General features: G+C 63.2%; 101 protein-coding genes and 2 tRNA genes (2 of these 103 running past the window's edge). 61 read left to right on the forward strand and 42 right to left on the reverse strand.

The window, feature by feature from the left end:
• A protein-coding gene (locus tag WIR04_RS13660; protein ID WP_025326401.1) for an LON peptidase substrate-binding domain-containing protein crosses the window boundary here: on the forward strand, positions 1-168 show its end. Its footprint begins 408 nt before the window's first position; the window shows 168 of its 576 coding nt (coding positions 409-576); its start codon lies off the left edge, out of view; the stop codon is at positions 166-168.
• A 255-nt stretch (positions 169-423) separates the two neighbouring features.
• Here the strand turns inward: WIR04_RS13660 and WIR04_RS13665 are convergent, their stop codons facing one another.
• Both WIR04_RS13665 and WIR04_RS13670 read right to left on the reverse strand, forming a co-directional pair.
• The gene (locus WIR04_RS13665) at positions 424-2505 is read right to left on the reverse strand and encodes an ATP-binding protein (RefSeq protein WP_338887641.1); all 2082 of its coding nucleotides are present in this window, start codon (positions 2503-2505) and stop codon (positions 424-426) included.
• Between the two features lie 18 nt (positions 2506-2523).
• Positions 2524-3708 carry an FIST N-terminal domain-containing protein gene (locus WIR04_RS13670; RefSeq protein ID WP_025326399.1) on the reverse strand — a complete coding sequence of 395 codons (1185 nt, stop codon included), beginning with the start codon at positions 3706-3708 and terminating at the stop codon, positions 2524-2526.
• 112 nt (positions 3709-3820) lie between these two features.
• On the opposite strand from WIR04_RS13670, the gene WIR04_RS13675 reads away from it, so the two are divergent.
• The gene (locus tag WIR04_RS13675) at positions 3821-4744 is read left to right on the forward strand and encodes a uridine diphosphate-N-acetylglucosamine-binding protein YvcK (protein ID WP_338887644.1); all 924 of its coding nucleotides are present in this window, start codon (positions 3821-3823) and stop codon (positions 4742-4744) included.
• A gap of 14 nt (positions 4745-4758) precedes the next feature.
• Here the strand turns inward: WIR04_RS13675 and WIR04_RS13680 are convergent, their stop codons facing one another.
• The 3 genes from WIR04_RS13680 to lpcA form a co-directional block, all read right to left on the reverse strand.
• A complete protein-coding gene (locus tag WIR04_RS13680) occupies positions 4759-5094 on the reverse strand; it encodes an Hpt domain-containing protein (protein ID WP_025326397.1) in 336 nt (111 codons plus the stop codon).
• Positions 5095-5392: 298 nt separating this feature from the next.
• Complete coding sequence (locus tag WIR04_RS13685) at positions 5393-6190, reverse strand: class II glutamine amidotransferase (protein ID WP_205641403.1); 798 nt, start codon at positions 6188-6190, stop codon at positions 5393-5395.
• Positions 6191-6312: 122 nt separating this feature from the next.
• Positions 6313-6891 (reverse strand): D-sedoheptulose 7-phosphate isomerase, encoded by a 579-nt coding sequence (gene lpcA, locus WIR04_RS13690; RefSeq protein ID WP_005325554.1) that lies wholly within the window; start codon positions 6889-6891, stop codon positions 6313-6315.
• Between the two features lie 256 nt (positions 6892-7147).
• Between lpcA and fadE the strand changes: the two genes are divergently transcribed.
• Together fadE and WIR04_RS13700 are read left to right on the forward strand one after the other, a co-directional pair.
• Positions 7148-9604 (forward strand): acyl-CoA dehydrogenase FadE, encoded by a 2457-nt coding sequence (gene fadE / locus WIR04_RS13695; protein WP_307765020.1) that lies wholly within the window; start codon positions 7148-7150, stop codon positions 9602-9604.
• Between the two features lie 173 nt (positions 9605-9777).
• Complete coding sequence (locus tag WIR04_RS13700) at positions 9778-11295, forward strand: HD domain-containing phosphohydrolase (protein ID WP_025326394.1); 1518 nt, start codon at positions 9778-9780, stop codon at positions 11293-11295.
• Positions 11296-11375: 80 nt separating this feature from the next.
• Here WIR04_RS13700 and WIR04_RS13705 read toward each other — a convergent pair whose 3' ends face one another.
• Both WIR04_RS13705 and dnaQ read right to left on the reverse strand, forming a co-directional pair.
• Positions 11376-12635: a TIGR03503 family protein gene (locus tag WIR04_RS13705; protein ID WP_338892582.1), complete on the reverse strand. Its 1260-nt coding sequence runs from the start codon at positions 12633-12635 to the stop codon at positions 11376-11378.
• Entirely contained in the window at positions 12632-13366 is a 735-nt protein-coding gene (gene dnaQ / locus WIR04_RS13710) for a DNA polymerase III subunit epsilon (protein WP_025326392.1), read from the reverse strand. The genes WIR04_RS13705 and dnaQ overlap by 4 nt, the downstream gene beginning before the upstream one ends.
• A gap of 52 nt (positions 13367-13418) precedes the next feature.
• Here dnaQ and rnhA point away from each other — a divergent pair, with 52 nt between their 5' ends.
• Entirely contained in the window at positions 13419-13883 is a 465-nt protein-coding gene (gene rnhA / locus WIR04_RS13715) for a ribonuclease HI (RefSeq protein ID WP_025326391.1), read from the forward strand.
• 67 nt (positions 13884-13950) lie between these two features.
• Here rnhA and WIR04_RS13720 read toward each other — a convergent pair whose 3' ends face one another.
• Complete coding sequence (locus tag WIR04_RS13720) at positions 13951-14673, reverse strand: class I SAM-dependent methyltransferase (RefSeq protein ID WP_338887652.1); 723 nt, start codon at positions 14671-14673, stop codon at positions 13951-13953.
• A gap of 81 nt (positions 14674-14754) precedes the next feature.
• Between WIR04_RS13720 and gloB the strand changes: the two genes are divergently transcribed.
• On the forward strand, positions 14755-15519 hold the full coding sequence (gene gloB, locus WIR04_RS13725; protein ID WP_289984362.1) for a hydroxyacylglutathione hydrolase: 765 nt from the start codon (positions 14755-14757) through the stop codon (positions 15517-15519).
• Positions 15520-15588: 69 nt separating this feature from the next.
• Positions 15589-17130: a LysM peptidoglycan-binding domain-containing protein gene (locus WIR04_RS13730; RefSeq protein WP_338887656.1), complete on the forward strand. Its 1542-nt coding sequence runs from the start codon at positions 15589-15591 to the stop codon at positions 17128-17130.
• Positions 17131-17196: 66 nt separating this feature from the next.
• On the opposite strand, the gene WIR04_RS13735 is transcribed toward WIR04_RS13730, so the two are convergent.
• Complete coding sequence (locus WIR04_RS13735) at positions 17197-18042, reverse strand: endonuclease/exonuclease/phosphatase family protein (RefSeq protein ID WP_338887658.1); 846 nt, start codon at positions 18040-18042, stop codon at positions 17197-17199.
• 110 nt (positions 18043-18152) lie between these two features.
• Here WIR04_RS13735 and WIR04_RS13740 point away from each other — a divergent pair, with 110 nt between their 5' ends.
• Positions 18153-18377, forward strand: coding sequence for a hypothetical protein (locus tag WIR04_RS13740; RefSeq protein ID WP_025326386.1), 225 nt, complete (start codon positions 18153-18155; stop codon positions 18375-18377).
• 6 nt (positions 18378-18383) lie between these two features.
• Here the strand turns inward: WIR04_RS13740 and yciA are convergent, their stop codons facing one another.
• From yciA to WIR04_RS13765, 5 genes are all read right to left on the reverse strand, one after another.
• Positions 18384-18782 (reverse strand): acyl-CoA thioester hydrolase YciA, encoded by a 399-nt coding sequence (gene yciA, locus WIR04_RS13745; protein WP_005325590.1) that lies wholly within the window; start codon positions 18780-18782, stop codon positions 18384-18386.
• A gap of 142 nt (positions 18783-18924) precedes the next feature.
• A complete protein-coding gene (locus WIR04_RS13750; protein ID WP_338887662.1) occupies positions 18925-19740 on the reverse strand; it encodes an NAD-dependent epimerase/dehydratase family protein in 816 nt (271 codons plus the stop codon).
• Positions 19741-19986: 246 nt separating this feature from the next.
• On the reverse strand, positions 19987-20985 hold the full coding sequence (locus WIR04_RS13755; protein ID WP_106887359.1) for a LacI family DNA-binding transcriptional regulator: 999 nt from the start codon (positions 20983-20985) through the stop codon (positions 19987-19989).
• 177 nt (positions 20986-21162) lie between these two features.
• Positions 21163-23079 (reverse strand): transglycosylase SLT domain-containing protein, encoded by a 1917-nt coding sequence (locus tag WIR04_RS13760; RefSeq protein WP_338887666.1) that lies wholly within the window; start codon positions 23077-23079, stop codon positions 21163-21165.
• A gap of 86 nt (positions 23080-23165) precedes the next feature.
• Positions 23166-25682 carry a putative bifunctional diguanylate cyclase/phosphodiesterase gene (locus WIR04_RS13765; RefSeq protein ID WP_025326381.1) on the reverse strand — a complete coding sequence of 839 codons (2517 nt, stop codon included), beginning with the start codon at positions 25680-25682 and terminating at the stop codon, positions 23166-23168.
• A gap of 390 nt (positions 25683-26072) precedes the next feature.
• Between WIR04_RS13765 and hpf the strand changes: the two genes are divergently transcribed.
• Positions 26073-26411 carry a ribosome hibernation-promoting factor, HPF/YfiA family gene (gene hpf / locus WIR04_RS13770; protein ID WP_005325604.1) on the forward strand — a complete coding sequence of 113 codons (339 nt, stop codon included), beginning with the start codon at positions 26073-26075 and terminating at the stop codon, positions 26409-26411.
• Positions 26412-26487: 76 nt separating this feature from the next.
• Here the strand turns inward: hpf and WIR04_RS13775 are convergent, their stop codons facing one another.
• On the reverse strand, positions 26488-26997 hold the full coding sequence (locus tag WIR04_RS13775; RefSeq protein ID WP_338887669.1) for a VC2046/SO_2500 family protein: 510 nt from the start codon (positions 26995-26997) through the stop codon (positions 26488-26490).
• A gap of 126 nt (positions 26998-27123) precedes the next feature.
• Here WIR04_RS13775 and WIR04_RS13780 point away from each other — a divergent pair.
• Positions 27124-27208, forward strand: a tRNA-Tyr gene (locus tag WIR04_RS13780).
• A 32-nt stretch (positions 27209-27240) separates the two neighbouring features.
• A tRNA-Tyr gene (locus tag WIR04_RS13785) sits at positions 27241-27325 on the forward strand.
• A 122-nt stretch (positions 27326-27447) separates the two neighbouring features.
• Here the strand turns inward: WIR04_RS13785 and WIR04_RS13790 are convergent.
• A complete protein-coding gene (locus tag WIR04_RS13790) occupies positions 27448-31260 on the reverse strand; it encodes a translocation/assembly module TamB domain-containing protein (RefSeq protein WP_338887671.1) in 3813 nt (1270 codons plus the stop codon).
• A gap of 76 nt (positions 31261-31336) precedes the next feature.
• Positions 31337-33112, reverse strand: coding sequence for an autotransporter assembly complex protein TamA (locus tag WIR04_RS13795; protein ID WP_420883426.1), 1776 nt, complete (start codon positions 33110-33112; stop codon positions 31337-31339).
• Between the two features lie 528 nt (positions 33113-33640).
• Between WIR04_RS13795 and WIR04_RS13800 the strand changes: the two genes are divergently transcribed.
• The 10 genes from WIR04_RS13800 to mltB all read left to right on the forward strand — a co-directional run bounded on the left by WIR04_RS13800 (position 33641) and on the right by mltB (position 43344).
• The gene (locus WIR04_RS13800) at positions 33641-34015 is read left to right on the forward strand and encodes a hypothetical protein (protein WP_025326375.1); all 375 of its coding nucleotides are present in this window, start codon (positions 33641-33643) and stop codon (positions 34013-34015) included.
• A 79-nt stretch (positions 34016-34094) separates the two neighbouring features.
• Positions 34095-34373, forward strand: a complete 279-nt coding sequence (locus WIR04_RS13805) for a peptidylprolyl isomerase (protein WP_025326374.1) — start codon at positions 34095-34097, stop codon at positions 34371-34373.
• A gap of 203 nt (positions 34374-34576) precedes the next feature.
• A complete protein-coding gene (locus tag WIR04_RS13810; RefSeq protein WP_338887675.1) occupies positions 34577-35287 on the forward strand; it encodes a DUF1499 domain-containing protein in 711 nt (236 codons plus the stop codon).
• Positions 35277-35858, forward strand: coding sequence for a carboxymuconolactone decarboxylase family protein (locus WIR04_RS13815; protein WP_338887678.1), 582 nt, complete (start codon positions 35277-35279; stop codon positions 35856-35858). Before WIR04_RS13810 ends, WIR04_RS13815 begins: the two co-directional genes overlap by 11 nt.
• The gene (locus WIR04_RS13820) at positions 35855-38008 is read left to right on the forward strand and encodes an FAD-dependent oxidoreductase (protein ID WP_338887680.1); all 2154 of its coding nucleotides are present in this window, start codon (positions 35855-35857) and stop codon (positions 38006-38008) included. The genes WIR04_RS13815 and WIR04_RS13820 overlap by 4 nt, the downstream gene beginning before the upstream one ends.
• 18 nt (positions 38009-38026) lie before the next feature.
• Positions 38027-39199: an ABC transporter substrate-binding protein gene (locus tag WIR04_RS13825; RefSeq protein ID WP_338887681.1), complete on the forward strand. Its 1173-nt coding sequence runs from the start codon at positions 38027-38029 to the stop codon at positions 39197-39199.
• Between the two features lie 3 nt (positions 39200-39202).
• Complete coding sequence (locus WIR04_RS13830; protein WP_338887682.1) at positions 39203-40858, forward strand: ABC transporter permease; 1656 nt, start codon at positions 39203-39205, stop codon at positions 40856-40858.
• A 2-nt stretch (positions 40859-40860) separates the two neighbouring features.
• Positions 40861-41523 (forward strand): ATP-binding cassette domain-containing protein, encoded by a 663-nt coding sequence (locus tag WIR04_RS13835; RefSeq protein WP_338887684.1) that lies wholly within the window; start codon positions 40861-40863, stop codon positions 41521-41523.
• On the forward strand, positions 41516-42118 hold the full coding sequence (locus WIR04_RS13840; protein WP_338887686.1) for a CDP-alcohol phosphatidyltransferase family protein: 603 nt from the start codon (positions 41516-41518) through the stop codon (positions 42116-42118). Before WIR04_RS13835 ends, WIR04_RS13840 begins: the two co-directional genes overlap by 8 nt.
• Positions 42119-42246: 128 nt before the next feature.
• The gene (mltB, locus tag WIR04_RS13845) at positions 42247-43344 is read left to right on the forward strand and encodes a lytic murein transglycosylase B (RefSeq protein WP_338887688.1); all 1098 of its coding nucleotides are present in this window, start codon (positions 42247-42249) and stop codon (positions 43342-43344) included.
• Positions 43345-43389: 45 nt separating this feature from the next.
• Here the strand turns inward: mltB and WIR04_RS13850 are convergent, their stop codons facing one another.
• Positions 43390-43872 (reverse strand): MarR family winged helix-turn-helix transcriptional regulator, encoded by a 483-nt coding sequence (locus WIR04_RS13850; protein ID WP_205641381.1) that lies wholly within the window; start codon positions 43870-43872, stop codon positions 43390-43392.
• A 94-nt stretch (positions 43873-43966) separates the two neighbouring features.
• Between WIR04_RS13850 and WIR04_RS13855 the strand changes: the two genes are divergently transcribed.
• Positions 43967-44848 (forward strand): DMT family transporter, encoded by an 882-nt coding sequence (locus WIR04_RS13855; RefSeq protein WP_338887691.1) that lies wholly within the window; start codon positions 43967-43969, stop codon positions 44846-44848.
• 84 nt (positions 44849-44932) lie between these two features.
• Here the strand turns inward: WIR04_RS13855 and pgm are convergent, their stop codons facing one another.
• Together pgm and seqA are read right to left on the reverse strand one after the other, a co-directional pair.
• Entirely contained in the window at positions 44933-46582 is a 1650-nt protein-coding gene (pgm, locus tag WIR04_RS13860) for a phosphoglucomutase (alpha-D-glucose-1,6-bisphosphate-dependent) (RefSeq protein ID WP_338887693.1), read from the reverse strand.
• Positions 46583-46636: 54 nt separating this feature from the next.
• A complete protein-coding gene (seqA, locus tag WIR04_RS13865; protein WP_307765509.1) occupies positions 46637-47143 on the reverse strand; it encodes a replication initiation negative regulator SeqA in 507 nt (168 codons plus the stop codon).
• A gap of 288 nt (positions 47144-47431) precedes the next feature.
• Here seqA and WIR04_RS13870 point away from each other — a divergent pair, with 288 nt between their 5' ends.
• The 4 genes from WIR04_RS13870 to fldA are packed head-to-tail and all read left to right on the forward strand — an operon-like array spanning position 47432 to position 49353.
• Complete coding sequence (locus tag WIR04_RS13870; protein ID WP_338892587.1) at positions 47432-48196, forward strand: alpha/beta fold hydrolase; 765 nt, start codon at positions 47432-47434, stop codon at positions 48194-48196.
• A 55-nt stretch (positions 48197-48251) separates the two neighbouring features.
• On the forward strand, positions 48252-48473 hold the full coding sequence (locus WIR04_RS13875) for a DUF2788 domain-containing protein (RefSeq protein ID WP_025326360.1): 222 nt from the start codon (positions 48252-48254) through the stop codon (positions 48471-48473).
• A gap of 20 nt (positions 48474-48493) precedes the next feature.
• Complete coding sequence (gene ybfE, locus WIR04_RS13880) at positions 48494-48790, forward strand: LexA regulated protein (protein ID WP_005325670.1); 297 nt, start codon at positions 48494-48496, stop codon at positions 48788-48790.
• 38 nt (positions 48791-48828) lie between these two features.
• A complete protein-coding gene (gene fldA, locus WIR04_RS13885; protein WP_005325673.1) occupies positions 48829-49353 on the forward strand; it encodes a flavodoxin FldA in 525 nt (174 codons plus the stop codon).
• A 46-nt stretch (positions 49354-49399) separates the two neighbouring features.
• Here fldA and WIR04_RS13890 read toward each other — a convergent pair whose 3' ends face one another.
• Complete coding sequence (locus WIR04_RS13890) at positions 49400-49900, reverse strand: DUF4442 domain-containing protein (RefSeq protein ID WP_338887696.1); 501 nt, start codon at positions 49898-49900, stop codon at positions 49400-49402.
• A gap of 244 nt (positions 49901-50144) precedes the next feature.
• Here WIR04_RS13890 and fur point away from each other — a divergent pair, with 244 nt between their 5' ends.
• Positions 50145-50573: a ferric iron uptake transcriptional regulator gene (fur, locus tag WIR04_RS13895; RefSeq protein ID WP_111911275.1), complete on the forward strand. Its 429-nt coding sequence runs from the start codon at positions 50145-50147 to the stop codon at positions 50571-50573.
• A 117-nt stretch (positions 50574-50690) separates the two neighbouring features.
• On the opposite strand, the gene glnS is transcribed toward fur, so the two are convergent.
• From glnS to nagE, 3 genes are all read right to left on the reverse strand, one after another.
• Complete coding sequence (gene glnS, locus WIR04_RS13900) at positions 50691-52352, reverse strand: glutamine--tRNA ligase (RefSeq protein ID WP_338887697.1); 1662 nt, start codon at positions 52350-52352, stop codon at positions 50691-50693.
• A 341-nt stretch (positions 52353-52693) separates the two neighbouring features.
• On the reverse strand, positions 52694-55357 hold the full coding sequence (locus tag WIR04_RS13905; RefSeq protein WP_338887698.1) for a beta-N-acetylhexosaminidase: 2664 nt from the start codon (positions 55355-55357) through the stop codon (positions 52694-52696).
• A gap of 123 nt (positions 55358-55480) precedes the next feature.
• Positions 55481-56935 carry an N-acetylglucosamine-specific PTS transporter subunit IIBC gene (gene nagE / locus WIR04_RS13910; protein WP_307765517.1) on the reverse strand — a complete coding sequence of 485 codons (1455 nt, stop codon included), beginning with the start codon at positions 56933-56935 and terminating at the stop codon, positions 55481-55483.
• A gap of 271 nt (positions 56936-57206) precedes the next feature.
• Here nagE and nagB point away from each other — a divergent pair, with 271 nt between their 5' ends.
• The 3 genes from nagB to nagC are packed head-to-tail and all read left to right on the forward strand — an operon-like array spanning position 57207 to position 60381.
• On the forward strand, positions 57207-58007 hold the full coding sequence (nagB, locus tag WIR04_RS13915; RefSeq protein WP_338887699.1) for a glucosamine-6-phosphate deaminase: 801 nt from the start codon (positions 57207-57209) through the stop codon (positions 58005-58007).
• A 9-nt stretch (positions 58008-58016) separates the two neighbouring features.
• On the forward strand, positions 58017-59162 hold the full coding sequence (nagA, locus tag WIR04_RS13920) for an N-acetylglucosamine-6-phosphate deacetylase (protein ID WP_025326349.1): 1146 nt from the start codon (positions 58017-58019) through the stop codon (positions 59160-59162).
• A gap of 4 nt (positions 59163-59166) precedes the next feature.
• Positions 59167-60381: a DNA-binding transcriptional regulator NagC gene (gene nagC / locus WIR04_RS13925; protein WP_025326348.1), complete on the forward strand. Its 1215-nt coding sequence runs from the start codon at positions 59167-59169 to the stop codon at positions 60379-60381.
• Positions 60382-60567: 186 nt separating this feature from the next.
• Here the strand turns inward: nagC and WIR04_RS13930 are convergent, their stop codons facing one another.
• The 3 genes from WIR04_RS13930 to aspS form a co-directional block, all read right to left on the reverse strand.
• Positions 60568-62193 (reverse strand): phosphoethanolamine--lipid A transferase, encoded by a 1626-nt coding sequence (locus WIR04_RS13930; protein WP_338887700.1) that lies wholly within the window; start codon positions 62191-62193, stop codon positions 60568-60570.
• A 347-nt stretch (positions 62194-62540) separates the two neighbouring features.
• Positions 62541-63281, reverse strand: a complete 741-nt coding sequence (locus WIR04_RS13935) for a YebC/PmpR family DNA-binding transcriptional regulator (protein WP_005325689.1) — start codon at positions 63279-63281, stop codon at positions 62541-62543.
• A gap of 68 nt (positions 63282-63349) precedes the next feature.
• Positions 63350-65128 (reverse strand): aspartate--tRNA ligase, encoded by a 1779-nt coding sequence (gene aspS, locus WIR04_RS13940; RefSeq protein ID WP_338887701.1) that lies wholly within the window; start codon positions 65126-65128, stop codon positions 63350-63352.
• Between the two features lie 433 nt (positions 65129-65561).
• On the opposite strand from aspS, the gene WIR04_RS13945 reads away from it, so the two are divergent.
• The 8 genes from WIR04_RS13945 to WIR04_RS13980 all read left to right on the forward strand — a co-directional run bounded on the left by WIR04_RS13945 (position 65562) and on the right by WIR04_RS13980 (position 73657).
• Positions 65562-66410: a DUF72 domain-containing protein gene (locus tag WIR04_RS13945; RefSeq protein ID WP_338887702.1), complete on the forward strand. Its 849-nt coding sequence runs from the start codon at positions 65562-65564 to the stop codon at positions 66408-66410.
• A gap of 383 nt (positions 66411-66793) precedes the next feature.
• Entirely contained in the window at positions 66794-67534 is a 741-nt protein-coding gene (gene cmoA / locus WIR04_RS13950; RefSeq protein WP_111911251.1) for a carboxy-S-adenosyl-L-methionine synthase CmoA, read from the forward strand.
• Positions 67531-68508: a tRNA 5-methoxyuridine(34)/uridine 5-oxyacetic acid(34) synthase CmoB gene (gene cmoB / locus WIR04_RS13955; RefSeq protein ID WP_234690738.1), complete on the forward strand. Its 978-nt coding sequence runs from the start codon at positions 67531-67533 to the stop codon at positions 68506-68508. Before cmoA ends, cmoB begins: the two co-directional genes overlap by 4 nt.
• An 82-nt stretch (positions 68509-68590) precedes the next feature.
• Complete coding sequence (locus WIR04_RS13960; protein ID WP_025326342.1) at positions 68591-69349, forward strand: ATP-dependent zinc protease; 759 nt, start codon at positions 68591-68593, stop codon at positions 69347-69349.
• 3 nt (positions 69350-69352) lie between these two features.
• Positions 69353-70891, forward strand: coding sequence for an inactive transglutaminase family protein (locus WIR04_RS13965; protein WP_106887394.1), 1539 nt, complete (start codon positions 69353-69355; stop codon positions 70889-70891).
• A gap of 3 nt (positions 70892-70894) precedes the next feature.
• On the forward strand, positions 70895-71860 hold the full coding sequence (locus WIR04_RS13970; RefSeq protein WP_025326340.1) for an alpha-L-glutamate ligase-like protein: 966 nt from the start codon (positions 70895-70897) through the stop codon (positions 71858-71860).
• A gap of 315 nt (positions 71861-72175) precedes the next feature.
• Positions 72176-73090: a hydrogen peroxide-inducible genes activator gene (locus WIR04_RS13975; protein ID WP_338887709.1), complete on the forward strand. Its 915-nt coding sequence runs from the start codon at positions 72176-72178 to the stop codon at positions 73088-73090.
• A gap of 117 nt (positions 73091-73207) precedes the next feature.
• Positions 73208-73657: a C40 family peptidase gene (locus tag WIR04_RS13980; protein WP_025326338.1), complete on the forward strand. Its 450-nt coding sequence runs from the start codon at positions 73208-73210 to the stop codon at positions 73655-73657.
• A 57-nt stretch (positions 73658-73714) separates the two neighbouring features.
• Here WIR04_RS13980 and WIR04_RS13985 read toward each other — a convergent pair whose 3' ends face one another.
• Positions 73715-74008, reverse strand: coding sequence for a hypothetical protein (locus WIR04_RS13985; protein WP_338887712.1), 294 nt, complete (start codon positions 74006-74008; stop codon positions 73715-73717).
• 212 nt (positions 74009-74220) lie between these two features.
• Between WIR04_RS13985 and WIR04_RS13990 the strand changes: the two genes are divergently transcribed.
• Genes WIR04_RS13990 through WIR04_RS14005 form a run of 4 tightly spaced genes read left to right on the forward strand, consistent with a single transcriptional unit; the run spans position 74221 to position 77948 of the window.
• Entirely contained in the window at positions 74221-75648 is a 1428-nt protein-coding gene (locus tag WIR04_RS13990) for a coniferyl aldehyde dehydrogenase (protein WP_338887714.1), read from the forward strand.
• Positions 75649-75656: 8 nt separating this feature from the next.
• Positions 75657-76247, forward strand: a complete 591-nt coding sequence (locus WIR04_RS13995) for a TetR/AcrR family transcriptional regulator (protein ID WP_262109144.1) — start codon at positions 75657-75659, stop codon at positions 76245-76247.
• Complete coding sequence (locus tag WIR04_RS14000; RefSeq protein ID WP_338887717.1) at positions 76237-76746, forward strand: hypothetical protein; 510 nt, start codon at positions 76237-76239, stop codon at positions 76744-76746. Before WIR04_RS13995 ends, WIR04_RS14000 begins: the two co-directional genes overlap by 11 nt.
• 17 nt (positions 76747-76763) lie before the next feature.
• The gene (locus WIR04_RS14005; RefSeq protein ID WP_338887719.1) at positions 76764-77948 is read left to right on the forward strand and encodes an iron-containing alcohol dehydrogenase; all 1185 of its coding nucleotides are present in this window, start codon (positions 76764-76766) and stop codon (positions 77946-77948) included.
• A 39-nt stretch (positions 77949-77987) separates the two neighbouring features.
• Here WIR04_RS14005 and cysM read toward each other — a convergent pair whose 3' ends face one another.
• Positions 77988-78890 (reverse strand): cysteine synthase CysM, encoded by a 903-nt coding sequence (gene cysM, locus WIR04_RS14010; protein ID WP_338887721.1) that lies wholly within the window; start codon positions 78888-78890, stop codon positions 77988-77990.
• A gap of 146 nt (positions 78891-79036) precedes the next feature.
• Between cysM and WIR04_RS14015 the strand changes: the two genes are divergently transcribed.
• The 6 genes from WIR04_RS14015 to WIR04_RS14040 all read left to right on the forward strand — a co-directional run bounded on the left by WIR04_RS14015 (position 79037) and on the right by WIR04_RS14040 (position 84355).
• On the forward strand, positions 79037-79294 hold the full coding sequence (locus WIR04_RS14015) for a GNAT family N-acetyltransferase (RefSeq protein WP_338887724.1): 258 nt from the start codon (positions 79037-79039) through the stop codon (positions 79292-79294).
• Positions 79284-79883, forward strand: coding sequence for a nucleotidyltransferase family protein (locus tag WIR04_RS14020; RefSeq protein ID WP_338887726.1), 600 nt, complete (start codon positions 79284-79286; stop codon positions 79881-79883). Before WIR04_RS14015 ends, WIR04_RS14020 begins: the two co-directional genes overlap by 11 nt.
• 70 nt (positions 79884-79953) lie before the next feature.
• Positions 79954-81777, forward strand: coding sequence for a SulP family inorganic anion transporter (locus WIR04_RS14025; RefSeq protein ID WP_338887728.1), 1824 nt, complete (start codon positions 79954-79956; stop codon positions 81775-81777).
• Between the two features lie 138 nt (positions 81778-81915).
• Complete coding sequence (locus WIR04_RS14030; RefSeq protein WP_338887730.1) at positions 81916-83262, forward strand: MATE family efflux transporter; 1347 nt, start codon at positions 81916-81918, stop codon at positions 83260-83262.
• Positions 83263-83273: 11 nt separating this feature from the next.
• Complete coding sequence (locus WIR04_RS14035; protein ID WP_338887732.1) at positions 83274-83864, forward strand: hypothetical protein; 591 nt, start codon at positions 83274-83276, stop codon at positions 83862-83864.
• Positions 83865-84139: 275 nt separating this feature from the next.
• Positions 84140-84355 (forward strand): YdcH family protein, encoded by a 216-nt coding sequence (locus WIR04_RS14040; RefSeq protein WP_005313020.1) that lies wholly within the window; start codon positions 84140-84142, stop codon positions 84353-84355.
• Between the two features lie 162 nt (positions 84356-84517).
• On the opposite strand, the gene nifJ is transcribed toward WIR04_RS14040, so the two are convergent.
• Both nifJ and WIR04_RS14050 read right to left on the reverse strand, forming a co-directional pair.
• The gene (gene nifJ, locus WIR04_RS14045) at positions 84518-88123 is read right to left on the reverse strand and encodes a pyruvate:ferredoxin (flavodoxin) oxidoreductase (RefSeq protein ID WP_338887734.1); all 3606 of its coding nucleotides are present in this window, start codon (positions 88121-88123) and stop codon (positions 84518-84520) included.
• The gene (locus WIR04_RS14050) at positions 88120-89766 is read right to left on the reverse strand and encodes an NAD(P)-binding protein (RefSeq protein WP_338887736.1); all 1647 of its coding nucleotides are present in this window, start codon (positions 89764-89766) and stop codon (positions 88120-88122) included. Before WIR04_RS14050 ends, nifJ begins: the two co-directional genes overlap by 4 nt.
• A gap of 351 nt (positions 89767-90117) precedes the next feature.
• On the opposite strand from WIR04_RS14050, the gene WIR04_RS14055 reads away from it, so the two are divergent.
• Positions 90118-91920, forward strand: coding sequence for a hybrid-cluster NAD(P)-dependent oxidoreductase (locus tag WIR04_RS14055; protein WP_338887738.1), 1803 nt, complete (start codon positions 90118-90120; stop codon positions 91918-91920).
• A gap of 89 nt (positions 91921-92009) precedes the next feature.
• Here WIR04_RS14055 and htpX read toward each other — a convergent pair whose 3' ends face one another.
• The 5 genes from htpX to bioB all read right to left on the reverse strand — a co-directional run bounded on the left by htpX (position 92010) and on the right by bioB (position 96906).
• Complete coding sequence (gene htpX, locus WIR04_RS14060) at positions 92010-92882, reverse strand: protease HtpX (protein WP_025326323.1); 873 nt, start codon at positions 92880-92882, stop codon at positions 92010-92012.
• Between the two features lie 134 nt (positions 92883-93016).
• Positions 93017-93697 carry a dethiobiotin synthase gene (bioD, locus tag WIR04_RS14065; RefSeq protein ID WP_338887741.1) on the reverse strand — a complete coding sequence of 227 codons (681 nt, stop codon included), beginning with the start codon at positions 93695-93697 and terminating at the stop codon, positions 93017-93019.
• Between the two features lie 134 nt (positions 93698-93831).
• Positions 93832-94632, reverse strand: coding sequence for a malonyl-ACP O-methyltransferase BioC (bioC, locus tag WIR04_RS14070; RefSeq protein ID WP_338887743.1), 801 nt, complete (start codon positions 94630-94632; stop codon positions 93832-93834).
• Positions 94625-95821, reverse strand: coding sequence for an 8-amino-7-oxononanoate synthase (bioF, locus tag WIR04_RS14075; RefSeq protein WP_338887745.1), 1197 nt, complete (start codon positions 95819-95821; stop codon positions 94625-94627). Before bioF ends, bioC begins: the two co-directional genes overlap by 8 nt.
• Positions 95818-96906, reverse strand: coding sequence for a biotin synthase BioB (gene bioB / locus WIR04_RS14080; RefSeq protein WP_338887746.1), 1089 nt, complete (start codon positions 96904-96906; stop codon positions 95818-95820). Before bioB ends, bioF begins: the two co-directional genes overlap by 4 nt.
• 191 nt (positions 96907-97097) lie before the next feature.
• Here bioB and bioA point away from each other — a divergent pair, with 191 nt between their 5' ends.
• Positions 97098-98372, forward strand: coding sequence for an adenosylmethionine--8-amino-7-oxononanoate transaminase (gene bioA, locus WIR04_RS14085; protein WP_338887747.1), 1275 nt, complete (start codon positions 97098-97100; stop codon positions 98370-98372).
• A 135-nt stretch (positions 98373-98507) separates the two neighbouring features.
• Positions 98508-99329 (forward strand): HAMP domain-containing protein, encoded by an 822-nt coding sequence (locus WIR04_RS14090; protein ID WP_338887748.1) that lies wholly within the window; start codon positions 98508-98510, stop codon positions 99327-99329.
• Between the two features lie 20 nt (positions 99330-99349).
• Here the strand turns inward: WIR04_RS14090 and WIR04_RS14095 are convergent, their stop codons facing one another.
• Positions 99350-99694 (reverse strand): hypothetical protein, encoded by a 345-nt coding sequence (locus tag WIR04_RS14095; protein ID WP_338887749.1) that lies wholly within the window; start codon positions 99692-99694, stop codon positions 99350-99352.
• 199 nt (positions 99695-99893) lie between these two features.
• Here WIR04_RS14095 and asnS point away from each other — a divergent pair, with 199 nt between their 5' ends.
• Positions 99894-101294, forward strand: a complete 1401-nt coding sequence (gene asnS / locus WIR04_RS14100) for an asparagine--tRNA ligase (RefSeq protein WP_338887750.1) — start codon at positions 99894-99896, stop codon at positions 101292-101294.
• A gap of 77 nt (positions 101295-101371) precedes the next feature.
• On the opposite strand, the gene WIR04_RS14105 is transcribed toward asnS, so the two are convergent.
• The 3 genes from WIR04_RS14105 to WIR04_RS14115 all read right to left on the reverse strand — a co-directional run bounded on the left by WIR04_RS14105 (position 101372) and on the right by WIR04_RS14115 (position 104548).
• The gene (locus WIR04_RS14105; RefSeq protein WP_338887751.1) at positions 101372-102376 is read right to left on the reverse strand and encodes an NADP-dependent oxidoreductase; all 1005 of its coding nucleotides are present in this window, start codon (positions 102374-102376) and stop codon (positions 101372-101374) included.
• 165 nt (positions 102377-102541) lie between these two features.
• Positions 102542-103339 carry an SDR family NAD(P)-dependent oxidoreductase gene (locus WIR04_RS14110; RefSeq protein WP_307765542.1) on the reverse strand — a complete coding sequence of 266 codons (798 nt, stop codon included), beginning with the start codon at positions 103337-103339 and terminating at the stop codon, positions 102542-102544.
• A 117-nt stretch (positions 103340-103456) separates the two neighbouring features.
• Positions 103457-104548: an alkene reductase gene (locus tag WIR04_RS14115; protein WP_338887752.1), complete on the reverse strand. Its 1092-nt coding sequence runs from the start codon at positions 104546-104548 to the stop codon at positions 103457-103459.
• Positions 104549-104782: 234 nt separating this feature from the next.
• Here WIR04_RS14115 and WIR04_RS14120 point away from each other — a divergent pair, with 234 nt between their 5' ends.
• From WIR04_RS14120 to WIR04_RS14130, 3 genes are all read left to right on the forward strand, one after another.
• Positions 104783-105391 carry a TetR/AcrR family transcriptional regulator gene (locus tag WIR04_RS14120; protein WP_338887753.1) on the forward strand — a complete coding sequence of 203 codons (609 nt, stop codon included), beginning with the start codon at positions 104783-104785 and terminating at the stop codon, positions 105389-105391.
• 351 nt (positions 105392-105742) lie between these two features.
• A complete protein-coding gene (locus WIR04_RS14125; RefSeq protein ID WP_025326310.1) occupies positions 105743-107086 on the forward strand; it encodes an anaerobic C4-dicarboxylate transporter in 1344 nt (447 codons plus the stop codon).
• Positions 107087-107248: 162 nt separating this feature from the next.
• Entirely contained in the window at positions 107249-107905 is a 657-nt protein-coding gene (locus WIR04_RS14130) for a hypothetical protein (protein WP_338887754.1), read from the forward strand.
• A 139-nt stretch (positions 107906-108044) separates the two neighbouring features.
• Here WIR04_RS14130 and WIR04_RS14135 read toward each other — a convergent pair whose 3' ends face one another.
• Both WIR04_RS14135 and dcuC read right to left on the reverse strand, forming a co-directional pair.
• Complete coding sequence (locus tag WIR04_RS14135) at positions 108045-109184, reverse strand: M20 family metallopeptidase (RefSeq protein ID WP_338887755.1); 1140 nt, start codon at positions 109182-109184, stop codon at positions 108045-108047.
• A gap of 137 nt (positions 109185-109321) precedes the next feature.
• On the reverse strand, positions 109322-110698 hold the full coding sequence (dcuC, locus tag WIR04_RS14140) for a C4-dicarboxylate transporter DcuC (protein WP_338887756.1): 1377 nt from the start codon (positions 110696-110698) through the stop codon (positions 109322-109324).
• Positions 110699-110982: 284 nt separating this feature from the next.
• Here dcuC and WIR04_RS14145 point away from each other — a divergent pair, with 284 nt between their 5' ends.
• From WIR04_RS14145 to WIR04_RS14170, 6 genes are all read left to right on the forward strand, one after another.
• Entirely contained in the window at positions 110983-111297 is a 315-nt protein-coding gene (locus tag WIR04_RS14145; RefSeq protein WP_162519153.1) for a hypothetical protein, read from the forward strand.
• Between the two features lie 200 nt (positions 111298-111497).
• Positions 111498-111848 carry an ArsC family reductase gene (locus WIR04_RS14150; protein ID WP_025326305.1) on the forward strand — a complete coding sequence of 117 codons (351 nt, stop codon included), beginning with the start codon at positions 111498-111500 and terminating at the stop codon, positions 111846-111848.
• Positions 111849-111870: 22 nt separating this feature from the next.
• Positions 111871-112998 carry a succinyl-diaminopimelate desuccinylase gene (dapE, locus tag WIR04_RS14155; protein ID WP_338887757.1) on the forward strand — a complete coding sequence of 376 codons (1128 nt, stop codon included), beginning with the start codon at positions 111871-111873 and terminating at the stop codon, positions 112996-112998.
• Positions 112995-113684 carry a M15 family metallopeptidase gene (locus WIR04_RS14160; RefSeq protein WP_139746288.1) on the forward strand — a complete coding sequence of 230 codons (690 nt, stop codon included), beginning with the start codon at positions 112995-112997 and terminating at the stop codon, positions 113682-113684. The genes dapE and WIR04_RS14160 overlap by 4 nt, the downstream gene beginning before the upstream one ends.
• Positions 113681-113827 (forward strand): hypothetical protein, encoded by a 147-nt coding sequence (locus WIR04_RS14165; RefSeq protein ID WP_080675092.1) that lies wholly within the window; start codon positions 113681-113683, stop codon positions 113825-113827. Before WIR04_RS14160 ends, WIR04_RS14165 begins: the two co-directional genes overlap by 4 nt.
• Positions 113828-114107: 280 nt before the next feature.
• Positions 114108-115343: the 5' portion of a potassium/proton antiporter gene (locus WIR04_RS14170; RefSeq protein ID WP_338887758.1), read on the forward strand. It continues 492 nt past the right edge of the window; only the first 1236 of its 1728 coding nucleotides appear in the window; its start codon is at positions 114108-114110; its stop codon lies off the right edge, out of view.

Raw genomic sequence — 115343 nt, forward strand, 5'->3', positions numbered from 1 at the left:
CCGGAACTGGATGAGCTCTACCCGGACAAGCAGTTCGACGACGCGGCCTGGCTCTGCCAACGCTGGCTCGAGATCCTGCCCATGCCGATCTATGAAAAACAGATGTTGATTGCCAAACAAAACAGTGAAGCGGCGCGCCAGTTCCTGCGCCGACTGATCGCACAGTGAGTCAAAGAGTGGTTTGCAAAACGCGAAAATAACGACAGTAAATTCTTACAATGAAATAAGACATTTGCATTTTGCAACCAGCAGCCACCATAAAAAACAGATAACACAGCTGCAAGCCGCAATAACAGGTCATGAAAAGTTGGCACGACTTTTTCATATAAGACCGTACAACCCGATTTATCCCGTGCTCTCTTCAGTATTTGCTGAAGAATTGGTCAACCACCAGGTTGACCATTTTTTTTACCCAAAATCGGGCTACGGGAGCCGGCAATGGCGTAGCAAACAGCTGCGCAGCCGGGCCAGACTGATGGGCTTGGCCAGAAAATCGTTCATCCCCTGGGCCAGGCAACGCGCCCTGTCCTCCGTCATGGCATTGGCCGTCAGCGCCACTATGGGAACCTCGCATCCCATGGCTCTCAGACGACGGGTAGCCTCCAGCCCATCCATCTGCGGCATCCGCATATCCATCAGGATGAGATCCGGTCGCCGCTCGCCGACCTGTGCCAGCGCCTCCAGGCCATTGCTTGCCAGTCTCACCCGGCACACCAGCTTTTGCAGCATGAGCGACACCACCAGCTGATTGACCGGGCTGTCCTCCACCACCAGCACATCCAGATCCAGCATGGAGCCCCCCTCGATGGCGGGGTTGGTCGACGCGACGCAAGGTGAGGCCATCCCGGGCAACTCGAACCAGAAACAGCTGCCCTGCCCAGGGGCGCTTTGCAGGCGGATGTCGCCTCCCATGAGCTGCACCAGCCGCCGGCAGATGGCCAGCCCAAGCCCGGAGCCGGAGAAGCGACGGCTGGCCGAGCTGTCGACCTGATAGAACGGCTCGAACAGCAGCGCCTGATCCTCGGGGGATATGCCAATCCCGGTGTCGCTGACCGACACCCTCAGCCGTTCATTCTGCCACGCCAGCGCGAGTCGCACGCTACCAGCGGCGGTAAATTTCACCGCATTGCCGAGCAGGTTGCCGATCACCTGGGACAGGCGGACGGCGTCCCCCTGCAGCTGGGACGGCACCTCCTCATCCAGCTGCCAGTGCAGCGCTATGCCCTTGGCGCTGGCCTGCGCCTGCAGCGGCTCCACCAGGGCCCGGCACAGCTCGGCGGGTTGAAAGGGTTCGCAGTGCAAGGCCAGGGTATGGGATTCAATCTTCGAGAAGTCGAGCACATCGTCGATGATGGTCTGCAGCAGATGGGCAGAGTGAGTGGCGTGGCCGAGCAGGGTCTGTTGCGGGATCTCGAGCCGGCCATGTTGCAGCAGATCCAGCATCCCCAGCACCGCATTCATGGGGGAGCGGATCTCGTGGGTCATCATGGCCAGGAACTGGGACTTGGCGCGGTTGGCACTCTCGGCCTCATCCCGCGCCCGCGCCAGCTCCTGCTCGCGGCGGATCTGGCTGCCGATCTCCCGCGCCGTGCCTCGATAGCCGATGAAGGCGCCGTTGGCGTCATGGCAAGGCTCGGCATTGATCTCCATCCAGCAGGGGCCACTCGCCAGCGTCACCTGGGCACGCATCGCCCGCACCGGCAGATGGCGAGCTATCTGGTGCTGATACTTGCACCAGGCGGGATCCTGCTTGTCGTAAGCAAAGTCATAGAGGCTGCGCCCCGCCTGGCGGACAAGCGCCTCCCCCTGATAGCCGGGGGCAGAGACATAGCTCAGCCTGTGCTCGGGATCCGTCTCCCAGAACCAGTCGGACGCCATGGCGGCAAAGCTGCGAAAGCGTTGTTCACTGGCCTGCAAGGCGAGGGTCTTGAGGTCGACCTGCTCCTGCAGGCGGGCCCGATAGGCAATGTTGACCAGCGCCTGGGAGATGAGCGGGCGACAGCGCTGCATCGCCGCTTTGCTCTGGAGATCGAAGGTGCCCGCGGCACTGTGCCGACAGATGAGCACACCGGAGAAGCCCGGCGCCTGCAAGCCCGTCATCATGACGCTGGCCCAGCCCGCCGCCCCCGCCAGGGAGGCCAGCTCGGGCAACTGGGCCGGATCATAGATGACCAGGGTTTCACCTGCGATGGCGCGGGAGAAGAGCGGCGTCAGCGGCCAGGTGCGACCGACCTCCCCGGACTGGGTACTCAGATGGGTGCTACCGCGCGCACTCTCCCAGGCGACCACGTCAGCCTGTTCGAAGCCGATGAAGGGCTTGAGCGCCAGAATGAGGCTGTCCAGCACCTGCTCCAGGCTCTTGGCCTGTGCCAGCGTCGCCACCCCGCACAGCAGGGCCTGCGACTCCTGGCGGTATCTGGCTTCCCGCTCCCGGCAACGCATCAGCTCCACCAGCGTGGTTTGCAGCTTGTCGCCCAGGGTTTCGAGTTCGCTATTGCCTATCATCTTGTGTCCAGCACCTTGTCAGCTCTCGAGGAAGATTACGCTCGATACCATGAGGTTGCCATGGGCCAGCTCACCGTGAGGCAATCGCCCCTGCTCGCCAAAGGTGAATGGCGTGATAAAGGGGATCTCCCCCAGCCGTTGGCTGAAATGGCCGACGACATCACTGAGCGCGTCTCCCAGCGCCAGACGGCAGCCCGCGCAGAACACCACCAGAGCGCCTATGGGCTGCAGGTTCCCCGCCATGCCATATTCGGGTTCGATCCGCACCGCATTCAGGCTGCGCTGGAGCAGGCCCTCCTGACTGCTGTACATGAGTTGCAGCCGCTCCCCCAACCGGGTTTCGGTAAAGAGGCGCAACCCTTCCCGCTCGGTCACCGCCTCAGGGTGGGAGAGCTTGTAGTAGGGCATCTCATCGAGGGTCCCGACCTGGCGGGCCAGCGGGGAGAGGGTCGTCTCCCGCAAAATGGGGCCCACAGGCCAGGGGCCCTGGCGCTCTGTCCAGCGGGCATAGACCCGGGCTGCCGGTTCATTGTCGATGGTCAGCACCTCGCGGCCATCCAGCGCGGTAATGGTGCCATGACGTTCGGTGGGCACATAGCCGGAGTGAAACTGGAAGGCCAGCTGGCAATCGGGATAGAGCACCGCCACCACGCAGCCCTGGCGCCCCTCCCCCTCATCCCAGCACAGCTGCCACTCGCCGGTGACCCCGTCGTCCGCCGCCGAGCCGCCGACGACGGGAACCGTCGCCCCGAACTCGGCATCTATGCCCGCCAGCACCGCCTCTTCCTGCCCGGGGCTGGTGTGCAGCAGTATGAGTTGCGGCAACTCGCCGGGACGCCCGCCATCGGCGATGGCGCGGCGCAGCAACTGGCGCACATCCAGCTCGTCCCCTGCCTGACCGGCCACGCCGTAGGCACCCTTGTCGTCATAGAGGGCCGCCACTGCCAGGCTCCAGCCCAGCCGGCCATGATGGCCAGCCTGGGTCAGGATACCGCCACAGGAGCTGCACCCGATGAGCCGGGTGTGGGGGAAACGGGCCTTGAGTGCACGGCGCAGTACCGCGGCATCGTGTGCTTGGGTAAAATAGACCAGCAACAACGACGGGGAATGAGGTGATTGAGCGAGCAACCGTTCAGCTATCTGTTGGGCGGCCAGCGGGGTCGTCTCGGCAAGAGAGTGAGCCGTCAGGAAGTTCAACACCATCTCCTAGTGGTATGTGATGCCGGGGCATCAAGCAAAAATCATACCTTTATCAAACAATTACCTGGCCAGGCGGACTAAACTGATGCGCACTGGCCTCCCACAGGATGACTGCATGTGGCAGAAAAATATCAATGACTTCGACCGGGTCGTCGCCATCGGCGGTGGTCACGGCATGGGTCGGGTGCTCTCTTCCCTCTCGTTTTTAGGCACTCGGCTGACGGGCATAGTCACCACCACGGATGATGGCGGCTCCACCGGACGCCTGCGCAAGAGCCAGGAGTGCATCGCCTGGGGAGACTTGCGCAACTGCCTCAATCAGCTGGTGACCGAGCCCGGTATCGGCAGCCAGCTGTTCGAATACCGCTTCACGGGTCGCGGCGAGCTGGCGGGCCACAACCTCGGCAACCTGATGCTGCTGGCCCTCGACAACCTCTGTGTCCGTCCTCTGGATGCCATCAGGCTCATCAGCGACATGTTGCACATAGCACCCAGTCTGCTGCCCATGTCCGAGCACCCCACGGATCTGTGTGCCCACACCCTCTGTGGCGATCAGATCCTGGGGGAAGTCTCCATCGATCAACTCACCACGCCGCCACGGGCCCTGAGCCTGAACCCGGTCGTGCCCGCCACCCGCGAGGCGATCGATGCCCTGAGCCAGGCCGACATGATCATTCTGGGGCCCGGCAGCTTCCTCACCTCCATCATGCCCCCCCTGTTGCTGAGCGAAATCGCAGAAGCGATCCGCGGCAGCGGCGCAATCGTCGTCTTCATCAGCAATCTGGTGGCCGAAAACGGGCCGGCTGGCAAGCTGACGCTGTCCCACCAGCATCGCTGGCTGGAAGAGCGGATCGGCCAGGGCCGGATCGATGCCATCCTGGCCCCCGAAGGCCATGGGGCCCCGGAGCTGCAGCATTGCCTGGTTCAGGCCAGTCTGGGTGAGGCGGCCCTGCCCCATCGCCACGATCGCCTCAAGCTTCGACAGGCGCTGGACGAGGTGATACTGAGCTGGTACGCAGAGCGTGACAAGGCGGGCTAATCCGCCAGTGCGACCTAGTGATACTTGGCCAGATGGGAAAACACCTGCGGCAGGGAGTGCTCGAGCTGCTCGAGCAAGCGACCAGCCTCCTCCACATCCTCCCGGCGACAGGCGAGCTCCAGCGCCATCACTTGCCGATAGCTGGGCTCGGCACCGTAACTGCCACAAGAGGACTTCATGCTGTGGGCGAGGCGGGCCAGGGCGGTCCAGTCCCGCTGATCAAAGAGCGGCCTGAGCTGGGCAAGTTGCCCGCCCACCTCCTCGACGAACACCGAGATGACGACCGGCATCATGTCGTGACCTATGTCATCTGCCAGTTGTCTCAGCACTTTCTGATCCAGCCACTCCATCTTCTCTTCCCTATGATGGTATTCAAACAGACCACAATATAGCCGACCCGCACACCGACTGTCACCCGCTCTGCGGCGAGAGTCGGTTGAAGCGGCGTGCCGCCATCAGAATGTGAGCCAATTCAAGTTATCAACACGCAGTTCCAGGCAGGAAAGAGATAAATGTTGTCACAAAATTAACAATGACATAACAATACAAGCCATGAGAATGATGCGGCTCAGCAACACCTCTCTCATCCCTTTTTGCCTGTATGGCTGCTGCGAAGAACCAGGGTAGGATTCTACCCTGGTATTTTTTTTATTGGCTGGTCAGCAGCTTGGCTGCATTGCCGTATTCCAGCTCACCCAGCCTGAACAGGCAGAACTCCCCGGGCGCCATCTTCACCCAGCTCTCATTGCCGGTGAGCGGGCGGGTGGCTATCAGCGTCACCACGTCATTTGGGGTGGTCTCGCTCTGGAAGTCGATGGCCACATCTTCATCCAGCAGGCGGGCCTCGCCAAAGGGGGCCCGGCGGGTCAACCAGTAGAGGTTGTTGCTGCAATAGGTCATCACGAACTCCCCATCCGACAGCAGCATGTTGAATACCCCGAGTCCGCGCAGCTCGTCACACAGGGTCGCGAGATAGCGGAACATGGCAGGGAAGTTAGCCGGACGCTTGGGGTATTTCTGCTCCAGCCTGTCGAGCAGCCAGCAGAAGGCGTGCTCGCTGTCGGTGTCCCCCACAGGACGGTGGCGCCCGGTCCGCAACCCCTTGTAGCCAGTCAGCTGGCCGTTGTGAGCAAAGGTCCAGTAGCGTCCCCACAGTTCGCGGGTGAAGGGGTGGGTATTCTCCAGCGACACGCATCCCCGGTTGGCCTGCCGGATATGGCTGACCACGGCGCGGCTCTTGATGGGCAGCGCCTGCACCAGCTTGGCGATGGGTGACTGGGCACTGGGTTCGGGATCCTTGAAGGTGCGAAAGCCTCGCCCCTCGTAGAAGGTGATCCCCCAGCCATCCTTGTGGGGGCCTGTCTTGCCGCCCCGCAGCATCAGCCCGGTAAAGCTGAAGCAGATGTCGGTCGGCACATTGGCGCTCATGCCGAGCAGTTCGCACATGTCCAGTCCACTCCCTGAATTAATTGATCATCTCTGCGCCAATCAGCGAACTTAAGCTGGATACGAGGCGCCAGGAGCGGTCACTAGAGCCCCCGGCAGCCCCACCCGCCCTCTTTCTCTGATTACTTGGCCATCTCTTTTTCGACCAGCTGGATCAGGATGTGAATGACCTTGATGTGCACTTCCTGGATGCGGTCGGCATAGCCGAAGTGCGGCACCCGGATCTCGACATCGGCCAGACCCGCCATCTTGCCACCGTCCTTGCCGGTCAGGGCAATCACCTTCATGCCCTTGGCACGGGCGGCCTCGATGGCTTTCAGGATGTTGCCGGAATTGCCGCTGGTGGAGATGCCGAGCAGCACGTCGCCGCGACGGCCGACCGCTTCCACGTAGCGGGAGAAGACATAGTCATAGCCAAAGTCGTTGGAGACGCAGGAGAGGTGGCTGGGATCGGAAATGGCGATGCCGGCATAGCCAGGACGGTTCTCGCGATAGCGGCCGGTCAGCTCTTCGGCAAAGTGCATGGCGTCGCAGTGGGAGCCGCCGTTGCCGCAGGAGAGCACCTTGCCCTCTTCCTTGAAAGAGTCAGCCAGCAGTTTGGCGGCCGCCTCTATGTTCTTCAGATTTTGCTCATCGGCCAGAAAGGCCTGGAGCACGCCGGCAGCTTCGGTCAATTCATTGCGGATAAGTTCTTGGTACATGGCGTCTGATGTCTCTTTGTATCGTCCAACATAGGGTTCTGCATTGTCGCACAAGCCAATCCAATCGTCGCCCCCCGCCCGCCATGATGCGGCCCCGGTACGTTAGGCCGATCACGGTGTCAAGGTAACGAGCTTGTAAACATCTTGATAATTTTGTGCGCATGAATTACAACAGGGGCCATATCCAACAGGTCAGACCTCTGGATCAGTTAACCCACGTTTCCCCAACTTCGGCAACTCATGCAAGGAGCGAAAAATGACGACGACCCTCACTCTGTTCGGGGTGATCCTGGTGATCGGCGCCATGGCTTACCGCCGGGCGTCACTGTTCACCTCCACGCTTGCCACGGCCGCCGCCCTGGTCGCTGGCGCCCTCTATGGCCATGTGCCCCTGCTGGTGTGGGTGCTGTTCGCGGTGATCGCCATCCCGCTCAATCTGGTGGAGTTTCGTCGCAACCAGCTGACCAAACCCCTGTTCAAGATCTACAAGTCCATCATGCCGGAGATGTCCCGCACCGAGAAGGAAGCCATAGAGGCGGGTACCACCTGGTGGGAAGCGGATCTCTTTGCCGGCAACCCGAACTGGAAGAAACTGCACGCCATCCCGGTCAGCACGCTGTCAGCCGAAGAGCAGGCCTTCATGGACGGGCCGGTTGAAGAAGTGTGCCGCATGGTCAACGACTGGGAAGTGACCCACGAGCGGGCCGACCTCTCCCCCGAGGTGTGGCAGTACCTGAAGGACCACAAGTTCTTCGCCATGATCATCAAGAAGAAGTACGGTGGCCTGGAGTTCTCCGCCTACGCCCAGTCCTGCGTACTGCAAAAACTGTGCGGCGCCAGCGCCGTGCTCGCCTCCACCGTCGGCGTGCCCAACTCGCTGGGCCCGGGCGAGCTGCTGCAACACTACGGTACCGAAGAGCAGAAAGACCACTACCTGCCACGCCTGGCCGTCGGCAAGGAGATCCCCTGCTTCGCCCTGACCAGTCCGGAAGCAGGCTCGGATGCGGGCTCCATCCCCGACTTCGGCATTGTCTGCAAAGGCGAGTGGGAAGGGGAAGAGGTGCTCGGCATGCGCCTGACCTGGAACAAGCGCTACATCACCTTGGCCCCTATCGCCACTGTGCTGGGGCTGGCCTTCAAGCTGCGCGACCCGGATCACCTGCTGGGTGAGGAAGAGGAGCTTGGAATTACCTGTGCCCTGATCCCCACCGACATCAAGGGCGTCGAGATAGGCCGCCGTCACTTCCCCCTCAACGTGCCGTTCCAGAACGGGCCGACCAAGGGGAACGATGTCTTCGTACCGCTGGACTTCATCATCGGCGGCCCGGCCATGGCCGGTCAGGGCTGGCGCATGCTGGTGGAGTGTCTGTCGGTCGGTCGCGGCATCACCCTGCCCTCCAACAGCACGGGCGGCGTCAAGATGCTGGCCCTGGCCACCGGCGCCTACAGCCGCATCCGTCGCCAGTTCAAGCTGCCCATCGGCAAGATGGAAGGCATTGAAGAGCCGCTGGCACGCCTGGGCGGCAACGCCTACATCATGGGCGCCGCCGCCAAGCTGACGGTGACCGGCATCGATCTGGGCGAGAAGCCGTCCGTCATCTCTGCCATCGTCAAGTACCACCTCACCGACCGTGCCCAGAAGTGCATCATAGATGCCATGGACATCCACGGCGGCAAGGCCATCTGCATGGGTCCGAACAACTACCTGGCCCGCGGCTATCAGGGTGCGCCCATCGCAGTCACCGTAGAGGGTGCCAATATCCTGACCCGCAGCATGATCATCTACGGTCAGGGTGCCATCCGCTGCCATCCTTACGTGCTGCCGGAGATGCTGGCCGCCAGCCATCCTGATCAGGAAGTGGCCCTCAAGCAGTTCGACAAGGCGGTGTTCAGCCATGTCGGCTTCGCCATCAGCAACCTGGTGCGCAGCTTCTGGCTGGGTCTGACCGGCGCCCGCTTCGCCTCAGCCCCCTACAGGGATCAGACCAAGGGCTACTACCAGCAGCTCTCGCGCCTCAGCGCCAACCTGGCCTTCCTGTCCGACATGGCCATGGGCACCCTGGGTGGCGAGCTCAAGCGCAAGGAGCGGGTCTCCGCCCGCCTCGGCGACGTGCTGAGCCAGCTCTATCTCGCCTCCAGCGCCCTCAAGCGCTATCAGGATGAGGGACGCCAGCAGGCCGACCTGCCGCTGCTGCACTGGGCGCTGCAAGACGCCATGTTCAAGGCACAGGAAGCCATCGACGAGTTGCTGCGCAACTTCCCGAATCGCTGGATTGGCCTGGCCCTGCGCGTCATAGTGTTGCCGCTGGGTCGCGACCTGAATCGCCCCTCCGACAAGCTGGACAGCCAGGTCGCCCGCCTGCTGCAGACCCCGAGTGCTACCCGCGACCGTCTGGCCGAAGGGCAGTACCTCACCCGAGAAGAGGGCAACCCCTTCGGGTTGCTGGAGCAGGCCCTCGATGACGTGCTGACCGCCGAGCCGCTGTTTGACAAGGTGTGCAAGGCAGAAGGCCGCAAGCGTCCCTTCACCCAGCTGGACAAGGTGGCAGACGCCGGCCTGGCCCTTGGCGTCATCAACCAGACCGAGGCCGACTTGCTGCGCCGAGCCGAAGAGAGTCGCCTGCGCACCATCAACGTCGATGACTTCGACCCCATCGACCTGGTGGCCAACAAGGCGCTGTTTGAAGCCTCCGCCTATCACAGGGCAGCCTGATGCCATGAATGCCAAAACGCCTCCTTCGTGGAGGCGTTTTTCATGCTGGCATCTGCCCGGCAACCCCGGATGGAGAAAGAGCGACCCGCTGGATCATATTTTGGATATCAATCCGTTTCCTAACTTGAATGAAGCGGTTAAGGTAAGCACAGGATCACAAACAGGATTGCGTAATGGATGATCAAATCCTGATAATTGACGATGAAGATCTGCCCCAGACAGCACCGCGCCCCGCCGGCTGGAAGGTGATGATAGTGGACGATGAGCCCGAGGTGCATCGCATCACCAAGATTACCCTGAGCAAGTTTGAGTTCGACGGCAAGCCCATCGATTTTCTGCACGCCTATTCCGCCGCCGAAGCCAAGACACTGCTCGCCGCTACACCGGATGTCGCCCTGCTATTGCTCGATGTCGTCATGGAAGCCGATCACGCTGGTCTCGAGGTGGTCAAGTTCGTGCGCGACGAGCTGCAAAACAAGATGGTGCGCATAGTGCTGCGTACCGGCCAACCCGGTCAGGCACCGGAAGATGACGTCGTCACCAACTACGACATCAACGACTACAAGGACAAAACCGAGCTCACCTCCCAGAAGCTGCGCACCCTGCTGCGCGCCAGCCTGCGTTCCTACCGGGACATTCGCACCCTGGAGAGCAATCGCCAGGGGCTGGAGAAAGTCATCGAAGCCTCCAAGGGGATCTTCGAGCAACGGGCCCTGCGGCAGTTCGTCGAAGGGGCCCAGACCCAACTCAGCGCCCTGCTCAATCTGGAAGAGTCCCAGATCTACGACGTGAAGCATCTGGCCTACGAGGTGCGGGATCAGGTGCTGGAGCCCCTGCTCAGCGACAGTCCGGCACTGCTGCTCTCTGACGCTCCGGGCATACTGCGTTGCGCCATGACCAAGGGCGCCAACGTCTACGATGGCAACCAGTTGGTACTCTATTGCCAGAACCCCCGTCACCACCTGTTGTTCCACATCGAGACAACCCGCCCTCTCAGCCAGATGGATACCGGCCTGCTGAGCCTGTTCACTGAGAACATCATAGTGGCGCTGGAGAACATCCGGCTCAACGAGGTGATCGGCGACAACCAGCGCGAGATCATCTACCGCATCGGCGAACTGGTGGAGAGTCGTTCCAAGGAGTCCGGCCTGCACGTCAAGCGGGTGGCACTCTACACCGAGCTGTTCTGCCAGCTACTCGACATGAACGAAGACAGGTGCGAGCTCATCAAGCGCGCCTCTCCCCTGCACGACATCGGCAAGGTGGGGATCCCGGATGCCATCCTGCACAAGCCGGGCAAGCTCACCCCGGATGAGTGGGAGATCATGAAGACCCACGCCCAGCTGGGGCAGGACATGCTCTCCGGCAGCGATCTCGCGCTGTTCCAGATAGGGGCCACCATAGCCGGCAATCACCACGAGAAGTGGAACGGCACCGGCTACCCCCGTGGACTCAAGGGAGAGGCCATCCCCCTGGAGGGACGAATAGTCGCGCTGGCGGACGTGTTCGATGCCCTGGGGTCGGATCGCTGCTACAAGCAGGCCTGGCCACTTGATGAGGTGCTGGCATTGATCAGAGCTGAGAAGGGAGAGCACTTCGATCCCCTGCTGGTGGATCTGATGCTGGCCAACCTCGAGAAGTTCCTCGAGATCCGCGAGCAGTACAAGGACATCTATATCGGCGCCCACTGAGATAGGGATGTCCAGCGAGCCGCCACCTCGCCATCACGAAGAAGCCGCCCATCGGGCGGCTTCTTTGCACTGAGCGCGGGCTATTGCTCCGGCAGATTGAGATCCAGCTTGGGCGCCGCCGGGGCCGCGGCCTCGCTTTGCGCCTTCCGGGCCGCCATCGCCTTGTGCAGGGTACGGCGTTTTTGCAGCAGGATGAAGCCACCCGCTCCCAGCAGGAGCAGCAGCAGGCCGCCGCCACCCAGGGCCCAGGGCAACCAGACCGGGCTCTCCCGCTCCTCAAATTTGGCCTGGGTCTGTACCGCTGCCGAGGTGGGAGATGCCGCTGAAGGGGTGGGCGCCGGTGGCGGCATTATGGTGAACGACTTGACCGGCAGTTGCAGTTGCACCTCGCGGCCGAGCCGGGTCGTGCCAAACAGGGTCGCCTCCACCCTGTACTGGCCCGCCGCCTTGAGGGCGGAGAGATCGACCCCAAGGCGGGGTTCGGTTGCCACTGCATTGAAGGCCATGCTGACCCCTGCGCTGTCGATGGCCTTGCCCTGGATCACTACGGAGGCCGGATCCAGCTCGTCGGCATCGATGAGCAAGGAGAGCCTGGCCCCGGTGTCACCGGAAGGGGCATCCAGGGTGTAGCTCAGCGGCCAGGGGAAGAGCAGCACCTGCTGGGACTGGGCACGGGAAAACACCTGATTGCCGCTGCTGTAGAGGGCGCGATATTTGCCTGCCGGCACGTCCAGCACCGCCTCGGCGGTCAGGATGCCATCCCCGGGCACCTCGTCGAGCCCCTTGCCATCATCCAGGTAGTGTCCGAGGGTCTCCTCGACGATGGGTTCCCCACTCTGGGCAGCGTCGTTGAACTGTTGCAGCTTCACCGTCATGCCGAGATCGGAGAGATAGTAGCCCGCCCCCGGCGCCGCCCCATCGATCAGCAGCCTGGATTGCAGCTTGACCCGCTCCCCCTGATAGAGGCGGGCCGGCAACGGCTCGCTCTCGAGCCGGATGTCGGTGAGCAGGCGCACCCTGTTCTCGGGGTCCACCTCGCCGATGGCCTGCCAGGGGCCCGGCATGGGGTTGCGTACCGTGATGAGATCCTGATCCTGCTGCGTCAGCCAGCCCACATCCGGCGGCGTGACCTTGCCCACATAGAGCTTGCTGCCATCCGGCCGCACCAGGATCACCGACGGCGTGCCCGGCTTGCGCTTGATGATGAAGGTGATCTCTTTCACCCCGTAATCGATGCGAAAACGGTTGTCGAGCAGCGGAATGTCGGAGGGGGCAAACACCTCGTTGGCCATGCCGGAGAGGGAGGTCAGCAGCAGCAGCCCCCCCCAGAGCGAACTCATTGTCGCCACAGGCAGGCTCCCCCTTTCTTCTGCACCAGATCCAGCCTGGCCTCATGGACGGCGACCACCTCTTCGCCGGCGCGCACCACCTTGAGGGGGGGCCGGTTGCTCTCCAGCCGACGGATCCCGGTGTCCTGGTTGCTGTCATTCTCGTTGCTCTCGCTGGCCAGATTGAGCTTGGTCTGGCCACCCGTCATCAGCAGGTAGACGTCCGCCAGTATCTCCGCATCGAGCAAGGCTCCGTGCAGGGTACGGTGGGAGTTGTCGATGCCGTAGCGATCGCACAGCACATCCAGGTTGTTGCGCTTGCCGGGGAAAAGATCCCGCGCCATCGCCAGGGTATCAGTGATGCCGCAGATGTCCGCCGTCTTGAAGTCGAGGCCGAGCTTGCTGAACTCATAGTCCATGAAGCTCACGTCAAAGGGAGCGTTGTGGGCGATGATCTCGGCACCGCGGATGAAGGCGATGAAGTCGTCGGCTATCTGGCTGAAGGAGGGCTTGTCCGCCAGGAAGGCATCGGTGATGCCGTGCACGGCGATGGCCTCGGGGTCCACCAGCCGATCCGGCTTGATGTAGACATGGAAATGGTTGCCGGTCAGTTTGCGGTTGATCACCTCCACACAGCCGATCTCGACGATGCGGTGCCCGAGGTAGACGGGGCCGCCTGCCGTGTTCATGCCTGTGGTTTCAGTATCCAGAATGATCTGGCGATTCAGTTGGGGTGTGCTCATGATCGAATCCATGTCAAACTTCGGTTTTATTCGCTAGTTTACCCCAAGACACATGCTAAAAAAGATTGATTTGTATACGGATGGTTCCTGCCTCGGCAATCCGGGCCCCGGCGGCTATGGCGCCGTCATGGTCTATGGCAAGCACCGCAAGGAGTTGGCAGGGGGCTATCGACTGACCACCAACAACCGGATGGAGCTGATGGCCGCCATCATGGGGCTGCGCACCCTGAACGAACCCTGCCAGGTTCGCCTGACCACCGACAGCCAGTATGTGCGCCAGGGGATCACCCAGTGGATCATCGGCTGGAAGAAGAAAGGGTGGATGACCTCAAATCGCCAGCCGGTCAAGAACGTCGATCTCTGGCAGGCGCTGGACGCTGAAGTGGCCCGCCACCAGATCGAATGGCTCTGGGTCAAGGGTCACTCCGGTCACCCCGAGAATGAACGCTGCGACGTGCTTGCCCGGGATGCCGCCAGCGGCAAGCAGCTCGCCGAAGACACGGGTTACCAGCCCTGAGATGCCCTGGAGGCCGAAGCGTCCATATTAATGAGGGAACAGCAAGCGCTCTGCCGCAACACCCTCGTCACCAGCCCTGGCGCGCCATACCAGGCGCCGCCATCGACTCCGGCAGGCGCCAACGGCGGCGCACCGGGGTGATGGGGAATCGCCGTTTGCGTGCGGCTATCACATAGACAGAGGCAAAGGCTCTGCAGTAATCCCGCCCCATGCTCTCCCGCCACCAGCCGATCCGGCTCTGCTTCCCCATGAAGGAGAAGCCGAAGCGCTCGTCAAACATCACCTCGCACCCCAGCAGTTGCAACCAGTCAGTCACCCGGGCCGGGGTGAACATGCGCGCCGACCAGGGCAGGTGCTGTCGCATGAAGGGCAGGTAATGACCCAGGCCGACCAGGCTGGTGGGGTTGTAGCCACTGACGATGAGCCAGCCGTCATCGGTCAGCACCCGCTCAGCCTCGCGCAGCACCTGGTGGGGATCCGATGAAAAGTCGAGACAGTGGGCGAGCAGGCAGGCATCCACGCTGGCGGTACGGATCGGCAAGGCAAGGGGATCGCCCTTGATATCCAGCAGGCGTCCGCCGGGGGCGACACCCAGCTGGTGGCGAATGGTGGAGCTGCCGCAGGAGAGTTCGGCGCTCAGGGCGCCAATTTTCAGCAGATGGTAGCCAAACAAATGAGGGCACCAGTTGTCGAGCCGCTCCTGGATCTCGGCCGCCACCCAGTCCCCCATGGGCAGTGCCGACCAGCTGGTCGGGATCGCGATCTGTTGTTCGGTACGTGCCAGCTGCATAATGGGACCAATCCGGGGTGCGAATGCCATCTTGTTATATAAGATCCCTTCCACAAAGAGAACACAAAGAGAAGCCGACCCATGTATACCGTCATCACAGTTCCCGCATTCAGCGACAACTACATCTGGTTGATCCGACACGAGAATCACTGCCTGGTCGTGGATCCGGGCGAGGCAACCCCCGTGCTGGAGCGGCTTGAGACGCTCGGGCTTGAGCTCGATGCCATCCTGCTGACTCACCATCATCGCGACCATGTGGGCGGCGTCACGGATCTGCTCCATCATTTCCCCCACGCCCGCCTCTATGGTCCCAAACATGATCCCATGCCGGATCATCACGGCCAGTGGCTCGATGACGGCGATCAGATCAACTGGCACGGCCTGAGCCTGGATGTCCTCCACATCCCCGGTCATACCCTGGGCCACATCGCCTATCACGGCCATGGCATGCTGTTTTGTGGTGATACCCTCTTCAGTGCCGGCTGTGGCCGCCTGTTCGAAGGCAGCCCCGCCCAGATGTACGGATCCCTGCAACGCCTCGCGGCCCTGCCCGATGACACCCTCCTCTATTGTGCCCATGAATACACCCTATCCAACCTGCGTTTCGCCCACGCGGTCGAGCCGGACAACCTGGCGATCCAGCGCCGGATCGGGGTGATCAGCAAGCTGCGTCAGCAGGGCCTGCCGAGCCTGCCCTCACGCCTGGGGGATGAGCGGCATTTCAATGTTTTTCTGCGCTGTAATGAGGACTCAGTGAAATTTTCTGCTGAGAAGTACGCCCTTAAATGCTTGGAAAATCCAGAGGATACCTTCACAGTACTGAGGGGCTGGAAGGACGTTTTTTGAACAAACCTTGATCAGGGGGCCATTGCCCCTTATGATGCGAGCTGTTTTTCAAGAGATGACCTGAGCGAGATGAAGCTACGAACGGCCTTATTGGCGGCGCTGTTTCTCAGCGGCTGTCAAAACCTGAGCCATCAGGATGACCGGGCGGTAACGGCAATCGAGCCGATCAAATCCCCCCAAGTCAGCAAGAAAACATACAAAAAACATTCAGCGCGCTTCCTGTTCGGCGATGAACAGATTGAAGAACTGGATGACACGGATAACCTGTGGGTGCGTATCAGCGATGATATGCAGCTGGACTCGCACGATAATGCTCGTGTCCGCCAGCAGCGTGATTGGTTACTGCGTAATGATAAGCATATGGCGACCATTGCCAGCCGGGCTGAGCCCTACCTGTATCTGATGGTAGAGGAAATCGAACGGCGTGAGCTGCCAATGGAGCTTATTACCATCCCCATGATCGAGAGCATGTTCGATCCCAATGCCCGCTCCCGCAGCAATGCGGTGGGTCTTTGGCAGTTCGTTCCTGCGACCGGCAAGAACTTCGGCCTGCGCCACGACAACTGGTATGACGGCCGCCGCGATGTATTGGCGTCCACCAATGCCGCACTGGACTACCTGGAGTACCTGAACCGTTTCTTCGACGGCGACTGGCTGCAGACGCTGGCCGCTTACAATGCCGGTGAAGGCCGGGTACGCAACGCCATCATCCGCAATCAGAAGGCCGGTCGGCCGACTGATTACTGGTCGCTGGACCTGCCCCGCGAGACCCGGATGTATGTGCCCAAGATCCTGGCCATGGCCGACATGATCCGCAATGCGGACAAATACAATGTCACCCTGCCGGTGCTGGCCAACAAGCCGCAGTTGCGGACCATCAACACTGGTGGCCAGATCGATCTGAACGTGGCGGCCCAGTTGGCAGGTGTCTCCGCTTCCCAGCTCAAGGCCCTCAATCCCGCACTCAAGCGTGGCATGACCTCGCCGCAGGGCCCCTACAACCTGTTGGTACCCATCGAGTACGCCGACACTCTGGAGCTGGCCCTGGCCGATCTGCCCCAGCGTGAACGTACCCGTGGTGTGCGCTCCTATCAGGTCACCAGCGGCGATACCCTCTCCCGCATCGCCCAGAACCACGGGGTGAGCGTGCAGCAGCTCAAGCTGGCCAACAACCTGCGCGGCAACAATCTGCGCCGTGGCCAGAGCCTGGTGATCCCCAACGGCGGCACCGCAAGCCAGGCCGTTCAGAGCAAGCCGCAGCAGCTGGCCAGCCGCAGTGGCAGCAAGATCCAGTATCAGGTGCGTTCGGGTGACAATCTGTGGAGCATCAGCCAGGCTCACGGGGTGACCCACGCCGATCTGGCCAAGTGGAACGGTTTGAGCGCCAAGTCAGCCCTGAAACCGGGTATGAAGCTGGTGGTCTGGCCCAAGCAGGGCAAGGGCAGCAACAAATCCATGGTCTATCAGGTGCGTCGCGGGGATTCCCTCTCCTCCATCGCCGCCCGCTTCCAGGTCGCCGTCAACGACGTGATGCGCTGGAACCAGCTCGGCAAGACCGACTACCTCAAGCCGGGGCAGGAGCTGACCCTGTTCGTGAAGAACAACAGCTGATTGCTTATCCCCGCATAAAAAAATACCCCGCCTAGTGCGGGGTATTTTTTTGGGCTTTCATTCGTCTTAAGGGGTGATGGCCTGGGCCGCGAACCGCGCCATGATGGGATTGTGATCCGAGGCATCGGTGGCCGGTGAGCTCACCTCCACCAGGTCCAGGTTGCGGTAGTAGAGGTGATCCAGCGGGCGGCCGAAGGCGGTACGGCGCAAGTCGGGCACAGGAACGGCCTCCTGCAGGCCAAGCTCGCCGACCAGCGTGTTCAACCAGAACTCGCGCTTGTCGCTCCAGGTGTTGAAGTCTCCCCCCAGGATGACAGGGCCCTGATGTCGATGGATCAGCGCGGTCAGATCGTTGAGCTGTTCACGGAAGGTCGCCATCCCTAACTCGAAGTTGACCGCATGCAGGTTGACCACCAGCACGCCGTCAGGATCCCCCTGCAAGGGGTAGAGGCTCACCAGACCGGACTTGGGGATGCGCAGCAGCGGCTCGGGGGAGCGCACGCCACAGACGAAAGCCTGCGGCGTCTTGGCCACCGTCATGACACCGAAGGAGACACCGCCCTGGGTGAACGCCTGCAACTGCTGCCACTGGAAGTCGCCGGCACGCAGCCATTGCAGCATCTCGGGCCGGGTCGCCGACTCCTGCAGCAGCACCAGATCCTGGGACTTGGCATATTCGTCCAGTCCTTCGCGCCAGTTCTTGCGCTGCCCCTTGTAGAGATTCCAGACGGTGATGCCAAACTCGCGGGGCAAGGCGGTGGAGGCCAGCGCCACCAGGGGGGGCTTCTGGCAATCGACGCCGGGCACTATGCCCGCCGCCGTGACCAGGTGATCCTGATCCGGCACCTCGAAACAGCCAACCAGTCCCAGCGTCAGCAGGGAAGTCCCCAGAATCCGATAACTATTTTTCATTGGCTAACAATCACCTGCCTCTGCAAGGCGCCATGACCCCCACAGAGGTCATGGACGCCGACTAGTCTCATTATTCGTGTCCGCCCGACTCATCCATGAGGGATCCCGCAATGGCGAGACAGCACCAGTACCGCGTGACATTTTATGATCAACAAGGAACCTGTCATCAAGTGGAGCTTTCCACCGTCTATCAGATCAGACGGGATCCCCAGTGCGATCTCTGCCTGTTCGACACGGATCAGTGTGTCGGCTCGGAAGAGATGCTGGAACGCATGATACGGCAAAAAACCGGGCTTGAGCAGGAAATATCCATCATCAACGCCCGGCTCATCTGAACAGATTCAGACCGGAACGGGACGGGATTTGCCCTGATCGTCGATGGCCACGTAGGTAAAGACCCCTTCCGTCACGCAGTAACGCTGGGCTTCATTCTCCCGCAGCACCGGCTTGACCCAGACCTCCAGCTTGAGGCGCATGGAGCTGCGCCCGACCTTCAGGCAGCGACCATAGCAACACACCACGTCGCCCACCTTGACCGGACTGTGGAAGGTCATGCCCTCCACCGAGACGGTACAGATGCGTCCTTTTGCCAGCTCCTTGGCCATGATGCCCCCACCTATATCCATCTGGGACATGATCCACCCCCCGAAGATATCGCCATTGGGGTTGGTATCGGCTGGCATCGCCAGGGTTCTCAGCAACAGCTCCCCATCGGGATGACGCTTTGTCTCTTCCATCATTACCGCTCTCTCTATATGGATGGCGGCATGATAGGGGGCGATCCCGCCCTTGGCAAACCTCAATTGCCGAGCTAACCCGCGCCGCACGGGGCTCCCGTGCCCAACCCCATGCAAAAAAGACCAGGTTGACACCCATCCGGACTCAACCTTGCGAGGTGGCCTGCTCGGCAAACCAGTGGGCCGGATCCGGCCAGCGGTAGACGAAACCCAGTCGCTGGCAGATGCGCTGCCCCTCTATGGGCGCAAAGACGCCGGCGGGCTCGATGAACTGCGGGGGCGCCAGCCCGAGCAGACGGCTTGCGAAGGGGTAGAGCTGCTCCCGGCGCGGATGTACCGGGGCGCTCAGGTTGTAGGCGTCTCCCTCCTGCCCCGCCGCCAGCATCAGCTGGCAGGCCGCCACCACGTCGTCCAGATGCACCAGGTTCACCGCCTGCCCTCCCCCCGCCAGCGTCTTGCCCGCGAGGAAACGCCCGGGGTGCCTGTCCGGACCGTAGAGGCCGGCCGGGCGCAGCACCATGGCGCAGGCGAAGCCGCCCTCCTGGACAGCCCGCTCTGCCGCCCGCATCCGCTCTCCTCTGGCGTTGGCCGGGTTCGGGGTCTCATCCTCCCCTTGCCCTGGCGCCCACACCGAGGTCGCGCTGATAAAGAGCACCTTGCCAACCCCTGCCTCTCTGGCCAGCTGGCACAACCGCGCCACCGACGCCGGGTAGTCCGCGGTCTTGCTGGGGGGCACGCAGATCACCAGAGCGCGGCAGCGAAAGGGAAGCGGACCCGCCATGTCAGGGGCCAGCAGGAGCGGCCAGGCCGCTATGCCCCCGTCACGCAACCGGGTGGCCTTCTCAAGGGAGCTGACCGTCACGGCGACGGACTGACCCTGCGCCTGCAACGCTCTGGCCAGGGGCAACCCCAGCCAGCCGGCTCCCACTATTCCCGTCTGATACTCATGTTCGATCGTCATTGGCAAAATCCTGACAAAAAAAAACGGCCATCCATGATGACCGTCGAAAGTAACGAAGGAAATAGCCGGATGAACCGGTTACCTCCCACAGCGGGAAAATCGGGAGCGCACGCTCCTAATTCGTGGGCCTATCCTAGTGGCAGCGCGGTCAAAAAGCTTTGAAGCGGATCACAGTTGAAAAGGATTTCTGAAAGCGCTTTCACTGTTTGACGAAAAAGCTGGCCCGCTTGGGGCCAACCTCATGGCTCAGGCCACTGACTCCCGACGCACCAGTTCCGCTTCAAACTTGAGCGCCAAACCCTCTACCGGCTTGTGATCCAGCAGTCGCAAGGCGAGCTCCGCAGCCCGCTCTCCCATCTCCTCGATGGGGTAGCGCACAGTGGTGAGCTTGGGATAGATGTAACGGGCATAGGGTATGTCATCGAAGCCGACCACCGAGACCTGCTGCGGTATCTTGTAGCCCCGCTCCAGCAGGCAGGAGATGGCCCCCGCCACCATGGCATCGTTGAAGCCCAGCACGGCCGTGAAGGGAACGCCGCGTTCCAGCAGCTCGCTCATGGCCACATAGCCCCCCTTCTCGTCGGCAAAGGCGCGACCGATGAGGGCGGGATCCAGCTCGATACCGGCCCGTTGCAGGGCGAAGCGATAGCCGGCCATCCGCTGCTGACCATCGACGAACTCCTCGTCATCCGAGGTGATGAAGGCGATCCGGCTGTGCCCTGCGTCCAGCAGATGCTGACAGGCGGTGGTGATGCCTGCCTGGTTGTCGAGCCAGACGCAGCGCTCCTCGCAGCCCGGCACCTGACGATTGATGAAGACGATGGGGGTGGATCCCGACGCCAGCTCGCTCAGCTCCTCGTCCGGCAGCGCCTTGCTGTGCAGGATCAGGGCGTCACACTGGCGTTGCAGCAGCGCCTGGATGGCGTGACGCTCCCGGGCCGCGTCGTGGTTGCCGGAGACCACTATGGTGAACTTGTTTGCCTTGTCGACCATGCTCTCGATGCCACGCATCATCTGGGCGAAGAAGGGGCCGCCACAGAGGTCCCCAACCAGGACGCCGATGCAGTTGGAACGTTTGCTTACCAGGGCCTGGGCGAAGCTGTTTGGACGAAAACTCAGCTCCTTCATGGCCGCGAGCACGGCCTCGCGCTTCTCGGGTGCGACCTGCGCCGTGTTGTTGATGACTCGCGACACCGTCGAAATGGACACATTCGCCAGCTGAGATACGTCTTTGATCGTTGCCACTCTCAATTCCTTTGTTGGGGAAGCCTGTCTGTGTTGATCGGGCATTATATCGAACCAGTCAGACCAAGACGCGGCGCCCGATCACCTGACAGGTTTCCTTTTGTAACAAAGCTTAAGGGATAATAACCATTCTGAGGCAAGAATGGGAGGCAGTCGCTGACGCGACTGCCTCTGTCCTCAATAGGCGTGATTGAGCTCGCGTTCCGACATGAAACGCAGGGGCTGCTGCAGCTTGTGCTGGTAGATGAGATCGAAGGAGAGCACGTTCTGGACGTAGTTGCGCGTCTCTCTATAGGGGATGCTCTCCACCCAGACATCCATCGGCTTGTTGGTGCTCTGATCCCGCCAGCGTTTGACCCTGCCAGGCCCCGCATTGTAGGCCGCCGCCGCCAGGATCCGGTTGCCGTCATAGACGTCCAGCAGCCGCTTGAGGTAGGCGCTGCCGAGGCGGATGTTCATGGCAGGATCGAACAGCTGCTGCTCATTGCGATAGGGTACACCCAGCTTGGCGGCCGTCTCCTTGGCAGTCGCCGGCATCAGCTGCATCAGGCCACGCGCCCCGACCGGCGACTGGGCCAGCGGATAGAGGGCGCTCTCCTGACGGGAGATGGCGTAGAGCAGGCTGGTGTTCATGGTGCGCTCCTGCGCCATCTGGGAGAAGGTGCGCTTGAGGGGTAGCGGGAAGCGCAAGTCGATCGCATCCCAGGCTTCGGCCCGGATGCTGGAGAGGATCGCCAGTTCGTGCCAGCTCTGGTTGAGGGCGATATGACCGAACTCCAGGCGCTGGGCTACGGGGTTGCGATCCATGTTGTGGATCCACTCAGAGCGTGCCGCCGTGATCTCGTTCATCGCCAGCAGCTCCCGTACCCGCAGCAGGAAAGGCCAGCGGCTGCTGGCGGTGCGCCAGTCCGGCACCTTGTGTCCCACACTCTGGTTCTTGATGCGATAAGGCACCCCGGTGCGCTGCGCCGCCATGAAGCCATAGAAGCCGCGCAGATTGGCGGTCTCGAGATAGAGCTCCCGCGCCTGTTTCTGCCGGCCCTGCACCTCCAGGGAGCGCGCCAGCCAGTAGCGCCAGCGATCCTCCTTCTGCAGTGCCATGGGCATCCGCTTGACCCAGCCTTCGAGGCCGCGCCAATCCTGCTCCCAGATGGCGAGGCGTGCCCGCAGCTCCACCAGCTCGGCATCCTTCATCCGCACCAGGGTCGCATCCAGCCAGTTGCGCTGGGCGAGGGATCTGTCAAGCAGTAGGCGGCGGGCGGCGGCCCGCTCCACCCGAGCGACCTCGGCCTGGTTCAGGCCGAAGCGGCGCTTCATCTCCCCCAGCTGACGCAGGGCGGGCTCGGGTTGCTCGTTGGCATAACGGGCCAGCCCGAGGGAGAGCAGCTGCCTTGACTGCGGCGCCGTCGAGAAGGAGGCCGGGTTCATAGCCCTGGCCGGTTGATCAAACAGGGCTATCATCTGATCCCCATAGGGTTTCAGACTGCCCCCCAGCTGGGCGCCGAGGTGGCGGATGAGATTGGGGTTCTGCGCCTCGAAGGCCAGCTTCATCCGCTGCCAGATCTTATCCTGGGTGCGCAGACCCGCCTGCTGCCAGAGCTGGAACAGGGGATCGCAGGCATCTGGCCTGGACTGGCCAGTCAGCCAGAGCTTGCCCGCTTCCTGCAAGGCCTCGCTCTTGTGCCCGGTGTAATAGCGGGCCTGGTAGTGCATGCAGAGCAGGTCGGTGGAGTTCGGCTTGGCCGGGTAGAAGCGCAGGAACTGGGACCACTGCTGGCTCTGGGCCAGGTAGGTGAGGTAGCTGCGCTCCAGACGGTTGGACTGGGGAGTATCCCCGTGCTGGCGGATGAAGCGGGTCACCTCGTTGTAGTCTGCCGCCCCGGGCCGGAACGCCAGCTGGTAATAATCCAGATAGGGCCGCAGCGGATAATGGTTGAGGCGGGCGCGGATCTGCTGGAAACGCTCCTGATCATTGGCACGCACAGCATCATAACCCTCGCGATAGAGGGACTGCTCCATGGTTTGCGCAAAGACGGGTGCCACTAGCCCTGGCACGATCAGCGCCGAAAAGATGATTCCCTGCACGGCTTTCACGAAAGGCATTCTCCCTTAAGAAGAGGCATAACCACCGCCCGCTGGCGGTGGTGAGATACCTTCATTCTACCCGTTAAGCAGGGGCGCTACGCCACACTATTTTTGTCGGCAGGGGCGGCGCGATCATGGCGGGTCAGGCGGCTGATGTAGCGCTCCAGATAGGGCACGGGCAGCGGCTTGGAGGCGAGATAGCCCTGGAAGAAATGGCAGCCCTGCGCCTGCAGGAATTCCAGCTGCTGGCGGGACTCGACCCCCTCGGCCGTCACGTTGAATCCCATGTGACGGGCCATGGCGATCACCGCCTCCACTATGGCCATGTTGTCGCCATCCTTGGGGATGTCCTGGATGAAGGATCTGTCGATCTTGAGTTCATCGGCGGGCAGCCGCTTGAGGTAGCTCAGGGAGGAGTAGCCTGCCCCGAAATCGTCGATGGCGAAGCTGATGCCAAGGGTCTTGAGCTCGGCCATCTTGCTGATGGTGTCTTCCGCATGACCGAGCACCACTGACTCGGTGATCTCCAGGTTCAGGCAGGAGGGATCCATGCCGGTGGCGGCCAGCACATCGTGAATGCGATCGACGAAATCGTGGGCATGGAACTGCTTGGCACTGACGTTGACCGACAGCTGGGGCACGTGGATCCCGTTCTCCTCCCAGGAGACATATTGGGTACAGGCCTCATGCAACACCCAGTTGCCGATGTCGACGATGAGATCCGTCTCCTCGGCGATGGGGATGAACTCGGCGGGAGAGACCAGGGCACGGCCCGGCGGCTGCCAGCGGATCAGCGCCTCCACCCCTATGATGTCCCCCCCCTCTACCATGTGCTGGGGCTGATAGTGGAGGGTCAGCTCCTGATTGTTGAGGGCGCTGCGCAGCTCGTTGTGGATGAGCAGACGCCTGTCCGCCTGCAGCTGCATGGAGGCATCGAAGAAACGCCGGGTCTTGCGGCCCGCCGACTTGGCCTGATACATGGCGGTGTCGGCCTGCTTGAGCAGATCCCCGGCCTCCTGCTCCCTTCCGGGGAAGAGCGTGATCCCGACGCTGGCTCCGATGTGCAGCACCTGACCCCCGTGACTATAAGGGGCGGCAATCTCGCCGATGAGCCGCTCGGCGATGAGGTCGGCCTGCATCTCCGCCTGGGGCGGGCTGATGGAGAGGCCGGGCAGCAGCAACACGAACTCGTCTCCGCCGAGCCGGGCCAGACAATCCCCCTGCCGCACCAGCCGCTTGAGGCGGTTGGCCACCTCCTTGAGCAGCCAGTCGCCAGTGGCATGACCGAGGGAGTCGTTGATGGTCTTGAAGTGATCGAGGTCGATGAACAGCAGGGCACCGATCAGATGCTCCCGGCTCGCCTCGCTGAACGCCTGGGCCAGCGTCTCGTGGAGCTGGCGGCGATTGGGCAAACCGGTCAGCTCGTCGTAATAGGCGAGATCCTGGATGCGCCGCTCCGCCGCCTTACGCTCGGAGATGTCTTCGAAGAAGATGACATAGTGGCTGATGCCCCCCTTGTCATCCTGCACCGGCGTGACGATTTCCCACTGGGGATAGACATGGCCGTCGGCGTGCAGGCGCAGGGTCTCCCCCTGCCAGCGATCCAGGGCGTTGAGCTCATAGCCGAGCCCCCCGAGCCCGGACCAGAGGTCGTTGCCAAGGTGCAGGCCTATCACCCCCTGGCTGTCGAAGCCGGTGATCTGGCTGAAGGCGTAGTTGACCCTCAGGATCTTGAAGTCCGGATCCGTGATGATGATCCCTTCGTGCGTCTCGAACGCCACAGCAGAGAGCCGCATCAGGGCGTCGCTCTGCAGGCGCTCCAGCTCGGCCACCATGCGCACCGAGAAGATGGTCAGCACGGATCCCAGATCGGCGGTCTGGGTCTGGTTCGGGAACAGCAGGGCGAGATGGCCCAGGATCTGGCCACTGCGATCCAGCAGGGGCTGGGCATAGTAGTGCTGGCCCGGGGGCAGGCAGGTACAGCCGGTCAGGGGTTCGCTGATGGGCGTCGCACTGGCGGCGCCCCGATAGAGCTGCTGGCAGGGCATGTCCGCCAGGGCGTACTCCTTGAAGTCGATGCCGTGGCTCGCCAGCACCCTGAGCCGGTCAAGGCCCACCCGCTCCGTCAGCCAGACAGCGTTGGCCCCCAGGATATGGGCAAGCTCGTTGACCAGGGTATGGCAGAAATCGAGGCCCGTCCTCGCGGAGAGCGCCTGCGCCAGCTGGGCCAGCAAGGGGGCTTGCAGCAGGGGAAGCGGCGGGGCCAGACTGGCGGGCGGCTCGACGCGGCTAGCGGCGTTGTGAGCCATCTCCAGGGGCGCCAGCCAGCCGCAGCAGAGCTGCTGGGCCGGCACATACTGACCGTACCAGAGCACGTGATGCACTGTGCCTGCCTCATCGCAGAGGTGACCGATGAACTGGCCGGGCTGGCCCGAATGGTGGAGTCTTGCGAGAAAATCGGCGAAACCGGATTCATCTTCTGGCGCCAGTTGGCTGGCCCAGGGATGAGCCCCTTCCCCTTGCCAGGGCTGGCAAGAGAGATGATCAGACAGACTCCACTGCTCATGCTGCCGATCATAAAACCACATCATCTGGGTGGCTTGTTGCTTCATTTACGACTCCAACACTACAACCACGTTATCCACCCCGACACATGCAGAAAAGCATATCCGTTTGTGCGCATATCTCCACCGGCGCATGGCAATCCTTTTGCGATGCGATAAACGATGTGGGTAGAGAAAATGCGAGACTGAGCGGTGAAAACCAGACATCGGGTCGACACAAGGCGCTGCCAAGGGGGGACAGAAACGATCCTATTCGCGCATACTGCCTGCCCGTTTCGCTGAGCTCAAGCGGTTTTTGGCATGAAACGGGAAAAGCTCACAATTTAGGGATTGCCGGATCACCAAGGGGATATTTTGTGATCTATATCACATTTCTATCCGGCCACATGGGTAATCTGAGGGTGAAGACACAAGCAAGACGACCCGAAGGGGGCCAATATGAAAATCGAAATGACCAGTAAAATCATCGACATTACCCCAGCCATCCGCGAGCGCATTGAATCCCGTTTTGAAAAGCTCGAGCGTCTTCAGGTGCCTCTTATCACACCCCATGTGATCATCTCCAAAGAGCGTTTGATGTATATCGTCGAAGCCACCGCCGGCATTCCCAACGGCAAGTTGTTTGCGCAGGCAGAGCACGAGGATCTGTATGCCGCCATCACGGATCTGGGCCAGAAACTGGAGCGTCAGCTCAATCGCCATATAGAGAAACCCCTCGCCCGCCGCGCGGCGGTCGTAGGCAAGGACGTTCCCGAGGTGGACGAAGCCGACGCCTGATCCCAGATATCCCCGTCCATTGCGCAAAAAGGCGGGTCATCCCGCCTTTTTGTATCTTGTTTCTTCGCCGCTGGCATCAGGTCAGCCAGCGCAAGCGAGCATCCACCCCCCGCGTCAAATCATCCAGCAACGGCAACATGAGCAAGGGATCCTCTCCCCTGGGCTTGGAGGCCAGCTTGTCCTGCCAGCGTTCTCGCCCGAGTGCCGACAGATTGTCATACACGGCAGGATCCAGCGCCGGTGTCCGGCTGACCAGCGGGGGGGATCGCAGCGCCAGCCAGAGCCGCACATCGGCCATGCAGCCCCCCTGCTGCAGGCGCTCGTTGAGTGCCCAGGCGTCAGATTTCCCCGGCTCGCCCTGCAAGGCGGCCTGGGGCATCAGGCCGAAACGGCTGCGCCATGCCTGCTCTTGCGGCGCTACCCCCTGCGTGGCCCCAAACCAGGGTTGCTCTTCGACCGCGTCGGTCAGGAGCGCCAGGTGCAGCCTGAAGTCGGCCCTGTCCCCCTGGCGGAGATCCTGGTTGAGCCGCTGGCCCAACTGGGCTTCATCGACGAGCAGGCGATCACGAATGGCACTGGGCAGCATGGGATAAATCTTGGAAATGAGGGTTTCATTGCTTATCGGCCGTCAACCCGATCCTTTAAGCATTAAAAATCCCTGCCAAGGGGTTCACAAGCGCGACAGATCTGGTAGTATGCGCCTCGCACTTGGGGAGGGGTTCCCGAGCGGCCAAAGGGATCAGACTGTAAATCTGACGGCTCTGCCTTCGAAGGTTCGAATCCTTCTCCCTCCACCATTCAAGTGCGAACAATCAGGAAAATACCCCGTGGAGGGGTTCCCGAGCGGCCAAAGGGATCAGACTGTAAATCTGACGGCTCTGCCTTCGAAGGTTCGAATCCTTCTCCCTCCACCACTCTTCTGAAGACCCGGCCTGGCGCCGGGTTTTTGCTTTTCCGGGCCATCTCGCTCCCGCCCCGCCAGACGGCACCATGAAAAACGGGAGGCCAAGGCCTCCCGTTTTCGTGCTCATCCCCTTCACAGGGTGAAGCGATAGAAGATGTCTACCGCCTGGGCCACCCCGCTCATGGCCTGCAGATAGAGTCTGGGCATCAGCTCGTAGCGCAGCTTGAACTCGGCGATGGGGCTGAACACCCCGACACCGTACTGGAACTGCAAGCCGGGCAGCAGGTAGGCCGACAGGGTCACCTGGGTATCGTCGCCGCTCCCTGCGGTGTCGAGGGCTACATCGCTCATGCCAAGGGACTCCCCGATACTGGAGACAACGCCACTCGCCTGACTCACCGCCCCCGCCACCAGCAGGCCGTTGAAGCCGCCATCCTCGCCACTGGTCTGCAGCCCCTTGCCGCGCAGCAGATAAGAGAGCTGCTCGGACTGCGCCATCTGCGGCTCGGAATAGACGGTGATCTTCGGCTTGGCCGCCGGTCCCGTCACCCGGACCCCGACGGTGACGTTGTCCTCTATGGTGTCGGGATCCCGGTAGGTCTCTATGTTGAGATAGGGCTGATCGATGGGGCCGGAGAAGAGGATCCGCCCCTCCTTGATAATGAGGTTCTGACCGTAGGCCTTGAAGCGCCCATCCTTGAGCTCCAGCTGACCATTGCCCGCCAGCGGCTTGGAGGGATCCTGGCGAATGCCGAGCGCCCCCGTCACCTTGGTCTTGAGCCCCATGGCCTCCAGCCGGACATCGTCGCCGAGCCGGATGGCGAGCTTGATCTCCATCGGCAGGGGCGCCGCCTTGGGCACGGGTGGCAGATCGTCGTAGATGACGGTCACGTCATCGGAGACCGCCACCGCACTCTCCGGCAGCGTCTTGACCAGGATGCGCGACCAGGGAATGTCCACCTGACCGCTGACCTTGGTCTCCTCCCCCAGGGAGATGGCGATGTCCGGAGAGACCCTGACCCGACCCATGCCCGGGTACTGGGCTTCCAGATCCTTGCCCTGGATGGTGAGGCTGCCGGTCACCGGCAGGCTGGCCCAGCTCAGCCATCCCCCCAGCGCCAGCGGCCCCTTGCCCACCAGCATGGAGCCGTCGAGTTCGGCCCGGTTGCCGTTTATCTTGAGGCGGGTCACCAGCTTGGAGAGCGTCACCATGTCGGAGTGGGTCTGCACCTCCCCCTCCAGCAGGTTCAGCTCGCCGTACAGCAGGGGCGCGGCCAGGGTGCCATCGAAGCGGGCATCGGCCGAGATGAAGCCTTGCAGGGAGCGCACCTCCGGGATCAGGGGGGCAAAGGTCGCCAGCTTGAGGTCGTCAAACTTGAGCTGACCCGACAGCAGGCCGCGGCCTGCAGGCTCCTTTATCAGCAGATCGGTGTCGATATTGCCTATCTGTCTGGAGGCGAAATCGAGCCGGATGGCGGCCTGCTGGCGTTCGAAATCGACTCCGAGCTCGAGGCGCTGGTACTCGGTCTTGAGCTCGTCGGCCACGAAGGTGCCCGGCGTGGTGCTTACCCTGACATGCAGGGTCGGCTGATTGCCGCGCCAGCTGGCGCGACCGTCGGCCGACAGCACCGCCTGCCAGCGGAAGTTGTCCGGCAACCAGGGGCGCAGCCGCTTGAGATCGAAGGCATTGAGGGCAAACTCCAGGCTACCCTGGGCAGCGGAAATCTGGCTGCCCTTGACGCAGAGGCTGGCCCCCTGGGAACCCAGGCAGAAATCCCCCATGGTCAGCTGCTGCCTGGGCAAGTTCAGGTCCAGGGCCCAGGGGGCGGCCAGCGTCCAGCGCCGCAGGGGGGTCTTCAACTTGAGTTCGGAGAGGGCGCCGCGCCAGCGATCCCCGCGCAGGCTGCCATCCAGGCGCAGATCGGCGGCCAGCGGATCCCCCTTCATGGTCAAGGTGAGCCCGTGGCGCTCGAGATCCCCGCCAAGGTTGAGCGCCAGCTGGGAGAAGCTATTGCTCCCCTGTACCAGGCTCGCCACCGTCAGGGCCAGCTCGCCGGCGGGTTTGTCTCCCACCAGGGCGCTGCCCTTGATCACGGTCTCTTTCAGCACTGTCCCGGCATAGGCGAGGCGGCTCGAGGCCAGATCCACATTCACCCTCGGCGCCTGCTGGCTGCCGGTGAGACGCACCTGTCCCTTGAGGTCGCCACCAAGGCCGGGATAGATGCCGCCGAGCTTGGGCGCATCTATCTGGGCATCCAGCTTCCAGGCCTGGGCGGTGAGCGATCCCTTGGCCTGCAACTGGTTGGGGCCGCTTTGCAGCGCCAGGGCCGGGATGGTCCACTCCATCTTGTCGTTGCCGCTGAGGGCTCCCTTGAGCGCCAGGGGATACTGGTTGAGCTTGCCCTCGACCTTGAGCTCCGGCAGCGCCAGCTGCCAATGGCCCGCCTCGTCCAGCTCGAAGCGACTGACTATCTTGCCCGCCAGCGCTCCCTTGATCTCGGGCACCAGCTCGGCCGGGTTGATCCCCTTGAACTCTGTGGTCCCCTGCCACTGGACGCCCTTGCGCCATGCCAGCTTGCCATCGAGCTTGAGATCCCCCTTCAGGGCATTGAGCAGTAGCTCGACACGACTCAGCTCGCCAAGATCCCCCTTGCCCGAGAGCGCCAGCTTGAAGGGAGGCAGGTCAGTGCCCTTGCCGGCGGTCTTGAGATTAAACTGATAGCCCGAGAGCTTGCCCTTGGCGTTCAGGGTGCCCTTGTCCAGCCGGTAGCTGGGTTCGTCCTTGGCCGCTTTGTGAAGGGGCCAGGAGAGGCTCTTCCAGTCCAGCGCCAGATCGAAGGGCAAGTCGGGATCCAGCGTCGCCAGGGTCCCCTTGAGATTGGCCGTGATCGGCCCCTTGGCCTTGAGCGCCAGCCCCAGCTTGCCCACAGAGCCAGTCAGTGTCAGGTTTGCCTGCTCGGTGTCAAGCTCCCACGGCTTAAGCCCCTTGCGTGCCTTGGCATCCAGGGTCAGGGCGAGGGGATAGTCATCCACCAGACGCACATGGCCACTGAGCATCAGATCGGCCATGTCATGGCGCAAGGAGAGCTCGCGGATGTCGATGCGATCCTCCTTGGCCGTGGCGAAGAGCAGCAGCTTGTCGAGGCCCTCGATCAACTCACCCTGCTGATAACGCAGCCTGGTCAGGGTCAGTCCTTCGAGCCGAACGGGGAATGGCAGGCGGATCTCGGGCAGCACTATGGGCGCCGCATTGTTCGCCTTCGTGGCTTTGCTGTCATGCCCCTGCTTTGCCTTGGCGATGACCGGCTCTTTGGTACCGAGGGGGGATGGGGTCGTCTTGGTCGCCGGCTTGTCGGCCTTGGCCGTCTTGCTTGCCTTGTCGGTGGGCGCCTTGACCGGGGACGGGTCGAGCAAGGTCACATTCAGGCCATCGAGCACGGGTCCGCGCACGATCAACCCCTTGCGATCCAGGCTCGCACCGATATCGAGGGACTTAAGAGTCAGCCCCAGCCCGGGCACGGCGACATCCAGATCCGTCACCTTGAGGTTGTCGATCTGGATGCGCAGCGGCAGCGGCTGCCAGACGAAGGGCGCTGTCGGCTCTTCGGCGGCAGACTCGGATCGCGCCGCCCGGACCACGGGATGGGTCACCTCCAGCGACTTGATCCAGATCTTGCCCTGCAGCAACTTGCCGAGATCCCAGTCCAGCTCGGCATGCTCGATCGTGACATCGACCAGCGCATCCTGCCAACCGAGCCCTTTCAGAGTCCAGCCATAGCCGAGTTGTCCCGCCACCAGCTCCCCCTTGAGGGAGGGCAGCGCCGCCTTGGCCTGTTGCCACAGCCACTGGTTGCCCGGGTGGCTGAAGCCCAGCAGGCTGACACCGATGAGCAGCAGGAAGAAAAGTCCCATCAGCCACAAGAAAATACGCTTTACCCAGATCACAGCGCAGACCCCCGAGAAAGAGGCAGCCGCAGCGGCCAGGAGAGAGAACAAAGAGGATGAGTGGGTTCAAACCGGATCATAATTCAGGCCCCAGCGCGAAATGCAGCCGCAACGGCTTGTCCTCCTCGGAGATGGCCACCGCCAGATCCAGCCTGACCTGGCCTATGGGGGTCACCCAGCGCACCCCGACCCCGGTGCCTATCTTCCAGGCCTCGCTGTAGTCGACGGTGGCGGTGCCGCCATCCACGAACAGGGCGCCGAGCCACTTGTCGCTGAAGCGGTAGTTGTACTCCAGACTGCCCACGCTGGTGTAGCGTCCGCCGGTGAGCTTGCCATCCTCGTCCTTCGGCGAGACCGTCTCATAGCCGTAGCCGCGTATGGTCTGATCGCCACCGGTGAAGAAACGCAGGGAGGGGGGCACCAGCGAGAAGTCATCCCCTATGATGGCCCCCTGCTCGACCCGCATCAGGAAGCGGTGATCCTCCCCCAGGGTGCGCAGCCACTTGCTGCGCCCCCACACCCGCATGAAGTTGATGTCCGAGCCCCAGTAAGGGCTGGAGAATTCCGTCGTCAGTTGCTGACGATCCCCCCAGTCCGGCACCAGGCCGCCGCGCACCCGCAACCGCGACCAGGAGACACCGGGGATCAGCAGCAGACTGTTCCCCTCGTCGTTGCCCTGCACGTAGCGCTCGTTCTCCAGCCGGATGAAGACGTCCCTGTCCCAGCTCTCCGGCCGCCGCTTCCAGCGGTGCACCCCCAAGGTGGCGAGATCGGATCGGGTATCGTTGTTGTCGGTGTACTGGTAGCCGGCCTGCAGGGAGTAGTAGTCCCGCAGCGGATTGCCGACCGGGATCTGGTAGTCGAAACTGAGCTCCGCCTCCGGGGCCGAGATCTTGGCGGTGCTGGAGAGGCTGTGGCCATAGCGGTTGACCCAGGGCTTCTCCCAGGTGGCACTCAGGCGCGGCCCCACGTCAGTGGCATAGCCGACACCGACCTCTATCTCGTGGTCGACCCGGTTCGAGAGGGTCACCTGCACCGGCACCCTATTGCCCTCGGCCTGGCTGATCATGGGCTTGATGTCCACCTGCTTGAACAGCTTGGTGGAGGAGACGTCCTGGGACATCTCGGCCAGCCGGATCGCCAGATAGGGATCGCCGCTCTTGATGTTGATGAGCGGCCGGATGAGGCGCAGGGCCTCCGGCGTCGCATCGTAGTGGATCTCGCCGAAGTGATAGCGGGGACCGGAGCGGAACAGGATATAGATCTCGGCCTTGCCCTGATCCGGGAAGACCTTCACCTGGCTCTTGCTGATCTTGGCGTCAAAGTAGCCCCGCGCCAGCCCCAGGCTGCCGAGATCCGCCTTGATGGACTCGTACTTGCCGTGGTTGAGGGGATCCCCCTCCTTCAGGGGCAGCTTGTCCAGCAGCTCGCTGTAGACCTCGTCGCTACCCGCCTCCCCTTCCAGCAGAATGTCGAGGCGCGAGATCAGCACTGGCTCCCCCCGCGCTATCTCGATCACCACCTTGGCGGGGGATTTCTTGTCGCGCTTGAGGGTGATCTTCGGCTGGTAGTAGCCATAGACCTGCAGGGCTTTTTGCACGCTCTCGGTGATCTTGGCGCGGGCGGGACGATACTGACGCTCCTGGTAGACCGGCAGGGCATTGAGATAGGCCTCGACGTTATCCTTCTGCTCCCCCTTGATGCCCTTGATCTGATAGGTCAGCTTGGCCGCCATGGCAGGAGCCACCAGCAGCCACAGACAGAGGGCGAGCAGCAAGGTGCCGGGCCCACGACGACCGGTTCGCCCGGGTGAGCTGAACCCGGCAGGCAAAATAGGATGGCATCCTGTCAAACGTCAATTTCCCCGAATAACATAAGTAAAAAACTGTTCGATTTAGAATGATAATGGGGCTCACCCCAGGCGAGCGCGGCTCATCCTAGCATAACCGCTGTCGCGAAATCCCCCTCTCCCCCGGGGCTGGCGTCCTCTTCCGGAGCCGGCTTTCAGGGGGGCATGACAGGGAAAACGGCCCGCCAACGGGGAAAGTGCGCACTCTCCCGGCAAGGGGCGTACAAAAAAACGGCACTCAAGTCCGATACCGGCGGTGCCTTCCCGTCGCCACCCGCGGCGCTGTTGCGTTTGCCACGCGACAGCCCCTGTCGGACGCCCCCCGGCCCTGAGACCCCGGATGCCCTGGCAGGCTTGACATCATCGTCTGGGGCCCCCATTGCCATATCCTGCTATTGAACAGGAAAATAAGTTTAAATCAACAACTTGAATAGGTGGCACTAAAGCTTCGTTCAATCCAATCGATTTATCCCGCTGCCACTGCCTCCTTCCCTGCCCCACACTGATGTCATCAATCGCAGGAGAGATCCCATGCCCTTACGTAGCGAACAACTGGCTGACTACATAGCCGACAGACTCGAATTCGTCACCTTCCTGGCCTGTTGCAGTGCCCTGCTGGCCCTGCTGACCGGCATGAACGGCCAGCAGGCCCTGGCCTTCACCGCCCTCAACCTGCCCTTCGGTCTCGCCCTGCTGCTGGGCCTGGCCATACTGGCACCGCTGCCGGCCCACTGGCGCCTGCCCGGGATAGCCCTGCTGCTGGTCGGCGGCGCCCTGCTCACCCTGCAGCTCGGCGGCGACTGGCTCAATCCCCTGGCCATCTGGAGCCTCTACGCCCTGCTGGGGCTGGAGATACTGTGGCAGTCTCGCCCCAGGGCGCGTCTGGCGACCCATACCCGCGGCTGATGTGCCGCCGGCGGGGCTGACGCGCGCGCCGAATTGGAGTACCCTTGCGCCCCCTTTACCATCGCCGAGGAGCGTTCCGATGAAAAAAGCCTGTGCCCAGCACATCCTGGTCAAGACCGAGAAAGAGTGTCTCGAGATCAAGGAAAAACTCGCCAAGGGTGCCGACTTCGGCCAGATGGCCAAGCGCTTCTCCACCTGCGCCTCCGCCAAGCGCAGCGGCGATCTGGGGGAGTTCTCCAAGGGGGACATGGTCAAGGCCTTCGACGATGCCGTCTTCAAGGGGGAACTCCTGACCGTGCTGGGGCCGGTGCGCACCAAGTTCGGCTTCCACCTCATCAAGGTGCTCTACCGCAGCTGAGGGCTGGCGCCCTTCCCCGTGTCCCCTCTACCCTGACAAGGGCGCCCGCCGGCTCCCTGCCCGGCCGGGCCCTGACCACCGCCCTGCAGCCCCTGCATGCAGGGCGGCAAAAAGTGCCAAGATAAAGATAATTTACTAACGTTATCAGGTAATTAAGTTTATCCTTCTGGGCATTGCTCCATCATAACCAGTGGATCCTGCATATGCACAGCTATTTGTGGTGGCCCCTGCTGGCCTGGTTGCTGCCCCTGGGGGGCGCCCTCGGCAGCCGGGCTCATCTCTGGCCCTGGTGGGTCGGTTTCACCCTCTGCCTCGCGAGCGCCCTGATAAGTCTCTGGCTACTGCTGCGCCTGCCCTGGCGCTACCGCAGCTCCCCCTGTCTATGGGCCGATGCCTGGGGCATAGCCCCCCTGCTGCTGCCCCTGCTGTTTGTCGTTCAGGCACTGCGCTCGCCCCTCACCAACGACGTCAGCACGGATCCCTATCATCCGCCCCGACTGCTGTGGGCAGAGCAGCTGAGAACGGCGCAGGATCTCCCCGTCAACGCCCCTCCCTTGCAAGTATTTCCCGGCAACCCCGGTCCTCTCTATACCCATGCCTCCCCGGCCGAGGTGCTCGCCGAGGCAGAGGAGCTGATGACGGAGCTCGGCTGGCGGGTGCGCCCAGGCCCGGACGGCCTCGATGCCGTGGTCACCACCGGCTGGTTCGGCTTTGAGGATGATGTTGCGCTGCGGGTCTTTACGGGCCCCAAGGAGACCCGGGTCGACATGCGATCCGCCTCCCGCCAGGGGCGCAGCGATCTGGGGGTCAACCGGGGGCGGATCCTGAACTTCCTGAACCGGCTCAACGAGCGGCTGGGGGGGGCCTACAAACCCAAGATGCAGAGACTCGACGAGGAACAACATGCGCATTGAGGTCAAGCCGGATCGGGAATATGCCTGGTTTATCCGCCCCTTTTTCTGGCTGCAGCAACGCAACTACGGTCAGGTGCTGGTACCGGGCAAGTGCTGGGGCCGCTCGCCGCGCCTGTTTGCCGCCGTCGCCACCCTCTACGGCGTCATCAACCGCAAGCGCTCCCCCATAGACCCCGTGCTGCGCTCCCTGGTGACGGTACGGGTCTCCCAGCTCAACTGGTGCCGCTTCTGCGTCGACATCAACGCCATGACCCTCATCAAGCGGGCGGGCTCCAGCGACAAGGTGGAGGCGCTGGCCCAGTGGCGCACCAGCCCCTTGTTCGATGCGCGGGAGCGGGCGGTGCTCGACTACACCGAGGCCATGACCGGGCTGGACGGGGTGAGTGACGAGCAGGCAGCCCGCCTCAAGCCCTGGTTCGATGACGATGCCCTGGTGGAGCTGACCGGCCTCATCGCCTTCCAGAACATGTCGGCCAAGTTCAATGCCGCCCTCGACATAGCCCCCCAGGGCTTCTGCCAGTTGCCGGTGCAGCCCGAGCGCCCGGCGCCCTCCGACAGGGATGGCCAATGAGCCGGGCCCGCCTGCTGCTGTTGCTGGTGATGGGGGGCCTGGTCGGCGCCTTCTTCGCCCTGGATCTCGATGCTTACCTCAGTCTCTCCCGGTTGCAGGCACACCAGGAGCAAGCCTCGGCCTGGGTGCAGGCGCACTTCGGCCAGGCGGCCCTGCTGTTCACGCTCCTCTACGTGGTCACCACAGCCCTCTCCCTGCCCGGCGCCGCCCTGCTGACCCTGGGGGGAAGCGCCCTGTTCGGCGTCGGTTGGGGGCTACTGCTGGTCTCCTTTGCCAGCTCGCTAGGGGCCACCCTGGCCTTTCTCAGCGCCCGCTTCCTGCTGCGCGACTGGGTGAGCCGCCGCTTTGGGGACAAGCTGGCCACCTTTGAGGCCGGCATGGCGAAGGATGGCGCCTTCTACCTGCTGAGCCTGCGCCTCATCCCCCTCTTCCCCTTCTTTCTGGTCAACCTGCTGATGGGGCTCACCCCCATCAGAGTCAGTACCTACTACTGGGTCAGCCAGCTCGGCATGCTGCCGGGCACCTTCGTCTATGTGCTGGCGGGCAGCGAGCTCGCCAGCCTCACCAGCACGGGCAATATCCTCTCCCCCGGCCTGGTGGCGGCCCTGACCCTGCTCGGCCTGATGCCCTGGCTGATGCGAGGGCTGCAACGCCGGCTCGCCCTGCGCCGGTTGCACGCCCCCTATCGCAAACCGGCTCGCTTCGACTACAACCTGCTGGTGATAGGCGCCGGTGCCGGGGGCCTGGTCACCAGCTACATCGCCGCCGCAGTCAAGGCCAGGGTGGCCCTCATCGAGCAGCAAAAAATGGGAGGGGATTGCCTCAACACCGGTTGCGTCCCCTCCAAGGCGCTGATCCGAAGCGCCCGCTTCGCCTCTGATCAGCGCAAGGCTGGCGAGCTTGGCTTCAGCCCAAGCCAGTCCCGGGCCGATTTTGCCGCCGTGATGGCAAGGGTGGCGACGGTGATCAAGGAGGTCGAGCCCCATGACTCCATTGAGCGCTATCAGGGGCTGGGGGTGGAGTGCATCCAGGGCAGGGCCCGCTTCGTCTCCCCCTGGGAGCTGGAGGTAGACGGCAGGCGCCTTAGCAGCCGTCATATCGTCATCGCCACCGGCGCCAGGCCCCTGGTGCCCAAGCTGCCGGGTTTTGAGCAGGTGCCCTACCTCACCTCGGACAGCCTCTGGCAACTGCGCGAACCTCCCCGCCACCTGTTGGTACTCGGCGGCGGTCCCATCGGCTGCGAGCTGGCCCAGAGCCTTGCCCTGCTCGGCATTCCCGTCACCCTGGTGGAGCTCGCCGATCAGCTGCTGCCCCGGGAAGAGCAGGAGGTGTCCGAGGCGCTAGCCGAACAGATGGCCCGCGACGGCGTGCGGCTACTCACCGGCTGGCGGGCAGAGCGGGCCGACTATGAGCCCGCGGCCGAGGGCACCCTGCCTATCCGGTTGCAACTGCGCCGGGGGGATGAGATGCAAGTGGTTGAAGGGGATCAGCTGCTGCTGGCGCTGGGCCGGGTCGCCAACGTGAGCGGCTTCGGGCTCGAAGAGCTGGGGGTGGAGCTGGCCCCCCGCGGTACTCTCAAGGTCGACGGCTTTCTGGCTACCAACTACCCCAGCATACTGGCGGTGGGGGACGTAGCGGGTCCTTACCAGTTCACCCACTTCGCCGCCCACCAGGCCTGGTATGCCGCCGTCAACGCCCTCTTTGGCCAGTTCAGGCGCTTCAAGGCGGACTATCGCGTGATCCCGGCGGCCACCTACACCAGCCCCGAGATTGCCCGGGTCGGCCTCAATCGCAAGGAGGCCGAGGCGCAAGGCATTCCCTTCGAGGCGACCCGCTTCAATCTGGCAGAGCTGGATCGCGCCATCGCCGACGGCGAGCGCCACGGCTTCATTGAGGTGCTGACGGTGCCGGGCAAGGACAGGATCCTCGGCGCCACCATAGTGGGCGCTCACGCCGGCGAGCGGATCGCCGAGTTTGTGCTCGCCATGCGCCATCGCCTGGGGCTTGGCAAGATCCTGGGCACCCTCCACGCCTATCCCACCCTGATGGAGGGGAACAAGTACCTGGCCGGTGAGTGGAAACGGGCCCACCAGCCCACCCGCCTGTTGGCCCTGCTGGCCCGTTATCACAGTTGGCGCCGCGGCGCCTGAACCCACGAGACCCTCATCATGTTCAAGACCCGGCTAAGCGCCCTGCTCCACCCCCTGCTCGTCGCAGCCCTCCCCCTGCTGATGGCGACCCAGCTCCACGCAAGCCAGGAGGCCTGGCAGCAGACCCTCGCCGAGGCGAAGGGCCAGCGCGTCTATTTCAATGCCTGGGGCGGCAGCCCGGAGATCAACGCCTATCTGGTATGGGCCGGGCAGGAGCTGGCGCGCGACTATCAGGTCACCCTGGTGCAGGTGAAGGTGGATGACATAGCCCAGAGCGTAAGCCAGCTGCTGGCCAGCAAGCAGGCGGGCAAGACGTCGGGCGGCCCCATAGACCTGCTCTGGGTCAACGGGGAGAACTTCAAGGCGCTCAAGGAGCAGGGGCTGCTCGGCGCGCCCTTCAGCCAGGAGCTGCCCAACATGGCCCTAGTAGATCCGCGCCTGCCGGTCAGCGAGGACTTCACCCTGCCGGTGGCGGGGCTGGAAGCCCCCTGGGGGCTGGGTCAGCTCAATCTCATGGTTAATGAGGAGGAGGTCGACACACCGCCGACCTCGGCCCAGACCCTGCTGGCCTGGGCCAAGGCACATCCCGGCCGTTTCACCTACCCCAAACCGCCCCAGTTCCACGGCTCCAGCTTCCTCAAGCAGATCCTGCTGGAGTTGACCCCGGATCCCGCCCCCCTGTACCGGGAGGCGACCGACGCCGAGTTCGAGCGCCTGAGCGCGCCCCTCTGGGCCTGGCTCGATCAGCTGCATCCCGCCCTCTGGCGCAAGGGCAAGCTGTTCCCCGCCAGCGCCGCCGAGACCAGGCAGTTGCTCGATGATGGCGAGCTCGCCATGGCCATCAGCTTCAACCCCCAGGAGGCCCAGAGCGCGGTGCAGAACGGCACCCTGCCCCCCAGCGTCAAGGCCGTTGCCATGAGCAAGGGAGCCCTGACCAACAGCCACTTCCTCGCCATCCCCTTCAACGCCAGCGCCCGGGCCGGTGCCAAGGTGGTGGCCAACTTCCTGCTGAGCCCCACCGCCCAGGCCCGCAAGGCGGATCCCGCCTTCTGGGGCGACCCCAGCGTGCTGCGCCAGGATGCCCTGCCCGGGAACAATCAGCCGGCCCTGCGCTTCAAGGCGGTGGCCGAACCCCACCCCAGCTGGCAGACCCGGCTGGAAGCCGCCTGGGCCGAACGCTACGGCCACTAGACCATGAGCATCCGGCCCTGGCGCTGCCTCTTTCTCCTGCTGTGTGCCCTGGTGCTGGCCACCCCTATCGCCGGCGGCCTGCTGCTCCTGTTGCTTGAGGGGCTGGTCAGGGGCCATGTCAGCCTGCTGCTCGCCCAGCCCGGCCTCTGGCACTCGGCGGGTCTGAGCCTCTGGGTGGCGGGGGCCTCCACCCTGGGGGCCCTGCTCTTCACCGCCCTGCTGCTGGCCCAGGGGGAGGGGCGGCCCTGGATGCGCTGGCTTCGCCGCCTGCTCTCCCCCCTGCTGGCCCTGCCCCACGTCGCCTTCGCCATCGGCGTCGCCTTCCTGCTCGCTCCTTCCGGCTGGCTGCTGCGCCTGATCTCCCCCGCCCTCACCGGCTTTGAGTTGCCGCCCGACTGGCAGACCCTGAAAGATCCCTGGGGGCTGGGCCTCATCCTGGCGCTCATCTTGAAAGAGACCCCCTTCCTGCTGCTGATGGCGCTCTCGGCCCTCGACCCCGCCCGGGTCAGCCGCCAGCAGTGGCTGGGACAGACCATGGGCTTCAGCGGGCCGCAGATCTGGTGGCGCCTGCTGCTGCCCGCCCTCTGGCCCACCCTGCGCCTGCCCCTCTATGCGGTGGCGGCCTATGGCCTGGGAGTGGTGGATCTCGCCCTGCTGCTGGGGCCCGATGCCCCTGCCCCCCTGGCGGTACGGCTTTGGCTCTGGTATCAGGACCCGGACCTCCAGTGGCGCGGGGCCAGCGCCAGCGGCGCCCTGCTGCTGCTGGCGCTAAACCTCTTGCTGCTCGCCGCCTTGCGGCTGCTGGAGTGGGGCCACAGTGCGCTTGGCAAGACTCTCTGGCTGGATGGGCGACGTGCCCCCGCCGCCCCCTGGCCTGTGCTAGTCGCCTGCACCGCCGTATGGGGGCTGCTCCTCACCAACCTGCTGGTGCTGGCCTCCTTGCTGCTCTGGTCCCTGGCCCGGCGCTGGTCCTTCCCCGCGCTCTGGCCCAGCGAATGGAGCAGCCGTCACTGGCTGGAGCTGCTGCCCACCCTGGGGCCCCTGCTGTGGCAGAGCCTGTGGCTGGCCCTGCTCTGCGCCAGCCTCTCGCTGCTGCTGGCGGTGCTCGCCCTGGAGACGCAGCAGGGCCGCCGCCCCCCTGACCGCCAGTGGCCGCTCTGGCTCATCTGCCTGCCGCTGCTGTTGCCCCAGGCCAGCCTGCTGTTCGGGTTGCGCCTGCAGATCGACTGGCTCGGCGGCGTCGACGGCATAGGGCCGGGCTGGGTGCTCTGGAGCCAGCTGCTGTTCGTCTTCCCTTACGTCTATCTCTGCCTGCACGGCCCCTATCGCCAGTTCGACGATCGCCTCACCCGGGCGGCACTCTCCCTCGGGGCCAGCCCCTGGCGCGCCTGGTGGCGGGTGAAGGGGCCGCTGCTGGCGCGGCCGCTGCTGTTCGCCTTCGGGGTCGGGGCAGCGGTGAGCCTGGCCCAATACCTGCCCACCCTGCTGTTCGGTGCGGGCCGCGTGGTCACCATCACCACAGAGGCGGTGGCCATCGGCAGCGGCCTCAACCGGCGACTGGCTGGCCTCTATGGCCTGCTGCAACTGCTGTTGCCCCTCTTCATCTACGGCCTGGTGCTCTGGCTGCCCCGCCGTATCAATCCTGCACTGAGGCCTTGATCATGCTGCATACCACCGCGCTCTCCCTCTACCTGGATGAGCAGCCCCTGCTGACGCTACCCCCCCTGGCGGTGGCCCCCGGCGAGGTACTGACCCTGATGGGCCCGAGCGGCTGCGGCAAGAGCTCCCTGCTGGCGGCCCTGGCGGGGGTGCTGCCCCCGGGGGGGCCTATCCGGCTGGCGGGGGAGATACGGCTCGGCGAGCGGCTGCTCACCCCCTTGGCGCCCCAGGCGCGGCGCATCGGCATGCTGTTTCAGGACGACCTGCTGTTTGCCCATCTGACGGTGGCTGAGAACCTGATGTTCGGCATGCCGGCCCATCTCAGGGGGATACCGGCGAGGCGGGCCTGCGCCCTGGAGGCGCTGGCAGAGGTGGGGATGGAGGGGCAGGCGGACAAGCTGCCGGGCCGGCTCTCCGGCGGTCAGAAGGCGCGCGTCAGCCTGCTGCGGGCCCTGCTGGCTGAGCCAGAGGCCCTGTTGCTGGACGAGCCCTTCTCCCGCCTAGACAAGCCGCTGCGCGCGGCCTTCAGAACCCTGGTGTTCGAGCGGCTCAAGGCGCTGGGGATGCCCGCCCTGCTGGTCACCCACGACGAGGAGGATGCGCCGGGGGCTATCCTCACCCTGACCACTCCCTGCTTGACCAAAGAGGACTCCGACCTTGTTTGACCGCCATCTGATCCCCCTCATTCGCCGCCCCCTCCAGCTGCTGGCCGTCCCCCTGTGCAGGGCCGGGATCAGCGCCAACCAGATAAGCCTCACCGGCTTTGCCATCGGCATGCTGGCCTTGCCGTTGCTGGCGCTGGGATGGCACGGCTGGGCGCTGCTCGCCATCCTGTTCAACCGGCTGCTGGACGGCCTGGATGGGGCCGTGGCGCGCCAGACGGGGATCACCGACTGCGGCGGCTTCCTCGACATCAGCCTCGACTTCATCTTCTATGCCGCCGTGGTGCTGGGCTTTGCCTTGAGCGACACCGCCAACGCCCTGCCCGCCGCCACCCTGCTGTTCGCCTTCATGGGCACGGGCTCGAGCTTTCTCGCCTTTGCCATCATGGCGGGCAAGCGCGGCATCGAGAATCCCGTCTACCACCACAAGTCACTTTACTATCTGGGCGGCCTGACCGAGGGGAGCGAGACCATCGCCCTGTTCGTGCTGATGTGCCTCTGGCCCGCCGCCTTCGCCCCGCTGGCCTACGGCTTTGCCCTGCTCTGCGCCATCACCACCCTGACCCGGCTCTGGAGCGGCTACCACACCCTGCGTTGAGAGGGGGCGGGCCTGTCGGCGAATTCAGCGGCCGATGAATATGGGCCCCCGGCCCTGCACTGAGCACTTGCGCATGGACGCCAATGTTTTACCATGACGACACTCTTTTTCAGGCTCACGAGAACCGTATGCGTCGCCTTCTCCTCACCCTCTCCCTGTTCCCCCTGCTGTATGGCTGCAGCAGCACACCGGCCCCCAAGCCCGTGGTCAAGCCGCAGCCCCAGAGCGCCTTCATCAATCAGACGCCGCCGAGCAAACCCTTCTACCAGCAGGGGAGCGGCCAGGGAGTCAGCAAGGGAGACTTCGCCAACCGCACCAACGTGGACAACTTCGTGCAGCTCATGGTCGACAAGCACGGCTTCAACGGCGCCGAGCTGCACCGGGTGCTGGCCCAGGCGGAGCGCTACGACTGGATCATCCGGCTGATGGACGCCCAGGCGCCCACCACCACGCCGCCCACAGGGCCGACCGGCGCCTGGAACCGCTACCGCGCCAAGTTCATCACCCCGGACAATGTGCAAAACGGCGTCAGCTTCTGGCGTGAGTACGAGAGCGAGCTCAATCGGGCGCAGCAGATCTACGGGGTGCCCCCCGAGATCATCGTCGGCATCATAGGGGTGGAGACCCGCTGGGGCCGGGTGATGGGCAAGACCCGCATCCTGGATGCCCTGGCGACCCTGGCGTTCGACTACCCGCGCCGGGCGACCTTCTTCACCGGCGAGCTGGAGGCCTTCCTGGTGATGACCCGGGATGAGGGCATGGATCCCACCGAACCCAAGGGCTCCTACGCCGGTGCCATGGGCTATGGCCAGTTCATGCCGTCGAGCTTCCGCAGCTATGCGGTGGACTTCAACGGCAATGGCCACACCAATCTGTGGGATCCGGTGGATGCCATCGGCAGCGTCGCCAACTACTTCAAGGCCCATGGCTGGGAGAAGGGGCAACCGGTGGCGGTGCGCGGTCAGGGCCAGCTGCCCGGCTATGAGCACGGCTTCCAGACCCGCTACCCGGTCGCCACCCTGCGCGGGGCAGGGCTTGCCCCCACAGCTTCGCTCGGCAACCACAAAGAGGCGAGCCTGCTGCGCCTGGACGTGGGCACCGGCTATCAGTACTGGTACGGCCTGCCGAACTTCTACGCCATCACCCGCTACAACCACAGCACCCACTACGCCATGGCGGTGTGGCAGCTGGGTCTGGCGGTCAAGGACGCCAGAGGCGGTTACTGAAACCGCGCCTTGCCAATGCAAAACGGGCCCCTGGGGCCCGTTTTGCTATTCGTTTTCCAGCAGCCAGCGCTTGAGCAGAGCGGCCAGTTGCCCCTGCTCCTCGTCCGTCAGCGGGGCCAGCAGGCGGCGCTCGTTCGCCACGTGGCGCTCCACCGCATGGTCGACCAGCTCCCGCCCCGGCTCCGTCAGGCAGACCAAGAGGCTGCGTCTGTCATCGGGGGCCGCCTGACGCACTATGAGGCCGCGCTGCTCCAGCTTGTCCAGCCTGGCCGTCATGGCTCCCGAGCTCAGCATGGCGGACTGGTAGAGGGCGGTCGGGGTCAGCGGCTCACCGGCCCGGCGCAGGGTTGCCAGTATGTCGAAGTCCGAGCCGAGCAGGCCGCACCCCTTGAGCTCTTCACTCACCTCGCGCCCGGCGATGGCCGCCATGCGCGCCACCCGCCCCAGCACCCCCATGGGGGAGCAGTCGAGATCCGGTCGCTGCCGTGCCCACTGGGCCAGCAACAGGTCTACATGATCACTATCCATTCCGGCTCCATTATCTTTTCGAAAAGATACTTGATAATAAACTAACTCGCGGCTAATTTATCTTTACTTCAAGATACTTCATTGCGAGACAACCATGCCACTGCTGATTGCCCTGCTCGCCCCCCTGCTCTGGGGCAGTACCTATGCCGTCGTCAGCCTCTACCTGACCGACTACTCCCCCTACTGGGTGGCCGTGTGGAGGGCACTGCCGGCCGGTATACTGCTGTTGCTGCTCCATCCCCGCCGACCACCGCTCACCTGGAGCCGGCAGTTCCTGCTGGCGTTTTGCAACATCACCGCCTTCTTCGCCCTGCTGTTCGTGGCGGCCTATCGCCTGCCGGGGGCGGTGGCGGGCACCCTGGGCGCCACCCTGCCCCTCATTCTGATGTTGCTGGCCTGGCTGCAGGATGGCAAGCGACCCAGCCTGAAGTGGCTGCTGCTGGGTCTGATGGGGCTCGCGGGTGTACTCCTGCTGCTCAACCCCTCCGCCAACCTGGATCCCGTCGGCGTGGCGTGCGCCCTGCTGGCCACCCTGCTCATCGGCCAGTCCAGCCGCTGGATGCAGCGCTGGCCGGTGAGCGATCTGCTGGCGCTGACCGCCTGGCAACTGCTGCTCGGGGGCCTGATGCTGATCCCGCTCGCCTGGTGGCTGGCGGGCCCCATGCCGCTGCCGCAACCGGCGAGTACCCCCGGGTTGCTCTGGCTTGTTCTGCTCAACACGGCACTGGCCTACTGGGCCTGGCTCTGGGGGCTCAAGCGCCACGGCCCCGAGGTGATGGGCATGCTGGCCCTCACCAACCCCATGGTGGCGGTCTCCTTCGGCGTGCTGCTGGTGGGAGAAACGCTGGACGCTCGCCAGTGGCTCGGCATAGGGGTGATCCTGCTCTCCCTGTTCCTGATGAAGCTGCCGACCCGGCCTCTCTTCAAGGGCGGGCAGGCTGCCAAGGCTTGCCCCGACCAGCAGGGAAATGGCTGATCGGGCACCAGAACCTCACCAGACACCCAGCAAAAAGGAGCCAGAATGGCTCCTTTTTATGCGCTTCAAAAACTGGCCTCAGGCTCAGACGCCGGCCTTGGCCAGGGCTGCTGAGACTATCTGCTGGGCCTCCTGCTGAATGAGGTCCAGGTGCGCCTCACCCTTGAAGCTCTCCATGTAGATCTTGTAGATGGACTCGGTGCCCGAGGGGCGCGCCGCGAACCAGCCGTTCTCGGTCACCACTTTCAGGCCACCGATGGCAGCGTTGTTGCCGGGCGCCTTGGTCAGCTTGGCGATGATGGGCTCACCGGCCAGGGTCGAGGCTTCCACCAGCGCCGGATCCAGCTTGGAGAGCACCGCCTTCTGCGCGCTGTTGGCGGGAGCGTCGATGCGGCGGTAGCTGGAGCGACCGAACTTGGCTTCCAGGGCATCGTAGTGGGCCTGGGGATCCTTGCCGGTCACGGCCAGGATCTCGGCGGCCAGCAGCGCCAGGATGAAGCCATCCTTGTCGGTGGTCCAGACGGTGCCGTCCTTGCGCAGGAAGGAGGCGCCCGCGCTCTCCTCGCCGCCAAAGCCGAACTCGCCACTGTAGAGGCCATCCACGAACCACTTGAAGCCAACCGGCACCTCTTTCAGGGTGCGGCCTATCTCGCCGGCGACCCGGTCGATCATGGAAGAGGAGACCAGCGTCTTGCCGACGGCAGCCGTTTTGGGCCAGCCGGTCCTGTGGGTGAACAGATACTGGATGGCCACCGCCAGGTAGTGGTTCGGGTTCATCAGACCCGCCTTGGTGACGATGCCGTGACGGTCGTAGTCGGGGTCGTTGCCAAGGGCGATGTCGAACTTGTCTTTCAGGGCAATCAGGCCCGCCATGGCGAAGGGGCTGGAGCAGTCCATCCGGATCTTGCCGTCTTTATCCAGGGTCATGAAGGAGAAGGTCGGATCGACGCGATAGTTGACCACCTCGATGTCCAGATCGTAGCGCTTGGCGATCACGTCCCAATAGGCCACGCCGGAGCCGCCGAGCGGGTCCACCCCTATCTTGATGCCGGCCCGCTTGATGGCGGCCAGATCCAGCACCTTCTCGAGATCATCCACATAGGGGGTGACATAGTCGTGTTCGACCACGAACTCACTGGCCAGGGCCTCGGCGAACGGCATCCGCTTCACGCCGGCCAGACCGGCTTCCAGAATGGCGTTGGCTCTGTCTTCCACCCACTTGGTGATCTCCCCTTCGGCAGGACCGCCGTGGGGGGGGTTGTACTTGAAGCCACCGTCTTCCGGCGGGTTGTGGGACGGGGTGATCACCACGCCGTCCGCCAGAGCAGCAGGCTTGCTGGCGTTGTGACGCAGGATGGCGTGGGAGATGACCGGGGTCGGCGTGAAGCCGAGACCAGCCTGGATGCGTGTCTCGACGCCATTGGCCGCCAGCACTTCCACCGCGCTGGAGAAGGCGGATTCAGAGAGGGCGTGAGTGTCCATGCCCACAAACAGCGGGCCCGTGATGCCGGCCTGCTGGCGATACTCCACCAGCGCCTGGGTCACCGCCAGGATATGGGATTCGGTGAAGGCGTTGTGCAGGGCGCTGCCCCGGTGGCCGGAGGTGCCGAAGGCTACCCGCTGCTCGGGGCGGCTCATGTCCGGCTTGTTGAGGTAGTAGGCGCTGACCAGACGGGGAATGTTGGTCAGATCGCTTAAACGGGCCGGCTGACCGGCGTGGGGATGCTGTGCCATGGCGTTTTCCTTGAGCAGAAGCCTTGCCCGGCAAGGCCTTGAGTCGTTGATGCGTTAAACGGTACCGCACACCCGAGCCGTCAGAGCCTCGTCATAACCCATGCTGGTCATCAGCTGGGCCACCATGTTCTGCTTGCGACTGGTGTTGGTGTTGGTGATGACCCAGAACGGGGTATCCGGCACCTGCTTGGGCTTGGTGGTGCTGCCACTGGCACGCAGCGCCTCGGGATCCCGCGAGAAATAGACGCGCTTGCGCCCCTTGATCTCGGTCGCCTGAGTGAAGCTCTCCGGGTTGTCCCGGTACAGGGTGCTGAGCACCAGCATGAAGCGGTTGATGGACTTCTCTTCTTTTTGCAGCTCGCCGGAATCGAGCAGGGCTTCCAGTCCCATGGCATCGGCCAGGGGCTGAGGCTGGGCCACAGGCGCGGCCGGCACTGTCGTCCCCGCCTTGACGGGTTGTTCCAGCAGACGGCGCAGGATATCGGAAGCACTCTCGCCGATGTGCCGGGTCTGGCTGGCGATAAAGAAGTAGAGATCGTCATCAAGCTCGATGGTTTTCATAGGGATGCGCTGGACTCGTCGAAATTCGGATGCGGCGATTATACATAGGCAGACCCGGCAGCCCAAGGGAGCGGCTGGCAGATGTGCATGAATCTCGGTGAGAATACGGCATAATGGCGGGCCAAGTGTGTGATCCCCCGCACTGATAGCCGATCCCGGGCCGTTTTTTTGGAAAAAAACCACAAAAAAATGTCCCCCGAGGAATGAAATCCTTTTCTTTCAGTGTGTTAAAAATCTGGCGAAACAGCCCACGACCGACAAGGTGTCATTTTGCAACAAAACTCATTATTGAATTTCAAGGATCAGGGACAAGGCCCTGTCGTCGTGCTGATCCACGGCCTGTTCGGCAGCCTGGACAACCTCGGCCTGCTGGCCCGCCCCCTGAGCGAACAGTACAGGGTCATCAGCGTCGATCTGCGCAACCACGGTGCCTCCTTTCACTCGGATGAGATGAGCTACCCGCAGCAGGGGGCGGATGTGATCGCCCTGCTGGATCACCTGGCGCTGGACAAGGTGGCCCTGGTCGGTCACTCCATGGGGGGCAAGGTCGCCATGCAGGTCGCCAAGCAGGCCCCTGCCCGGGTCGACCGGCTGGTGGTGGCCGACATAGCCCCTGTGGCCTATCCCCATGCCCGCCACCAGAATGTGTTCGCCGGACTCAACGCCACGCTGGCCAATCCCCCCCAGAGCCGTGCCGAGGCCGAGGCCCTGCTGGCCCAATACGTCGAGATCCCCGGGGTGCGCCAGTTCCTGCTCAAATCCTTCGCCAAAACCGAGGCGGGCTGGGCCTGGCGCTTCAATGTGCCGGCCCTTGAGCGCAACTACGCCAATATCATGGGCTGGCCCGACGACCAGACCCGCTTCGAGGGGCCGACCCTGTTCATCAAGGGGGGGGATTCCGACTATGTGCAGCCTCAATATACCGAGACAGTGATGGCACAATTCCCGGCCGCCAAGGCCCGCGTCATCGCCGGAACCGGCCACTGGCTGCACGCCGAAAAGCCGGTTTTGTTCAACAAACTGGTTGTGGATTTCCTGTCGACAGGCGGTTAACAGTTTCAAATCCTTTGTGATATAGTGCGCCCGTCATAAGGAGTGCGCGCAATCCATGCTGAATGAACATATCGATCTGATCGAGAGTCTGGGCCTGAAGCTGTTCTTCGTGGCCATCTTCCTGCTGATTGGTCTGGCCATTCAAGACGTGCTCAAACGCGGCAACGTGCCCCGTTTCGGCCGCTTTATCGTCTGGCTGGTTCTGTTTCTGGGTTGCGCGGGTTTTGTCGCCAAGGGGCTGATCGAAATGGGCTGGGAAGGCTCTGGGATCGGCTAACTACTTTTCATCTGTGATGTATGGCCAAACAGCAAACTGATCGAACAACACTGGATCTGTTCGCAACTGAGAAGCGCCCCGGCAGGCCAAAGACCAATCCACTCCCCCGTGAGACCCAGCTCAAGATCAACAAGCGCAACCAGCTCAAGCGCGATCGGGAGAACGGCCTGAAGCGGGTCGAGTTAAAGGTGGAGGCCGAATTGCTGGAGCGCCTGAACCAACTTGCGCTACAACAGAACGTCAGCCGAGCCGAGCTGATCCAATCTATCCTGAAGCAACAGATTGAGTCTGCGCATGCAGCAGGCATCGCAATCTGAACCGTTAAGCATTAACCAGATACGGGTAACTAAACACTATGGCTAGTGTAGGTCTGTTTTTCGGCAGCGATACCGGTAATACCGAAGCTGTCGCCAAGATGATCCAGAAAGAACTGGGCAAACAACTGATTGAAGTCCGTGACATTGCCAAGAGCAGCAAGGCCGACATCGACAGCTTCGATCTGCTGATGTTCGGTATCCCGACTTGGTACTACGGCGAAGCCCAGGCCGATTGGGATGACTTCTTCCCAGAGCTCGAAGAGATCGACTTCAACAACAAGCTGGTCGCCATCTTCGGCTGCGGCGATCAGGAAGACTATTCCGAATATTTCCTCGACGCCATGGGCACCCTGCGTGACATCGTCGAAGCCAAGGGTGCCATCATCATCGGCCACTGGCCAACCGCGAGCTACGAGTTCGAGGCCTCCAAGGCACTGGTGGATGACAAGCACTTCGTCGGTCTGGGGATCGATGAGGATCGCCAGCCGGAGCTGACCGCCGAGCGCGTCAAGGGCTGGTGCAAGCAGTTGCACGAAGAGATGTGTCTGAGCGAGCTGGAGTGATCTCCCTCCTCTGACAACAAGGGCCCCGCTGGGGCCCTTGTTGTTTCTACTCCTTCGTGGCTGGCGCTGCCTGGGCCGGCGTTCTATGTTCCGGCTTGGGTTTCACATACAGGGTGCGCCTGACCTGGGCCACCAGCTCTCCCCGCTTGTCCTGCACCTGCACCTCGAACTCGGGGAAATGCTTGTTGCCCCCCTCGGTCGCCGCCACTATGGATGCCAGCTTGGCGTCGGTCAGGTTGAACTCCGCCACCAGCAACCCCTTGCCAGGCTTGATGAAATTGATGCTGCCCGCCTTGTCCCAGACGTAATAACGGTTCTTGAAATGGCCCATCAGCATCAGCGGATAGATGGGATCCGTCATGGCAAACATGCTGCCGCCGAACTGGGTCCGGTTGGCATTCTTGTTCCACCAGCGGGACTTGAGGGTGACCCGACAGAAACGAAAATCGGGGCTCAATGTTTCTATCTTGATGCCCGCACCCCAGAACGGGGGCCAGGCGTTGAGGGCGTGGCGCACCCAGGCCGCGTTGCCAAAAAGCCAATCCATGGATCTCATCCGACCAGACTATAGAGAAGTGACATAGTATCAACATTCCCTCGCGGAGCAAGCCCGGTCCGGGTCGGCCAGATTAATCTTCCACGGGGGATAAATGTGCTAAACCCCTTGAATTACTGGGTTTATTTTTGACTTGGCTACGACCTATAATGTCAGGCCATACGAGTTCGTGGTTGCCATTCCTTCGGCAGTCAATCAGAATAACCACACCTTCGAGAATGCGAATAAATAGAATATGGCAGACAACAACCAAGCGTTAAAAAAGGCCGGGCTCAAGATCACCTTGCCCCGCGTCAAGATCCTGGAAATCCTGCAACAGCCGGACTGCCAGCACACCAGTGCGGAAGATCTGTACAAACGGCTGATCGACCAGGGTGAGGAGATTGGTCTCGCTACCGTCTATCGCGTTCTCAACCAGTTTGATGATGCCGGTATCGTCACCCGTCACCACTTCGAAGGTGGCAAGTCGGTGTTCGAGCTGGCGACCCAGGAACATCACGACCACCTGGTATGCCTCGATTGTGGCAAGGTGATCGAGTTCTCCGACGAGGTGATCGAGCAGCGTCAGCGCGATATCGCCAAACACCACAACATTCGCCTGACCAACCACAGCCTCTATCTGTATGGTCATTGCGCGAACGGTGACTGCAAACACGACGAATAACGCCGGCGGCCGCGAGCAGCCATGAAAAAGCCAGCATCACGCTGGCTTTTTTTGTGTCCGCAATCCGGACCAGAGTGGCAGGGTCTCCCCTGCCCTCTTCTTGTCAGACCGCAGCGATCAGGCCTCGGCCTTGCCCCAGACGTCGCGCAGGGCCACGGTGCGGTTGAACACCAGCTGCTCCGGGCTGGAGAGCTTGTTGTCGGCGCAAAAATACCCTTCACGCTCGAACTGATAGGCAAACTCCGGCTTGGCGTCCTTGAGGGAAACCTCGACCCGGGCACCGGCGATGATCACCAGGGAATCCGGGTTGAGCGCCGCCTCGAAGTCGTCCTCGGCACCGGGGTTCGGCATCTTGAACAGACGATCGTAGAGACGGATCTCGGCAGGCAGAGACTGAGTGGCGCTGACCCAATGGATCACCCCCTTCACCTTGCGGCCATCGGCCGGATCCTTGCCCAGGGTCTCGGGATCGTAGGAGCAGTAGATGCAGGTGACCTTGCCGTCCGCATCCTTCTCGACTCGCTCGGCCTTGATGACGTAGGCATTGCGCAGACGCACTTCCTTGCCCAGCACCAGACGCTTGAACTGCTTGTTCGCTTCCTCTTTGAAGTCCGCCTCGTCGATGAAGATCTCGCGGGTGAAGGGAAGTGTACGGCTGCCCATCTCCGGCTTGTTCGGGTGAGCCGGTGCGGTCAGCACCTCGTCGGCGGCCAGGTTCTCGATGACCACTTTCACCGGGTGCAGCACCGCCATGGCACGGGGGGCATTCTCGTTGAGATCGTCACGGATGCAGGCTTCCAGCATGCTCATCTCGACGATGTTGTCCTGCTTGGTCACGCCGATGCGCTGGCAGAACTCGCGGATGGAGGCCGGCGTGTAACCGCGGCGACGCAGCCCGGAGACGGTCAGCATGCGCGGATCGTCCCAACCGCTGACGTGCCCCTCGGTCACCAGCAGGTTCAGCTTGCGCTTGGACATGACGGTGTATTCGAGGTTCAGACGGGAGAACTCGTACTGACGGGGGTGGCAGTCGATGCTGATGTTGTCCAGCACCCAGTCATACAGGCGGCGGTTGTCCTGGAACTCCAGGGTGCACAGGGAGTGGGTGATCCCCTCCAGGGCGTCCGAGATGCAGTGGGTGAAGTCATACATGGGGTAGATGCACCACTCGTCACCGGTCTGGTGATGGTGGGCAAACTTGATGCGATAGATGACGGGATCCCGCATCACCATGAAGGGGGACGCCATGTCGATCTTGGCGCGCAGGCAGGCGCTGCCCTCGGCCATTTCGCCGTTCTTCATCTTGGCGAACAGGGCCAGGTTCTCTTCCACGCTGCGATCGCGGAACGGGCTGTTCTTGCCAGGGGCAGTCAGGGTGCCGCGGTATTCGCGCATCTGCTCGGGGGAGAGCTCGTCCACGTAGGCCAGACCCTTCTCGATGAGCTCGATGGCATAGCCGTGAAGCTTGTGGAAATAGTCGGAGGAGTAGCAGATCTCGCCGCTCCACTGGAAGCCGAGCCACTGCACGTCCTGCTTGATGGACTCCACGAACTCGATGTCTTCCTTCGCCGGGTTGGTGTCATCGAAGCGCAGGTTGCACTGGCCCTGATAGTCGCGGGCGATGCCGAAGTTCAGGCAGATGGACTTGGCGTGACCGATATGGAGATAACCGTTCGGCTCCGGCGGGAAACGGGTATGCACGTGGTTGTGCTTACCGCTGGCCAGATCTTCATCGATGATCTGACGGATAAAGTTGGTTGGGCTGCTCGCCTCGCTCATGGCTCACCTCAAAAATGCGTCACTGGCGGAAGTTGTGCCGGTTGGCACCCTCATCACCCCGCCGTCAAGCCGGATATGATCCCTCATTACGCGCCCTGCCTCAACCTGAATTTGGCCAATCCGGGCCATTGGCGTGCTAAAAACGGGAAACAGCGGGAGCCCCTCTGAACCCTGACCAAAAAAAGCCCCGCACTAGGCGGGGTCACAAGTGATGAAAAACAGACAATACACACACACAACAAAGGTTCACACGCACAGTCAACCTTTCCCAAATCCGATGACATATCGGCCTTGGGAAAGGCGGGTCTTGCGACCCGCCCTGTGTCAGTGACGATACGCTATCAGTTCAGCTCGGTGACGCGGCTGGCGCGCTTGCCATCGAAGCTGGTGGTACGCAGCCAGACCTTGCCATTGACGGTCGGCTTGGCCGCGGCGTCATAGGCGGTCCAGGTGGTACCGTCCAGGCTGTACTGGATGGGCAGACCCGGCAGATCCACGTTCGCTTCCAGCTTGCCGTTCACCACCTTGGCGCCCGGCACGGAGAGGCGGTATTCAACACCCGCCTGATCCAGCTTCGGCAGCACGCGCTGACCCAGCAGGTTGGCGAACTGGTTCCACTCCTTGTTCAGGGTGGCCTTGTTGACGTGCTTGGTGGTACCGGAGAACTCGCGGCCCTTCACGTAATCCAGCTCGAAGCCGCCCTTGTGCCAGGCACGCTCGGCCACGGAGAAGATCCGCGGATAGACCATGTACTCGTACTGGGCGTCGGTGCGCACTGTTTCGCTCCACTGCTGACCGGAGATCCCCTTGAACTTGACCGGATCCTGGTCACCCTTGGCCACGAAGGCGTTGCCGTCGCGGTCAACCGAGGTCTCGGCGTTCTGCGGCAGGTTTTCCGGGGCGAAGGCGAACACCTTGCGGGTGTCGTTGAAACGGGTCGCCCAGTAGTAGCCACGCTCGGCCGGGTGTACCTCGTTCGGGAAGTCGAAGTAGAGGTAGTCGGGGTTGGAGAGCACCACGTCATAGCCCTTGTGCGCCCACTTCATCGCCTCGTTGAAGCCACCCCAGTAGAGGGTTTCCCAGAAGTTGACCCGGGTCTTGTCGGTGGCGAACACGCTGGCATCCGTGGCGTACTTCAGACCATCTTCCCAGGCCTGCAGGGTGGAGAAGCCGTGGCCCTTGACCATCTCGCTCACTTCCTTGGCGAAGTGGACAGGCAGCTCGGCCACGTCCTTGATCTTGCCATCGTCGATCATCTTCTGGCACATCGGGGACTTGCCGAACGGCTTGTCCTGCTTGCTGGAGTCGACGTTGCCCTTCCAGGCCACCAGATCGGCTTTCTGGGTAACGGCCGGATCCTGATAGCCGCCGCCCTGCATGATGTTCTTCGCCTCGTCACCACCGTAGTGCCAGGCGGTCAGGGGCTGACCGGCGGCCTGGTGCATCTGGGCCACTTCATCCATCACCTTGGCCACGAAGGTGGCAGCACCCGGCTGGCAGGGGTTGATGAAGGACATCTTGTCGTAGAACTGCACCGAGGTGACGTTGGAGGTGTCATCCGGGTCAGTCAGACGGAACTGGTTCGCTTCCGCTTCCTTGCCTTCCGCCAGCAGACGCTTGTAGCGCGCCTCCATGGAGACCACGGCGGCACGGGCGTGAGCCGGCATGTTGATCTCGGGGATCACGGTCACGCCGCGGGCCTTGGCGTAACGCACCAGGTCGATGTAGTCGGACTTGCTGTAGAAGCCGGAGCCCTGGTTGTCGCTGGTGGGGCCAGAGCCGAGCTGCGGCATCAGGCACTGGGTCTCGGAGAGATCGTGGCAACGCTGGCTACCGACGTCGGTCAGCTCCGGCAGGCCCGGGATCTCGATGCGCCAGCCTTCATCGTTGGTCAGGCCAAGGTGCAGCACGTTGAGCTTCATGGCAGACATCTGGTCAACCAGCTTCTTCATGGTCTCAGTGCTTCTGAAGTGGCGGGCCACGTCGGTCTGCATGCCGCGGTATTCGAAGCGCGGTGCATCCTCGACACTCATCTGGCTCACCAGCTTGTCGTTGACCCCCAGGAGGGAGATCAGGGACTGGGCGCCCCAGAAGGCCCCGTCGATGTCATGACCCTGCACCACAGTGCCTTTGGCGCCTATGGTCATGTCATAACCTTCGGCCTGCTTGAGCTTGCTGCCGAGCTTGATGGTGACCGGGTAGCCGGTGTCGGAGAGGGTAACACCCAGCTTGGTCAGTTGAGCCTTGAGGGCCTCGGCGCGATCGCTTGGCAGATCCAGGGCATTGAGCTTGATGGTGGAGAAGTCGACCTGGGGACCGGCCTTGACCACCTGCTTCATCGGGGTCGGCAGTATCTGGTCGTCAATCTTGCCGGCAGGCAGCAGGGTGCTGGTCTGGTTGGCGGCAAAACGGGTCTCGCTGTTCATCAGGATGTTGTTGTCATCCTTGGTGCGCTTCCAGCCATCGGCTGGCATCGGCTTCTCATAGGTGGTGGCATCGTCGATGTTGCTCATGCTGGCCAGCACTTTCGGCTCGGCCCCTTCGCTGGCGACGTACCAGTTCGGCATGATGTCAGATTCGAACAATACCCAGTACTCCACCACCAGGGGCACTTCGACCGTGGCGTCCTTGGCAAAGCCCTGGAACTTCTCGGTTGGCGTCAAACGATAGAGGTCGCCGGTCAGGTGGGTGATGGTGAACTGGTCGTTGTCCACCCGCTGGATGCGGCGGATGGAGGAGACATAGATGCTCCAGTCCTTGGAGGTGACGTCGGCACCGGTATTGGTCAGATGCAGCTTGGCAACACCGCAGCTCGCCCACTCGGAGCCCAGGGCCTGGCAGTCGAGGCCGGCGCCGGCACCGTCATTGGTGACGACTTCGTACTTGACGACCAGATTGCTGGCGAGGGAATCGACCACGGCTTGCTTGGCGGCATCGGCTGCCTGCACTTGGCTGACGAAAACGGTAGACATGGCAATGGCTAACAGAGAATGTTTCAAGTTCATAACTGCTGCTCTCATTTGAAGTAAAGGTTGGATTTTCTTGGCTTTTTTTATATGGGGCCCCGGGAACGGGGCCCTTAGTTATGTCAACAATGGACTTAGACTTGAGGTGAGCGAGTCGCTCGATTAACGCAGGGCTTTCATCTCACCGGCGATGATTTCGGCCAAGGGGCCCAGAATCACCTGCAGGTTCTGCTCACCGAGCTTGACCACACCGGCCGCGCCCAGGGCTTTGAGCTTGCGCTCATCGACGATGCTGCGATCTTTCAGGGTCAGACGCAGACGGGTGATGCAGGCATCGATGGTCACCAGGTTCTCCTGGCCACCCAGCACTTCCAGATACTGGCGAGCCAGCTCGGTGCGGTCGGTGGTCTGAGCCTGTACCGGCACGGCTTCGTCATCTTCACGACCCGGGGTTTTCAGGTTGAACTTGACGATAACGGCACGGAAGATGGCGTAGTAGAGACCGAAGAACACCAGGCCTTGTACCAGCAACATGTACCACTGGGTCGCCAGCGGGTTGCGGCTGGAGAGCACCATATCCACCAGACCGGCACTGAAACCGAAACCGGCGATCCAGTGCATGCTGGAGGCGATGAACACGGACAGACCGGTCAGCAGGGCATGGATGACGTAGAGCACAGGCGCCACGAACATGAAGGAGAACTCGAGCGGCTCGGTCACCCCGGTGAAGAAGGCGGCAAAGGCGGCTGCGATCATGATGGAGGCAACTTTCTCTTTGTTCTCTTTCTTCGCGCTGTGGTAGATGGCCAGTGCCGCACCCGGCAGACCGAACATCATGATGGGGAAGAAGCCAGCCTGGTACATGCCGGTCACGCCCACGACAGCCTTGCCGGCGTCAATGGAGGATTGGCCACCCAGGAAGTTCGGGATGTCGTTGATGCCAGCCACGTCGAACCAGAACACAGAGTTCAGGGCGTGGTGCAGACCGACCGGGATCAGCAAACGGTTGAAGAAGGCGTAGATGCCGGCACCGGTGGAGCCCATGCTGACGATGGATTCACCGAAGTGTACCAGGCCACCATAGATAACCGGCCAGACGGCCATCAGGATGAAGGAGACCACTATCATGACAACGGAGGTCACGATGGGTACCAGACGACGGCCGGAGAAGAAGGCCAGCGCCTTGTGCAGCTCGACGCTGCTGAAGCGGTTGTACAGCTCGGCCGCGATGACACCACAGAGGATGCCGACGAACTGGTTGCTGATCTTGGCAAAGGCTGCCGGCACCTGGTCGGCCGGGATACCCTTGATCTGGGCAACGGCGCCCGGGCTCAGCAGGGTGGTGACCACCAGGAAGCCGACCAGACCGGCCAGCGCGGCGGAACCGTCTTTATCCTTGGACATGCCATAGGCGACGCCCACGGCAAACAGCACGGGCATGCTGTCGATGATGGCGGCACCCGCCTTGATCAGGAAGGCGGCGACCGGACTTCCACCGCCCCAGCCGTTCGGGTCAATCCAATAGCCAATCCCCATCAGGATCGCTGCGGCAGGCAATACCGCTACCGGCACCATCAGGGCACGGCCGATCTTTTGCAAATAACCGAGAATGTTCACGGTTCCTCTCCTTAGTTGATGTTTTTCTAGAAATTAAGTGCTTATCACGTTCGACGCATAAGCCATCAAGGCTTGATTGGCAGTCTATGTGTTTTATTTCGCTGCGCAAATTAATAAACCAGCTTTCGTGATCATTATCACTCAACAGAGATAAAGGTAGCGGATAGATGTGGCTTAGTTCGCAATCTTTATTTACGCTATAAAACAACTTGAATCCGTGTTTGGTCCCTTGCCGTCAATCCTGTGCGGCAACCGTACTGAGGTATAGAAAATGCGCCTGATCCCGTTGAAGTCTGCCAGCCAGGTGGGTCTCTGGTCTGCCCGTTACATCGTTGACCGCATCAATGCGTTCAAACCGACAGCCGACCGCCCCTTCGTGCTGGGCCTGCCCACCGGTGGCACGCCGCTGACGACCTACAAGCGCCTGATCGAGCTGCACAAGGCCGGCGAGGTGAGCTTCGAGCACGTGGTGACCTTCAACATGGACGAGTATGTGGGCCTGCCGAAGGAGCACCCGGAGAGCTACCACAGCTTCATGCACAACAACTTCTTCAATCACGTCGACATCCGCCCGGAAAACATCAACATCCTCAACGGCAATGCCGAGGATCTGGTGGCCGAGTGCAAGCGTTATGAAGACAAGATCAAGTCCTACGGCAGGATCAACCTCTTCATGGGCGGCGTCGGCAACGACGGCCACATCGCCTTCAACGAACCGGCCTCTTCCCTGGCCTCCCGTACCAGGGTCAAGACCCTGACCGAGGATACCCGCATCGCCAACTCCCGCTTCTTCGGTGGCGACATGGAGCAGGTGCCCAAGCTGGCGCTGACCGTGGGCGTGGGCACCCTGATGGATGCCGAAGAGATCATGATCCTGGTGACCGGCCACGCCAAGGCTCTGGCCCTGCAGGCCGCGGTGGAAGGCTGTGTCAACCACATGTGGACCATCTCCACCCTGCAACTGCATCCCAAGGGCATGATGGTGTGCGACGAGCCCTCCACCATGGAGCTGAAAGTCAAGACGGTCCGTTACTTCCAGCAGCTGGAAGCCGCCAACATCGACCGTCTGTAAGGAGCCGTCATGTACGCACTGACTAATTGCACCCTCTATACCGGCAGCTGCGTGCTGACCGGTTACGGGGTGGTGATCGAAGGCGACAAGATTGTCGCCATCTCCCACCTGGCCGAGCTGCCAGCGGGCATTGAGCAGATTGATCTCAAGGGCGCCAACCTCAGTGCCGGCTTCATCGATGTGCAGCTCAATGGCTGCGGCGGCGTCATGTTCAACGGTCACATCACCACAGAGACCCTGGCCACCATGCAGGCGGCCAACCTCAAGTCCGGTACCACCAGCTTCCTGCCGACCCTGATCACCAGTCCGGATGCGGACATGAAGCTGGCGGTGGCGGTGACCCGCGACTACATGGCCGCCCGTCCGAACGAGGTGCTGGGGGTCCATCTGGAAGGGCCCTACACCAACCTCAAGCGCAAGGGCATACACCCGGCCGAGCAGATCCGTCAGCCCGTCGACGAGATGATCGATTTCTTCTGCGCCAACAGCGACGCCATCGCCAAGATCACCCTGGCGCCGGAGCGCAACAAGCCGGAGCACATCCGTCGCCTGGTGGAAGCCGGCATCCTGGTCTCCGCCGGTCACACAGCTGCCAGCTATGACCAGGCCATGGCCGGCTTTGACAACGGCATGCGCTTTGCCACCCACCTCTACAACGCCATGACCCCGACCCTGAACGGTCGCGAACCTGGCGTGGTGGGCGCCATCTACGATCGCAAGGATGTCTATGCGGGCATCATCGTCGACGGTCACCACGTGCACTGGGCCAACGTGCGCCTGGCACACAGGATCCTCGGCGAGAAACTGGTGCTGGTCACCGATGCCACCGCCGCGGCCGGTGCACCGGAAGGCTTTGAGCAGTTTGATTTTTGTGGCGCAACCGTCTATTTCCGCGATGGTCAGTGCGTCGATGAGAATGGTACACTCGGCGGCTCTGCCCTCACCATGATTGAAGGGGTGGAGAATCTGGTCAAACAGGTCGGATTACCGCTCGATGAAGCACTGAGAATGGCCACCCTTTACCCCGCTCGCGCCATTGGATGGGACTCACGTCTCGGTAGTATCCAGGTCGGAAAAATTGCCAACCTCACCGTCTTTGATCAGGCCTTCACGGTCTGCGGGACCGTGGTTAACGGACACTACACAACACAGTGACACTATGACTGGCGGACAAATAGCAAACGTAGATCTTATCAAGCAGGTGAACAGTGCCGTCGTCTATCGACTCATTGACCTGCAGGGGCCCATCTCGCGGGTCAAAATTGCCGAGTTGAGTCAGCTGGCCCCGGCCAGCGTGACCAAGATAACCCGGCAACTGATCGAGCATGGGCTGATCAGGGAGACGTCGCCCCAGGCGTCAACCGGCGGACGACGCGCCATCTCCCTGACCACCATCAAGCATCGCTTTCAGTTTGTCTCCGCCAAGCTTGGCCGCGGCTATCTGCAGCTCTCCCTGTATGATCTCGACGGCAAGGAGCTCGATCAGCACATCACCCAGGTGACAGAGATAGAGCAACAGCCCGTGGTCGACATGCTGCTGCGGGAAATTGGCGCCTTCATCGACGCCAATACCGAGCGCAGCCGCAACCTCATCAGTGTCGCCCTCACCATGCCGGGCCTGGTCAACCCGGAATCCGGCATGGTCATCTATACCCCCACCTACCAGATCCGCAACCTGGGGCTCGCCAAGCTGCTGGAGCACCATTTCAACCTCCCCTGCTACGTGGGCAACGATACCCGTTCCCTGGCGCTGGCCGAGCACTTCTTCGGCGAGTCCCGCGACTGCATGGACTCCATCCTGGTGAGCGTCCACCAGGGCACCGGCTCCGGCATCATCACCAAGGGGCAGGTATTCCTCGGTCATAACCGCAACGTCGGCGAGATAGGCCACATCCAGGTCGAGCCCCTCGGCAAGCGCTGCCACTGCGGCAACTTCGGCTGCCTCGAGACCATCGCCTCCAACGAGGCCATCGTCGACAAGGTGAAGGAGCTCATCAGCCGCGGCCACCTGAGCTCGCTGCAGGAGAAGCACATCACCATCCAGGAGGTGTGCAAGGCCGCCGTGGCCGGTGACGAACTGGCCCGCAGCGTGATCGAGAACGTGGGAGAACACCTGGGCCGGGCCATCGCCATCACGGTCAACCTGTTCAACCCTCAGAAGGTGCTGATCGCCGGCGAAATCACCGCCGCCGAGGAGATACTGATCCCGGCCATCCGTCGCTGCGTCGAGCACCAGTCCCTGCCGAGCTTCCACCGTGGCCTGCCCATCGTGAAGGCGCGCTTCCAGAACCAGCCCACCATAGGCGGCTTCGCCCTGGTGAAGCGCTCCCTGCTGGAAGGGGATCTGCTGCAGATCATCATGGAGCAGAAGTAAAGGCCCAAGCCTTGGGAAACAAAAACGGCAGCCAGTGGCTGCCGTTTTTTATGGTCTGTTTTCGCCGGTTTACCCTGCCCTACAGGGCTTGAACAGGTCAAGCTTGCCGTCATAGACCTGGGTCTGTACGTCCATGATGCCGAGCATGGTGCGGGGAAACAGGTTGTCGCGTTCGGTTAGCCTGACTCACCCCGCCCGGCAGGGCTTGAACAGGTCAAGCTTGCCGTCATAGACCTGGGTCTGCACGTCCATGATGCCGAGCATCGAGTGGAACAGGTTGTCGTGGGAGAAGCGCTTGCTGTCCGCCTCCTGGCGCAGGCAATCCTGATTGAGCCCGCGATCCCGCTGCAGCTGGGGAGAGAACCAGGTCAGCAGGGGCACCCGGGTCTGATCGTCCGGGGCGAACTTGTAGGGGGTGCCGTGCAGGTAAAGCCCCAGCGCCCCCAGGGATTCCCCGTGATCCGACAGGTAGACCAGCCCCACGTTGTACTGGCTCTCCAGGGTCTTGAGCTTGGCGATAAGCTGGGACAGCACCTTGTCGGTATAGCGAATGGTGTTGTCATAGGTGTTGACCAGCTCCTCATTGCTGCAGTTCTCGATGTCGCTGCGCGGGCAGTCCGGCAGGAAGACACGATCCTCGGCCGGGTAGCGGCGATAGTAGGTCGGGCCATGGCTGCCCATCAGGTGGAAGGCCACCAGCTTGCTGCCCTGCTTGCCCTTCATCCCGGCGATCTGCCGATCCAGCCCCTGCAGCAAGACCTCGTCATAGCAGGAGTCCCCTTCACAGTATTGGGGGAAGGCCTTGGGCTCGATCTCCAGGGTGGGCACGTTATTGCACACCCCCTTGCAGCCGCCGTCGTTCTCCTTCCACAGCACTGAGACACCGGCGTGTTGCAGCACGTCCAGCAGGCCGTCCCTGGACTTGGCCAGGGTCTCGTCATATTCCCGGCGCGTGAGGTTGGAGAACATGCAGGGCACCGAGACAGCGGTGGCGGTGCCACAGGAGCGCACGTCCCTGAAGGAGACGAGATCCGGCTCCTTCATGGTGAAGCCGTTGGTCTGCTTCTGGTAGCCGTTGAGGGAGTAGTTCTGGCTGCGGGCCGTCTCCCCCACCACCAGGAACATCAGGGTCGGCTTGCCGCCCTTGTCCACCACCCTGGCATCTGTGCCTATCGGCTGATAAGGGACAGGGGTGGCGAAGAGAATATCCCGGGCGTAGCGATAGAGACCGCGCACGTAGTTGGAGGGGACTATCTCTTTGACGATGGTATGGTTGTTGCGCCCGACCGAGGCGTAATCCTGGTAATAGAGGGCGGCGACGCCGACCAGGAACAACAGGGAGAGTGCGATCCCCGCCAGACGCTGGGCCAGCCCCTTGTACCAGGGGGTTGGGTATTCGATCTTCAGCCACAAGAGGCCAAGCACCGGCAGCACGGCGGTCAGCAGGAACCAGAGCACCACTGAACCATTGAGATAGGAGGTCGCCTCCCCGCTGTTGGTTTCGAGTATGTTCTGCACCATGCCCACATCGAAGATGATCCCGTATTTGAGCATGGCGTAGCTGACCAGAGAGGCCGTCATGATCAGCAGGATGAAGAAGGGCTTGAGCAGGTAGCGGAAGGTAAACGGCAGGAAGACCGCATTGAGGGCGGCGATCAACACCAGGGGGATAGAGAGGGCAAATCCCGCCTTCACATGCTCGAGGGCGCTGAGAATACGATAAAAGTGCAGGAAAATGGGCCAGTTGAACACCAGTGCAAACAGCAGCACCAGCAACAGATTGACCTTCATCACTCCCAGAGTGAGGCGCATAAGAAGACTCCGACAAACCAGTGATCTGGAGACCCTGCATGGGGACTCCGTTGTGGGCATCCCTGCCACCCGTCTCTCTTCCCGAGCAGACAAGGTGGTGATGGGCACAGCGGCCCGGATGCAAGGAAAGAGTAAGAAGGCAAACTTAAGCGGGAATTAAGGAAGGCACAGCGAAGGAAATGGCGACTGAGAAGAATCAGTGAGATAAAAAAACGGCAGCCTGAGGCTGCCGTCTGGTGTTTATCCCCAGTCAGGGGAGGCTGTGCTGTCAGAGCAGCGCGGCCACTTCGTCGGAGGGAGGTGAGACCGTTGTGGTGCCCCTCTCTCACACGTGCTCTACCTGGCGATCAGAGCAGTGCGGCCACTTCGTCGGAGATGGAGCCGTTGTGGTAGACCTCCTGCACGTCGTCCAGATCTTCCAGCATGTCGATCAGACGCATCAGCTTGGGGGCTGTGTCGGCATCCAGCTCGGCTTCGGTGGAGGCGATCATGGTCACTTCGGCGCTCTGGGGCTTGAAGCCGGCGGCTTCCAGGCCATCGAGCACTGTGCCGAAATCGTTCGGGGTGGTGTAGACCTCGATGGAGCCATCCTCTTCGGTAACCACGTCATCGGCACCCGCTTCCAGGGCCGCGTCCATCAGGGCATCTTCGTCCACGCCCACGAAGGTCAGCAGACCCTTCTTGCTGAACAGGTAAGCCACCGAGCCGTCGGTGCCCAGGTTGCCGCCGCACTTGCTGAAGGCATGACGCACTTCCGCCACGGTGCGGTTACGGTTGTCGGTCAGGCACTCTACCATGACGGCGGAGCCCGCCGGGCCGTAACCTTCGTAGACGATGGTCTCGAGCTGCTCGCCATCGCCACCACCGGCGCCGCGCTGGATGGCACGGTTGATGGTGTCGCGGGTCATGTTGCCGGTCAGGGCAGCCGCTACCGCCGCGCGCAGGCGCGGGTTGTTGGCGGGATCAGCATCACCGAGGCGAGCCGAGGTGGTGATTTCGCGGATCAGCTTGGTGAAGATCTTGCCACGCTTGGCGTCTTGCGCCGCCTTGCGGTGTTTGATGTTGGCCCATTTGCTGTGACCTGCCATAAAAACTCTCCGTTATAATTTGAAATCAATGGGATACGGGTCGCATGGCGACCCGTTCTTCAATCTTCTCAGGCGTCAGCCTTGGCATCGGCCTTGGCTACGGTGGCGATGGCCAGCTCGGTCAGCTGGGCCTGGTTGGCGAAGCTGGGAGCATCCGTCATCAGGCAGGCCGCTGCCGTGGTTTTCGGGAAGGCGATCACGTCCCGGATGTTGTCGGTACCGGTCAGCAGCATGCTGAGGCGGTCCAGGCCGAAGGCCAGACCGGCGTGGGGCGGGGTACCGTATTTCAGGGCATCCAGCAGGAAGCCGAACTTCAGACGCTGTTCGTCCGGGGTGATGCCCAGGATGTCGAACACGGTGGACTGCATCTCGCTGTTGTGGATACGCACAGAGCCGCCGCCCACTTCGTAGCCGTTGATCACCATGTCATAGGCGTTGGCATAGGCACCCAGGGGGTTGGCCTTGAGCTCGGCCGGGCCCAGGTTGCTCGGGGCGGTGAAGGGATGGTGCATGGCAGCCAGACCACCTTCGCCATCTTCCTCGAACATGGGGAAGTCGATGACCCAGAGCGGCTTCCAGACGTTCTCCACCAGACCCAGATCGCGGCCCACCTTCAGGCGCAGGGCGCCCATGGCGTCACAGACGACCTTCTTGGAGTCAGCCCCGAAGAACAGGATGTCGCCATCGGCGGCGCCGGTACGGGCCAGGATCTCGCGCACTATCTCGTCGGACAGGAACTTGGCCACCGGGGACTGCACGCCCTCGAGGCCATTGGCGGCGGCGTTGACCTTCATCCAGGCCAGGCCCTTGGCACCGTAGATGCCGACGAACTTGGTGTATTCGTCGATCTGCTTGCGAGAGAGCTCGGCGCCGCCCGGGACTTTCAGGGCTGCGACGCGGCCTTTGGGGTCGTTGGCGGGGCCGGCGAAGACGGCGAACTCGACTGCGGTCAGCAGATCGGCCACGTCCACCAGCTCCATGGGCAGGCGCAGGTCCGGCTTGTCGGAGCCGAAGCGGCGCATGGCCTCGTCGAAGGTCATGATGGGGAAGTCGCCCAGATCCACGTTCAGGATGTGCAGCCAGAGTTTGCGGATCATCTCTTCCATGATTTCACGCACTTGCGGCGCAGTCATGAAGGAGGTCTCCACGTCGATCTGGGTGAATTCCGGCTGACGGTCGGCACGCAGGTCCTCGTCGCGGAAGCACTTGACGATCTGGTAGTAACGATCGAAGCCGGACATCATCAGCAGCTGCTTGAACAGCTGCGGGGACTGCGGCAGGGCGTAGAACTTGCCCTTGTGCACCCGGCTCGGCACCAGGTAGTCACGGGCCCCTTCCGGGGTCGCCTTGGTCAGCATGGGGGTCTCGATGTCGAGGAAGCCCTGCTCGTCCATGAAGCGACGCACGAAGGCGCTGGCCTTGGCACGGGTCTTCAGGTACTTGGCCATCTCGGGGCGACGCAGGTCCAGATAGCGATACTTGAGGCTTATCTCTTCGCTGTTGACCTGGTTGAAGTCCAGCGGCAGCGGCTCGGCACGGTTGATGATGGTGAGCTCGTGGGCGAACACCTCGATGGCACCTGTGGCCATGTCGCTGTTGCGCTGGGAGTCCGGACGGGTACGCACCACGCCGGTCACCTGGATGCAGAACTCGCCGCGCAGCTCGGAGGCCAGGGCGAAGGCGTCCGGCTTGTCCGGGTCGAAGAAGACTTGCACGATCCCTTCCCGGTCGCGCATGTCGATAAAGATGAGGCCGCCGAGATCGCGACGACGGTGGACCCAACCGCACAATGTAATGGTCTGCCCGGCATGGGCCTCATTGACCTGTCCGCAATAGATAGAGCGCATGGACTTCTTCCTTCGAAATGGTAGAGAGACGGTTCACCTTGGGTCGCCGGGCACGACTGGCAAGCACCGTCTGTCTCACAGCTGGCCAGATCCTGGTTCTTACCCGGTTTGAAATCAGTCTCATATCATCCGGCTCCCCGAGCCGGATACTTGCCGCCAATGCCGGCTCGCGCCGAGTGGCCCCACTGAGGGGTCGACGCGCGAGGCGAGAACATCGGCAAGCGTCGTTGTCTGGCAACCTTGTGACCCCGGTCATCGCCACCTTAGGCGTACAACCCCGTGAGTCACAACGATTTGGCAAACAAAAGGGCTGGCATTATAGAGGAAAACCCCCATTTGGGTAAAATGGCCCGCAGCCTCCTTTGCCCTGTTTTTTGTTGTCCTGGCGCAAAAAGGGGAGCAAAACAGCATTAATCCGCAGACAGGAACCAACATGAGCCTCTATTTGGGTCTGCCACAGTGGTCACACCCGGCCTGGCCCGGCCAGTTGCTGGGGGTAGGCGCCAGGCCCGCCGAGCACCTCGCTCACTATGCCCGGGTGTTCAATACGGTGGAGGGCAACACCACCTTCTACGCCTCCCCCACCCCGGAAACGGTGCGCCGCTGGGCCGATGCGGTCCCCGACCACTTTCGCTTCAGCTTCAAGTTTCCGAAAGACATCAGCCACCAGAGCGATCTGGTGAGCGCCGACAAACAGGTGACGGACTTCATCCGCCTGCTGGCGCCCCTGCACGACAGGCTGGGGCTGCTCAAGCTGCAACTGCCCGCCCGCTTCGGGCCACAGGGGCTGGCCCGTCTGGGTGCCTTCTTCGAGCGGCTGCCGCGGGATTTCACCTATGCCCTCGAGGTGCGCCACCCCGACTTCTTCGCCAAGGGAGAGGCGGAGCGCGCTCTCAACCGGCTGCTGATGGACAAAGGCATCAACCGCATCATGCTCGACAGCCGACCGCTCTTCTCGGTGCCCGCCACTACGCCGGCCCTCGTCGATGCCCAGGGCAAGAAGCCGAGGCTGCCGGTACACCTGCTCGCCACCGCAAACAGCCCGGTAGTGCGTCTGATTGGTCTTCCTCAAATCGAGGACAATTACCCCTTTTTGCCATCCTGGTTGCCCCGCTGGAAACAATGGTTGGCAGAGGGGAAGGATCTCTACCTCTTTATCCATACCGCCGACAACGCCCGGGCCCCCGAGCTGGCCCGTCAGGTCAGTCGGCTGCTCGGTCAGGAGATGGCCCCCTGGCCGGGGGAAAACGATCGCGCGCGCCAGGGCCTGCTGCCCTTTTAGCCGCTCCCTTCCCCGCCCCTGTTTCACCGCTAAAAAAAGCCGTTTTTTTGTGGCCCCACGGGGCTCGGCGTCAAGACAAACGCCCACCTTTCCTCTACACTACCGCCCCAAGCAAGGACCCGGACGCCCGCCATTGCATAGTGTTGCAGGCGACCGTCCGGCTCCCGGTAAAGGGCTCTGACCGCTGTCCATGGCAACACCTGCCGCAGACGGCTCATCCCCATAAAGGACCAGGATGATGGTCCATTGCGAACGGGGCGGGCCCGAAGGATCTCAAGGCCAGCCACCCCGTTCGTAAACCGGTGACGACCCGGACGGGCGTCACCCAACGACTCCATTGAACACACAGTCGGTTCGCGCACCGGCTGTCAGGTTGCGCCAGCATGCACGATCAGATTTTTGCCGCCCCCATCGCCCAATTGGGGGATTTTTGCTTTGACGAACAGGTCGTCGATGTCTTCCCCGACATGATCCAGCGCTCTGTGCCGGGTTACAGCAACATCATCTCCGCCATCGGCATGATGGCCGCCCGCTACGCCCAGCCCCAGAGCCGCCTCTACGATCTCGGCTGCTCCCTTGGCGCGGCGACCCAGGCGATGCGCCGCCATGTCAACCAGCCGGGCTGCCAGATCACGGCGGTGGATCTCTCCCACCCCATGATAGAGCGCGCCCGCGCCCACCTGTCGGGCTTCAAGTCCGAGGTGCCGGTGGAGCTGGTGGAGGCGGACATCTGCGACATCGCCATCGAAAACGCCTCAGTGGTGGTGCTCAACTTCACCCTGCAGTTCGTCGCCCCCGAGAAACGGGCCGCCCTCATCCAGCGCATCCATGACGGCCTGCGCCCAGGAGGCATCCTCATCCTGAGCGAGAAGTTCCGCTTCGAGGACGAGCAGGTCAACGCCCTGCTCATCGACTTGCATCTGGACTTCAAGCGGGCCAACGGCTACAGCGAGCTGGAGATAAGCCAGAAGCGCACGGCGCTGGAGAACGTGATGCGCACCGACAGCCTGGAGACCCACCGTGCCCGCCTGCGAGACGCCGGTTTCACTCATCAGGATCTCTGGTTCCAGTGCTTCAACTTCGGCTCCATGATTGCCATCAAATCAAGCGACGCCCAGCCATGATCGATTTCGCCAACTTTTATCAACTGATCGCCAAGAACCGGCTGAGCCACTGGCTGCACACCCTGCCCGCCCAGCTGCACGCCTGGCAGCACGACAACCTGCACGGGGATCTGCCGCGCTGGAACCGGGCCCTCAACAAGCTGCCCGTCGTCGCCCCTGGCGAGATCGAGCTCAAGAACCGGGTCGAGATCGGCAGCCTTGAGAGCATGAACGAAGGGGAGCGCAAGAAGACAGAGAGCCTGCTGCGCCACTTCATGCCCTGGCGCAAGGGGCCTTTTACCGTACACGGCATCCACATCGACACCGAGTGGCGCTCCGACTGGAAGTGGGATCGGGTGCTGCCCCATATCAGCCCCCTCGAAGGTCGTTACGTGCTGGACGTGGGCTGCGGCAGCGGCTACCACCTCTGGCGCATGGTGGGGGAAGGGGCCAGGCTCGCGGTCGGCATAGACCCGAGCCCCCTGTTCCTCTGCCAGTTCGAGGCCATTCGCCACTTCGCCGGGGGCGATCAACGGGCCCACCTGCTGCCGCTCGGCATCCAGGAGCTCCCTGAGCTGCGGGCCTTTGACACCGTCTTCTCCATGGGGGTGCTCTATCATCGCAAGTCCCCCATCGAACACATCGAACAGCTGCGCAATCAGCTGAAAGACGATGGGGAGCTGGTGCTGGAGACCCTGGTGGTCGATGGCGACGAGCGGGAAGTGCTGGTGCCCACCGATCGCTACGGCAAGATGCGCAACGTCTGGTTCATCCCCTCAAGCGCGGCCCTCAAACTCTGGGTCGAGCGCTGCGGCTTCAGCGACGTGCGGATAGTGGACGAGAATATGACCAGTACCGACGAACAGCGTCGTACCGACTGGATGATTAATGAGTCCCTGAGTGACTATCTGGATCCCGATGATCCTGCACTCACGGTCGAAGGATACCCGGCACCCAAGCGGGCCGTACTGATCGCCAGAAAGGCCAAAGACTAGCCGATGGCGGCTGTGGAAGTTACACTGACCCAATTCCAGGAAGCACAGTTAAATGAATGACATGAAAAGCAAATTAAAAGGAATGACCCTGCTCTCCCTGCTCAGTCTCGGCGGGTGTGTCAGTATGGAAAAAGCGCCCCCTGTCCCGACCCTGACGCTGGCGGAGCTTCGCAACGAGATAAGCTTGAGCGAGCAACGCCTGCAAACATCCATGGAACAGCAACAGAAGCAGTATGTGCAGCAACAGCACCTGCTGGTTCAGCTCAACACCGATGTCACCAACATGAAAGAGTCCGTGAAGAAAGTCGACAGCAAGCTGGCAACCTTGCCACCCGAGCCCCCCAAGCCCATGGCCATCCCGACCGAGAAGTGCCCGGCCCCGAGCCAGGGCCACACGGTCGACGGCAAGCTGCTGGTGGGTGAAGCCGAGTGGATCTGGGTCGATGCCGCCAACGATGCCTTCCAGGCACGGGTCGATACCGGCGCCACCACCTCCTCCATCAGCGCCCAGGAGATCACCATCTTCGAGCGCAACGGCAAGAACTGGGTGCGCTTCTTCCTGAGCCACCAGGAGATGGATGACAAGATCCAGATCGAGGCGCCGCTGGTGCGTCACGTGCGGGTGCGTCAGGCTTCTGCCGACGACCTCGACCGCCGTCCCGTGGTGCGCCTCACAGTGCGCATCGGCGACATGACCGAGAAGGCCGAGTTTACCCTCAAAGATCGCAGCGACATGACCTTCCCCGTGCTGCTGGGTCGTGAATTCTTGAAAGACATCGCCGTGGTCGACGTGGCCCGCGAGTATATCCAACCAAAACCCAAGCTCAAGGATGTAAAATAATCCATGGTTTCCCGTAAGCCGTTCTATCTGCTGGTCGCCCTGCTGTTCATTGTCGGCCTGGGAATGACGTTTTATCACCATGTCGCCCTGGACGTGCCCCTCACGCCCGGTGAAAAACGTCAGATCTGGTCTATCGAAGCCAAGCTCGAGTTCGAGGCGACCGGCGAGCCGGTGATCGCCTCCCTGGCCATTCCGGGCACCCAGCCCGGCTTCACCCTGATGAACGAGAATGCCGCGAGCCCGGGCTACGGCCTGTCGTTTGTGGAAAAAGACGGGGATGCCCGCGCCGAGTGGTCCATCCGCAGCGCCTCCGGCCGCCAGGAGCTCTACTACCGGGTCGACATGATGGCGGATGCCCATGCCAAGCCCGCCGCCAACCCCCTGCCGCCCGCCATCGAGAAGCAGATCGAGAGTGAGCCCTACGCCACCGCGATGAAGCAGATCCTCGAGCGCGCCCAGGAGCGTTCCGCCGACGGCTACACCCTGACCCGCGAGATCATCAAGGAGATCGAGAAGCAGGAACAGAACGCCGAGCTGCTCAAATCCCACAAGAGCCGCGCCAGCCTGATCGCCGAGCTGCTCAACAACGCCGAGGTGCCGGCGCGCGTGGTGCACGCCCTGAGCCTGGAAGACGGCCGCCGTCGTCAGGAGCTGGTGGACTACCTGCAGGTGTTCAACAGCCCGACCGACTACAAGCTGTTCAACCCCCAGACCGGCGAACAGGGACAACCGGGTAACCTGCTGCTGTGGGAATACAACTCCGGCGCCCTGCTGGACGTCACCGGCGGTCACAACTCCCGCGTCACCTTCTCGATGATCGAGCAGGAGCAACCGGTGAACGTGGCCCTGGCGCAGAAGTTCGAGAAGTCCGAGATGATGAACTTCTCCATCCACAGCCTGCCACTGGAAGAGCAGGCCCTGTTCAAGGGGCTGCTGCTGATCCCCATCGGCGTGCTGATGGTGGTGTTCCTGCGGGTTCTGGTGGGGATCAAGACCTCCGGCACCTTTATGCCGGTGCTGATCGCGGTCGCCTTCATCCAGACTTCCCTGGTCACCGGTCTCATCGGCTTCCTGCTGATCGTCGGCACCGGCCTGGTGATCCGCTCCTACCTGTCGCGGCTCAACCTGCTGCTGGTGGCGCGAATATCGGCGATCATCATCATGGTGATCTCGATGATCGGCATCTTCTCCGCCTTTGCCTTCAAGCTAGGGCTGACCGACGGCATGAAGATCACCTTCTTCCCGATGATCATCCTCTCCTGGACCATAGAGCGGATGTCCATCCTGTGGGAAGAAGAGGGCCCCAAAGAGGTGTTCCGTCAGGGTGGCGGCTCCCTGCTGGTGGCGGTCATCGCCTACCTGGCCATGGACAACGAGCTCATTCGTCACCTCACCTTCAACTTCCTCGGCCTGCAACTGGTGCTGATGGCGACCGTGCTGGTGATGGGTAACTACACCGGCTACAAGCTGAGCGAGCTCAAGCGCTTCAAGCCGCTGGTGGACGAAATGAAGTCCGGTGCCACCCCGGGTAAGGACAAGTAACAGATGTGGTTCTGGCAGAAATACACCAGCCCGTGGAGCCTGTCCCAAGCAGGCATCCTCGGCATGAACAAACGCAACCACTCCTACATCAGCCGCTACAACCCGCGTCGTCTCTACCCGCTGGTGGATGACAAGCTCAAGACCAAGCGCATAGCGCTGGATGCGGGGGTGACGGTGCCCGAACTCATCGGCACCATCCGCGAGCAGCACGACGTGACCCGTATCACCGAGCTGGTGAAGGATTGGCCGGGCTTCTGCATCAAGCCGGCCCGCGGCTCGGGGGGCAAGGGGATACTGGTGATCCTGCGCCAGGAAGAGGGCAGCTTCTACAAGCCCAACGGCAGCGCCTGCAACGGCCAGGATCTGGAGCGTCATGTCTCCAACATACTGGCGGGCCTCTATTCCCTCGGCGGCAAGCCCGACGTGGCGCTGGTGGAAGGCCTCATCAACTTCGATGACGTCTTCGACGGCTACTCCTTCGAAGGGGTCCCCGATGCCCGGGTGATCATCTTCAAGGGCTTCCCGGTGATGGCCATGATGCGCCTCTCCACCTCGGCCTCGGACGGCAAGGCGAACCTGCACCAGGGTGCTGTGGGCGTGGGTCTGTGCCTGCGCACCGGTCGTGCCCTGCGGGCGGTGCAGTTTGGCAACCCGCTGCGCCACCACCCGGACACCGGCCTGGATCTCTACGATCTCAAGGTGCCCCACTGGGATACCCTGCTGACCCTGGCCGCCTCCTGCTACGAGATGTCGGGTCTGGGCTACATCGGCACCGACATGGTGCTCGACAAGTTCCGCGGCCCCATGCTGCTGGAGCTCAACGCCCGTCCCGGTCTCGCCATCCAGATAGCCAACGGTCGCGGCCTGGTGCCCAATCTCAAGACCATAGAGAAGCTGGGTCAGGTCAAGATGAACGTGGAGCAGCGGGTCAACTTCGCCAAGGATCACTTCGGTATCTTCGACGAATAGCCTGCCCTCACTCCTGCAAAAACGCGCCAACAGGCGCGTTTTTTTATGGCCGGCCATGGGCGGCCCCGGAAGACGCCGGGGAAGGCCGATCCCCGTCACATCCCATGGCAACCCCCCTTCAACGGGCTGGCACAAGGGGATAAGCTCCCATGGCAGTTGTTGTAGCGACAGGCAGGTGGATGGCGGGCCTATCCCCCCCTCTCCTGCCCCGCAATGCACAGACCCTGCCAGGAGGGCGCCTAATCTCGGCGACAAAGCAGTCTCTCGATGGTAGATTAATCAAATCAAATAGATAGCATCGATCGGGTTTCCCCTATGCAACGTTGGCCCAGCCTGAAACAGCTGCAGTATCTGGTCGCTCTGGACGAGCACAAGAATTTCAATCGCGCCGCCAAGGCCTGTCATGTCAGCCAGTCCACCCTGAGTACCGGGATCCAGACCCTGGAGGACATGATGAACCTGCAACTGGTGGAGCGTGACCACAAGAGCTTCATCATGACGCCGGTCGGCATGGAGATAGTGGCGCGGGCGCGCAACCTGCTCTCCGACGCCCGGGATCTGATGGAGCTCGGCCAGCAGCAGGGAGGCGTCATGCACGGCACCGTCCGCCTGGGTTGCATCCCCACCATAGCCCCCTTCCTGCTCAGCAAGCTGCTGCAGGTGTGCGGCAAGGCCTATCCGGAGCTGGAGCTGCTGCTGCGGGAAGACACCACCACCAACCTGCTCAAGCAGCTGGAGCAGGGGCAGCTCGACTTGCTGATCCTGGCCCTGCCGGTGGAGATAGGCGGCTTTCACAGCAAGACGGTGGGGCAAGATCCCTTCCACATGGTGATGCCGTCAAATATGGCTGCCACTCTGCACATGCCGTTCGACTACAAGGAGCTGCCCAATCAGAGCATCTTCCTGCTGGAGCGGGAACACTGCCTGACCGAGCACGCGGTGAGCGCCTGCCGGCTGCGGGACAAGAGCAAGATCAACCCCTTCGCCGCCACCAGTCTGCACACCCTGGTGCAGATGGTGGGCGCTGGCCTTGGCACCACCTTCCTGCCCCAGATGGCCATAGATGCGGGCATCCTCGACAACTCGGATCTGGTGGCCATCCCCCTGCCCGGGGAGAAGCCCTATCGGGAGATTGGCCTGGTATGGCGCCCCAGCACCACCCGGGTGCAGACCTTCTACAAGATTGCCGAGCTGCTCACGCCGCTGATAAGCCCCAAGGCAGCGGACTGACGACTGGCTTGCAGGGGGCCCTATCTCTGCCCTCTGCAAGTTTTTATGCTATCGCTGTTCAGGTTCCAGGCAGGAACATCGTCTATGATGAATCCCGTGCCCTATCAAGGAGTTGAGATGTTTCGCACCTTGCTTCCGCCCCTGCTGGCCCTGCTTGTCGTCGCCTGCTCCAGTACCCCGGAGCCGCCCCCTCCTGCCCGCCAGGCCAGTGCCTTCGACGGCTTCTATCAGCAGTGGCGCGGCGTCCCCTATCGCATGGGCGGCACCAATCGCGCCGGCCTCGACTGCTCCGCCTTCACCCAGCTTGCCTACCAGCAGGTGCTGGGCTTCACCCTGCCCCGCACTACCGAGTCCCAGGCCAGTCTCGGCAGGCCGGTGGACAGATACCGGTTGCAGCACGGGGATCTGGTGTTCTTCAAGACCGGCTGGCAGCAGTACCACGTCGGCGTCTATACCGGTGCCGGTGAGTTCATTCATGCCTCCACCAGCAAGGGGGTGATCCGCTCGCGCCTCGACAACGTCTACTGGAACAGCCGCTACTGGCAGGCCCGTCGCCTGACCCAGTAGCCGCCACCAACGAAGAAGGCCCCGAGGGGCCTTCTTCTTTATGTGCCGCGCAGAGGCTCAGTGCTTGCGGTGCCAGCGGGGCGAGGTGGCCCGCTCGCCCCAGGGGGTCACGCAGGGCAGCAGGGCCCCTTCGATCAGCCGTTCGCTTTCTGCCAGCGCCTCGGCAATCTTCTCGTGGAGCAGCCTCAGCAGGTTTTTGTCCTGCTCCGCCAGGGAGTGACCCGCAGCGAAATACTCGCGCTGATGTTGCAGCGCCAGCTTCTGGGCAAATTCATAGGTGTTGAAACTGTCCGGCATGCGCTCGATCACATCGTCCAGCCGGGCCAGCAGGCTGTGCAATTCCCTGGTCATGTGCTGCTCTCCATTTGAGTTGATGATTGAAAACTACCCCTTATTGGATAATTCACCAATCGAGATACCCCCAAACTGTGTGGCCGAGCACAGTTCCATCGGAGAACCCACTCATCCGCCCTTGCTCTGGCACGCCCTTGTTTACAAGCTGGCAACAAGCCGGTAGGCTTAGACCGACTAATCAGTCGGTCAGTTTTTGTGCGGAGCATGCCATGGAAGCCATACGAACAGAGTCCCCAGACAAGTTCTCCCTGCCCGAGCAGGTGAACCGCCTCAAGCAGGCCTGTCAGGCCCATCCCATGCCGAGCCTGGAGCAGCGTCGCAACCGGCTGAGCGCACTCAAGGGGGCTCTGCTCGCCCACAAGCAGGCGCTCTGCGACGCCCTGGCCCTGGACTATGGCCAGCGCAGCGACTACGACAGCCTGGTCGCCGACATACTGCCCTGCGTCATGCAGATCAACTACAGCCTGAAACGGCTCAAGGGCTGGATGAGGCCAGCACGGCGCCACCCCGGCCTGCTGCTGGCCCCCGCCAGGGTCGAGGTGCACTATCAGCCTCTGGGCGTCATCGGCATCATGGTGCCCTGGAACTTCCCGGTGATGCTGAGTCTGGGGCCCCTCATCGGCGCCATCGCCGCCGGCAACAGAGCCATGATCAAGCTCTCGGAGTTCACCCCCCATACCAATGCCCTGTTGCGCACCCTGCTGGCCCAGGTGTTTGGGGATGACGAGGTGGTGGTCATCGAGGGGGACGCGGGACTCGCGGCCGCCTTCAGCACCCTCCCCTTCGATCATCTGCTGTTCACCGGCTCCACTGCGGTGGGCAGGCTGGTGATGGCCGCCGCCGCCCCCCAGCTCACCCCCCTCACCCTGGAGCTCGGTGGCAAGAGCCCCTGCCTCATCGCCCCCGACATGCCGCTGCCCCTGGCGGTGGAGCGGATGATCTTCGGCAAGAGCCTCAACGCCGGCCAGATCTGCGTGGCCCCGGACTATGTGCTGCTGCCACGGGGGCAGGAGCAGTCCTTTATCGAGGCCTACCAGGCGCACTTTCACCGCCTCTATCCCAAGGGGCTGGAAAGCCCGGATTACGGCTCCATCATCAACGGGGCCCAGTACGAGCGACTCACCGCCTGGCTGGCGGAGGCGAAGCAGGCGGGCGCCCAGGTGCACCCTTGCGCCTCGCCGGCCCGGGATGACGGTGCCCACCGCCTGGTGCCCCACCTGCTGACCGAGGTGCCCGGCCACTGCCAGCTGATGCAGCAGGAGATCTTCGGCCCCCTGCTCCCCCTGGTGCCCTATGACAGCATCGAGGAGGCCATTGCCTATGTGGCGGCCCGGCCACGCCCGCTGGCGTTCTATCTGATGAGCCTGGATCCGGCGCTGCAGAGCCGCCTCATCCGGGAGACCCACGCCGGTGGCATGGCCATCAACGAGTGCCTGTTCCAGGTGGCGGCGGACGACGCCCCCTTCGGCGGCATAGGCCCCTCCGGCATGGGTCACTACCACGGCCACGAGGGCTTTCTCACCTTCTCCAAGGCGAAAACCGTGCTGCGCCGCGGCCGTTTCAGCGCCGGAACCCTGATCCACCCCCCTTATCGGCGCTGGTACCAGCGGCTGATGATGGCCCTGTTCCTGCGCTAGGAGGCAGCATGAGCGAACCCATGACAGACAAACGCCGCCAGATCCTGGATGCCGCCCTCGCCCTGTGCGCCGAGGATGGCCTGCAGGGGGCCGCCACCGCCCGCATCGCCCGGGCGGCCGGGGTGGCCAACGGCACCCTGTTTCACCACTTTCCCAGCAAGGAGCTGCTGATCCAATGCCTCTACCAGGACGTCAAGCTGCGCCTTGGCGCCGCCATCAGCGAGGCGGATCCGGCCCTGCCCCTCAGGGAGCAGGCGCGCCACTACTGGCGTCAGGCGATGAGCTGGATGCAGGCCCATCCCCACGAACTCAAGTTCGTGCTGGGCTTCTTCCACTCCCCCTTGCTGGCCAGATCCCTGCGCAGCCAGATCCTGGGGGAGACACTGCGCTTCCTGCCGCGCCTGCTGAGCCAGGGTCAGGCCAGCGGCGAGCTGATGCAGGCGCCTCCCGTCCTGATGCTGGAGGTGTGCCAGAGCCAGTTTCTGGCCTGCGCCTCGCTCTTTGTCGACCAACCCGAGCTCGGGGAGGATCCCCACTGGCAGGCCAGCGCCTTCGCCCTCTTCTGGTCCGCCATCGCAGGAGGCCCTCATGACGCTTGATCCCCTGCTCGCCACCGGCAGGCGCCTCTGGATAGGGAGCCTGCTCTGGATCATCGGCCGCACCCTGTGCCGCGCCGCCCGGGTCGATGAGGCGGTGCGCCGGGAGCTGGCCCCCCTGCCGGAGGGGCTCTGTATCCGGCTGGAGGTGCATGGGCTGCCTCATGGGCTGAGCCTGCACAAGAGGGCCGGGCGCTGGCGCTGCGGCCCCGCACCACGAGGGGCAACAAGCCCTCATCTGCTGCGCGTCTGCTTCAAGCACCCCGCCATCGCCTTTCGCGCCCTCAGCTTTCGCCTCGGCATCAATCAGGCCTTCTGCAAGAACCGGCTGCTGGTGGAGGGGGATCTCAGTGCGGCCATGCACCTGGTGCGGGCGCTGGAGCAGCTGCAAGCCCTGATCCTGCCCGCCTTCATCGCACGGCCCCTGCTGCGCCACTACCCGAGCCCGCGCCACAAGCTGGCGCGAGCCTGCCACATCTACCTGGGTCTGCTGACCGGTTGAAGAGAAGGATGAACACCATGAGCCGTTATTACGATTTCTTCTGTCCGGTCAGGTTGATGGCGGGGGAGCAGGCGCTGGAGCAACTTCCGGACGAGCTGATGGCACTGGGGGCGCGCCGTCCGCTGCTGCTCACCGACAAGGGAGTCGGCGGCAGCGGGCTCGCCACCCTGCTGGCCAATGTGCTGGCGGAGGGGGGCCTGCCGGTGGCCGCCATCTGGGACCAGATCCCCGCCGACTCCTCCACCGCCGTGGTGGAGCGCATCGCCGCCCGCTGGCGGGAATTGGGCTGTGACAGCCTGGTGGCACTGGGGGGCGGCTCCGTCATCGACACCGCCAAGGCGGTCAACATCCTGGTCACCCTGGGCGGGGAGCGGCTGCTGGATCACGCGGGGGCCGGCTGCCTGACCCGGCCCCTCAAGCCGCTGGCGGTGGTGCCCACCACGGCGGGTACCGGATCGGAGGTGACCCTGGTGGCGGTGATCCGGGACGAGGGGAGCGGGCGCAAGGTGCCCTTCACCTCCCCCTTCCTGCTGCCCCAGCTGGCGGTGCTGGACCCGCGCCTCACCCAGGGGCTGCCGCTGCCCATCACGGCCGCCACCGCCATGGACGCCATGACCCACGCCATCGAGGCCTTCATCGGCAACGGCAAGAACCCGGTCAGCGACGCCCTGGCCCTGATGGCGGTGGAGAAGATAGCCGATGCTCTGCCCAGGGTGCTGCTGGCCCCCGAGGACAAGGCCCTGCGGCTGCAACTGGCGGAGGGCTCCACCCTGGCGGGCATGGCCTTTTCCAACTCCATGGTGGGGCTGGTGCACGCCCTCGGCCACAGCCTGGGGGCCCGCTGCCACCTGCCCCACGGCCTGTGCATGAACCTCTTTCTGCCCACGGTGCTCGACTACAACAGGCCCCAGATAGACCCTGAGCTGGCCCGCCTGCTGCTGCCCCTGGCAGGGCCGGAGCGCTTCGCGGCCACCCCACAGGCCCTGCGCCCCCAGGCGGCCCTGGATACACTCTGCGCCCTGCGGGACAGTCTCTGGCAGGCGGTGGGGCTGCCGCGCACCCTGGCGGAAGCCGGAGTGACGGACAGAGCCGTGCTCAAGGATATCCGGGATCTCGCCATCAACGACGGTGCCCTGCTCTACAACCGCAAGGATGCGGACAGGGAACAGCTGCTGGCGCTGCTGGAGCAGGTATGGGAATGACCCCAGGAGAAGGCCCGCAAGGGGCCGGGGGTCGCAGGATCAGATGGGCGGAGTGAAGACCCCGGTGGAGAGATAGCGATCCCCCCGATCGCAGATGATGGCCACCACCACCCCTTGGCTCAGCTCGGCCGCTACCCGCAGGGCACCGGCCACGGCGCCCCCCGAGCTGACCCCGCAGCAGATCCCCTCTTCCCGCGCCAGCCGGCGCATGGTGGTGAGCGCCTCTTCCTGGGTCACATCCAGCACCCGATCGACCCTTTGTGGCTCGAAGATGGCGGGCATATAGGCGGCGGGCCAGCGGCGAATGCCCGGGATCTGGCTCCCCTCTGCCGGTTGCAGGCCAATCACCTCTACCGCCGGATTCTGCTCCTTGAGGTAGCGGGAGACCCCCATGATGGTGCCCGTGGTGCCCATGGCCGAGACGAAGTGAGTGATTGCCCCCTCGCTCTGGCACCAGATCTCCGGGCCGGTGGAGAGGTAGTGGGCATCCGGGTTGGCCGGATTGTTGAACTGATCGAGCACCAGCCCCTCGCCGCGAGCCTGCATGGCGAGCGCCAGGTCCCGCGCGGCTTCCATGCCCTCTTCCACCAGCACCAGCTCGGCGCCGTAGGCCTGCATGGCGTCGCGCCGCTCCTGGCTCATGTTGCTGGGCATGACGAGGCGCATCCTGTACCCCCGGGCCGCCGCCACCATGGCCAGCGCTATGCCGGTATTGCCCGAGGTGGCCTCGATAAGCCGCGCTCCTGGCCCTAAGTGACCACTCGCCTCCGCCGCCCGGATGAGGTTCAGGGCCGGCCTGTCCTTGACCGAGCCGCCGGGGTTGTTGCCCTCCAGCTTCACCAGCAGGGTCACCTCGGGATAGGGGTTGATGCGGTGCAGGCGCAGCAACGGGGTATTGCCAATGAGATCTTCCAGGGTGGCGAAGGCCATAACGGGATCCATCCTCTGCTAACTGTTCTATACCTTGCCTGACGAGCCGCTCGCAGGCCGGTCAGTGTAAGCGAGCATCCGCGGCCCGCAAAGAGCACTGTTGGCAAAGTCCGGCCAGCATGCTCTGATACCCCTTCCCCACCCTTTGAGGAGCCTCCATGAGCGACATTCTTCATCAGGCCGACCAGCAGCAGTTCATCTGCGTGGTGGACGGCAAGACCTCTCGCCTCAGCTATCGCTGGCTGGATGCGGGCACTGTCGATGCCTTCAGCACCCAGGTGCCGTCAGAGCTGAGGGGACAGGGCATTGCCGACAAACTGGCGCGCAGCTTCTACGACTGGTGCCAGACAGAGGGGCTCACCATAGTGCCGAGCTGCAGCTACATAGACGTCTGGCTGCGCCGTCATGGGGGCTGAGACGCTCCCCGAGTGCGCCAGCCTGGCCGACGAGCGCCGGTTGCAGGCCCGCACAGAGGCCCTGCTGCGGGCCGATCCCCTGCGCATGGCCTGCCTCTGGGCGGCGCGGGAGCTGGCCTTGCCGGACTGGGCGCTGGGGGCCGGCTTTGTGCGCAACCTCATCTGGGATCACCTGCACCACAAGACCGAGCCCACTCCCCTCAACGACATAGATCTTATCTATCTGGATCCATGCGACCCGGAAGGTGCGGGCGAACGGGAGCACGAAGCCTGGCTCGCCGTCAGGGTGCCGGGCCAGCATTGGGAGGTGCGCAACCAGGCGCGTATGCATATGCGCCAGCGAGTGGCGCCCTTTACCAGCTCTCTGGCGGCATTGAGCCATTGGGTGGAAGTGCCCACCTGCATAGGGGTGCGTCTGGGGGCGGACGACGAGTTCGAATGGCTGGCCCCCTACGGCCTTGGCCACAACTGGTCCCTGCAGGTGAGTGCCAATCCGCGCTGCCGGCAGGAGAGCCGGATCTTCATCGACAGGATCAGGGACAAGCGGTGGCAGATCATCTGGCCTGATCTGGTGGTGAACTGGCCATAACCCGATTGCAATGTTTCGATAACCTTGGGCACACTAAGGAAAAGCTGTTTATAACTCAATGGGTTAAATAATGCGCGACTTCTTCTCTCTCGAACGCTGGCTGCCGGGCCTCGCCGCCCTGCTGCAATATCAGCGGGCCTGGCTGATGCCGGATCTTCGCGCTGGCCTCTCGGTGGCAGCCGTGGCCTTGCCCGTTGCCATCGCCTATGCGGAGCTCGCCGGAGTGGGCGCCATCGTCGGCCTCTACTCCTGCATACTGCCCATGGTGGTCTACGCCCTCTTTGGCACCTCCCGCCAGCTCATCGTCGGCCCGGACGCCGCCACCTGCGCCGTCATTGCCGCCGTGGTGACGCCGCTCGCCGCCGGTGATCCCACCCGTCAGTGGCAACTGGTGATGACCATGACCGCCATGACCGGCTTCTGGTGCCTCATCGCCAGCCGCTTCAAGCTGGGAGTGCTGGCGGACTTTCTCTCCCGCCCGATACTGATGGGCCTGCTCAATGGGGTGGCCATCACCATCATGGTGGGTCAGCTCTCCAAGATCTTCGGCTTCACCTTCAGCGAGCGCTATCTCATCGAGCGGATCTTGAACGGCACCGACTACCTTACCCAGACCCATCTGCCGACCCTGGCCATGAGTCTGACCGCCCTGCTCACCCTGTTGCTGGCCAAGCGCTACAGGCCATCCTGGCCCTCCTCCATGGTGGCCATGGTGGTGACGGCGGCCCTGGTGTGGGCCCTCAATCTCGGCCAGTTCGATATCGCCACCCTGGGGGCCGTGGGCTCGGGCCTGCCCGCCTTCCAGATGCCGGAGTTCCCCCCCGGCCTGATGCGCGAACTGGTACTGCCGGCGCTCAACCTCGCCATGGTGAGCTTCGTCTCCATGATGCTCACCGCCCGCAGCTTCGCCGCCAAGAACGGCTACGAAATCGATGCGGACAAGGAGTTTCGGGCCCTTGGCATGGCGAACCTGGCCTCTGCGGTCTCTCAGGGCTTTGCCATCAGCGGCGCGGATTCACGCACCGCGGTCAACGACGCCAACGGCGGCAAGAGCCAGCTGGTCTCCATCATAGCCGCGGCGGTGATCGCCCTCATCACCTTCTACCTGACGGCGCCGCTGCAATACATCCCCACCGCCGCCCTCGGGGTGGTGCTGGTGATGGCCTCCCTGTCGCTCACCGATTTTCGCGGCCTCTGGGCCCTGCGCGACTCGGACCGCGCCGCCTTCTGGCTGGCGCTCATCACCTTCGTCAGCGTGCTGGCCATGGGGGTGATCCCGGGGATCACCCTCGCCGTCCTGCTGGGCCTGTTCCAGTTCCTGCGCAACGTGATGCGCCCCACCGATCAGCTGCTCGGCATGGATGACGAGGGGTTGGTGCGTACCCTGGGGGACAACGAGCAGGCCAAGGCCATCCCCGGCATCCTGGTCTATCGCTTCAACTCGCCGCTCACCTACTTCAACGCCCCCTACTTCAAGCGGCGGGTGCTGGCGCTGCTGGTGCAGGATCCCTACAATCCCAAGTGCCTGGTGGTGGACGCGGTGGCCTGCTTCACCCATCAGGACATCAGCGTGATGAGCATGGTGGGGGAGCTGCACAAGGAGCTCAGGCGCCGTGGCATCCACATGGTGATGGCCGGCCGTCACGGTCAGATGACCCAGTGGCTCAAGCAGGCGGGGATCCGGATCGGAGACGAGGGGGTCATCCTCAGTCCCGACATGTATCAGGCCCTGCGCATGACCCGCTGCTACCGGGAGCCGGTGTTCAAGGATGACGAGGTGGTGGAGAGCACCACTGATACCCTGCTCTCCCGCTGGCCTCAGGACGACGAGCTGCCCGACTCGGCGCGCCTCACCCGTCCCTGCGAGCAGGAAGCGGGCGCAACCCCGGTCTGACAGCGTCCCCAGGCGAGAGGGTGCCGGGCCAACCCGGCCCCTCTTTGCTCAGGGCAGGATTGCACCCCGCACCCGCTTGGTGTTAAATGCCCGTCCAGATGGCGCTGACGAGCGCCATCCCCAGTATTTGGACATCCCATGCAGACTCAATCCCACGCGGGCCCGGGCACCCTCTTCGCCCTGACCTGGCCACTGTTCATCGATCTCGCCCTGCACTTCCTGACCGGGGCCCTCAACACCTTCATGGTGGGTCACGTCTCCTATCAGGGGGTGGCGGCACTGGCGGTCGGCAACCAGGTGTTCGATCTCGCCATCACCCTGTTCAGCTTCGTCAGCATAGGCACCAGCGTGGTGATCACCCAGTATCTGGGGGCGGGGGATAGGGAGAAGGCGCGCGTGGTCATCCACACCGCCATCGGCTTCAACCTGCTGGTGGGGCTGGTGGCCGCGGTCGGCGTCATGGCCGGTGCCGGCACCATGCTGGCGCTGATGAACCTGCCCACCCACCTGATGGGGGATGCCACCCTTTACTTGCAGATCATCGGCCTCTGCCTGCTGCCGGAGGCGGCGGCCCTCTGCCTGGCCGCCACCCTGCGCGCCCATGGCCACACCCGTCAGGCCATGTACGTGACCCTGATCGTCAACCTCATCACCTTCGTCGGCAACCTGCTGCTGCTCTATGGCTGGTTCGGCCTGCCTCAGCTCGGGGTCGCCGGGGTCGCCATCAGCACTGTTGCCGGGCGCATCGTCGGCGTGGTGCTGCTGGTGTGGCTGGTGGCGCGCAAGACCGGCATCCGGCTGCGGCTGCCGGAGATCCTCCGGCCAAGCAAGGTCATGCTGGACAAGGTGCTGCATATCGGCCTGCCGGCGGCGGGGGAGAACCTCTCCTGGATGCTGCAGTTCATGGTGGTGACGGCCTTCGTCGGCCTGCTCGGCGACAAGGCACTGGCGACCCAGTCCTACTTCTTCCAGATCTGCCTGTTCATCCTGCTGTTCGGCCTCTCCATCGGCCTTGGCAACGAGATCATCATCGGCCACCTGGCGGGGGCCCGTCGCTTCGAGCAGGCCTATCGCCAGCTCATCAAGAGCCTCAAGCTCGGCCTCATCGTCACCAGCCTGATTGCCATAGCCGCGGCTCTGAACGGACGCGCCATCATCAGCCTGTTCACCGACGATGCAGACATCATCACCCAGGTGGCGCAGCTCTTCCTCATCAGCCTCATCCTCGAACCCGGCCGCACCTTCAACCTGGTGGTGATCAACGCCCTGCGCGCCACCGGGGATGCCCGTTTCCCGCTCTACATGGCGCTCGTCTCCATGTGGGGCATTGCCGTTCCCCTCGCCTATTTCCTTGGTATCATGCAGGGCTATGGCCTGGTAGGCATCTGGTTGGCGCTGGCCTGCGACGAGTGGGTACGGGGTCTGGCCATGTTCTGGCGCTGGCGCAGTCGTCGCTGGCAAAACAAAATTCTTGTCGAAACATAAGCGGAATCACAATGAAGAAAATCGGACTCTTGTTGGCGGCCATCCTGCTCAGCCCGCTCGCCATGGCACAAACCGCGCCGGCGGCCCCCAAGGCGCAAGCCCCCCAGACCTGGTACGTGGCCCCCATCGTCATCGACCAGACCAGCGAGGCGCAGAAGGCCCTGACCAAGGACTTCATGGCCCAGATGATCAAGACCATCAAGATCAACGAGTACCAGACCGGCAAGGCGGTGGGCAAGCACAAGGATCCCAAGTGGCTGATCCGCACCAAGCTGATGCCCGCAAGCACCGAACCCCTGGTCGGCAAGAAACACCCCCAGGGCCTCACCTACGGCAAGGGCATCCCCACCCAGGAGATAGTCGGCGAGCTCATCATGAACGGCACCCTGGTGGCCCATGTTGGCCAGGGCTGGCGTGAGCCCATAGTTCCCGGCACCCCGGTGGCCGAGAAGATCACCATCGCCAACTACCAGTACGCCATCGGCAACGAGGCCAAGGCCCCGGATCTGGAAGAGCTGGCGGCCCAGATAGGCTTCGAGGTGGGCAAGGTCATCGCACGTGACGGCAAGGCGCTGCCAGAGAAGAAAAAGAAAAAAGAGTAAAGACGACACTGGTTTTCAGGAAGGGGCCCGGCGCCCCTTCTTGCTGCCCGCCTGCCGTCATCACAGCGTCACAACTGTGAACAGGATCCCAGTTCCCTCCTCTCTGCCCTCCTCATAAATCACTTATCTTCTTGTGATTCAATCAGTTAAAAATCATCCGCCAGATGCAGCAAATCCGTTGCCCCAAATTGGATCAGGATCACATTTATCTCCAGGGGGAAGGGGTAGTTTGAAGGTCAAGGCACAATCAAACGACACCAAGGAGGCTCCATTACATGTTCCCTGAGTACAGAGATCTCATCTCGAAACTGAAGAGCAGTGATGTCCATTTCCAAAAGAAGTTTGACTTGCACAACGACCTGGATGCGGAGATCAGGAAGCTGGAAAAACATCACGCCAGCGATTACAGCTCCGAGGTGAAGGATCTGAAAAAACAGAAACTTAAACTGAAAGAGGAGATATACGACATCCTCAAACAACATCCACACTAGACGCCTCGACGAATTGCCCGGATAAGCAACTTATCCCCCAGCCCGGCTTAAAGCCGGGCTTTTTATTGGCCGCTCACGACGGTGCGGGGCCACTCCCCCTTTGACATCGGTATAAAGAAGCGGGCCAATGGCCCGCTTGGTTATATTTCACTCATCCCATCCTCACACCGGCGGATGGAACTGGCTGGCTTCGCGGGTGGCCATCTCCTCGTAGGTGGCCCACCTTTGCCAGACCACCTGCTGCGCCACCTGCATCAGCCGTTCAGCTTCCTGTGGATGGCTCTGGGCCAGCACCTGGTAGCGGTTCTCCTCTGCCCTGTACTCGGCGAGCGGAATCGAAGGGCGCAGGCTGTCGAGGCTGAAGGGGTTCTGCCCCGCATGGCGCAATACCGGGTTGTAGCGCAGCAGCGGCCAGTGACCGGAGGCGACGGCGCGTTTCTGCTGGGTCAGGCCCAGCTCCATATCGATGCCGTGGGCGATACAGTGGCTGTAGGCGATGATAAGCGACGGGCCCGGATAGGCCTCCGCCTCACGCAAGGCTTGCAGCGCCTGCTGCGGGTTAGCACCAAAGGCGATGCGGGCAACATAGACGTTACCGTAAGAGATGGCCTGCAACGCCACATCCTTCTTGGCCAGCGTCTTGCCCCCCGCCGCGAACTTGGCGACGGCACCGAGCGGGGTCGATTTCGACATCTGACCGCCGGTGTTGGAGTAGACCTCGGTATCCATCACCAGCACGTTCACATCGCGCCCGGAAGCGAGCACATGATCGAGCCCCGATGAGCCGATGTCATAGGCCCAGCCATCGCCGCCGATGATCCAGACCGAGCGGCGCACCAGTTGATCGATAAGCGACAGCAGCTCGCGGGCCTTGCCGGATTTTACCTCCTCCAACCGCTCCCGCACTTGCGCCACCCGGGTGCGCTGGGCACGGATCTCCGACTCCAGCCGCTGCGGGGCGCTAATCAGGGTATCGACCAGCTCTGCGCCCAGCTCCCCCTTCATCGCTTCGAGGGCTGCCACCGCCTGACCGTGATGCTGATCGGCGGTGAGACGGAAACCAAAGCCAAACTCGGCGTTGTCCTCGAACAGGGAGTTCGACCAGGCCGGCCCCTTCCCTTCGCCATTCTTGGCCCACGGGGTAGTCGGCAGGTTGCCGCCGTAGATGGAGGAGCAACCGGTGGCGTTGGCCACCAGCATGCGGTCACCAAACAGCTGGGTCAGCAGCTTGAGATAGGGGGTCTCGCCACAACCGGCGCAAGCACCGGAGAACTCGAACAGGGGTTCGAGGAACTGGGCACCGCGCACCGTGGAGAAATCCACCCGCTCGCGGGCAGGCCACGGCAGGCTTTCGAACCAGCGCAGTGCCTGTTTCTGGCCAGCGAGGTGTGGCGCCTTGTCCATCATGGTGATGGCGCGCTCGCCTTCATGGCTTTCTCCTTCTGCGTTCTCGCCTTGATGGCGGGCATCCGCCCCAGCCCGCACCGGACAGGCCTGCACACACTGACCGCAGCCGGTGCAATCTTCCGGATAGAGCTGCAATGTGTAGCGGCTGTCAGGGAAGCCCTTGGCGGTGACGGGTACCGATTGGGCTGCCTCGGGGGCGGTCGCCAACCAGTCCTGATGGTAGAACTTGGCCCGCAGCGCCGCGTGGGGGCAAACAAAGACGCAGTTGCCGCACTGGATACAGATATCGGAGTGCCAAATCGGGATCTCGCGGGCTATATCGCGCTTCTCGAAGCGACTGGTGGCGGTGGGGTAAGTGCCATCCACCGGCAACATGGAGACGGGGATCAGATCGCCGCGCCCCGCCAGCATCTCGCCAGTGACCCGCTGGACAAAGTCGCTGCCGCCCGGCGCCAGTGGCAGTGGGTAGTCGCTGATCTGCTCGTCACCGGCCGGGATCGCCACCTTGCAGAGGTGAGCCAGGGTATCGTCCACCGCCGCGAAGTTGCGCGCCACCACCTCCGGCCCCTTGCGGGCATAGCTCTTCTCGATGCTCTCCTTGATCAGCGCAATGGCCTCGTCCCGTGGCAGCACCCCGGCCAGCGCGAAGAAGCAGGTCTGCATGATGGTGTTGATGCGATTGCCCATGCCGTTTTGCTCGGCCACCCGATCGCCGTCGATGCAGTAGAGCCGAATATTGAGGGCGCGGATACGGGCGCGCAGCCGCTCGGGCAACTGGCCCCACACCTTGTCAGCCTCATAGGGGGCATTGAGCAGCAGGGTCGCCCCTTCGGCGGCGTGTTCCAGCAAGTCCACCGATTCGGTGAAGCTCCACTGGTGGCAGCCGATGAAGCTCGCCTGCTCGATAAGCCAGGGAGCATCGATGGGCTCGGGGCCAAAGCGCAGGTGGGAGACGGTGCGCGAGCCCGACTTCTTGGAGTCGTAGACGAAGTAGCCCTGAGCGTGGAACCCCTCCAGCTCGCCGATGATCTTGATGCTGTTCTTGTTGGCGCCCACCGTGCCGTCGGCACCCAGGCCGAAGAACAGAGCCCGCACCCGGCTAGGAGGCTCCAGATCGCCGATGAGGTGCCAGGCCAGACTGAGGCCAGACACATCATCCACGATCCCCACGGTGAAACGCGGGCGCGGCGCATCGGATGCCAGCTCCTCGAACACGGCGGCGCACATGGCGGGGGTGAACTCTTTGGAAGAGAGGCCATAGCGACCGCCACTGAGCCAGGGCAGGCGCTTGATAAGGCCCCGCTGCAAGCCGTCGATCAGCGCGCTCTGCACATCCAGCAGCAGCGGCTCGCCGCCGGCCCCCGGCTCCTTGGTGCGATCCAGCACCGCCATGCGCCGCACGCTCCTGGGCAGGGCATCCAGCAGCGCCTGCACCGGGAAGGGACGATAGAGGCGCACCACCAGGACCCCTGTCTTGCGATCCTGCTGGTTGAGCCAATCCACGGTAGTGCGTGCCGTGGCCGCCCCCGACCCCATCAGCACTATGACGTCGGTGGCATCGGCTGCGCCGTGATACTCCACCAGCCGGTAGTGGCGGCCGGTGAGGGATCCCAGCTTGTCCATACACTGCTGCACCCGCGCCGGCACCGCCTCGTAGAAGGGGTTGACGCTCTCGCGGGACTGGAAATAGGTATCGGGGTTCTGGGCCGTGCCGCGCATCACCGGATGATCCGGGTTGAGCGCCCGGGCCCTGTGGGCCCGCACCCAGTCGTTGTCGATAAGGGCGCGAATTTCATCCTGATGCAGGGCCGTGATCTTGTTCACCTCGTGGGAAGTGCGAAAGCCGTCGAAGAAGTGGATGAAGGGCACCCGGCACTGCAGGGTGACGCTGTGGGCGACCAGCGCCAAGTCCTGCGCCTCCTGCACAGAGCCGGAGGCGAGCATGGCAAAGCCGGTGCTGCGCGCCGCCATCACGTCCTGATGGTCGCCAAAAATCGAGAGACCCTGCGCCGCCAAGGATCGGGCCGCCACATGGAACACGGCAGCGGTCAATTCCCCGGCGATCTTGTACATGTTGGGCAGCATCAGCATCAGCCCCTGACTGGCGGTGAAGGTGGTGGCGAGCGCCCCCGCCTGCAGGGCGCCGTGCACAGTCCCGGCTGCCCCCCCTTCACTCTGCATCTCCACCACTGTGGGGATGTTGCCCCACAGGTTGGTCTGCCCCTCCGCCGCCCAGGCGTCGGCCAGTTCGGCCATGGTCGAGGAGGGGGTGATGGGATAGATGGCGCACACTTCGCTCAGCTGGTACGCCACCCGAGCCGCGGCTTCGTTGCCATCGACCATGATCAGTTCGTGTTTCATTGGGACTCCTCCGGTTGGCGCAGCGCTATGGCGTGACAAGGGCACTGGTCGTGACAGGCTCCGCAGCCGGTGCAGCGCGCCGCATCCACCCGATAGCCCTTGCCCGGCCCCAGCTTCTCGATGGCCTGCTCGGGGCAGCTGCCGTAGCAGCCGTCGCACTCGAAGCAGTTGCCGCAGGAGTAGCAGCGCGCCGCCTCGTAGCGTGCCGCCGTCTCATCAAGGCCACCTATGATCTCGCCAAAGTCGTCCCGTGCCCACGCCGGTTTGACCGGCTGGCTGCTGGCAGGGGCGTGAGTCTGGAACCAGAGTTGCAGCTGCTCAGGCCCCACCAATGGATAGGAGAGCGGTTTGTGGTAGTGGCGACCGCGCAGCCAGGCATCCATATGGCGCGCCGCCTTCTTGCCGTGACCAGTGGCGATGGTGACGGTGCGCTCGGAGGGCACCATGTCGCCGCCGGCAAATAGACCGGGCACATCCGTCATCAGGTTGCCCGCCACCTGCACCACCCCCTCCTGGCTGACCCGCACGCCGGGAATGCTCTCCAGCACGCTCAAGTCCACCTCCTGACCGAGCGCCAGGATGAGGGAGTCCGCCTCCAGGATTTCGAACTGGCCGGTGGGCACCGGCTTGCCCTGCTCATCCAGCGCAATCACCTCCACCTCAATGCTGGTGCTGTCGAGCTGGCGAATGCTGCGCAGCCAGTTGATCTTGATCCCCTCCTCCTCGGCCTCAAGGGCCTCGAAGGCGTGGGCCGGCATATGATCCCGGTCGCGGCGATAGATGATCATCGCCTCCTCCACCCCGAGGCGACGGGCGGTGCGGGCCGCGTCCATGGCGGTGTTGCCGCCGCCGTAGATAGCCACCCGTCGTCCCAGTCTGGGGGGCGGCAAGCCCTGCTCTTCGGCCAGACTGGCCTGCTCGAGGAAACTCACCGCATCGAGGATCTTGCCCGCTTCCCGGGCCGGAATGTCGACCCGCTTGGCCAGATGGGCGCCGATGGCCATGAAGACGGCGTCAAAGCCACCCTGGTCACGCTCGCGCAGCACATCCTCCACCTTGTGGTTGAGGGTGAGGGTCACACCAGCGGCCAGGATACGGGCGACTTCCCTGTCCAGCACCTCGCGGGGCAGCCGGTAAGCGGGAATACCAAAGCGCAGCATGCCGCCGGCCAGTGGCCCCGCCTCTCGGATCTCAACCTGATGGCCGAGCCGGTTGAGGTGCCAGGCGCAGGAGAGGCCGGAGGGACCGGCGCCGATCACCAGCACCTTCTTGCCGCTGGCAGGGGCAGGCGACGCAGGCTGCCAGCCACGGGCCAGCGCCTCGTCGCCGAGGAAACGTTCGATGGCGTGGATGGAAACGGCATCGTCTACCTGGGCGCGGTTGCAGGCGCTCTCGCAGGGGTGATAGCAGACCCGGCCATGGACGGCGGGCAAGGGATTCTCTTCGATGAGTCGCTGCCAGGCTGCCTCGAAGCGGCCCGCTTCGGCCAGGGCAAGCCAGGCCTGGATATTCTCGCCGGCCGGACAGGCGTGATGGCAGGGGGGCAGGGCCGGCTGCCAGACGGGCAGTCGGGTACGCACCGGGCCCGTCCCCGTTTTCAGGGAGAGATCCGGCTGTGGGGTCATATCCAGTTGTTTGCTCATACATTGCTTTCTTCTTTTTGTGTGACAGGCCCCATCCGAATGCACTTGATACCGTGTAGCCTGGGCAGACGGTGGCCGGATGGGGAAGAAGCGAAAGCGTCAGAAACTGGAAGCTGATGGGATGATGAGCCGTTTTTTGTACGCACCGGGGGATCAGGATCAATAAATGTTGCACTTTATGAGGAGTTACCCCCGGGATCCGACCCCGATCACATGGCGCCAATGACAGGCACCGGTCAGGCGCCTCCTCTCTTGCCCCCCATGATGGGGGGCAAGAGAGGATTGCCGCACGGGGCAGGAATCGTTATCTTGCCCTCTTCACTGGAATCGCCACAGCACAAGGACCCTGACATGCCCAGCCTCGCCAGCATACATCTCTACCCCATCAAATCGACGGCGGGCATGCCGCTGACCCGTGCCCTGGTGACCGAGGAGGGGCTGCTGGGGGATCGCCGCTACATGGTGGTCAAGCCGGATGGCAGCTTCATCACGGCCCGCACCCATCCCCAGTTGCAACTGGTGACGGCCACCCCGGTGGAGGGCGGCCTGCAACTGCGTTACCCGGGAATGGCGCAGCTCAGGTTGCAGGAAGCCGACTTCAGCCGCGCTCCCCAGGCTACCGGGGTCTGGGGCGACAGCTTCCATGCCCTGCACACCCAGTCCCAGGCCGATGAGTGGCTGAGCCGGGTGGCGGGGGAACCGGTTCGCCTGCTCTGGCTCGGCGAAACCTCTGACCGCTTTCGGGAAAAGACAGGCACCAGGGTCAGCTTTGCCGACGGCTATCCCCTGCTGCTGATAAGCCAGGCCTCCCTGGAGGATCTCAACCTGAGATCCGATGCCTTGCACCAGATGAGCCAGTTTCGCACCAACCTGGTGGCGAGCGGCACCCGCCCCTTCGAGGAGGATGGCTGGAAGCGGATCCGCATCGGCGAGGTAGAGTTTCGGGTGGCCAAGCCCTGCAGCCGCTGCATCATGACGACTGTTGAGGCGGGTACGGATCGCTTCAACGCCCTGAAAGAGCCGCTCGCCACCCTCACCCGCTATCGTCGTGGCGAGGATGGGGATGTCTATTTCGGCCAGAACCTGGTGGCCCTGAACGAGGGCTGGATCGAGGCGGGCAGCGAGATAGAGGTGCTGGAGAGCGCCCGCTCCCCCGTCTACCCCAATGCGGCGCCGAAGAAGCGGGAGCTGGTCTGCGTGGCCCGTGAGCCCCTGGCCCGTGATCTGGAGACCTTCTGGTTCGAAGCCGCCGACGGCGAGCCCCTGCCCGACTACCTGCCGGGTCAGCACCTGCCCATCAGCCTCGACATCAAGGGGGAACGGCAACAACGCCGCTACACCCTGAGCTCCACCCCGGAGAGGCCCGAGCGTTACAGCATCAGCGTCAAGAAGCTGGCCGACGGCCGTATCTCCCCCTGGCTGCACCATGAGCTGAGGGTGGGCGACCACCTGCTGGCCGCAGTCCCGGCCGGGGAGTTTCACCTCGGCACCGAGCGCAAGCTGCTGCTGCTCTCGGCGGGCTCAGGCGTCACCCCCATGCTGTCGATAGCCCGCACCCTTCATCTCAGACACGAACTCGGCGACGTGCACTTTATGCACCTGTGCCGCAGCGAGGCCGACATTCCGGCCGCCGCCGAGCTGCACGCCATGAGTCAGTCCGGCATGCAGTTGACCCTGATCCTGAGCCAGCCCGATGCGCACTGGCAGGGCATGAGCGGTCGCCTTGGCAAGGGGCACCTAGAGCAGGTCAGGGATCTGCTGGCGCGGGAGATCTTCCTGTGCGGCCCCCACGGCTTTATGAGCGAGGCAGTCAGGCTGCTGCAGGAGCAGGGAGTCGCCGCCGAGCGCATCCGGCAGGAGAGCTTTGGCGGAGCCATCCTCTCGGTGGCCCGTCCCCACAAGGCGGTGCAGCTGCGCATCGGCGAGCAGACTTTCGCTGGCAACAACCAGGGCACCATACTGGATCAGGCCCACAAGCAGGGAGTGGAGCTGCCCTGGAGCTGCCGCGCCGGCATCTGCGGCAGCTGCAAGCAGACCCTGCTCGAAGGGGAGGTGGATCACCCGGATGCCCCGGCCATCACAGCCGCCGAGCGGGCCGCGGGCAAGATCCTCACCTGCTGCGCCGTGCCCCTCTCCGATCTGGTGATCAAATAGGATGATGGCGCCGCCACGGGCCGGCGCCATCACCACCAAAAAGCAAAACGGCTGCCCTGAGGCAGCCGCTTTCTTATGGCGTCTGGCAATCAGCCACGCAGGGCGGCGATACGCTGCTCGATGGGCGGGTGGCTCATGAACAGCTCGCTCATGGAACGCTTGCCGTTGATGCCGAAGGCCATCATGGAGCCTTCCAGCTGCGGCTCGGCACCGCGGGCGAGACGCTGCAGCGCGGCTATCATCTTGTCGCGACCGGCCAGCTTGGCGGCACCGGCGTCGGCGCGGAACTCGCGCTGACGGCTGAACCACATGACGATCATGGAGGCCAGCACGCCGAAGATCATCTCCAGCACGAAGACGGTGATCATGTAGGCAAAGCCACCGGAGCTGCTGCTCTCCTCGTCGTTGTTGGAGCTGAAGACATTGCTGATGACGCCAGCCACTATGCGGGCGAAGAACATCACGAAGGTGTTCACCACCCCCTGGATCAGGGTCAGGGTCACCATGTCGCCGTTGGCCACGTGGCTCACCTCGTGGGCCAGCACGGCTTCCGCCTCGTCACGGCTCATGCTGTAGAGCAGGCCGGACGACACGGCGACGAGGGAGTCGTCACGGCGGGCGCCGGTGGCGAAGGCGTTCATCTCGGGGGAGTCGTAGATCCCCACTTCCGGCATCTTGATGCCAGCCTCACGGGCCTGACGGGCAACAGTGCTCACCAGCCAGTGCTCTGTCTCGTTGCGGGGTTGCTCGATGACCTGGACGCCATAGCTGCGCTTGGCCATCCACTTGGACATCAGCAAGGAGATAAAGGAACCCCCAAAACCGAACACGGCACAGAACACCAACAGACCGGAAATGCTGGACTTGTTGATCCCCAGAACCGAGAACAGGATATTGAGTACCACCCCCAGCACCAGCATGACGGCCAGGTTGGTCACCAGGAATAGCATAATTCGCTTCATATTGACTCCTTGTGAGATATAGATGCATGGTTCGGGCCAATTCACCATCGACCTGATACCACACCTGCTCCCGATCATAGACAGACTCGATGAATGTTTGCTGAATGTCGGGCCCAGCGAAGCTGCCGAGGGGGTCAGCCCAGGGGCGAGATGTCGAGACAGCCGCGCAGATCCGCCTCGAGCGGCTGGTCTACGAAGGGGATCTCACCCAAAAATGGGGCCGGCAACAAGGCTTTCAAGGTGGCCAGGTTCTCCGGATAGCGACTCATGTGCGGATCCACCCGATTGACCACCCAGCCAGCCAGGGTCAGCCCCTGATGGCGGATGGCGGCGCAGGTGAGCAGGGCATGATTGAGGCAACCCAGCTTGGCCCCCACCACCAGGATCACCGGCAGGCGCTCCAGGGCGACCCAGTCCGACAGCAGATACTGGTGATCCAGCGGCAAAAACCAGCCCCCCGCCCCCTCGACTATCACCAGTTCGGCCCCGGCCCGCTCAATCTCCCGCAATCCAGCCGACAGACCCGTCAGAGGAATGCTCGCCCCCACCTCCTGCGCGGCTATGTGAGGGGCTATGGGGGGCTCGAAGGCATAGGGGTTGACCGAGTCGATGGGCAGCGGGAGGCTGGCGGCCGCTTGCAACTGCTGGGCATCGAGGTTGTGCAGCCCCTCCGGGGTGCGGGCACAGCCGGCGGAAACCGGCTTGTAGCCGGCGCAGGCGATGCCTTGGGCGGCGAAGGCTTGCAGCAGGGTGCGGGCGACCAGGGTCTTGCCCACGTCGGTGTCGGTGCCCGTGATGAAATAGGATCTGACCATGATGATTCCTCAGCGCAGTGCAAGGTGGCGCTCTGGCGCCACCTTGGTATCAGTGATGGGCTTGTGCCCGACTGGGCGGCGAACCTAATGGTGGCCGCCCGGCCCAAGGCAAAAATGAGTGATCCCGCAGCCGATCAGCGGCGAACCAGGCGCCCGAGGCAGACCTCATAGCTGGCGGCAAGCAGGCCGTCGGGCTGGCGGTGGCGTTCATAGGCTTCCCCGAGACGCCTCAGGCGCTGGCGGTTGCCAAGCCCCGCGGCCCTGTCGTCATTGACCTGGCTGGCCCCTATGCCCTTGAGATCCCGCAGCAAATCATTGAGCTCCAGATAGGCGAGGGACCAGGTGACAGGGGTCAGCTCCGGTGCCTGAAAACCCGCGGCGCCAATGGCCTGCTGCAACTGGGGCAGGGCGAGGAAGCGGTTGACATGGGCGTGCCCGTCGACAGCACTCCAGGCTTCGCGCAACTGCCACAGGGACCCCGCCAGCAGGGTCGAGAAGAAGAACTGGCCACCGGGCTTGAGCACCCGGTGGATCTCGGCAAAGGCCTGGGCCGGGCGCTCGCACCACTGCAGGGCCAGGCTGGAGAAGACCCAGTCCAGGCTCTGATCCGCGAAGGGCAGCGCCTCCGCATCGCCGCACACCAGCCGGGCGTCGCTGCCACGCAGGGCGGCCTGCGCCAGCATGCCGGGAGCGAGATCCAGCCCGTGCAACTGCTGGCAACGTCCCGCCAGCGCGGGCAGGAAGAAGCCTGTGCCGCAGCCCAGATCCAGTCCGCTCACCGTCAACTCGATGCCAGCCTGCCCGTCCGGCATCAGGTCAAGCAGTGCCTGCCCCACCTCCTGCTGGAAGCGGGCATGGGCGTCGTAGTGACGCGCGGCCGCCCCGAAGCGGCGGGCGAGCTGGGCCTTGTCGACCTGCTGGAAACGCTCATGCATGGCAAGCCCCCTCGGCACCTGCACCTGACGGGCAAGGGCCCAAGGCGTCGAGCAGGCTGTCCACATCCTCTTCTCGGTGCGCCGCACTCAGGGTGATGCGAAGGCGCGCCGTGCCGACCGGCACAGTGGGTGGACGGATGGCGCTGACCCAGACGCCGCTATCCCGCAGCCGCTGGGCCAGTTGCAAGGCAGCCGCGCTCTCCCCCACCAGCAGGGGCTGGATCGGCGTGGCGCTTGTTCCAAGCTGCCAGCCCAGCGTCTCGGCCCCCTGCCGGAAGCGGGCGATCAGCTGGCCAAGATGAGCGCGAGCATCATCAGCAGCGCGAACCAATTCGATACTCTTGCTGACCGCACAGGCCTGGGCGGCCGGCATATGGGTGCTGTAGACATAGTGGCGGGCAAAGTTGACCAGGTACTCCACCAGCTCGTGGCTGCCCCCCACGAAGGCCCCGGCGACGCCGAGCGCCTTGCCAAAGGTCCCCATCTGGATGTGCACGCTGGCAGGAGCAACCCCTTGCGCCGCCAGGGTGCCGCGCCCCTCTGGACCCAGCACACCGAGGCCGTGGGCATCGTCGATCATCAGCCAGTTGCCGCTCTGGGCTGCGAGTGTTGCGAGCTCGTGCCAGGGAGCCTGATCCCCGTCCATGCTGAAGACCCCTTCCGAGACGATCAAGCCCCGGTCTGGCTCAAGCTGACGCGCGAGCGCAGCCATATCGTTGTGGCCGAAGCGCTTCATCTTGCAGGGCAGCTGGCTGCCCATCTCCTGCAGGGAGGCGTGGTTGAGCCTGTCCTGCCACAGCAGGTGCTCCTTGCCGAGCAGGGCCTTGAGCACCGCCTGATTGGCGGAAAAACCGCAGTTGAACAGCAGCACCGCCTCCACCCCGAGCCAGTCGGCAAGCGTCTCTTCCAGCTGCTGGTGGGCGCGGCTGTAACCTGTCACCAGGGGCGAGGCGCCAGCGCCCGCACCATGGCGGTCGATCCCCTCTTTGAAGGCGGCCTTGATGGCGGGATCATCGGCGAGTCCTAGGTAGTCGTTGGCAGAGAAGTTGAGGTAGTCGCGGCCATCGACCACCAGCCTGGCCCCCGTGGGGCCATCGGTGGCGATGCGGCGGCGCAGCAGGGCCGCCTGCTCGCGCCCGGCCAGCGCCTCCCCCAGCGCAAAGGGGCCGGTGACAACAGGGGAAGTCATGGACGGACGGCACCTGCGCGGGGGCGGGTGGCATCGTAGAAGATCTCGGTCGGCTCGCTCTGGCGGCTCACCTCGGCCAGCAGCTCCTCTTCTTGTACCTGATCCGGCTTCTGGGCCCGCTGGGCGGGACGGATGCCGAGCCGCTTGAACAGCTGCATGTCGCTGTTCTCGTCGGGGTTTGGGGTGGTCAGCAGCTTGCAGCCGTAGAAGATGGAGTTGGCCCCGGCCATAAAGCACATGGCCTGCATCTGCTCGTTCATCTTCTCCCGCCCGGCGGAGAGGCGCACATGGGAGGCGGGCATCATGATGCGCGCCACCGCTATGGTGCGGATAAACTCGAACGGATCCAGGTTCTCCTCGTTCTCCAGGGGTGTCCCCTTCACCTTGACCAGCATGTTGATGGGCACGCTCTCCGGGTGGCGCGGCAAATTGGCCAGCGCCATCAAGAGGCCCGCCCTATCCTTGGCCTGCTCCCCCATGCCGACGATGCCGCCGGAGCACACCTTCATGCCGGCGCCGCGCACGTGCTCCAGGGTATCCAGCCTGTCCTGATAGGTGCGGGTGGTGATGATGTCACCGTAGAACTCCGGCGAGGTATCGAGGTTGTGGTTGTAGTAGTCAAGGCCGGCGGCACCGAGGCGAGCTGCCTGATCCGCGGTCAGCATCCCCAGGGTCATGCAGGTCTCCATCCCCAGCCCGCGCACCTCCTCGACCATGCGCAGTATGTAGGGCATGTCCCGCTCCTTCGGGTTGCGCCAGGCGGCCCCCATGCAGAAGCGCGACGAGCCGTTGGCCTTGGCCTCCCGCGCCCGCTCCAGCACTTTTTCCACCTCCATCAGCCGCTCGACCTCGAGCCCGGTGTGGTAGCGAGCGCTCTGGGGGCAATATTTGCAATCCTCCGGGCAGGCGCCGGTCTTGATGGAGAGCAAGGTGCTCACCTGCACCTCGTTCGGGTCGAAATGGGCGCGGTGTACCGTCTGGGCCTGGAACAGCAGATCGTTGAATGGCAGGGCAAACAGGGCCTGAACCTCGGCAAGGGTCCAGTCGTGACGAAGGGCGTGACCGCCCAGGGTGAGAGCATTCATACATGGCTTCCAGTTGTTATAAGTGGGATCCTGCGCCGCCATCCTGGGATGAAGGACCGCAAAAGCCGCCACCGGCCGACCTCCCCGTTGTGAGGCCTGGCGCCAAGTGGCTGAAATTGTTGGCTAGTGTAGAGAGCGCGCGTAGACTGTCAACACCGACCAGATCAAACCAATTGACAACAGAACACAAAATGACCAACCAAGAATTCGACCTGCACCACGTCTGGCACCCCTATACCTCCCTCACCCATCCCCTGCCCTGCTATGAAGTGGCCAGCGCCAAGGGGGTGACCCTCACCCTCAGCGACGGCCGTGAACTGGTGGATGGCATGAGCTCCTGGTGGGCCTGCGTCCACGGCTATCAGGTGCCCGAACTGGATGCCGCCGCCACCGCCCAGCTCGGCAAGATGTCCCACGTGATGTTTGGCGGCCTCACCCATGCCCCTGCGGTGGAGCTGTGCCGCAAGCTGGTGGAGATCACGCCAAAGGGGCTGGATCGGGTGTTTCTGGCGGATTCCGGCTCGGTGGCGGTGGAGGTGGCGCTCAAGATGGCCCAGCAGTACTGGCACGCCAAGGGGACGCCCCGCGCTAAATTCGTCTCCCTGCGGGGCGGCTATCACGGCGACACCTTCGGCGCCATGAGCGTCTGCGACCCGGATGGCGGCATGCACGAGCTCTACAAGGGCTTCCTGCCGGAGCACCATTTCGTGGCCGCCCCGAGCTGCCGCTTCCACGCCCAGTGGGACGAGAGCTGCGTGGTGGAGCTGGCGGAGCTGGTTGCCGATCGCCACGAAGAGATAGCCGCCATAGTGCTGGAGCCCATAGTACAGGGGGCCGGCGGCATGCGCTTCTATCACCCCCGCTACCTGCAGTGGGTGCGCGCCCTGTGCGACGAGTTCGGCCTGCTGCTCATCGCCGACGAGATCGCCACCGGCTTTGGCCGCACCGGTCAGCTGTTTGCCTGTGACTGGGCCGGTATCAGCCCCGACATCATGTGTCTGGGCAAGGCGCTCACCGGCGGCTACCTGACGCTGTCGGCAACCCTGACTACCGAACATGTCGCCCGCACCATCTGTGACGGCAAGGCCGGGGTCTTTATGCACGGCCCCACCTTTATGGGCAATCCGCTCGCCTGCGCGGTGGCCAACGCCTCCATCGATCTGCTGCTGGCCTCACCCTGGCAGGAACGGGTACAGGCCATCGAGCATCAGCTGCGCACCGAGCTGGTGCAGCTTACCCTCCATCCGGCGGTGGCGGACGTGCGGGTACTCGGCGCCATCGGCGTGGTGGAGATGAAGGAGCGGGTGGACGTGGCGCGCATCCAGCGCAAGTTCGTGTCGCTTGGAGCCTGGATCCGCCCCTTCGGCAAGCTCATTTACCTGATGCCCCCCTTCGTCATCAGCCCCGAGGAGCTGCGGGTGCTGACCCGCGCCATCCATGAGGCCATCGCCAGCGGCGAATTCTGAGTCGCGATGAATAGGCCCTGCATGAGAATGCAGGGCCTTTTGGCTCTTTTTCATCATAATGTGAGCAAGACACCAGAACCCGGCTGGCGAGGGGAGTAGACTGCGCGGGTTTTACCCAACAGATGTACCTTTCCCATGCGCCTCTCCATCACTGCCAAGATCAATTTCTTCCTGCTCTTCATCTTCTCCATGGTATTGGTGTTTTCCGCGGCCTATCAGGCGGTGCGCGAGCGCGACCTCATCCTGACTCTCATCAAGGAGCAGAGCCGCGAGCAGACCGAGGCCTATTTCGACGGCCTCAACATGCTGATGCTGACCGGCAAGATGGAGGCCCGCGACACCCTGCGCGCCAAGTTCCTCGACCACGCCCACGTGGAAGATGCCCGCATAGTGCGCGGGGCTGCGATCAACAAGCAGTACGGGGCGGGCCGCGACAGCGAGGCCCCCAAGGACAGATTCGATGCCCTGGCCCTGGCGGGCAAGGGGAGCCTGGAGGTGGTGCACGACGGCACCCACAGCAAGCTGGTGGTGACCCGCCCCCTGCTGGCCAAGAAGGACTTTCGTGGCACCGACTGCACCAGCTGTCACCAGGTGCCGGAGAATACGGTGCTGGGGGCGGTGCGCTTTGACTACTCCCTCGATACCCTCTTTACCCGGGTCGAGCAGAACATCCTCACTTCGGCACTTATTCTCACCGGTATCTTCGGGCTGGGGCTGCTGCTCACCCTCTGGGTCATCCGCACCTGGATAGTCCGCCCCCTCAACCAGCTGACCCGCTCCATGGAAGAGGCCACCGATCTGCACGACTTCGGCCACCGGCTGGAGGGGGATGAAGGGGACGAGATAGGCCGGGTGGCGCTCGCCTACAACCAGATGCTCGACAGCGTGGAGCGCCAGCTCGGCAAGCGCCCCGCCCCCTCGTCACAGGACGATAAGCCAACGGATCACTCCAGGTAGTAAAACAGCAGGCTGGCGGCTCACTCCAGGTAGTAAAATAGCAGGCTGGCGATCAGGATCAGCAGCAGGATGAAGAGGTTGACATGCAGCGCATCCTCTTGCCGTCGGCTGCGCCTGCGCTCCAGCGCCAAAACCCCCAGGGTCAGCAGACAGCAACCCCAGAGCCCGTGCACCAGCCAGGGGGTCAGGGCGGGATCCCAGCCCTGACGCACCTTGACCCCGCCATAGACCAGAAAGCCGTAGGCAATATCGGGGCGGGCATGGTGATAGAGGCCGAGCAGGGCGATGAAGCCGCCCCAGCAGAGGATCACCAGCCCCTGGAGCACCCGTATCCAGCCATCCGGCCCCCGCCTGCGTTCCTTCACTCTCACCCCCTGCCCAACCGACCGGATCCATGCAAGATTCATGGGGAAAACCCCGCAAGGGTCCGACATTTTTGCTTGTTTATCAAACCCGCGCGGGTAAGATTAACGGCTTAGTCTGCCATGGTGGGCCACTCATGCCCGGGCCAGACCCCTAGTGTTGCAAATAGCGCTGCAAGAACAAGCTGGAGACAATATTTCGATGACGCACGCATCCGTAGTAGATGTGCTGACCGGTAAGTATGCGGTTGGCACCACCCTGACAGTGAAAGGGTGGATCCGGACCCGCCGCGATTCCAAGGCGGGGATCTCATTTTTGGCCATATCCGATGGCTCCTGTTTCCATCCGGTACAGGCCGTCGTTCCCAATACCCTGGCCAATTACGAGAATGAAGTGCTGCGTCTGACCACCGCCTGCTCAGTGGAAGTGACCGGTGTGGTGGTGGCTTCCCAGGGCAGCGGCCAGGCCTTCGAGCTGCAGGCCTCCGAGGTCAAGGTAGTGGGCTGGGTCGAAGACCCGGACACCTACCCCATGTCTGCCAAGCGCCACAGCATCGAGTACCTGCGCGAGCAGGGCCACCTGCGTGCCCGTACCAACGTGGTCGGCGCCGTGACCCGGGTGCGCAACTGCCTGGCCCAGGCCATTCACCGCTTCTTCCACGAAGAAGGTTATCTGTGGATTGCCGCCCCCCTCATCACCGCCTCCGACACCGAAGGCGCCGGCGAGATGTTCCGCGTCTCCACCCTGGACATGGAAAACCTGCCGCGCACCCCCGAAGGCAAGGTGGATTACGACAAGGACTTCTTCGGCAAGGAGACCTTCCTGACCGTCTCCGGTCAGCTCAACGTCGAGACCTATGCCTGCGCCCTGTCCAAGGTCTACACCTTCGGCCCGACCTTCCGCGCCGAGAACTCCAACACCAGCCGCCATCTGGCCGAGTTCTGGATGGTGGAGCCGGAAGTGGCCTTCGCCAACCTGGAAGACAACGCCGCCCTGGCCGAAGCCATGCTCAAATACGTCTTCAACGCCGTGCTCAAAGAGCGCCGTGACGATCTGGAGTTCTTCGCCCAGCACATCGACAAGGACGCCATCGACCGTCTGGAGCGCTTCGTCGCCTCCGACTTCGCCCAGATCGACTACACCGACGCCATCGAGGTGCTGAAGAACTGCGGCAAGAAGTTCGAGTTCCCTGTCTCCTGGGGCATCGATCTCTCCTCCGAGCACGAGCGCTACCTGGCCGAGGAGCATTTCAAGTCCCCGGTGGTGGTGAAGAACTACCCGAAAGACATCAAGGCCTTCTACATGCGCCTCAACGACGACGGCAAAACCGTCGCCGCCATGGACGTGCTGGCCCCGGGGATCGGCGAGATCATCGGTGGCTCCCAGCGTGAGGAGCGCCTCGAGGTGCTGGATGCCCGTCTGGCCGAAATGGGCCTGAACAAGGAAGATTACTGGTGGTATCGCGACCTGCGTCGCTACGGCACAGTGCCCCACTCAGGTTTCGGCCTGGGCTTCGAGCGTCTGGTGGTCTACGTGACCGGCATGGGGAACGTGCGCGACGTCATCCCCTTCCCGCGTACCCCTCGCACCGCCGAGTTCTAATCGCGGACAGCACACGAATCGCAAAAAAGCCGACCCTGTGGTCGGCTTTTTTGTTCTTTGCTGTCGCCCTGCGTCTGTCACGCCAGGCTAACGACCACCTTGCCCTTTGCGCGACCGGTCGCCAGATAGGCGAGCGCCTCGCCGGCCTGTTCAAACGGAAAGACCTTGTCGATCACGGGCCTGAGCTTGCCCTCGTCGAGCAGCGCGGCAATCCGGGTCAGCTGGGCACCATCCGGGCGCACGAACATCATGCCGTAGGTGATACCCCGTCGCCGGGCAAGACGGTGGATCTTCCAGCTCATCAGGCCAAACAGGGCGGTCATGATGACATTCATGTTTCTCGCCCGCGCAAAGGCCGCATCCGGCGGGCCGACCAGCGACAGGAGCCGCCCCCCCGGCCGGAGGATCGACAGTGCCCGTTCGATCGCGTCACCCCGCAAGGTCCCCAGCACCAGATCATAACCCTGCAATAGCGCATCGAACTCCTGCCGTCTGTAGTCGATCACCACCTCGGCCCCCAACTGCCCTACCCACTCGGCGTTCGCCGTGCTGGTGGAGGTCGCGACGAAGGCCCCCAGGAGCCTGGCAAGCTGAATGGCAAAGGAGCCTATGCCGCCGGAACCCGCGGGAATGAACACTCTCTGCCCCGGCGCGAGTGAGGCCTGCTCGGTGAAGGCCTGCCAGGCCGTCAGCGCCACCATGGGAATGGACGCCGCCTGAACGAAGTCGAGGCTGGCCGGCTTGAGGGCCGCCGCGTGTTCGGGCACCACAACCCATTGCGCCAGGGCGCCGCGCCCCAGATCGAAGAGGCTGGCATAGACGGCATCCCCCGGCCTAAACCGCGTCACCCGGCTGCCGACCTCCACCACCACACCGGCCAAATCGCTGCCGAGCACGGCGGGCAGCTCAAACTTGAGCAGGGGTTTGAAGGTGCCCTGCGGGATCATGTTGTCGATGGGATTGAGGCCGACGGCATGCACCTTGACCAGGATCTCGTCCGGCCCCATGGTCGGGTGCGGCAGGTCGGCGAGCCCGGGTCGTGCCGAGCGACCATAGTGTTTGAACACAAAGGCTTTCATCATCTTGTTACCAGAAAACATGAGGTGACCGAACCAGGCCTGTCCCACACAGGGCAGCGGCACAGGTCAGGCACGTCTCATCGCGAGGATAAAAGAGGCGGTCTGGAGAGAGCATTGCGGGTTGGGCGTGGCGCCGTCCCCAGCAGACCGCCGGTCTTGTTGCCGGGATCAGCGGCCCTGAGGCGCAACCTGATAACGTTCGGCGGCATGGGCCTGCCGAAGGTCGGAGAGCAGCGCCTTGCGCGCGCCATCGAGCTCATCCCAGCGACTGGCCTCATGCAGCGGCGGTATGGTCACTACTTCCCGGCGATCGAAACCGACCAGGGCAGCATCCACCAGCTCCTCCACCGCCATCAACTCCGGCAAGCTGTCGGGATCGATGCCGGAGCGTGCCCAGATCTCGGTGCGCGTGCCAGCGGGCAGCACCGCCTGCACATAGACCCCGGCGGGAGCGAGTTCCAGGCTCATCCCCTGGGAGAGGAACAGCACGAAGGCCTTGGTCGCGCCATAGAGGGTCATGCCAAACTCGGGCGCGAGCCCGACCACGGAGCCGATGTTCACTATTGCCCCCTCCCCGGCTTGCACCAGCCGTGGGGCTATGGCGGCCGCCAGGCGAGCCAGTGCCGTGGTGTTCAGGGTCACCAGTTGCTCGACGCTACTGGCGGTCTGCGCGAGGAAGTGGCCCACCTGACCCGCCCCTGCGTTGTTGATCAGGATACCGATGCTGGCATCATCCCGTAGCCGGGCCTCCACGGCGGCCAGCTCCCGGGATTGGGTGAGGTCGGTGGGCAGGATGTCGACGGCGACGCCGTACGCCTGGCGCAGGCGGCCGGCCAAGTCCGTCAGCCGCGCCTCATCGCGGGCGACGAGCACCAGATCGTGGCCGCGCCGGGCGAAGCGGTCGGCATAGGTGGCGCCAATGCCACTGGAGGCGCCAGTGATAAGCACTCTGGGTTTAATGGTCATGATGTCATTCTCTCTGTGATCGTTTTGAACCGGGATGGATGTCGCGCCAGGCACTCAACGGCCTATGGCGCTGCGTCGACAGGGGGACCAGCTATGACGCCCCCTGCCGATGTACGTTTACTCGTCGGCACCCGCCAGGGCCGGGTAGTCGATGTAGCCCTCGGCGCCGCCGCCATAGAGGGTTTCGGGTTTGAGCGCGGCGAGCGGGGCTCCCTGCTGCAGGCGCTCGACCAGATCCGGATTGCTGATAAAGGGGCGGCCGAAGGCAAACAGGTCCGCCTTGCCCTGGGCCAGAGCACTGCTGGCCAGCGTCAGGTCATAGCCGTTATTGGCCAGATAGGTCTGCTTGAAGCGCCGGCGCAGGGAGGCGAAATCGAAAGGGGCGACATCCCGGGGGCCACCGGTGGCGCCCTCTATCACGTGCAGGTAGACGACCCCCAGATCGCTGAGCCGCTCGACAAGATAGTCGTACTGCGGCTGGGGATTGCTGCAGGAGATGCCATTGGCCGGAGAGACGGGGGAGATCCTGACCCCGGTGCGATCGGCCCCTATCTCCTCGGCCACGGCGGCGGTGACCTCGAGCAGCAGCCGCGCGCGGTTATCGATGGAGCCGCCATAGCCGTCGGTACGCAGGTTGGCCCCATCCTTGAGGAACTGCTCCAGCAGATAGCCGTTGGCACCGTGGATCTCGACCCCGTCGAAGCCAGCCGCCATGGCGTTGGCAGCCGCCTGACGAAAATCGTCGATGATGCCGGGAAGCTCCTCCAGCGCCAATGCCCGGGGCATAGACACCTCGACGAAGTCATTGTTGACGAAGGTCTTGGTCTGGGCCCGAAGGGCCGAGGGGGCCACCGGCGCCACCCCATCGGGTTGCAGCGCGACGTGGGAGACACGGCCGACGTGCCACAGCTGCACGAAGATCCGGCCTCCCCTGGCATGCACCGCATCGGTCACCTTGCGCCACCCCGCAATCTGCGCCGCCGTGTAGAGGCCGGGGGTATCCTGGTAGCCCTGAGCCTGGACCGAGACCTGGGTCGCCTCGGCGATCAGCAGACCCGCCGTGGCCCGCTGGCTGTAATAGGTGGCGGCATGCTCGCTCGGGACCAGGCCGGGGCCGGCACGGTTGCGGGTGAGCGGCGCCATCACGATGCGGTTGGCGAGGGTGATGGGGCCAAGGGTATAGGCCTCGAAGAGTCTCTTGTCTGTCATGGCGTGCCTCTGTCATGTGGAACATGGGTCTGGGGAGGAAGGTAGTCCGTATCCCGACATAGCGCCGCCATGATCAGAGGCTGCAAGCGTCAATCGAGTGTCACGGCGCTCAACCCCTTCCCGGGGTCTGCGCATTAAAGATGACGATCATCATCTTTGCAGTCAAGCATTTTGATGATGACCAACATCAATGTATAGTGATCACCACTTCCATGATTCAGAGGACGACCGGGTATGAGGGTCACCAAGGCACAGGCTCAGGCGAACCGGGCACATATAGTCGCCACCGCAGCCAAACTGTTTCGCGAACGGGGTTACGATGGCGTGGGGGTGGCGGATCTGATGGCGGCGGCCGGCTTCACTCACGGCGGTTTCTACAAGCACTTTCCCACCAAGGCGGACCTGATGGCAGAGGCCGCGACCTGCGGGTTTGAACAGAGCCAGGAGAAAACCAGCCCCCTCGATGCCCCCGAGTTTGTCAGGCATTACCTGTCCAGAGAGCACCGCGATGCCCCAGGGGATGGCTGCATCATGGCCGCACTGTGCGCCGATGCGGCGCGGCAGCCGGCACAGGTCAAGACCGCCTTCGAGGCCGGTATTGAAGAGATGCTGGCCCGCACCTGTGGCCTGAGCGACACGCCGGATGCACAGGACACCCGGGTCCGTCGCGCCAGGGGGATAGCGCTGATGGCACAGATGGTAGGGGCCATCATGCTGTCACGGGCCTGTCCGGATGAGTCTCCACTGGCCGACGAGATCCTGGATGCCTGCAGCGCAGCTCTCTTGTCCCGGCTCTCCTCGTCCGAAGAGGCGGCCACCACCGAGTCAAACCAGGACACTTGAACCGACCAGCCGGACTCATTGCCAGGCTCGCAGGCCAGCCCCGGCCTGTGACACCCCTTCATCGTCCCCTGCCGACTCCTGACAGGGGCGCCCCCCGCCTCCCATCCTGATCCTCGAATAAATCCCCCCCCTCTTCCCCTGCCTGTCAGGCTCCCGAACGCCCCTGTTCAAGGGCATATCCATAGTTTTTATGCACTTAAATCGGAAAAGGGTCTGTTATTGAACCACCTCAATTTTTTACCCCTTTAGGGGTGCCAGAATACCCGCTAACCCTTTAGGGGCAAATAACGAGAGATGCTCCCGGGCCCCAGGGCCGATGCGGACATGGATTCAATCACACGAGGTAATGGAATGATCTTGATGGAATTTTTGGTGGTACTCGGCTGCTTGCTGCTGGGTACCCGCTTTGGGGGCATGGGACTGGGTCTCATCAGTGGCATAGGCCTCTTCCTGCTGACCTTCGTCTTTGGCCTGGTGCCGGGCGAACCGCCGGTGCAGGTGATGCTGACCATTCTGGCGGTGATCGGCTGTGCCGCCACCCTGCAGACTGCCGGTGGCCTCAACCTGATGATGCAGGTGGCCGAGCGTCTGCTGCGCCGCCACCCGCAATACATCACTATCCTGGCGCCCCTCACCACCTGGACCCTCACCTTCCTGTGCGGTACCGGCCACGTGGTCTACACCATGTTCCCCATCATCGCCGACATAGCGCTGCAGAAGAACATCCGTCCCGAGCGCCCCATGGCCGTGGCATCCGTTGCCTCCCAGATGGCGATCTGCGCCTCCCCGGTCTCGGTTGCCGTGGTCTCCATGGTCTCCATCCTGGCGGCCGGTCACGGCATAGGTCAGGCTTACGGCTTGCTCGACATCCTGATGATCGCCATCCCCTCCTCCCTGACCGGTGTGGTCATGGCGGCCCTGTGGAGCCTGCGCCGTGGCAAGGATCTGGACAAGGACGAGGAGTTCCAGGCCAAGATCCAGGATCCGGAGCAACGCGCCTTCGTCTACGGTGGCGGTGAGACCCTGCTCAACACCAAGTTCCCGAAAGAGGCCTACTGGTCTACCTGGATCTTCTTCGCCGCCATCGCCGCCGTGGTATTGCTCGGTGCCAACGAAGGGTTGCGTCCGGTGTTCACCATCAAGGACAAGACAGGCCCCCTCTCCATGAACCTGGTGATCCAGATGATGATGCTGATCGCCGGTGCCATCATTCTGATGCGCTGCAAGGTCAAGCCGGGTGATATCTCCAACGGTGCCGTCTTCAAGGCGGGCATGGTCGCCATCTTCTCCGTGTTCGGGGTTGCCTGGATGAGCGAGACCTTCTTCCAGGCCCACATGCCGCTGCTCAAAGAGACCCTGGCCCACGTGGTACAGGCCCAGCCCTGGACCTACGCCCTGGTGCTCTTCCTCATCTCCAAGCTGGTGAACAGCCAGGCCGCCGCCCTGACCGCCATCGCCCCCATGGGGCTGGCGCTGGGGGTGGAGCCCAAGCTGCTGATCGCCTTCCTGCCGGCGAGCTACGGTTACTTCGTGCTGCCGACCTACCCGAGCGATCTGGCCTGTATCGGTTTCGACCGCTCCGGCACCACCCGCATCGGCAAGTTCATCATCAACCACAGCTTCATCATTCCGGGGCTGATCGGGGTCAGCAGCTCCTGCGCCCTGGGGTATGTGCTGACCACCATTCTGCTCTAATCGCAATAGCGTTTAGCACGCCACTGCCAGACAGGCCCCCGCTGCGGGGCCTGCTCTTTTCTCCTCCCGGTGAATTCCTGCCACGATTTCCCGCTGCGGCTTTACCTGCGCCCCCGCCGCTGGGTAGCATGAGCCCCCTCGTTCACCATCGGAATCTCATCCATGTCTCGCGTCATCCTGCTCTGGAGCGGTGGCAAAGATGCCATGCTGGCCCTCTGTCATGCTCGCGCCGCGGGTCATCAGGTGGTGGCCCTGGCCACCTTTGCACCGCTAAAGCCCCGCTTTCTGGCTCACCCCTTGCCGCTGGTGCGCCGTCAGGCGGCGGCCCTCGGGCTGCCTCATCTGCTGATCACCATAGAAGCGCCCTTCGAGCAGGGCTATGAGACGGCGCTGAGCCACTTGCAGCAGGAGTGGGCCCTCGATGGGGTGGTGACCGGCGACATCGACAGCGTGGGCGGGGCGCCTAACTGGATCCGCGAACGCTGCCAGCCGCTCGGGCTCGCCGTCCATACCCCGCTCTGGCAGCAATCTCGCCAAGGGCTGCTGGCGGATATGCTGGCGCGCGGCATAGTCGCTCACCTCTCCTGCGTCGATACCCGGGTGCTGGCCCCGGAATGGGTGGGGCGTTCACTGGATGCCGCCACCCTCAGCGAGCTACAGCAACTGGCCGAGCGCGAGGGCTTCGATGCCTGCGGCGAGCAGGGGGAATACCACAGCATGGTGACTGACGGCCCGGGCTTTGCCGCCCCGCTGCGCCTCGATGGCTGGCAGCTGGCGCGCCAGGCTCATCTGGCCTATCTGGCCGAACCTCAGGGGTAACGGCCCCAAGCCATCTGGCCCGCTCGCTCGGCGCGCGAAAAATCGAGATAAAAAAACGGGAGGCAACAGCCTCCCGTTTGGGTTTTAGCGGGCCAGTTTTGAGCGGGCCAATAGCGACCCGAACAAGGGCTAAACCAGCTTATTTCGCCAGCTTGCCCAGCACCCGCTGCAACAGGCGGATGCGCGGCTCGATGCTACCCAGCAGCAGGAACTCGGCCTCCGAGTGGAAACCGCCCCCCATGGGACCGAAGCCATCGAGGGACGGCACGCCGGCCGCGGCGGTGAAATTGGCATCAGATCCGCCCCCCGCCTCCAGCCAGTTGAAGGAGATCCCCTCGTCTGCCGCAGCCGCCTCCACCAGCGCCATCAGCGCCTCGGTGTTGCCACTCGGGCGCATCGCCGGCTTGAAGCTCTGGCGATCCACCTCGACCCGGCAGCCCGCGAGGAAGGGGTTGTTGGCCATAAAGCCGAGGCGGTCGTGCACCGCAGCGGCCTCTTCGTTGCTCCAGAAGCGCAGATCGACGATCGCCTCGGCAAAATCCGGCACCACGTTGACGCCGGTGCCGCCCTGCACCACACCCACGTTCATGGTGGTGCCGGTCTCCATATTGACCTGCTCGTTGATGGCCAGCACCCAGTGCGCCAGCTCTGTGATGGCGGAGACCCCCTCCGCCAGGGCAGATCCCGCGTGGGAGGCCTTGCCGTGGAAGCGGATGCGGTACTTGGCGTTGCCCTTGCGGGCGCTGATGAGATCCCCGCTCGGGCGGGCCGCCTCGGCCACCAGCACGCAGGCGCTCTGCTTGGCCTTCTCCACCAGCCAATCCTTGGACCAGGGGGAGCCGATCTCCTCGTCACAGTTGCAGCAGACCAGCACCTTGAGCCTGGCCAGCACGGCGGGATCCATCCCTTGCAAGGCATACCAGGTGGAGAGCAGGCCGCTCTTCATGTCCGAGACGCCGGGGCCAAAGGCCTGATTGCCTTCAATCTTGAACGGGCGCTTGGCCGCCGTCCCCTCGGGGAAAACGGTGTCCATGTGGCCCACCAGCATGACGTCGTAATGATCGGCGCCCGGGGCATTGGTTGCCTCGAGGCAGGGGCCGCACTCAGTGGCGAACTGGTGGCGAGTCACCTGCCAGCCGATGGCCTCATATTTCTCGGCCATGATATCGGCCACCCGAGCCACCCCGGCCGGGGTGCGGGTGCCGCAATCGAGGTTGATGAGGGGGACCAGATCGGCCAGATAGCTATCGAGGGAAAACGGACGCATGAGGTTGGTCATTATCTTCTCCATGAAACAATCTGCGCGGATGCGAGATTGTTTTTGCAACGATAAGGATGGGCGAGCAGTCAGCCCGGCCTTGTCAATGGCGGTCGGCCAGCCCGCACCGGGTGGCCGCCTCCTGTAAACCAGAGCCTTTACATGAACAGCAGATAGTTGAGCAGCAGTGCCGTCACCAGGGCGCCGGCCATGGGCACGCAGGTGCGCTTGACCACCACGAAGGGGGAGACCTTGGCGATCCCCGCACAGGCGATCAGCACCGCCGCTATGGGGGAGACGGTGCGGCCAATGCTGGAGGCCAGCTGCATCGGCAGCAGCATGGTCACAGCAGGCACACCGAACTTGGCAGCCACCGCCGGCGCCAGGGTGGAGAAGCTGAGGAAGGCCGCGTTGCCGGAGCCCATGATGACCGCCGCCACCATGATCAGCGCCACCATCACCAGGGTCATCAGGCCGCTGCCGATACCGGCATTGCTGGCAGAGTGGAGCAGGGTATCGATGGCGCCGATGGCCTTGAGGGATTCGGCAAACAGCTCGGCACAGACGATGAGCGCCACCACCGGGCCAAACACCTTGCCCATGCCGTCGAGGAAGCTGGAGAGCCCCGCGAAGGCGGTACGCACCGAACGGCTACGCAGCAGCTCGCACAGCATGCCGATGAACACCGATAGCAGCATGGCCACCTCCACGCTCATCTTGATGTCGTCCACCAGCAGCTTGGAGAAGGTCATCATCAGCACGAAGGGGATGATCGGCAGCAGGGCATACCAGGTGGGCGCCTGCACGGCCTCGGCGCCCTGTTCGTCCAGCTCGGCCGGATCGCCGCGATGCAGGGCCGGATCCCAGCCATCCTGGCGATCGCAGTGACGCTGCCAGAAGAAGTGCAGCATCATGGTCACCAGCAGCATGGGGGCCACCAGCCAGATCTGGTAGTCGACGAAGTAGCTGGTCGGATCCATGCCGGATTGACCGGCGGAGAAGATGGCGTTGGTCTGGGTCGGGCCAATCTCGAACGCCTGGGAGGTGGCGATGACGCCACAGGCCGACGCCGGGCTGATACCGAGGTTGCGCATCACGGGGTACATGGTGACCATCAGCAAGAGGCCGAGGCCGGTGGCGGAAGTGACGAACAGGGAGACGAATACCGCCACCAGATAACAGATGGCCAGCATCAGGTAGCTGGACTGGATGCCCGCCACCGGCTTGACCGCCACCCGCACCAGGGACTGGGAGGCGCCGATATGGGACATGTAGGTGGCAAAGCCTGCCACCGCCATGATGGTGAGGCCAAGCCCCGCCGCCCGGTAGGAGAAGATCCCCTTGAACACCTCGAACAGGTCGAACAGGGCGAACCCCGTGCTCTTGTCGGCAGGCAGTATGGGGTGTAACCCCAGCCAGTAGGCCACCGCGAAGATGGCCATGCCTGCCAGCGCCAGCACCGCCTGCGGGTTGTAATCCTTGACGATGCCGTAGACCACGGCCATCAGCACGAGCAAGACGAATAAGAGTTCCAAAGTGCGCTCCTGATAAGATTATCGAGGATCGAAATCTAGTGGCGAGCCCCTCTTTTCCCCTTGATCCCTATCAATAAAAGTGGCTTGAATGACAAAATGCAGCATTAAATTTTGATAAATCAAATAAAATTGGTACATCAATCCAATCCCGGCGCACCAGCATGGTCGGCATGAGCTCCTGGCCAACAACCTCCACTTTTTTTGCGTTGGATCAACGCCCGCCAGGGGTGAACTGGCCAAGATGCCCGTCGACACAGAGCGACCATTTCGCACCGGAGAGAGTTATGACAAGCCAAGCCACCGCAGGTGTCTCTACCTGCGACTACAAGCTGTGGGACATCCTCGTCGAGTCTGCAAAGGAACGCACCACCATTCGTTATTCCAAGCTGGCCAGGCAGGCCGGGCTGGAACAGTGCCAGGATGAGCTGCGCACCCTGTTGCAACGCATCCGCATGTACTGCACCGAAAACAACCTGCCGATCCTCTCCGCCATAGTGGTGGACGACGTGGGCAAATACACCGGCCTCTCCTCCAGCCTGCCGGATGCGCCCTGGGAGCGGGCCCGGGTCTTCGACCACCAGTGGACCACCCTGCACTGATTACCCCCTTTCCCACAAGACGCGCCCCCAGGCGCGTTTTGGCTATCTGCCCCCTCGCTTTTTCTTCCCCTCCCCGCTGGTAAAACCAGCCAGCCCGGCCATGAGCGTTGCCATGGCTGGGCCACAATGCCAGAATCGGGCCCTTGCATGATTTCACGTTCGGAATTCAGGGCCCCGGGCCCGCAGATATAGGATCTCCCATGGCCACCACCCTCTATGGCATCAAGAACTGCGACACCATCAAGAAGGCCCGCAAGTGGCTGGACGAGGCTGGCATCGACTATCGCTTTCACGATCACAGGGCCGATGGCCTCGAGCCTGCCCGGCTGGACGGCTGGCTGAACCAGCTGGGCTGGGAAGCCCTGCTCAACACCCGAGGCACTAGCTTCCGCGCCCTGCCGGAGGAGGCCAAGCAAGGGCTGGACACCGCAAAAGCCCGCGCCCTGCTGCTGGAACACCCCGCCATGATCAAGCGCCCGCTGCTGGACAAGGATGGTGAACTGACCCTGGGGTTCAAGGCAGACCACTACCAATCCCTCTTCTCTCGTTAAACTTTTCTGTTAAGGAACGCCGATGTCGGATGTCATCGCACTGGCCAAGGATCTGATCCGCCGCCCCTCAGTTACCCCCCTGGACGAAGGGTGCCAGACCCTGATGGCGGAGCGCCTCGCACACCTGGGCTTCGTCATCGAACCCATGGTGTTTGAAGACACCACCAACCTCTGGGCCCGCCGTGGCAGCGAGGGGCCGCTGTTCTGCTTCGCCGGCCACACCGACGTGGTGCCCGCCGGGCCGCTGGACAAATGGCAGACGCCACCGTTCGAGCCGACCATCCAGGCTGGCATGCTCTATGGCCGCGGCGCCGCCGACATGAAGGGGTCGCTGGCCGCCATGGTGGTGGCCACCGAGCGCTTCGTGGCCGAGCACCCGGATCACCAGGGTTCCATCGCCTTCCTCATCACCTCCGATGAAGAGGGCCCCTTCATCAACGGCACTGTGCGCGTCATCGACACCCTGGAGGCGCGCAACGAGAAGATCCGCTGGTGCATCGTCGGCGAGCCCTCCTCCACTGCCGTGGTAGGGGACGTGGTGAAGAACGGCCGCCGCGGCTCCATCACCGGCGATCTGCTGGTGCGCGGGGTACAGGGCCATGTGGCTTACCCCCATCTGGCGGACAACCCCATCCACAAGGCGGCGCCGGCCCTGGCGGAACTCGCCGCCACCGTCTGGGACGAGGGTAACGCCTACTTCCCTCCCACCAGCTTCCAGATAGCCAACATCCAGGCCGGGACCGGCGCCTCCAACGTCATCCCCGGCGAATTGCAGGTGCAGTTCAACTTCCGTTTCAGCACAGAGCTCACCGATCTCGACATCCGCGAGCGGGTCGAGGCGCTGCTGACCCGTCACGATCTGGACTTTGAGCTGAAGTGGACCCTCTCAGGCCAGCCCTTCCTGACCGATACCGGCGCCCTGCTGGAAGCCACCGTCGCCGCCGTGGCCGCGGTCAATGGTCAACAGCCTGCCCTGCTCACCACGGGTGGAACGTCCGATGGGCGCTTTATCGCCCCCACCGGGGCTGAAGTCATCGAACTGGGCCCGGTCAACGCCACCATCCACAAGGTGAACGAGTGTGTGAAGGCGGACGATCTGGATCTGCTGGCGGAGATGTACCAAGGGGTGCTGGAGCACTTGCTGGCATGACCCAGGATCAACTGCTTGGGCTCGACGAGAGCCACCTCATACTGGTGGGGCGCGGGCCCCACCGCCTGACCGCCGCCACGGCGGCGGCCTTCAACGACATGCAGGTGGCGGCCGCCTATGAAGGGTTCAACCTGCAGGCCGCCTCCAGCTGGCGCAGCTTCGAGCGCCAGCTCGCCATCTGGAATGGCAAGTGGCGCGGGGAGCGGCCCCTGCTGGACGCCGACAACCGGCCACTGGATGCGCTGCAGCTCGGGGAGACAGAGCGGCTGCACGCCATCTTGCGCTGGAGCGCCCTGCCGGGCACCAGTCGCCATCACTGGGGCACGGATCTCGACATCTATGATCCGGACTGCCTGCCCGCCGGTACCAGGCTGGCGCTGGAGCCCTGGGAGTATGAGGCGGGAGGCTGGTTTGCCGATCTCGGCGAGTGGCTCGGGGATCACATGAGCGACTTCGGCTTCTTCCTGCCCTATGCCAAACCGCTGGATGCGGCTCAGGGGGTCGCCTACGAGCCCTGGCACATCAGCTTCGCCCTGGAGTCCGCTGAACAGCGGCTGGATCCGGATGCGCTGGCGCTTTGCCTGCAACAGGCGGATATTGAAGGCAAGGCGTGCATACTGTCCCATCTCGACGAGATCCTGGCCCGTTATGTCACTGCCGGTCACACCGAAAGGAGAATCCGATGAGTGTGTGGTTATGGATAGGCCTGCCGCTGCTGTTTTTGCTCGGCCTGTTTCTCAATGCCATCAAGGACATGAAACAGCTCGAAAAGCAGTTGCCGAAATACAAGGACAAGATCCGGGAAGTCAAGGACGACGAGGACGACTGACCTCCCCCGCAGGAGCCCGATGGCGCTCCTGCGCCCCCACCCCGGCCCCTGGCCGGGATCGATGCCGGCCTGCTGACAACCCGGCACCCGCCCCCCGAAAATGGGCACCAATTGCCACTCCTTTCCCCTCTTTCTCGTCCCCCTCAGGCCCCGCGCCTACTGCTTAAAAACAGCACAACAACCGTAAAAAACTGCAAATCGATGCACAATTAAGCCACACAAAGGGGTGCAATCTGCATATAATGTGCCTGTTTTGCCGCCCGCCATAAGGAGTTAGCCATTGGATGCCACCACCATCAACAGTTTCTTTTTTATCGGTGCCTTGTTGGTGGGAGCCAGTGTCCTGTTAAGTGCGCTCTCGTCCCGGGTCGGCATTCCCATCCTGGTCATCTTCCTCGCCGTCGGCATGCTGGCCGGTGAAGATGGTCCCGGCGGCATCCACTTCGCCGACTACTCTGTCGCCTACCTGGTGGGCAACCTGGCACTGGCCATCATCCTGCTGGATGGCGGCATGCGCACCCGGGTCTCCTCCTTTCGGGTTGCGCTCTGGCCTGCCCTCTCGCTCGCCACCGTCGGGGTGGCCATCACCACAGGCCTGACCGGTCTGGCCGCCGCCTGGCTGTTTGACCTCAACCTGATGCAGGGGATGCTGATCGGGGCCATCGTCGGCTCCACCGATGCGGCGGCTGTCTTCTCCCTGCTCGGCGGGCGCAGCCTCAACGAGCGGGTCAGCGCCACCCTGGAGATAGAGTCCGGCAGCAACGACCCCATGGCAGTCTTTCTCACCGTCACCCTGATAGAGGTGCTGGCCAGCGCCCAGCAGGGGCTGGACGCCGGTTTCCTGCTGCTGCAACTCATCAAGCAGTTTGGCCTCGGCGCCGGCATAGGCCTGGCGGGGGGCTGGCTGCTGTGGCGGCTCATCAACACGGCCCGCCTGGCCCCCGGGCTCTATCCGCTGCTCACGGTGAGCGGCGGCCTGCTCATCTTCGCCCTCACCACGGCTGTGGGGGGCAGCGGCATCCTCTCCATCTACCTCACCGGCCTCCTGCTCGGCAACCTCTCCCTGCGCAGTCGCAGCACCACCTTGTCGGTGCTGGACGGCCTGACCTGGCTCAGCCAGATCGGCATGTTTCTGGTGCTGGGGCTGCTCGCCACCCCGAGCAATCTGCTGCCCATCGCCGTGCCGGCGCTGGCCCTGGCCATGTGGATGATCCTCTTTGCCCGCCCGGTGTCTGTCTGGATAGGCCTGCTGCCGTTCAAGAACTTCGCCCCCCGGGAGCGCTGGTTCATCTCCTGGGTCGGCCTGCGCGGCGCCGTGCCCATCATACTGGCGGTCTTCCCCATGATGGCGGGGCTGCCCAACGCCCAGCTCTACTTCAATGTCGCCTTCTTCGTGGTACTGGTCTCCCTCATCCTGCAGGGCAGCTCGCTGCCGCTGGCCTCCAGGCTGGCGCGGGTGGAGGTGCCGGCACCGCCGTCCCCCATCAACCGCTCCGGGCTCGAGATCGATCTCGAC

This window comes from Aeromonas rivipollensis (assembly GCF_037811135.1).
Taxonomy (GTDB): domain Bacteria; phylum Pseudomonadota; class Gammaproteobacteria; order Enterobacterales; family Aeromonadaceae; genus Aeromonas; species Aeromonas rivipollensis.

Bases quoted from the DNA above. Each gene is read 5' to 3' on its own strand.
- WIR04_RS13890 (WP_338887696.1), bottom strand. From the start codon at position 49,900: ATGGATTGGCTTTTTGGCAACGCGGCCTGGGTGCGCCACGCCCTCAAC.
- htpX (WP_025326323.1), bottom strand. From the start codon at position 92,882: ATGAAGCGAATTATGCTATTCCTGGTGACCAACCTGGCCGTCATGCTG.
- bioD (WP_338887741.1), bottom strand. From the start codon at position 93,697: ATGGTCAGATCCTATTTCATCACGGGCACCGACACCGACGTGGGCAAG.
- WIR04_RS13985 (WP_338887712.1), bottom strand. From the start codon at position 74,008: ATGACCAGGGAATTGCACAGCCTGCTGGCCCGGCTGGACGATGTGATC.
- WIR04_RS13980 (WP_025326338.1), top strand. From the start codon at position 73,208: ATGTTTCGCACCTTGCTTCCGCCCCTGCTGGCCCTGCTTGTCGTCGCC.
- nagA (WP_025326349.1), top strand. From the start codon at position 58,017: ATGTACGCACTGACTAATTGCACCCTCTATACCGGCAGCTGCGTGCTG.
- WIR04_RS14040 (WP_005313020.1), top strand. From the start codon at position 84,140: ATGTTCCCTGAGTACAGAGATCTCATCTCGAAACTGAAGAGCAGTGAT.
- WIR04_RS14000 (WP_338887717.1), top strand. From the start codon at position 76,237: ATGACGCTTGATCCCCTGCTCGCCACCGGCAGGCGCCTCTGGATAGGG.
- WIR04_RS14145 (WP_162519153.1), top strand. From the start codon at position 110,983: ATGACAAGCCAAGCCACCGCAGGTGTCTCTACCTGCGACTACAAGCTG.
- cmoB (WP_234690738.1), top strand. From the start codon at position 67,531: ATGATCGATTTCGCCAACTTTTATCAACTGATCGCCAAGAACCGGCTG.
- WIR04_RS13965 (WP_106887394.1), top strand. From the start codon at position 69,353: ATGGTTTCCCGTAAGCCGTTCTATCTGCTGGTCGCCCTGCTGTTCATT.
- WIR04_RS14135 (WP_338887755.1), bottom strand. From the start codon at position 109,184: ATGACCAACCTCATGCGTCCGTTTTCCCTCGATAGCTATCTGGCCGAT.
- aspS (WP_338887701.1), bottom strand. From the start codon at position 65,128: ATGCGCTCTATCTATTGCGGACAGGTCAATGAGGCCCATGCCGGGCAG.
- WIR04_RS14160 (WP_139746288.1), top strand. From the start codon at position 112,995: ATGACCCAGGATCAACTGCTTGGGCTCGACGAGAGCCACCTCATACTG.
- WIR04_RS13975 (WP_338887709.1), top strand. From the start codon at position 72,176: ATGCAACGTTGGCCCAGCCTGAAACAGCTGCAGTATCTGGTCGCTCTG.
- WIR04_RS14115 (WP_338887752.1), bottom strand. From the start codon at position 104,548: ATGACAGACAAGAGACTCTTCGAGGCCTATACCCTTGGCCCCATCACC.
- WIR04_RS14110 (WP_307765542.1), bottom strand. From the start codon at position 103,339: ATGACCATTAAACCCAGAGTGCTTATCACTGGCGCCTCCAGTGGCATT.
- WIR04_RS14055 (WP_338887738.1), top strand. From the start codon at position 90,118: ATGCCCAGCCTCGCCAGCATACATCTCTACCCCATCAAATCGACGGCG.
- WIR04_RS13990 (WP_338887714.1), top strand. From the start codon at position 74,221: ATGGAAGCCATACGAACAGAGTCCCCAGACAAGTTCTCCCTGCCCGAG.
- WIR04_RS13685 (WP_205641403.1), bottom strand. From the start codon at position 6,190: ATGTGCGAACTGCTCGGCATGAGCGCCAATGTGCCGACCGACATCTGC.
- WIR04_RS13765 (WP_025326381.1), bottom strand. From the start codon at position 25,682: ATGAAGCAACAAGCCACCCAGATGATGTGGTTTTATGATCGGCAGCAT.
- bioA (WP_338887747.1), top strand. From the start codon at position 97,098: ATGACCAACCAAGAATTCGACCTGCACCACGTCTGGCACCCCTATACC.
- WIR04_RS14020 (WP_338887726.1), top strand. From the start codon at position 79,284: ATGGGGGCTGAGACGCTCCCCGAGTGCGCCAGCCTGGCCGACGAGCGC.
- WIR04_RS14015 (WP_338887724.1), top strand. From the start codon at position 79,037: ATGAGCGACATTCTTCATCAGGCCGACCAGCAGCAGTTCATCTGCGTG.
- WIR04_RS13815 (WP_338887678.1), top strand. From the start codon at position 35,277: ATGCGCATTGAGGTCAAGCCGGATCGGGAATATGCCTGGTTTATCCGC.
- WIR04_RS13675 (WP_338887644.1), top strand. From the start codon at position 3,821: ATGTGGCAGAAAAATATCAATGACTTCGACCGGGTCGTCGCCATCGGC.
- WIR04_RS13680 (WP_025326397.1), bottom strand. From the start codon at position 5,094: ATGGAGTGGCTGGATCAGAAAGTGCTGAGACAACTGGCAGATGACATA.
- mltB (WP_338887688.1), top strand. From the start codon at position 42,247: ATGCGTCGCCTTCTCCTCACCCTCTCCCTGTTCCCCCTGCTGTATGGC.
- WIR04_RS14105 (WP_338887751.1), bottom strand. From the start codon at position 102,376: ATGATGAAAGCCTTTGTGTTCAAACACTATGGTCGCTCGGCACGACCC.
- WIR04_RS13805 (WP_025326374.1), top strand. From the start codon at position 34,095: ATGAAAAAAGCCTGTGCCCAGCACATCCTGGTCAAGACCGAGAAAGAG.
- WIR04_RS14090 (WP_338887748.1), top strand. From the start codon at position 98,508: ATGCGCCTCTCCATCACTGCCAAGATCAATTTCTTCCTGCTCTTCATC.
- WIR04_RS14005 (WP_338887719.1), top strand. From the start codon at position 76,764: ATGAGCCGTTATTACGATTTCTTCTGTCCGGTCAGGTTGATGGCGGGG.
- gloB (WP_289984362.1), top strand. From the start codon at position 14,755: ATGTATACCGTCATCACAGTTCCCGCATTCAGCGACAACTACATCTGG.
- WIR04_RS13855 (WP_338887691.1), top strand. From the start codon at position 43,967: ATGCCACTGCTGATTGCCCTGCTCGCCCCCCTGCTCTGGGGCAGTACC.
- WIR04_RS13825 (WP_338887681.1), top strand. From the start codon at position 38,027: ATGTTCAAGACCCGGCTAAGCGCCCTGCTCCACCCCCTGCTCGTCGCA.
- WIR04_RS13960 (WP_025326342.1), top strand. From the start codon at position 68,591: ATGACCCTGCTCTCCCTGCTCAGTCTCGGCGGGTGTGTCAGTATGGAA.
- WIR04_RS13665 (WP_338887641.1), bottom strand. From the start codon at position 2,505: ATGATAGGCAATAGCGAACTCGAAACCCTGGGCGACAAGCTGCAAACC.
- hpf (WP_005325604.1), top strand. From the start codon at position 26,073: ATGAAAATCGAAATGACCAGTAAAATCATCGACATTACCCCAGCCATC.
- WIR04_RS13750 (WP_338887662.1), bottom strand. From the start codon at position 19,740: ATGACGATCGAACATGAGTATCAGACGGGAATAGTGGGAGCCGGCTGG.
- pgm (WP_338887693.1), bottom strand. From the start codon at position 46,582: ATGGCACAGCATCCCCACGCCGGTCAGCCGGCCCGTTTAAGCGATCTG.
- WIR04_RS13850 (WP_205641381.1), bottom strand. From the start codon at position 43,872: ATGGATAGTGATCATGTAGACCTGTTGCTGGCCCAGTGGGCACGGCAG.
- WIR04_RS13670 (WP_025326399.1), bottom strand. From the start codon at position 3,708: ATGGTGTTGAACTTCCTGACGGCTCACTCTCTTGCCGAGACGACCCCG.
- WIR04_RS13875 (WP_025326360.1), top strand. From the start codon at position 48,252: ATGCTGAATGAACATATCGATCTGATCGAGAGTCTGGGCCTGAAGCTG.
- WIR04_RS13740 (WP_025326386.1), top strand. From the start codon at position 18,153: ATGGCGAGACAGCACCAGTACCGCGTGACATTTTATGATCAACAAGGA.
- WIR04_RS13970 (WP_025326340.1), top strand. From the start codon at position 70,895: ATGTGGTTCTGGCAGAAATACACCAGCCCGTGGAGCCTGTCCCAAGCA.
- WIR04_RS13775 (WP_338887669.1), bottom strand. From the start codon at position 26,997: ATGCTGCCCAGTGCCATTCGTGATCGCCTGCTCGTCGATGAAGCCCAG.
- glnS (WP_338887697.1), bottom strand. From the start codon at position 52,352: ATGAGCGAGGCGAGCAGCCCAACCAACTTTATCCGTCAGATCATCGAT.
- WIR04_RS14025 (WP_338887728.1), top strand. From the start codon at position 79,954: ATGCGCGACTTCTTCTCTCTCGAACGCTGGCTGCCGGGCCTCGCCGCC.
- WIR04_RS13700 (WP_025326394.1), top strand. From the start codon at position 9,778: ATGGATGATCAAATCCTGATAATTGACGATGAAGATCTGCCCCAGACA.
- nagC (WP_025326348.1), top strand. From the start codon at position 59,167: ATGACTGGCGGACAAATAGCAAACGTAGATCTTATCAAGCAGGTGAAC.
- WIR04_RS13800 (WP_025326375.1), top strand. From the start codon at position 33,641: ATGCCCTTACGTAGCGAACAACTGGCTGACTACATAGCCGACAGACTC.
- nifJ (WP_338887734.1), bottom strand. From the start codon at position 88,123: ATGAAACACGAACTGATCATGGTCGATGGCAACGAAGCCGCGGCTCGG.
- bioC (WP_338887743.1), bottom strand. From the start codon at position 94,632: ATGCATGAGCGTTTCCAGCAGGTCGACAAGGCCCAGCTCGCCCGCCGC.
- fadE (WP_307765020.1), top strand. From the start codon at position 7,148: ATGACGACGACCCTCACTCTGTTCGGGGTGATCCTGGTGATCGGCGCC.
- WIR04_RS14125 (WP_025326310.1), top strand. From the start codon at position 105,743: ATGATCTTGATGGAATTTTTGGTGGTACTCGGCTGCTTGCTGCTGGGT.
- fur (WP_111911275.1), top strand. From the start codon at position 50,145: ATGGCAGACAACAACCAAGCGTTAAAAAAGGCCGGGCTCAAGATCACC.
- WIR04_RS13995 (WP_262109144.1), top strand. From the start codon at position 75,657: ATGAGCGAACCCATGACAGACAAACGCCGCCAGATCCTGGATGCCGCC.
- WIR04_RS13735 (WP_338887658.1), bottom strand. From the start codon at position 18,042: ATGAAAAATAGTTATCGGATTCTGGGGACTTCCCTGCTGACGCTGGGA.
- dnaQ (WP_025326392.1), bottom strand. From the start codon at position 13,366: ATGAGCACACCCCAACTGAATCGCCAGATCATTCTGGATACTGAAACC.
- WIR04_RS14030 (WP_338887730.1), top strand. From the start codon at position 81,916: ATGCAGACTCAATCCCACGCGGGCCCGGGCACCCTCTTCGCCCTGACC.
- WIR04_RS14050 (WP_338887736.1), bottom strand. From the start codon at position 89,766: ATGAGCAAACAACTGGATATGACCCCACAGCCGGATCTCTCCCTGAAA.
- WIR04_RS14035 (WP_338887732.1), top strand. From the start codon at position 83,274: ATGAAGAAAATCGGACTCTTGTTGGCGGCCATCCTGCTCAGCCCGCTC.
- WIR04_RS13930 (WP_338887700.1), bottom strand. From the start codon at position 62,193: ATGCGCCTCACTCTGGGAGTGATGAAGGTCAATCTGTTGCTGGTGCTG.
- dapE (WP_338887757.1), top strand. From the start codon at position 111,871: ATGTCGGATGTCATCGCACTGGCCAAGGATCTGATCCGCCGCCCCTCA.
- ybfE (WP_005325670.1), top strand. From the start codon at position 48,494: ATGGCCAAACAGCAAACTGATCGAACAACACTGGATCTGTTCGCAACT.
- bioB (WP_338887746.1), bottom strand. From the start codon at position 96,906: ATGAATGCTCTCACCCTGGGCGGTCACGCCCTTCGTCACGACTGGACC.
- nagB (WP_338887699.1), top strand. From the start codon at position 57,207: ATGCGCCTGATCCCGTTGAAGTCTGCCAGCCAGGTGGGTCTCTGGTCT.
- WIR04_RS13935 (WP_005325689.1), bottom strand. From the start codon at position 63,281: ATGGCAGGTCACAGCAAATGGGCCAACATCAAACACCGCAAGGCGGCG.
- WIR04_RS13835 (WP_338887684.1), top strand. From the start codon at position 40,861: ATGCTGCATACCACCGCGCTCTCCCTCTACCTGGATGAGCAGCCCCTG.
- cmoA (WP_111911251.1), top strand. From the start codon at position 66,794: ATGCACGATCAGATTTTTGCCGCCCCCATCGCCCAATTGGGGGATTTT.
- lpcA (WP_005325554.1), bottom strand. From the start codon at position 6,891: ATGTACCAAGAACTTATCCGCAATGAATTGACCGAAGCTGCCGGCGTG.
- WIR04_RS13810 (WP_338887675.1), top strand. From the start codon at position 34,577: ATGCACAGCTATTTGTGGTGGCCCCTGCTGGCCTGGTTGCTGCCCCTG.
- WIR04_RS13820 (WP_338887680.1), top strand. From the start codon at position 35,855: ATGAGCCGGGCCCGCCTGCTGCTGTTGCTGGTGATGGGGGGCCTGGTC.
- yciA (WP_005325590.1), bottom strand. From the start codon at position 18,782: ATGATGGAAGAGACAAAGCGTCATCCCGATGGGGAGCTGTTGCTGAGA.
- asnS (WP_338887750.1), top strand. From the start codon at position 99,894: ATGACGCACGCATCCGTAGTAGATGTGCTGACCGGTAAGTATGCGGTT.
- WIR04_RS14120 (WP_338887753.1), top strand. From the start codon at position 104,783: ATGAGGGTCACCAAGGCACAGGCTCAGGCGAACCGGGCACATATAGTC.
- WIR04_RS13830 (WP_338887682.1), top strand. From the start codon at position 39,203: ATGAGCATCCGGCCCTGGCGCTGCCTCTTTCTCCTGCTGTGTGCCCTG.
- WIR04_RS13720 (WP_338887652.1), bottom strand. From the start codon at position 14,673: ATGCAGCTGGCACGTACCGAACAACAGATCGCGATCCCGACCAGCTGG.
- cysM (WP_338887721.1), bottom strand. From the start codon at position 78,890: ATGGATCCCGTTATGGCCTTCGCCACCCTGGAAGATCTCATTGGCAAT.
- WIR04_RS14150 (WP_025326305.1), top strand. From the start codon at position 111,498: ATGGCCACCACCCTCTATGGCATCAAGAACTGCGACACCATCAAGAAG.
- fldA (WP_005325673.1), top strand. From the start codon at position 48,829: ATGGCTAGTGTAGGTCTGTTTTTCGGCAGCGATACCGGTAATACCGAA.
- WIR04_RS13705 (WP_338892582.1), bottom strand. From the start codon at position 12,635: ATGAGTTCGCTCTGGGGGGGGCTGCTGCTGCTGACCTCCCTCTCCGGC.
- WIR04_RS13905 (WP_338887698.1), bottom strand. From the start codon at position 55,357: ATGAACTTGAAACATTCTCTGTTAGCCATTGCCATGTCTACCGTTTTC.
- seqA (WP_307765509.1), bottom strand. From the start codon at position 47,143: ATGAAAACCATCGAGCTTGATGACGATCTCTACTTCTTTATCGCCAGC.
- WIR04_RS13945 (WP_338887702.1), top strand. From the start codon at position 65,562: ATGAGCCTCTATTTGGGTCTGCCACAGTGGTCACACCCGGCCTGGCCC.
- bioF (WP_338887745.1), bottom strand. From the start codon at position 95,821: ATGACTTCCCCTGTTGTCACCGGCCCCTTTGCGCTGGGGGAGGCGCTG.
- WIR04_RS14165 (WP_080675092.1), top strand. From the start codon at position 113,681: ATGAGTGTGTGGTTATGGATAGGCCTGCCGCTGCTGTTTTTGCTCGGC.
- WIR04_RS14130 (WP_338887754.1), top strand. From the start codon at position 107,249: ATGTCTCGCGTCATCCTGCTCTGGAGCGGTGGCAAAGATGCCATGCTG.
- rnhA (WP_025326391.1), top strand. From the start codon at position 13,419: ATGCTAAAAAAGATTGATTTGTATACGGATGGTTCCTGCCTCGGCAAT.
- WIR04_RS13730 (WP_338887656.1), top strand. From the start codon at position 15,589: ATGAAGCTACGAACGGCCTTATTGGCGGCGCTGTTTCTCAGCGGCTGT.